The organism is Burkholderia stabilis, from assembly GCF_001742165.1.
Lineage (GTDB): Bacteria > Pseudomonadota > Gammaproteobacteria > Burkholderiales > Burkholderiaceae > Burkholderia > Burkholderia stabilis.
In genome coordinates this window covers 57,072-171,642 of sequence record NZ_CP016443.1, presented here as the reverse complement: position 1 = coordinate 171,642, position 114,571 = coordinate 57,072, and the positions used below count along the sequence as shown (strand labels likewise).

Here is a 114,571-nt window from a genome sequence, read left to right as displayed (position 1 = left end):
GTCAATGGGGCGCGGAGAAGAAAAACCAGGTCGACTTCTACAACCGCCGCTTCGTCGCGGGCGAACTCGACAACCAGAGCTTCGCGGCGATCGCACGCGCGATGGGCGCCGAAGGGATCACGGTCGATCGTCTCGAAGATGTCGGCCCGGCGCTCAAGCGCGCAATCGACATGCAGATGAACGAAGGCAAGACGACGATCATCGAGATCATGTGCACGCGCGAACTCGGTGATCCGTTCCGCCGCGATGCGCTGTCGAAGCCGGTACGCATGCTCGACAAGTACAAGGACTACGTGTAACGCCGCGTCGTTGACGCTCCCGCTTCCGGCCGTGCGCACCCCGCGCGGCCGGAACCCGGCCGGACGCCGTGCCCCGTGCGGGCCGCCGCATCCGGCCTTTTTTACTTCGAATTCCCGATGAAAGCCCTCGACCGCATTCTCGAATCCGCGCGCCGCCAGCCGATGCGCATCGCGCTGTGCGAAGCCGACGATCCACGCGTACTGCACGCGGCCGCACGCGCGACGCGCGACGGCATCGCGCGCGTCGTGCTCGTCGGCAACCGCGCGGCGATCCACGCGGCAGCCGCGCGCGACGCCGTCGATCTCGACGGCATGACGCTCGTCGATCCGGCCGCATCCGCGACGCGCGACGCGTATGCCGACGCGCTGCATGCGCTGCGCAAGAGCAAGGGCATGACGGCCGACGCCGCGCGCGAAGCCGTGCTCGACCCGCTCTGCCACGCGAACCTGATGGTGCGGCTCGGCGACGCGGACGGCTCGGTCGCGGGCGCCGTGCATGCGACGGCCGACGTGGTGCGCGCCGCAATCCAGCTGATCGGCGTCGACCCGGCATTCCGGATCGTGTCGAGCTTCTTCCTGATGATGCTGTGCGAGCCGTTCCACACGATCAAGGGCGGGCTGATCTTCTCCGACTGCGCGCTCGTCGTCGATCCGGATGCCGACCAGCTCGCCGAGATCGCGATGGCCGCCGCCGACAGCGCGCACGCGCTGCTCGGCGAGGACCCGCGCGTCGCGATGCTGTCGTTCTCGACGAGCGGCAGCGCGCATCACGCGGCGGTCGACAAGGTCACCGCGGCGACCGCGCGCGTGCGCGAGCTGCGCCCCGCGCTCGCGATCGACGGCGACGTGCAGCTCGACGCGGCGATCGTCGCGGAAATCGCCGAACGCAAGATCGCGCATTCGCAGGTGGGTGGCCACGCGAACGTGCTCGTGTTCCCGAGCCTCGAAGCCGGCAACATCGGCTACAAGCTCGCCGAGCGGATCGGCCGCGCGAAAGCCGTCGGCCCGCTGCTGCAGGGCTTGCGCCGGCCCGCGAACGACCTGTCGCGCGGCTGCAGCGCCGACGACGTGTATCACGTGATCGCGGCGACCACCGTGCAGGCGCAGGCGGCCGCGCAACGCGCCGCGACCGGCGAGGCCGCACACGCATGACGGCCGACAAACTGGCGATCCTGATCGCGGTGATCGGCGCCGGCAGCTATTTCCAGACCGTGACCGGCTTCGGGCTCGGGATGATCGTGATGGGCGCGACGAGCGGGCTCGGGCTCGCGCCGCTCGCGACCGTTGCCACGCTGATGAGCATCGTGTCGCTCGCGAACGGCGCGACCGCGCTGCCGGGCCGGCTGCATCACATCGACTGGCGCGCGGTCGGCGCGGCGACGCTCGGCATCCTGCCGTCGGTCGTCGCCGGCGTGCTGCTGCTCGAATGCCTGAGCCGCTCGGCGGCCGACCTGCTGCAATTGATCCTCGGCGCGGTCGTGCTGTACGGCGGCCTGAGCGCGGCGCTGCGCCCGACACCGCTGACCGAACGCTCGGACAACCGCAGCTTCTTCGTCAGCGGCCTGTTCGGCGGCTTGCTGAGCGGGATGTTCGGCGTGTCGGGGCCGCCGCTGATCTTCCAGTTCTACCGGCAACCGCTGACGCTCGTGCAGATCCGCTGCGCGCTGATCGTGCTGTTCACGACGACCTCGGCCACGCGCGTGCTGTACAGCGCGTGCGAAGGCCAGCTCGATCGCGACATCTGGCTGCTGGCGGCGCTGGCCACGCCGGTCGTGATGCTGATGACGATCGCCGCGCGCCATTACCCGCCGCCGCTGTCGCCCGTCGCGACGCGCCGGCTCGCGTTCGGCGTGCTGATGGCGATCGGCGTCGGGCTGATCGCAACCTCGCTGCCGCCGCTGCTGCACCGGGCCTGATCCGCATTCGGCTTCACTGCCCGGCTCCACACATTCATCGCCGCGCGCCGATCCAGCCGGCGATTTCGACGAGCCGCTTCATGTCCGGCGCCGATGCGAGATCGATCGCGAGCCGGTGCCGGTAGTACGGGCCGAGATCGAGCCCGACGCCGAGCCCGAGGATTTCGACGCGGCCGGCCGCCTCCTGGCGCGCGACGACCTGCTTCAGATGGTTGTCGAGGTAGTACGGATCGTTCGCGAGCGCGGTCGCGCCATCCATCGGGCTGCCGTCCGAGATCACGACGAGAATCCGCCGCGCCTCCGGCCGCGCCGCGAGCCGCGCGCATGCCCATTCGACCGCTTCGCCGTCGATGCCTTCGCGGAACAGGTCGGCCTTGAACAACGCGGCAATGCCCGTGCGCGCGTGCCGCCACCGCGTGTCCGCGTCCTTGAACACGAGATGACCGGTTTCGTTGAGCCGCCCCGGATGGCGCGGCTTGCCGCGCGCGAGCCAGTCCTGCCGCGCGCGGCCGCCGTTCCATGCGAGCGTCGTGAAGCCGAGCACTTCGGTCGCGAGGCCCGCCGCGTCGCCCGCGCGCGCGAGCGTGTCGACCATCAGCGCGACGCCGTCGATCCACGCCTTCATCGAACCGGAGCAGTCGATCAGGAATGCGAGCGCGCAGTCCGCGTGCGGCTTCACGCGCTCCAGCCGGAACAGCCGACGCTCGGCCGGCGAACTGACGAGCTGCGCGAGCCGGCGGCCGTCGAGCCGCCCATGCTCCTCGCCGAACGACCAGCCGTCGGCCTGCGGCACGACGAGCGCCGCGCGCAGCACGCCCGCCAGCCGCGTGACGTTGATCCGCTGCGCGGCGACCTGCGCGTCGAGCCGGTCGCGATACTCGCGCAGCAACGCCGCGCGAATCTGCACGGCCGGCCGCAGCTCGCGGTCGTAGCGCGTCGTGTACGCGCGATAGGTTGCATCGCTGCCGTGCAGCACGACGCTGTCGCCGGTCTCCACGAGCGCCGGCAGGTCGATGCCCGTGTCGTCGAAATCGACCCACAGCGAGAAATTCGTCAGCGCGTCGTCGGGTTCGCGCGCATCGTCCGCTTCCGGGTCGACGACGGCCGCGCGCGCCGCGCGGATCATCGCCGCGATGCATTGCGCGAGCGCCAGCGCATGCGCGGCAAATTCGCGCTGATCGTGCCGGCAGCGCCGCAGCCCGGCGAGCTGCATGCCGATCTCGGGCACGATCGCCGCGCGCGACGCTTCGATCAGGTCTTCCGTTTCGTCGAGCACGGGCCAACCCGACAGCCGCGACCAGGCGATCTGCGCGACCGTGTACACGAGAATCCCCACGTGCGTATCGGCCTGCCCCGACCGGTGAAACGCGCGCGACCAGGTTTCGAAGCGATGGCGCAGGTTCTGCACGACGCCGCGCATCGCCGGCGGCGCCAGCGATTCGCAGCGCAGTTGCTCGAGCATTTCGAACAGCACGCGTTCGACCGGATCGTCGCCCAGGCGCGCGCGATGCAGGTCGGCATCGGAATGCAGGATGCGCAGCGCAGCGCCATCGGCCGCGCCGCGCCACGATGCGATATCGTCGTCGGCCGCCTGCGCGCGCAGATGCGGCGCATGGATCGGCAGCGGCCGCAAATCGCGGCACACGCGGCCGGCGCGGTAATGCAAGGCCGGATCGCGCGTCAGCGCGCGCACGGTCGACGCGCCCAGCGCTTCGCGCACCGACGCGCGGCGCGCGGCGTCGCGATCGGCGCTCACCGCCCCGCTCCCGGCTCGCCGCCGGCGCGCGACGCCACCGCCAGTTCCTCGCCGAAACAGCGCTGGTAATACTCGGCGACGACCGGCCGCTCGGCGTCGTCGCATTTGTTCAGGAACGTGAGCCGGAACGCGAGCGCCGGATCGCGGAAAATCTGGCAGTTCTCGGCCCAGTTGATGACGGTGCGCGGCGACATCAGCGTCGACAGGTCGCCGGTCGCGAAGCCGTTGCGCGTCAGCTCGGCAACGCTCACCATCGATTCGAGCAGCGGGCGGCCGGCTTCGTCCGCGAGTTCCGGCACACGCGCGCGCACGATGCCGATCTCCTCGTCGCGCGGCAGGTAGTCGAGCGTCGCGACCACGTTCCAGCGGTCCATCTGCGCGTGGTTGAGCATCTGCGTGCCGTGATAGAGCCCGTTCAGGTTGCCGAGCCCGACCGTGTTCGCGGTCGCGAACAGCCGGAACGACGGATGCGGATGGATCACGCGGTTCTGGTCGAGCAGCGTGAACTTGCCGTCGCGCTCCAGAATCCGCTGGATCACGAACATCACGTCGGGCCGCCCCGCGTCGTATTCGTCGAAGATCAGCGCGACCGGGCGCTGCAGCGCCCACGGCACGATCCCTTCCTGGAACTCGGTCACCTGCACGTCGTCGCGCACGACGATCGCATCCTTGCCGACGAGGTCGAGCCGGCTGATGTGGCCGTCGAGGTTCACGCGCACGCACGGCCAGTTCAGGCGCGCGGCGACCTGCTCGATATGCGTCGACTTGCCGGTGCCGTGCATGCCCTGCACGAGCACCCGGCGGTTGCGCGCGAAACCCGCGAGGATCGCGAGCGTCACGTCCGGGTTGAAGCGGTATGCGTCGTCCACATCCGGCACGTGATCGTCGCGCACGCTGAACGCGGGCACCATCAGGTCCGAATCGAACCCGAACCGTTCGCGGACCGACACCATCCAGTCCGGCTTGTTCGCCACCCCATCCATTGCGTTGCGCTCCTGTCGTTGCATATTGGTTGCGCGGGCATCGATCGACACCGCCCGCGCCGGTCATGTTGATGGAACGATTCGTTCCGTTGCGGAGAATTCGGGCCGACCCGGCCGGGCGCACGCCCCGCGCGGCCGGCCTGCCGGGCCGTTCGGTACAATGGCCGCAGTCCAGTTTCCGGAACGCCCGACATGCTTCCCGCGGATACGCCCACGCTGCGCGCCTTCGCGCTGCTCGAACATCTCGTCCAGGCCGGCGATGCCGTGTCGCTCGCCGATCTCGCGCGCGAAGTCGATATTCCGAAAGCGTCGCTGCACCGGATGCTCGCGTCGCTCGAAGCCGGCGGCCTCGTGATCCGCGAGCCGGGCCGCAAGAACGCCTACGCGATCGGCCCGCGTCTCGCGCGGCTCGGCACCGGCGTGATGCTGCATGCGGGCGCGCGCCGGCTGCGTCATGCGATCCTCGAACGGCTCGTCGCCGATCTCGGCGAAACCTGCAACCTGACCGCGCTGCACGACACCGACGTCGTCTATCTCGACCGCGTCGAGGCCGACTGGCCGCTGCGGCTCGACCTGAAGCCCGGCTCGCGCGTGCCCGCGCACTGCAGCGCCAGCGGCAAGCTGCTGCTCGCACTGCTGCCGAGCGACGAACGCGCGGCGCTGGTGCGCGCGATGGCGCTGCCGCGCCATACGCCGAACACGATCTCCGACCCGGAACTCCTCGAAGCCGAACTCGACCGCACCGCGCACAAGGGTGTCGCGATCGACAACGAGGAATTCGTCGCGGGCATCGTGTGCATCGCCGCGCCGATCGTCGGCGACGACGGCGCGTGCATCGCGGCGGTGGCCGTCCATGCGCCCGTGTCGCGCGCGCCGCTGTCGCGTCTGCTCGACTGCGTGCCGCGCCTGCAGGAAGCGGCCCGCGCGCTCGCGCAAACCTTCTAGCGCAGCGCGGCGGCGCGCACGCATCGTCATGACGCGCGCTGGTAGTAGATGTTCTGCGGATGCCGCGCATCCGCGAAGAAGAACCAGCGCTCCGCGACCAGCCCTGCATACTGGATCAGGAACGCCGCGCCGAGCGCGACGGCCGCCGCGGCCGACGTCGGCGCGAGCGCACCCGCACCGGTCAGCACGAACGGCACCGCGAACGCGCCGATCAGGAAACCGGCCTTCACGGCGCGCAACGTGCCGTTGCCCTGCCCGTGGAAAAACTCCCGCGTGTTGAACGCGCTGGCCGTGAAGCCGCGCGACTTCTGCTCGACCTTCGCGTTGCGGATACCCGTCGCGCTTTGCACGGTCGACTTCGGCCGCAGCCGCGCGTTGCGCGCGAGCGATGCGAGCCGCGTCGCACAACCCGCGAGCGTCAGCACGCAGGCGGCCGCCGCGAGCCGGCCGACCAGCGACGGCGCGAGCCATGCGGCGCAGGCCGTGGCAAGCGTGCAGCCGGACGCGCAGCCGAGCAGCACGAAGTTCACGAGCGTCAGCGGGCTCGCCCATTCCTGCAGGAACCGCAGGCACGCGTAGATCATCGCGGTGCACACGAACAGCGCGACGCTCGCAAGCGCCCCCACCGCCCCGATCAGCAGCGTGCCGGGCCAGCCGAACGCGTGCGCGGCGCCATACGCGAATGCGCACGCGAGAAACACCGGCAGCGCGATGCATTCGCGCGACAGCCACGACGTGCGCCACATCGCGATCGCGCGCCACGCGCGCTCGGGGTGGCCGAGATGGAAGAACGACGCGAACAGGCCGAGCACGCCGAGCGCCACCGACAGCGCGGCGCCGGTCACGTAGAACGCGGCGGCCACGTCGACGCCGGCCAGCCGCGCCAGCGCCTCGACGATCACGAGCGTCAGCAGCAGGCCCTGTGCGGCGCCGCACAGCGTGGTGAGAAAAACGACCGAAAAGGCTGGGCGCATGGGAACTCCGTATGGTTCTGAATGAAAGTCGCTGCGCTCAGCGCTGCGTCGCGAGCGAAACGAGATCGATGTCGCCGCGTGCGGCGCGCGACTCGAACGATTCGTCTGCGTCGCGGCCGCCCGACGTGCTGCCGCATCCGCCGCCGCTGCCGCACCCGCACGACGCTTCGGTCTTCACGCGCGGCAGGTAGTGGTTCGACGGCCGCGTGCCCCATTCGGGCATCAGCGCATAACCGCCGCGCTCGCGAATCGCGCGCGACACGTCCGACTCGGGATCGTGCACGTCGCCGAACAGCCGCGCCGAGGTCGGGCACGCGAGCACGCAGGCCGGCTTGCGGTCGCGCTCGGGCAGCGCTTCGTTGTCGATGCGATCCGCGCACAGCGTGCACTTCGTCATCTCCTTGCGGCCTTCGTCGAGCTCGCGCGCGCCGTACGGGCACGCCCATGCGCAGTACTTGCAGCCGATGCACTTGTCGTAGTCGACCAGCACGATCCCGTCCGACTTGCGCTTGTAGCTCGCGCCGGTCGGGCAGACGGGCACGCACGGCGGGTCCTCGCAGTGCAGGCACGACTTCGGGAAGTGGATCGTGTCGGTCATCGGGAACACGCCGGCTTCATACGTCTGCACGCGGTTGAAGAACGTGCCGGACGGGTCGTCGTCGTACGGGCGCAGGTCGGCGAGGCTGCCGGCCTCGCCCGACGTGTTCCATTCCTTGCAACTCGTCACGCAGGCATGGCAGCCGACGCACACGTTCAGGTCGATGACGAGGGCCATCTGGGTCATGGTTGTGCTCCTTCGATTAGCGATCGTCAGACTTCGGGCCGGTTGCCGCCGCGCGCCGCAGCCGCGCGGCGAATGCGCCGGTGCCCGCGAAATACGCCTGCACGCGCTGCAGCACGCGGGGCGTGCCCGGCAGCGCCGGCATCGGCGCGAACTGCGGCAGCGTCGTCGCGGCATCGGCTTCGGCCGGATAGATCCGCACCTGCACGTCGTACCAGCCGGCCTGCCCCGTGACCGGATCGGAGTTCGACATCCGCGCCCCCGCGCGCGCCGCATCCGGCAGCTCGTCGGTAATCACGTGATTGAGCAGGAAGCCGCGCTGCGATTCGCCCGCGGAGGGGCCGAGGTTCCATGCGCCGGCCGCCTTGCCGATCGCGTTCCAGGTCCACACGGTGCCGGGCTCGACGGCCTCGCTGTAGCGCGCGCGGCACCGCACCTTGCCCCACGGCGATTCGACGTAGATCCACGCGCCGTCCTCGATCTGCTGCGCGGCGGCCGTCAGCGGGTTCACGAACAGGTGGTTCTCGCCGTGGATCTGCCGCAGCCATGCGTTCTGCGAATCCCACGAGTGGTACATCGCCATCGGCCGCTGCGTGATCGCCGCGAGCGGATAGCGGCTCGCATCGGTCAGCCCGCTTTCGAGCGACCGGTGCCAGAACGGCAGCGGATCGAAGTAGCGCGCGATGCGCTCGCGCAGGTGGTCGGGCGGCTGGCGGCCCGACGTGCGGCCCTGCGCGGCGAGGCGGAATTTCTGCATCACGTCCGAGTAGAGCTGGATCACGATCGGCACGCCGAACTTGCGCATCCCGTTGTCGACCGCCCACTGCATGTACGGGCCGTTGCAGTTGCGCATGTACTGCAGCGGCTCCGGCAGCCGGTGGTGATACACGCAGTTGTTCTCCGCGTAGCGCTTCCACTGGTCGGGGTTCGGCTCGCCGACGACGGCCTTGTCGCCGTCCTTGCCGCGCCAGCCGATCAGAAAGCCGGTGCCCGACTCCGGCGCGGTCTGGAAGTTGATGACGAAATCCGGATAGTCGCGGTACTTGCGCTGCCCGTCCGCGGTCGTGAAAGCCGGAAACTTCAGCCGACTCGCGAGCTCGATCAGCACTTCCTGGAACGGCTTGCATTCGCCGGTCGGCGGCACGACCGGCACGCGCACCGAGTCGACCGGCCCGTCGAATTCGGAGATCGGCCGGTCGAGCACCGACATCACGTCGTGACGTTCGAGGTAGGTCGTGTCGGGCAGGATCAGGTCGGCGAACGCGGTCATCTCCGACGCGAACGCATCGCACACGACCAGGAACGGAATCCGGTATTCGCCGTCGTCGCGCTTGTCGACCAGCATCTTGCGCACTTCCGTCGTATTCATCGACGAATTCCACGCCATGTTGGCCATGAAGATCAGCAGCGTGTCGATCGGATACGGGTCGCCGCGCCACGCGTTGGTGATGACCGAATGCATGAGCCCGTGCACGGCGAGCGGGTATTCCCACGAGAACGCCTTGTCGAGCCGCGCGGGCGTGCCGTCCGGATGGATGAACAGATCCTCGGGGCCCGCCGGCCAGCCGAGCGGGCCGGTGGCGAGCGGCGTGTTCGGCTTGATCTGCGCCGGGTCGTTCGGCGGTTTCGCCGACGGCGGCACCGCGCGCGGATACGGCGCCTTGTGCCGGAAGCCGCCCGGCCGGTCGATCGTGCCGAGCAGCGACATCAGCACGGCGAGCGCGCGGATCGTCTGGAAGCCGTTCGAATGCGCGGCGAGCCCGCGCATCGCATGGAACGCGATCGGCACGCCCTTCACCGTCGCATGCTCCTTGCCCCACGAATCGGTCCAGCGCACCGGCAGCTCGATCGCCTGCTCGCGCGCGACCGTCTCCATCTCGCGCGCCAGGCGGCGGATCGTGTCGGCCGCGATGCCGGTGATGTCGGCGGCCCATTCGGGCGTGCATCCGGCCACCTGTTCGCGCAGCAGCGTGAACGACGGCGCAACGGGCGTGCCGTCGTCGAGCGTGTAGCGGCCGTCGAGCGCCGGCTCGGTGCCTTCCGTGTGATGCAGCACCGCGCGATGGGTCTTCGTGTCCCACCACATCCGGTTCTGCGGATACAGCGCGTTGACCTCCGGCGCGCCGGCGTCGCGCACGAACAGCCCGAACGTGTCGGCGCCGTCGCGCTGGTCGACCAGCTCGGCCGCGTTCGTGAAGCGCGACACGAATTCGAGATCGAACGCATCGCGCGCGATCAGCTCGTGCATCAGCGCCATGAACAGCGCGCCGTCGGTGCCGGGGCGGATCGGAATCCATTCGTCGGCGATCGCCGCGTAGCCGGTGCGCACCGGGTTGATCGCGATGAAACGGCCGCCCGCGCGCTTGAATTTGCCGAGCGCAATCTTCAGCGGATTCGAATGGTGATCCTCCGCGGTGCCGATCATGAAGAACAGCTTCGCGTTGTCGAGATCGGGCCCGCCGAATTCCCAGAACGAGCCGCCGATCGTGTAGATCATCCCGGCCGCCATGTTGGCCGAGCAGAACCCGCCGTGCGCCGCATAGTTCGGCGTGCCGAACTGCTTCGCGAACAGGCCCGTGAGCGCCTGCATCTGGTCGCGGCCGGTGAACAGCGCGAAACGCTTCGGGTCGGTCGCGCGCAGGTGCGACAGCCGCTTTTCGAGCACGTCGAACGCGACTTCCCACGATACGGGCTCGAACTGCGCGTCGCCGCGCTCGGCGCCCGGCTTGCGCATCAGCGGCTGCGTGAGCCGCGCGGGCGAATACTGCTTCATGATTCCCGACGAACCTTTCGCGCAGATGACACCCTGGTTCAGCGGATGCTCGGGATTGCCGTCGATGTAGCGCACTTCGCCGTCGCGCAGGTGCACGCGGATGCCGCAGCGGCATGCGCACATGTAGCACGTCGTCGTCTTGATCTCGGCCTGCTCGTCGCGCTCGCGTGCCCGGTGTTCCATCGTCTGTCCTCGTTCGCGGATGACGGCGCGCCCCGCCGGGGCGCACCCGTGAATCGGTTCAACCATGCTAGTCGCGCCGGCCGCCGACATAAAGTCGCATCCGCCGATCGGTCCTATCGGCCGGCCTGATGATTGGCCGGCCATCCATCGGGCCGCCGCCGGCGCCGCATACGCGAAGGCCCGGCGCGCGCGCCGGGCCTTCGGCGTCATCCGTTACCGCGCATTACCGCGGCGGATACGCCAGCAGCTCGCTTTCGTCGAGATGCTCGCGGCGGCTGCGGCGCGTCAGCCCGTACGCGACGACCAGCACGCCGAGGCTCGCGACGCCGAGCCAGAGCGGCTTGCGCTGGTCCGGAATGAACGCCATCGCGACGAGAATCCCGATCATGCCGACGATCGCGACCCAGGTGAGGTACGGATACGCCCACATCTTCACGCGCAGCTTGCTGGTCGCCACCGGGTCGAGACGCTTGCGCAGGCGCAGTTGCGAGAACGCGATCAGCACGTACACGAACAGCGCGACGGTGCCGTACGAATTGACCAGGAACGCGAACACGGTGTCAGGCGACACGTACGACATCACGACCGACACGTAGCCGAACACCGTGCCGAGCAGGATCGCGCGCACCGGCACGCCGCGCTTGTTGACCTTGGCGAGCGCGGCCGGCGCGTCGCCGTGGCGGGTCAGTGCGAACAGCATCCGCGATGCCGCGTAGAGGCCCGAGTTGAGCGCGGACAGCACGGCCGTCAGCACGATCGCGTTCATCACGTTGGCGGCGGCCGGCAGGCCCATCACTTCCAGCGCGCTCACGTAAGGCGTGGCCATCTGCGCGGAATTCCACGGCACCAGCGCGACGACGAGCGCGACCGAGCCGACGTAGAACACCAGCACGCGGGTGATCACCGAATTGGTTGCCTTCGCAACGGCCTTGGCCGGCTCCTTCGCTTCGGCCGCCGCGATCGTGACGATCTCGGCGCCGAAGTAGAACCCGGTGGCCGCGACCGCCCCGCTCATCACCGGCCCGATGCCGAGCGGCATGAAGCCGCCGTGGCCGAGCAGCGTCGGCAGCACGGACGTCGTGTGCATCGATGCGGGCCACAGGCCGAGCACGTAGAGGCCCCGAGGAACAGGAACACGATGATCGCGCCGACCTTGATCGACGAGAACCAGAATTCGAACTCGCCGTAGCTGCCGACCGAGATCAGGTTCGTGAGCGTCAGCACGACCAGCAGCGCGAGGCTGATGATCCACGCGGGCGTGTCGGGCAGCCAGAACTGGATCAGCTTCGCGCCCGCCACCGCTTCGAGCGCGACGACGATCACCCAGAAATACCAGTACATCCAGCCGGTGAGAAAGCCCGCCATCTTGCCGGGCCCGCGCCAGTTGCCGAACGCGAGCCGCGCGTATTCGTAGAACGAACCGACGGCCGGCATCGCGCACGCCATTTCGCCGAGCATCCGCATCACGAGCACGACCAGCCCGCCCGTAATCAGGAACGACAGGATCGCGGCCGGCCCGGTCTGCTGAATCACCACGCCGCTGCCGACGAACAGCCCGGCACCGATCACGCCGCCAAGCGCGATCATCGTCATGTGGCGCTGCTTGAGCCCGCATTTCAGGTCACTCTGGTTCATCGAGGGTTGCATGTCTTCTCCATATCCAGTTGTCCGGCGCTGCCCGCTTCACCGCAAGGGCGAACGCGGGCACCGCCGGCGACGGCGCGTACAGGGGCGCCTGCAGCCCCGGCCGCACGGATTTCTGTTGCTTTTCTTGTGTTGGATTGCCCGGCGCGAGCGCATTGCGCCGGGTGGTGCGCGCCGCGCTCAGGGCTTTTCGTCGTTCCTGAAGTACGACACGTAGAGCATTCGCTGCCCGATGCGCCGGAACGGCGCGAACGGGTGGCCGGGCAGCGGCGATGTGAAGATCGGCAATGTCTGGCGCGCACCCTTCCCGGCGATCTGCTCGGCGAGCCGGCGGCCGGCCTGCTGCGAATACGACACGCCGTTGCCGCCGTACCCGAGCGCGTAATACACCGACTGCCGCGGATCGGGCTGGCACACGCGCGGCATCATGTCGTGGCTCACGTCGACCCAGCCCCACCACGAATAATCGATCTCCACGCCGCGCAGCGCGGGAAACTTGCGGGCCATCCCTTCCTTCAGCAGGTCGAGGTGGCGCGGGTTCGGCGCATCGTCGCCGGTGATCGCGCTGCGGCTGCCGATCTGCAGGCGGCGGTCCGGCAGGAAACGATAGTAGAAGCGCAGCGTGCGCGTATCGGTCAGCACCTGCGTCGTGCGGAAATTGCACGCGTCGATCTCGGCGTCCGTCAGCGGGCGCGTGACCATCGAATTCGACAGGATCGGCATCACCTTGCTGCGCAGCGACGGGTGCAGCGTCTGTGCAGTGTACGCGCCGGTCGCGATGCCGACCGCGCGCGCACGCACGACGCCGCCCGGCGTGCGCAGGTGGTGCACGCCGTCGATCGTCTCGAAGCCGAGCACGGGGCTGCTCGTATGCACCTTCGCGCCGGCTTCGCGCGCGAGCCGCAGGTAGCCGAACGCGAGCTTCAGCGCGTGGATGCCGATGCCTTCCGGCTCGTGCAGCGCGCCGGCCGCCTCGTGGTCGTTGATGAATTCGCGGCGGAACGTCTCCGCGCTCAGCAGCTCGGACGGATAGCCGAACACGTCCTTCCACACCTTCGCCTCGGCCGCGAGCTTCGCCATGATGCGCGGGCGATGCGCGATCAGGAAATGGCCGCCCGGCTGCGGATCGCAGTCGATTTCCGACACGAGCGACTTGAAGTGCTCGAAGCCTTCGAGGATCTCGTCGTGCATTTTCAGCGCGACGTCCTTGCCCCAGCGCTCGATCCACTGCGAGCGCGACAGCCGGCCCGACGCGTTCTGCCCCTGCCCGCCGTTGCGGCTACTGCAGCCCCAGCTCGTGCGGTTGGCTTCGAGCACGACGGCCTTGATGCCGTGATCGCGCGCCAGGCACAGCGCGGTCGCGAGGCCCGTGTAGCCGGCGCCGATGATCGCGACGTCGACATCGAGATCACGCGTGACGGGGCCGTCGTCGGGCGGCGGGCTGCCGGCCGTCGCGACCCAGTAGGTCGGCGCGTACTGCCTGCCGCACCCGGGGCCCGGCGATACGAGCGGATCGTAGGTCGGGTCGTAACGCGTATCGTTCGGCCGGCCGTTGGCGAACCCGCCCGCGGCGCGTTCGATGGAGGAGGTCGACATGGTCAGCCCTCCGACGCAAGCGTGCCTGCCGCGCCGCAACGGGCGCGCGAGGCGATTCGACTGACTGATGCGGGGCGCGTGTCCGCCGCGCGGGCGAATGTTGCCGACTGCCTGTAGGTCATGCCTGTCTCCTGATCGTTCTCTTCGGGTCGATCGTGTGCAGATGCTTCAATGCGGCGATCTGTCGAGGAAAGTGTAGGCAGGCCGATTTTTCGCAGGTAGGGCCAGTGGACCGGATTCGCTTGGACCAGCGCGCGAGCCGGCACACGGCGGGCAGCGGCGCGCGGGCGAAGCCGCCGGCGGGCGCCGCGCCGATGCGGCCCCGCGCACCGCCCCGCCCGCGCACTGCGGCGTCACATCGCGCGCGCCGCGACGCCCGTCAGGCTGCCGCGTTTCTCGATCGCCCGCGCGGACACGACCGACAGCAGTGCGGACAGCATCACGTACACCGTGACGAGCCACGGCTCACCACCGTTCACGCGCAACAGCGCGGTCGCGACGATCGGCGTGAGGCCGCTCGCGAAAATGCCGGACACCTGGTAGACGAACGAGATGCCCGTGTAGCGCACGTTCGCGTCGAACAGCTCCGCGAACAGCGCGGCCTCCGGCCCGTACGCCATCGCGTAGAAGATCCCGAACGGGATCACCAGCGCGAGCCACACCGCGAGCAGGTTCGACGACTGCGTCTGCAGCAGCCAGAACGCGGGCAGCACCGACAGCCCGCACAGCGTCGCGCCCCACCGATACACGCGCGCGCGGCCGAGCCGGTCCGACAGGCTGCCGAACACGGGGATGAACACGCACATCACGACCGCCGCGCTCATCACGCCGAGCAGCGCATCGCCGCGCGAGATCGACAGGTTGCGCGTCATGTAGCCGATCGAGAACACCGCGAACACGTTGAAGAACACGCCGTCGATATAGCGCGCACCCATCCCGAGCAGGATCGCTTGCCGATAGTTGCCGAGCAGCTCGACGACCGGCAGCTTCGTATCGCGCCGCTGGCGCTTGAGCGCGACGAACTCGGGCGTGTCGGCCACCCGCGTGCGGATGTAGAAGCCGACCGCGACGAGCAGCAGCGACGCCGCGAACGCGACGCGCCAGCCCCACGCGAGAAACGCGGCATCGGGCAGCGCGCGCGACAGCGCCGCGACGACGCCGGCTGCGAGGCACAGCCCGATCGCGAGGCCGATCTGCGGCAGGCTCGCATACAGCCCGCGCCGGTGCGGCGGCGCGTATTCGTACGCCATCAGCACCGCGCCGCCCCACTCGCCGCCGAGGCCGATGCCTTGCAGCACGCGCAGCGTCAGCAGCAGCACGGGCGCCCACATGCCGATCTGCGCGTAGGTCGGCAGGAACGCGACGCCGGCCGTCGACACGCCCATGATCAGCATCGTCAGGATCAGCGCGGACTTGCGCCCGACGCGGTCGCCGAGATGCCCGAACAGCAGGCCGCCGAGCGGTCGCGTGATGAAGCCGACCGCGAACGTCGCATACGCGAGCATGGTCGACACGAACGCGTCGCCGGCCGGAAAGTACTGCTTGTCGAACACGATGCCGGCGACCACGCCGTACAGGAAAAAGTCGTACCACTCGACGGTCGCGCCGATCACGCTGGCCGCGGCCACGCGTCGGACGACCCGGGAATCGATTGCCATGCGAGCTTCTCCAGGTAAGGATGCGCCGCAACCTGCCCCGACGCCGTGCCGGCGGGGGCATCCGGTGAGCGCGCGGCGGCCGTCCGGGCGCAGGAGCACGGGCCGCGCGGGCGCGCCGCGCTACGCGACGGCTTCGGCGGCCGGTGCGACGCTGCGGCCGCGATCGGCCTCGCGCGCGTCCTCGAGGATCATGTCGGACGCCTTCTCGGCGACCATCACGATCGGCACGTTGGTATTGCCCGATACGAGGGTCGGCATGATCGAACAGTCGACCACCCGCAGCCCGCGCGTGCCGTACACGCGCAGCCGCTCGTCGACGACCGCGAGCGGATCGCTCGCGACGCCCATTTTCGCGGTGCCGGACGGATGGAAAATCGTCTGACCGTATTCGCGGCAAAACTCGAGCAGTTCGTCGTCCGTCTGCGCATCCGCGCCGGGCCGCACCTCGCGCTTCATCAGCGGCGCCATCGGCTCGGCCGCCGCGACGCGGCGCGCGAAGCGCACGCCGGCCACCGTCGTGCGGCGGTCGCGCTCGGTGTCCAGATAGTTCGGCTGGATCGACGGCGCGTCGCGCGCATCGTCGGTGCGGATTCGCACGGCGCCGCGCGATTCGGGCCGCAACTGGCAGATCGAATATGTGCAGCCGGGAAACGGATGCACGCTGCCGCCCGCCGAATCAGCCGACAGCGTCGAGAAATGGAACTGGATGTCGGGCGTCGCCGATTCGTCGGGCAGCGCGCGGCAGAACATCCCGCCCTGGTTGATGCCGATCGCGAGCGGGCCGCCGCGGAACAGCGCCCATTGCAGGCCCATCTTCGCGCGGCCGATCCACGAATGCAGTTCGTCGTTGGTCGTGATCGGCTTCGTCACCTCGTAGATCAGGCGCACCTGCAGGTGATCCTGCAGGTTCTCGCCAACACCCGCGCGATCGGCGACGACCGGAATCCCGTGCCGGTTCAGCAGCGCGGCCGGCCCGACGCCCGACACCTGCAGCAGTTGCGGCGACTGCAGCGCGCCGGCCGCGAGGATCACCTCGCGCAACGCGCGCACCTCGCGAACCTGGCCGTGCTGCACGTAACGCACGCCGCTTGCCTGCGCGCCGTCGAACAGCACCTTCAGCGCCTGCGCATCGGTTTCGACGTGCAGGTTCGGCCGCCCGCGCGCGGGCTTCAGGTACGCAACCGCCGTCGAGCAGCGCAGCCCGTTGCGCGTCGTGAGCTGGTAGTAACCGACGCCTTCCTGGTCGCCGGTATTGAAATCGTCGACGGTGCGCACGCCGAGCCGGTTCGACGCGGCGACGAACGCATCGACGAGCTCGTGCCGCTGCCGGATCGCCGACGCCCACAGCGGGCCACCGGTGCCGCGCGTCGGCCCTTCGCCGAGCGTGTTGTGTTCCAGCCGCCGGAAATACGGCAGACACTCGCGCCAGCTCCAGCCGCGATTGCCGAGTGCGGCCCAGTGGTCGTAATCCTGCTGCTGCCCGCGCACGTAGATCAGCCCGTTGATCGAGCTGCAGCCGCCGAGCGTGCGACCGCGCGGCCAGTACAGGCGGCGGTTGTGCATGTTCGGATCGGGATCGGTATGGAAGCCCCAGTTGTACACGGGGTGGAACATCGTCTTGCCGTAACCGATCGGCACGTGGATCCACATGTATTTGTCGGCGGGGCCGGCTTCCAGCAGGCACACCGTATGGCGGCCGCCGTCGGACAACCGGTTGGCGAGGACGCAACCGGCCGATCCCGCGCCGACCACGACGTAGTCGAAGGTGCGTGTCATTCCGTGTCTCCGTTCGGATATGAAAAATCCGGTATGTTTTGTCCAAATTTATTGAGCACACGGAACGCATACAAGCCGATTTATTGTCCACGCCGCGAATGTGGTACAAAAACCGTTCAATTCGTTTCATTTCTATCGCACACCATCCCGGGACGCACGCCGATCCCGACGGAGGAGACACATGCGCGAACCCGCCTCCGCGCCGCCCGACGGCGCGCCCGCCGACGACGCGCGCGTACTGCGCGCACTCGCCGTACTCGAAGCGCTCGCGTCGGCCGGGCAGCCGTACACGCTGTCGCAACTCGCCGCGCGGCTGCACATCCCGAAGGCGACGCTGCTGCGGCTGATCGAATCGCTGGAAGCGCGCGGCTACGTGATCCACATGCCCGACTCGCGCGGCCACGACCGCGGCATCGCGCTCGGCCCGCGCGCCGCGCAGTTCGCGCTGGCGGCGCTGTCGAACAATTCGTTTACGCGCGGCTGCCGGTCGGTGCTGCGCGCGCTCGTCGACGTGCTCGGCGAGACCTGCAACCTGACCGCGCTCGACGGCGACACGGTGCTGTACGTCGAACGTGTGGAGACGACCGAGCCGCTGCGGCTCGAAATGCGGCCCGGCATGCGCGTGCCGCTGCATTGCACGGCGAGCGGCAAGCTGTTCCTGTCGCAGATGAACGCGCTGGAGCGCAACGCGATGCTCGCGCGGCTCACGCTGAAGAAGATGACCTACCGGACGCTGACCGATTCACAGTTGCTCGCGGCCGAACTCGACCGGCTCGCGGCGCGCGGCGTCGGCATCGACAACGAGGAATTCGTGCGCGGGATGGTGGCCGTCGCGGTGCCGGTGAAGGATGCGGCGAGCGGACGCGTGCTCGCGGCGCTCGCCGTGCATGCGCCGACCGCGCGCGCGACGCTCAACGACCTGCTGGAGAACGTGGCGAAGATGCGCGACGCGGCGACACGGCTGGCGCCGCTGCTGCATGCGGCGGACGGTGCGGCGCCGGGGTGACGCGGCCGGGCGCTCGAATGCTCGAACGCTCATGCGTTCATGCACTCACGCACTCACGCACTCACGCACTCACGCACTCACGCGAGGTGATAACGCAACCAGAAAGTTTCTCGGCACGCGTTGTCGAACGTCAGCCGCGACGGAGTGATCGGCTGCGCATCGGGATGGTGAATCACGTCGTAGTCGATCCAGCATTCGGCGCACAGCAGATCGGACGGCGCGCGATCCTGCTCGACCGAGCGGCGCACGATCGCGCCGTTGTCGAAGCGGTATTCGGTTTCGTCGCGCGTGACCTCGACGTCGTCGTCGGTCCAGCGGTCGTGCGACGTTGCATGCGACACGATCGACACCGGGCCGGCGAGCCCGTGGATCGCGGCGACGTAGGAAATGAGCTTGTCCATGGCGAAGCGGCGAACTGGCGGATGGCCGCTTCGCGCGAGACATGCTGCGCGAAGCGGCCCGAGCGGCGAGTATAGCCGCGCATGGATGACCTTGCCGCCGATGGGGTTTCGCGCGGCGTTCTGCGTGGCTACGCCTCCACGGCGAGCAACGCGAACGTCGCGAGCCAGTGCTCGCCCATGTAATCGCCGGCCACGTGCGCGAGTGCGCTCGCAAGATGTCGCTCGGCCGCGTCGAGCAGCTTCGCGCGCCGTGCATCCCCTTCCGGCAGCGCGCCGGCGAGCGCGCGCTGGCACCACGCGCGACTCAGGTTCAGCCCGTCGAGGTGCGCGATCTTGCCGTCGCTGCGATCGCTGACCGTCGCCGGTTCGAACAGCGTCGCCGGCTCGCCGCGCGCGAGATCGGGCAGGAAGCGCGCGAACCAGCCGTCGAATTCGGCCGCCGGCAGCACGCGCCGCATCAGCTCGGCTTCCATCAGCGCGGGCGACAGGAACTCGTCGCCCGACGGCTCCCACGCCTGGCACGCGACGTCGTTCAGGTGCCAGCGCTTCGCGGTATCGACGATCAGCGCCGCGAGCCCGTCGCGTTGCGTCTCACGCGCGAAGTCGAGCGTGAGTGCCAGTGCGAACGCGGTGTTGAAGTGCGTGCCGACGCGCAGCGGATAGGTCGCCTTCGGCAGGAAGGTCTCGAAGCGCGACACGAACAGGTCGGTGAGCGGCGCCATCGTCTTCGCCCAGCGCGCGGCCTGCGGCAGCGCGCCCTTCAGCGCGAGCCGCTCAAGCTGCGCCGACAGCGCAAGCAGCCACGCCCAGCCATACGGCCGCTCGAAGCCGCTGTTGTGCGGCAGCGCGAGATACGCGCGCTCGCCGGCGACGTTCGCATCGGTGAAGTGCGCGTCGACGATCGCGACGATACGTTCGGCCTCCGGCAGCGCCGGATAGCGTTCGAGCACGCGCAGCACGAGCCAGTAGCCGTGCACGCACGAATGCCAGTCGTAGCTGCCGTAGAAGATCGGATGCAGCGCGCGCGGCCCCTGCACGTCGTGCGGGCCTTCGAGCGAATGCGTGAGCTTGTTCGGATATTCGCGGGTCAGGTGCGCGAGCGCGAGCGACGCGAATTTCGAGGCGAGTTCGGGCGTGAGTCGGTCGGTCATGAGGATCTCGTCCTTCGAGTCAGAAACGGAATACGAATGCGTACATCAGCAGCGTGTTCACGGCGAGCAACAGCACGGCCGTCGGCCACTGCGCCTTGATGACGCCGTTCTTGTCCTTCAGTTCGAGCAGCGCCGCCGGCACGATGTTGAAGTTCGCGGCCATCGGCGTCATCAGCGTACCGCAGAAGCCGCTCAGCATCCCGATCGCGCCGACGATCGCCGGGTTGCCGTGGAACTGGTGGACGATCAGCGGCAGGCCGATGCCGGCCGTCATCACGGGGAACGCGGCGAAGCCGTTGCCCATGATCATCGTGAACAGCGCCATGCCGACCGTGTACGCCGCGACCACCGCGAACGGCGAATCGATCGGCACCCAGTCCTTCACGAGCCCCGACACCACGCCGCCGACGCCCGCGACCGCGAACAGCGCGCCGAGCGCCGCGAGCATCTGCGGCAGGATCGCGGCCCAGCCGACCGCGTCCATCGTGTGGCGCGCTTCCCTCAGCGCATGCACGGGCGAATCGCGCAGCATCGCGAGCGCGACGACGAACGCGACGATCGTGCCGAGCACGAGCGAGATCAGCGTCACGCTCTTCGGATCGACGAACGGCACGCGCTTCAGCGCGAACGTGCCGATCAGCGTGACGACCGGAATCAGCAGCGCGGGCAGGAACAGCCGGTTGCCGAAGCGCTGCGCGAGCGACTCGCGCCGCGCGGCCGCCGCTTCGCCGGCTTCATCGGACTTGCCGCGCCCGAGCTTGCCCGAGCCGGCGATCACCGCGAGCGCGATCGCGAGGCAACCCGTGACGAAGTGCGGCAACAGCGCGCCGAACAGGAACGTGACCGCGTAGATCGCCCAGAACGCGAAATTGACGACGCGCCGCGGGTTCGTGCGGTCGGTCAGGTTGAAGCACGCAAACGCGGCGAACATCAGCCCCGCGAGCGTGTACAGCGATTCGAGTCCGATCATCGCGTGCCCTCCTGCCCCAGCAGACCGAAGCCGCGCGTGAGCCGGCGATCGAGCAGCGCAAGACGTGTGCAGTGGATCAGCAGCGCGGCGATCGCGCTCGGGATCGCCCACACCGACACGTGCAGCGGCTCGACGACGATCCCGTTCTGTTCGAGAAAGCCCTTGATCAGCAGGATCGACTGGATCGCGATGAAGATGTCCTCGCCGAAGAACACGGCGATGTTGTCGACGCCCGACGCATGCGCGCGGATCTGCTGGCGCACCGACTCGGGCAGCTCGCCGTGCCGGTTGACGGCGGCGGCCTCGGCCATCGGCGCGATCAGCGGGCGCACCATCTGCGCATGGCCGCCGAGCGACGTGAGGCCGAGCGCGGCCGTGGCCTGGCGCAGCACGAAATACAGCATCAGCACGCGGCCGGTGGTGGCCGCCTGCACGCGCGAGATCATCCGCTTCGCCTGCTCCTTGAGCCCGTTGCGCTCGAGCAGCGCGATCACCGGCAGCGTCAGCCAGATGAGCCCCATGTAGCGGTTTTCGGTGAACGCCTTGCCGAACGCGCTGACGATGTCGACGAGATTCAGCCCGCCCGCCAGCCCCGTCGCGAGCCCCGCGATCGTGACCACCAGCAGCGCATTGAAGCGCAGCGCAAAACCGATCACGACGATCGGCACCCCAATCAGCACCAGCATTGCTCCTCCTCGTATCTGGATGCGCGCCGCCGTGGCGACGCGCCGCCTGCCCGGTTTCGACCGGGCTCGGACGGCGAAATCTAACACGAGAATTTATCGATAAAAAGTCGACGATTTACTGCCTCGGGTAAACGTTGAAGCGTGCGGACACCGTACGCGGGCCATGTGTCGGCGGCGTTTCATCGGAGGAATGGCGGGTCGTCACGCGCGTTGCGCGGCGCGATTCGCCGCATCGGGGCGGCGGACGGCCGCCCGCACGGGCCGCCGCGCATGGCGGAGCCCCGGTGCGCCGACTACACTGAAAAGCATCGGCAACGTTCGGGAGAGCCGCCATGATTGACGTATTCCAGACCATCGGCAGCCGCGCGTTCTCCGCTCACCTGGCGAAGGACGGGATGGTGACGCTGATGGAACAGCGCCAGGAAGTCGACCGCGTGACGCTCGCGACCGCCTATGCCGCGCTCGTCGAGGAGGCCGAGCAGGAAACCGACCTGCTCGACGCGACGGTCGAAGGCATGATGCGCGCGCTGATCCAGGGGTACGCGCGCAGCCATTGACGACGATCGACGGCACGGCCGCGCATCCGGTGCGCGGCGGTCGTCCGGCCGGTTGCCGCTACGCGGCCGGCGTGCCGGCGCCCGTGCCGAACCACCGTCCGGCGCGCAGTTGCGCGTAGTCAGCCTGCGTGAAGATTCTCAGCAGGTTCGATACCGCGCCGTTGCTGCCGCGATCGAGTCGTGTCAGGAAGGCCCCGACCTCGTCGCAGCCGGCAAACAAGATCGTGCCGAAGTAGCGTTCGCGCTCGGCGTCGGACAGGCTCGTCGCGCGCAACTGGTACGGATGGTGAAGCGCCGCGAACAGGAAGAAGTAGCGTTCGGCGTCGTCGCGCAGCACGCGCACCGCATCGGGTTCGACCGGAAACTCGCGGTGAAAGGACGCATGTCCGCTCTCGATGTCGATCCGGTACAGCAACCTGCCCTCGCGCTCGATCACGATCGGCGCGTACGGGCCACGGCTGACGAGCACGGTGTCGGGCGCGGTCATCCGGTTCTCCCCTTCTTTTTCATCGAAGCCGGCACGGTAACATGCGTGCTTCCGCGGCCTGCGGTAGCGGGTTTGCACGATCCCGGCGCGTACGAGCCAGCCGACCCGGCACCGTTGCCGGCAGGAAATGCCGCGTCGTCACAGAGGAAACGTACTGAAACGGCACAATGCGCGAATTTTTCGATTGCCGCCGCCCGCGCCGCATGACAGCATGCGGGGCGTCGCCAACCGAAAAGAATTCCGTGCCGTCCGCCCGCCGATGCCGTTCGGCGGCGCCGGACGGGCAGTGCTTTCCATGAACCCGGCCCACCTCCAACACTACGAACCGACCGGAGAATTCCGCTTGTGAACATCGGCATCGTCAACGACCTCCCGCTTGCCGTCGAGGCGATGCGCCGTGCGATCGCGCAACGGCCCGAGCACCGCGTGCTGTGGGTCGCGACCGACGGCGCGCAAGCCGTCGAACTGTGCGCCGCGCAGCCGCCCGACGTCGTGCTGATGGACCTGATCATGCCGAAATTCGACGGGATCGAAGCGACGCGCCGGATCATGCGATCCGAACGACCGTGCGCGATCCTGATCGTGACGAGTTGTATCGGCGCGAACGCATGGCGCGTATTCGAGGCGATGGGCGCCGGCGCGCTCGACGCGGTCGACACGCCGCGGCTCGGCGACGGCGCGGCCGGCGACACGACCCGACTGCTGCTCGCGAAGATCGACCAGATCGGGCGCCTGCTCGACGCACCGGGCGGCACGCGCGTCGCCGGCACGGCTGCCCGCACGCGCGGCGGCCCGCTGATCGCGATCGGCGCATCGGCCGGCGGCCCCGGCGCGCTCGCGTCGGTCCTCGGCGGCCTGCCGGCCGACTTCAACGCGCCGATCGTGATCGTGCAGCACGTCGACCGCGCGTTCGCCGAAGGCATGGCGCAATGGCTCGACGGGCAGACGCCGCTCGCCGTGCGCGTCGCGCGCGAAGGCGACCGCCCGCAACCGGGCGTCGCGCTGCTCGCCGCGACCGACGATCACCTGCGCATCACGCGCGCCGGCACGCTCGAATACACGCGCGAGCCCGCCGCCACGCCGTATCGCCCGTCGGTCGACGTGTTCTTCAACAGCCTCACCGAGCACTGGCCCGGCCGCGTGATCGGCGTGCTGCTCACGGGAATGGGCCGCGACGGCGCGATCGGCCTGAAGGCGCTGCGGATGAAGGGCTACCATACGATCGCGCAGGACGAGGCGACCAGCGCCGTCTACGGCATGCCGAAGGCGGCCGCGACGCTCGGCGCGGCGCGCGCGATCCTGCCGCTCGGGCGCATCGCGGGCGAGCTGGCGGCGCTCGCGCGAATCTGAACCCGATGAACACCCGCAACACCCATGCCTGCCCTCGCAACAACCCGCATCGATCATGACTAGCGACCTGACCCGCCCGCCGGGTGGACCGTACACGCCGCCCGCCGACGTGCCGGCGATGGTGCTGCTGGTCGACGACCAGACGATCGTCGCGGAAGCCATCCGCCGCGCGCTCGTCGACGAAGAAAGCATCGACTTCCACTACTGCCCGCGCTCGGACGACGCGATGGCCAGCGCGCTCGATACGCGGCCGACCGTGATCCTGCAGGACCTCGTGATGCCCGGCACCGACGGGCTGAGCCTCGTGAAGGCCTATCGCGCGAATCCGGCGACGCGCGACGTGCCGATCATCGTGCTGTCGACGCAGGAAGAGCCCGTGATCAAGAGCGCCGCGTTCGCGGCCGGCGCGAACGACTACCTCGTGAAACTGCCCGACCGCATCGAGCTCGTCGCGCGCATCCGCTACCACTCGCGCTCGTACATGAACCTGCTGCAGCGCGACGAGGCCTATCGCGCGCTGCGGCAATCGCAGCAGCAACTGCTCGAGGCCAATCTCGAACTGCGCCGCCTCACGCACTCGGACGGCCTGACCGGACTGTCGAACCGGCGCTATCTCGACGAATACCTGGCGGCCGAATGGCGGCGCGGCGCGCGCGATCGCAGCGAGCTGTCGCTGCTGATGATCGACGTCGACAATTTCAAGCTGTACAACGACACGTACGGGCACGTGTCGGGCGACAGCGTGCTCAAGCAGATCGCGTCGACCATCGAGCGCTGCCTCGGGCAGTCGGGCGATCTCGCCGCGCGCTTCGGCGGCGAGGAGTTCGCGGTCGTGATGCCGGCCACGTCGCCGGGCGCCGCGCGGCTGCTCGGCGAGAAGATCCGTCTCGCGGTCGAGGCGCTGCGGCTGCGGCACGCGCATTCGTCGACCGGCGACACCGTGACGATCAGCATCGGCGGCGCGAGCGTCGTGCCGATTCCCGGCGTGCCGACGACGTCGCTGATCGAAGCGGCCGACCGTGCACTGTATCGCGCGAAGCACGAAGGCAAGAACCGCGTCGAGATCGACGCGACGCCCGCGCCGACGGGCGCCGGCGGGTTCGACGCGCCGCGCGACGCTTGAGCGGGTGCGCCGCGCTCACGCTGCGCCGAAGCGGCGCGCGTATTCGTTCGGCTCCAGCGGACGGCTGAACAGGTAGCCCTGCTGCATGTCGCAGCCGATCTGCCGCAGGAAGCACGACTGGGCCTCGGTCTCGACGCCTTCGGCGGTGACCTTCATCCCGAGCGAATGCGCCATCGCGACGACCGCCTGCGTGATCGCGACCGAGTCGTGGTGATCGGGCACGCCCGATACGAACGAGCGGTCGACCTTCAGGTTGTGCAGCGGAAAGCGCTTCAGGTACGCCAGCGACGAATAGCCGGTGCCGAAATCGTCGACCGAAATCCGCACGTTCATGTCCGTGAGCGCTTCGAGCATCGGCAGCACGGTGTCCGTGTCGTTCATCAGCAATCCTTCGGTAATCTCGAGTTCGAGCGCGGACGGATCGAGCCGCGTTTGCGCGAGACAGCGATCGACCGATTCGACGAGCCCTTCGTGGAACTGCCGCGGCGACAGGTTGACGGCCAGCATCAGGTCGGGCGCGATCGTGCGGCGCCATTCGGCCGCCTGCCGGCACGCGGTTTCGAGCACCCACTGGCCGATCCCGACGATCAGCCCCGTATCTTCCGCGACCGGAATGAATTCCGCCGGCGACATCGGCCCGAGTTCGGGGCTCGTCCAGCGCAGCAGCGCTTCGGCGCCGACCGTGCGGCCGCTGCGCGCATCGACCACCGGCTGATAGGCGAGCCGCAGCGTTTCCGATGCGAGCGCGCGCCGCAGCGACTGCTCGATCGCGAAACGGCGCTGCAACCGCAGGTTGAGCTGTGCGGTGAAGAACGTGAAGTGATTGCGGCCGCGCTGCTTCGCGTCGTACATCGCGGAATCGGCGTTGCGCATCAGCGTGACCGCGTCGTCGCCGTCGCGCGGCGCGACGCTGATCCTGATCGACACGCCGAGCCAGTACTCGTTGTTCGCGATCGCGAACGGCTTCGCGATCGCGTCGATCACCTCGCGCGCGAGCGCCGCGAGACGGTCGGGATCGTCGCAGTCGTCGACGAGGATCACGAACTCGTCGCCGCCGACGCGCGTGAGCGCATACCGGCTGCCCGCACAGGTCGCGAGCCGGGCCGCGACACTGCGCAGCAGCGCATCACCCGCGTCGTGGCCGGCCGTGTCGTTGACCTTCTTGAAGCCGACGAGGTCGATGAACAGGATCGCGACGCGTGCGGGCCCGGCCGCCTCATCGTGTCCGTCGAACAACTCGCGCATGCGGTCGCCGAGCCAGCGTCGGTTGTAGAGGCCCGTCAGCGCATCGCGCGTCGCCAGGTAGCGCAACTGCTGCTGCGCTTCGCGCACGGGGCCGATGTCGTTGAACGACACCAGCACCGAGTCGGCCTGCGTCTCGCCCGGTTTCACGATCGGCACCGCGTTGCCGCGCACCCAGATGACGTCGCCGTCCGCGAGGCCGAAGCCCACCGTGTAGTCGAGCATCGGCGTGGCCGTCATGAGCACGCGCCGGCTCGGCCAGTCGTCGGGCGGGATCGGCGTACCGTCCTCGTTGAGCTTGTGCAGGATCACCGTCGACAGCCGGCGGCCAACCAGGTCGCCCTTCACGCGCATCATCCGGTTCGCGCTCGGGTTGCTCGCGACCACGATGCCATCGCGCGACACGACGAGTATCCCTTCGTTCAGGCTGTTGACGACGAGCCGGTGATGTTCCTCGCTGCGCGCGAGCTGCCGCACCATGCGGTCCTGGTGCACCGCGAGGCCGACGCTGTTGCCGATATCGCGCAACAGTTCGGTTTCCTCATCGCTCGGCCGTCGCGGCGTGCGGTAATAGACGGCGAACGCGCCGAGCACGGCGCCCGCCTCGTCCAGGAACGGCACCGACCAGCACGCGCGCAGGCCAAGCGGTAACGCGACGGCGCGGTAGTCGGCCCACAGCGGGTCGGTTTCGATGTCCTCGACGACGATCATCCGGCGCTCGTACATCGCCGTACCGCACGAGCCTGCCGCCGGCCCGATCGACGCACCGTCGATCGCGGCGCTGTACTGCGCGGGCAACGACGGCGCCGCGCCGACACGCACGTGCACGCCGTCCGTATCGAGCAGCAGGATCGTGCACGATGCGCCATCGCCGAGCAAAGCTTCGGCGCGCCGGCAGACTTCGACCAACAGTTCCGGCAGCGGTGTGTTGCGCGTGATCAGCCTCAGCACGCTCTGCTCGGACGCCAGCACTTCCGCTGCGAGCCCGAGGCTGTAACGAGAACTTTGCGGTTCGGTATTCAAGATGAATCCTGCCGTCTGTCCGACCGGGTCTGATGCGCCCGGTTCGTTTGTGATCCTTCGTGCCGTTTTCTCGCTCCGGGTTTACGCCGATGCCCGGTGCGCCCCGTTGCGCGCCGAGCCAGGGCGCGCCGAAATGTATTTAACACCAATCCGTGACGCCCCGCGCGTCCACGTGCATCAGGGCTTACGCGCGGTTGGCGCGCCGCGCGCGTGCATCAGTCAGGTCACCGAAAGGCTCACGCGCCGCGCGACGGCACCGGGCGCGTCGGCGCACGCAGAAAACGGGCGTTGAAAACGATTTGTCAGATTGTTGCGGCGCGCGCTGCTCCGGCCGCTTTCAGGCGTCTGCGCCCGGCGGCGGGTGCGTCACGGCCTTCAGCGCGTCGATCGCGGCCGCGACCGACACGCTCGCGGGCGCCGCATACAGCGCGCCGACCGTGTCGGGCATCGTCGACAGTTTCAGCGGCAACCGGCCGACACGCTCGCCTGCGTGGGCGGCCAGGTCGAACGCGCGGGCCGACTGCACGAACAGGCACGGCGACTGTTCGGCGACCGCGCGGTTGGTTTGCCATGACACCGATTCCATCAGCACGGATGGCGGTGGCAGGCCCGCCTGCGCGAACTCGGCGTCCAGCGCCGTGCGCGCGGGCGACCCGAGCGGCGGCGCGATCCACGGAAACGCCGCCGCGTCGCGCCACCCGATGCGCGCGCGCCTGAGCAGCGGATGGCGCGGCCCGCACACGACGATCATGTCGTCACGGTACAGCGGCGCGATATCGAGCCCCGAGCGCAGCGCCGACGCGTCGAGCCGGCACACGAGCAGGTCGAGTTCGCGGCGTTGCGCCTGCGCGAGCATCCGGTCGAGCGTGTCCTCGCGCACGTTGAGCTGCACGGAACGGCCGGCCTCCCGCAGCCACGCCAATGCGCCCGGAATCAGTTGCGGCGCCATGTTCGGCAGCAAGCCGATCGACACCGGGCGGCCGGCGCCCGTGCGCAACGCGTCGAACGCAGGCGCGACGCCGCGCATGTCGGTCAGTACGCGGCCGATGCATTCGAGCAGCGCCTCGCCGTAGACCGTCGGCGCCACACGCCGCGACGTACGCTCGAACAGCGGCAGGCCGAGCGATGCCTCGAGCTCGCGCAGCCATTTCGACAACGCCGGCTGCGTGATCGACGCAGCTTCGGCCGTGCGCGCGAAGCTGCGCGTGCGTGCGAGCGTGTCGAGCGTTTCCATGTCGCGCACGCGCAACCGGCGCAGCGCCTGCGCGATGCGCTGCTCGTGGGCCGGCGCACCCGGCGGCGCGAGCGGTTCCGGCGGCGTGCGCCCGGCCGGGCTGCGTGGATTGGGGGGCACGGGTGTCTCCATCATTCATGTTCCATGGGTTATCGATCGATCCCGATCTTTCATCGATCGATACGCGATCCTGCCGCATAGTCGTCCGCATGAAAACCCCCGGCACAAGCCGGCATGACCAGGAGACAGCCGACGTGAAAGACGATCAGGACACCCCCGCCGCCGAGCCCACCGCGCGCCGCCAGTTCCTCAAGCTGGCCGGCGCGGCGGTCGCGTCGGCCGGTTTCGGCGCCGATGCGCTGGCCGCGAACGCGCCGCCGGCCGCCCCCGCCGCCCAGGTCGCGAGCGTCGATCCGGCCCCCGCGTTCCACGGCGCGTCGGCCGTGCCCGCCGCGCCGCCCACCGGCTACAACATCCTGTTCATCCTGACCGACCAGGAGCGCCATTTCGACCGCCGGCCGTTTCCCGTGCCGGGCCGCGAAGCGCTGCGCCGCGACGGCATCACGTTCATGCACCACCAGATCGCCGCGTGCGTGTGCTCGCCGTCGCGCTCGACGGTCTACACCGGGCAGCACATCCAGCACACGGGCGTGCTCGACAACGCGGGCGTGCCCTGGCAGAAGGACATGTCGCCGGACATTCGCACCGTCGGCCACATGCTGCGCGACGCCGGCTACTACGCCGCGTATCTCGGCAAGTGGCACCTGAGCGCGTCAATGCACGAAACCGCGAGCCCGTACACGGCGCCCGTGGCCGACTACAACCGCACGATCCGGTCGTACGGCTTCGACGACTATTTCGGCGTGGGCGACCTGATCGGGATGGTGCGCGGCGGCTACCAGTACGACGGGATCACGGCCGAGGCCGCGGTGAGCTGGATGCGCAACCATGCGCCGCGGCTCGCGAAGGAAGGCAAGCCGTGGTTCCTCGCGGTGAATCTCGTCAACCCGCACGACGCGATGTTCGTGAACACCGACACGAACGGCTCGACGGTGCAGGACGCGAATCATCCGATGCTCGGCAACGCGCCGCCGCCGAACGACGCGCTGTATCGCACGTCGTGGCGCGACGTGCCGCTCGCGGCGTCGCGGCGGCAACCGTACGACGAACCGGGGCGGCCGCCCGCGCACGGGATGTTCAACGCCGCGCACGCGAATCTCGTCGGGCGCTACCCGTTTACCGACGAGCGCGTGCGCATCTACCAGGACAACTACTTCAACTGCATCCGCGACTGCGACACGCACGTCGTGCGCCTGCTGCAGTCGCTGCAATCGCTCGGCCTCGACGACCGCACGATCGTCGTGATGACGGCCGACCACGGCGACCACGTCGGCGCGCACCAGCTCGTCGGCAAGGGCGCGGCCGCGTACCAGCCGCAGAATCACGTGCCGCTCGTGATCCGCCATCCCGCGTATCCGGGCGGGATGCAATGCGATGCGCTGACGTCGCACATCGACATCGCGCCGACGCTGCTCGGGCTCACCGGCCTCGACGATGCGCGCCTCGCGTCGATCCGCGGCAGCGCGCTGAAGGGTCGCGACCTCACACGCTGGCTCGCGAAGCCGGCCGACGCGAAGCTGCACGCCGCCCGGGACGCGACGCTGTTCAACTACGCGATGCTGCTCTACTACGACAGCGAATGGATGCTGAAGGAACTGGGTGCGCTGCGGCAGAAAGGCGTGCCCGAGGACGAACTGCTGCGCCGCGCGCTCGCGCAGCAGCCCGATTTCCGGTTGCGCGGCACAATCCGCAGCGTGTTCGACGGCCGCTACCGGTTCACGCGCTATTTCTCGCCGCTCGAATTCAACCGGCCGACGACGCTGGAGGATCTGTTCGCGCGCAACGACGTCGAGCTGTTCGACCTCGCGAGCGATCCGGGCGAGATGCGCAATCTCGCGACCGACCGCAGACGGAACGGCGAATTGCTGCTCGCGATGAACGGCCGCCTGAACGATCTGATCGCCAGCGAAGTCGGCGACGACAGCCCCGACGTGATGCCGATCCGCGACGGGAAGGTGCAGGTGCAGATCCGCAAGTGGCACTGACGGCAGCGCTGCGCCCGGAGGCGGCACGCCGGGCGCAGCGTGCCGTGCGTCAATCCTTCCGGATGTGTTCGGCCAGGAAGTCGATCAACAGCCGCACGCGCGGCAGCAGCCCGCGCCGCGACGGAAACACCGCGTGCACCACGCCGCCCTTCGGCGCCCATCCGGGCAGCACGTCGACCAGCGTGCCGTCGCGCAACGCATCCTCGACGACCATGCACGGCAATTGCACGATGCCGACGCCGTGAATCGCGGCGTCGCGCAGCGCGTGCATGTCGTCGGTGATGAAGCGCGGGTGATGGCGCAACTGCGCGTGCTCGCCGTTCGGCCCGATCAGTTGCCACACGTGATGCCGCGCCGGCCCCCAGTCGAGGCTCGGCGCGCCGACCAGCTGGGCCGGGTCCGACGGCACGGCCCGCCCGTCGAGCCACTGCGGCGCGGCCACCAGCCGCTGCGGGCTGTCGCCGAGCGCGCGCATCACGAGATCGCTGTCTTCCAGCGGCGGAAAGCGCACGCGCAACGCGATGTCGAACCCTTCGCTCAACAGGTCGACGCGGCGGTTCGTCGCCTCGAGATGCACCTGTACCTGCGGATGCAGCGCCATGAAACGCGCGACGAGTTCGCTCACGCGATATTCGAGCAGCGCGGTCGGACAGCTCACGCGGACGATGCCGCGCGGCTCCGCATGACGGCGCTCGATCACCTCGCGCGCGGCGTCGGCTTCGACCAGTACCGCGAGGCAACGCTCGTAGAATTCGCGCCCGGTTTCCGTGACCATGAAATGACGTGTCGTGCGCTGCAGCAGCCGCACGTCGTACTGCGCCTCCAGCGCCGCGATGCGCCGGCTCAGCGTCGATTTCGGGACATCCAGCGCGCGCCCCGCCTGCGTGAACCCGCCGTGTTCGACCACCTTCACGAAATAGTAGAGGTCGTTCAGGTCATCCATGATTGTTCCATCCATAGAACACTGACGGCATTTTAAGGGACTGGAACGCCCGTTGTTGCACGAATAGCATCCTGTTGTGACGTGGATCGCCGTGTCGCGGCAGCCGGATTTTTTTGGGTCAACGCCGTCGCCCGCCCGATCGATTCACTACGCTTGAAGCATTCGCCCGCCGCGCAACCGGCGCCGGACGTTTGCGACAGCGCGAGCGCGCGGCCGCGGCAAGTGTCCCGACACCGTGGCCGCATCCCACCCGGCCCCTCGGGATTCCCCTTCCTTTCCCGCACTGACACTGGAGACAACCATGGCAAGCGAACCGGTTCGCGACCCCGCGAACGACCACCTGCTTACCCCGCAGAACGCGGCGTTCATCGTCATCGATTACCAGCCGGTCCAGGTGAATTCGATCGCGTCGATGGATCGTCAATTGCTGGTCAACAACATCGTCGGCGCGTCGAAGGCGGCCGTCGCGTACGACCTGCCGATCGTCCATTCGACCGTGAACGTGAAGACGGGCCTGAACAAGCCGCCGATCCCGCAACTGCGCGCGGCGCTCGAAGGCTATCCGACCTACGATCGCACCAGCATCAACTCGTGGGAAGACGTCGAATTCCGCAAGGCCGTCGAGGCGACCGGCCGCAAGAAACTGATCATGACGGCGCTGTGGACCGAAGCGTGCCTGACGTTCCCGGCGCTCGACGCGCTGAAGGCCGGCTACGAGGTGTACGTGGTCGTCGATGCGGTCGGCGGCACGTCGGTCGCCGCGCACGAAGCCGCGCTGCGCCGTATCGAGCAGGCCGGCGGGCAGATGATCAGCGTCGCGCAGCTGTTCTGCGAACTGCAGCGCGACTGGGCGCGCAGCGCCACCGTGCCCGCGTTCATCGACCTGTTCATCGAAACCGGCGGTACGGCCGGCATCCAGTTCTCGTACGACAAGAGTTGACCGGCCGGACGCGCGCGGCCACGCAGGTTTTCCGGCGGCGCGCGGCCATGCCGGCGATTGATCCGTTCCGGCAGCGGCATCCCCACGAAAACGCGGCCGTCCAGGCCGCGTTTTCGTATCCGTGATTCAATGTCGATCGAACCGGCGTCGCGCATTCCGGCGGCACGGCGTAGGTGCCCTCACTGATCGACCTTCACGGAATCCCATGACGAACCCTGCCGAAATCAAGGCGCTCGTTTTCGATGTCTTCGGAACGATCGCCGACTGGAGAACCGGCGTCGCGCGCGGCGCGGCCGCCTTCCTCGATCGCCATGCGCCGGCGATCGACCCGTTCGAGTTCGCCGATACGTGGCGCGCCGAATATTCGCCGTCGATGGAAGAAATCCGCAGCGGGCGCCGGCGCTACGTGCGGCTCGACGTGCTGCACCGCGAGAACCTCGTCCGCACGCTCGACAGCTACGGCATCGTCGACGTTCCCGACGCCGACATCGATACGCTCAACCTCGCGTGGCACAGCCTCGATCCGTGGCCCGACGCCGTCGCCGCGCTGCACCGGCTGAAGCGGCGCTTCATCATCGCGCCGCTGTCGAACGGCAACATCCGGCTGATGATCGACGTCGCGAAACGCGCGGGGCTGCCGTGGGACGCGATCCTCGGCGCCGAAGTCGTGCGCGCGTACAAGCCGTCGCCGCAGGTGTACAGCGACACGGTCGAGATTCTCGGCGTCGCGCCGGCCGAGCTGTGCCTCGTCGCGGCCCACAACGGCGATCTCGCCGCCGCGCGCCGGCTCGGGCTGTCGACTGCGTTCGTGCTGCGCCCGACCGAGCACGGGCCCGGCCAGACGACGGATCTGAAAGCCGACGATGCGTGGGACTTCGACGTCAGGGACCTGAACGAACTCGCGGATCGGCTCGGTTGCCCGGGTTGAGCGTCGGCGCCGGCTGAGCGGCCTGCCCTTTCGCCGAATTCGCCAGGCGGCGCCAGTTGCGCGCCGCATAGCGGTGGGCCTGCAGCAGCGCGAGCCACAGACCGATCTGCCGAACCGGCTTGAAAATCCCGCGCGCGCTGAATACGGTGCGCCGCTCGACGCGCGTCTTGCCGCCCTCGACGGGCGTCAGCGTGAATTCGTCTTCGAGCAGGTCGACCCAGTCGCGGCACCAGACCGTCGACGCGATCATCCGATAGCGCAGCCGGCGATTCTCGTCGAGCACGAGAATCCGCTGGTCGATCGTGCCGCGATCGGTCGTGCACTGCCGCGTATTGCCGACCGCCGGCGTACCCTCCAGCACGCGACAGCTCACCGGCTTCGGCACGCCGAGGCGAAACAGCAACGGCCGCGTGTCGTCCATCCGCGCATGGAAAAAATTCGGCCACACGTGCTCCGGCCGGCAATCGAACGTCCATTGCGAGTGAATTTCCACGACCCTCTCCTTGCGGCTGTCGATTCGCGCATGATGGCACAACCACCCGTGCGCCTGCGCTACTTCACCACCGCCCGCCACGCCGCCCGCGCGTACAGGAGCAGCAACGGCAGCAACGCGAACGAAAACAGCAGCGACAGCGCGAGCACCCACACCGGCCAGCCTTGCGGATTGCCGTGCGCCCAGTAGCGGTACGGCACGCTCAGCATCCCGATTTCCATCAGCAGCGCGCCCAGCGGCACGAGCCCGTTCATCACCATCGATAAACCGACACGCACCGCGCCGTCGATATTTTTCCCCGCGCCATAAGCCGCGACGAGGTAAAGGACATACCCGATCATCGCGACCATCAGCCCGCCGCCGGCCAGCAGGCCGACACTGCGTACGCTGCGTTCGTGCAACTGATTCGAACCGGGCGGCAACACGACGTCCACCTTGTCGCCGATCACCGGTACGTCGCCGGAACGAATGTTGCCCGGCAGCACGACCCGCTCGCCGTCCGGCAGCGTGGTTTCCAGCATCGACGTGTATTTGATGCACCGGTACGACTCTTTGCGCCCGTCGCTGTCGGTCCGCTCACAGGTGTCCCACTCGGACTGGTAGGACACCACGGTCGCCTCGTATTTCGGCGAAACGATCAACACGCGGAATTCGTCGCCGATCCAGTACGCGAACGGGAAAAACAGCGACACCAGGCAAAAGCACACGAGCCACCAGAACGCGATCGCGCCGCCGTTCGAGCCGCGCTTGCCGCCCGCCTGGCGGCGCACCATGCGCGCCGCGAGCCAGTAAGCGGCCACGCCGAATACCGCCACACAGACCACGAAAACCTTGCCGTCATGCGTCAAAGCCATGGGTTTGCCCTCTCGTTGCCGGCCCGAATCGCCGCCGGTCGTTTTTCATATGGGTGAATCACATCGCCTCCGCCGCGACTGCGCGATCGCGCGCTAATCCGGTTCGCCGACGAAGCGCAGCGTCCCCGATTCGCCCGACAGCAGCGCGCGATTCGCATCGGCCGCCGCGCGCAGGTAATCCCACAGCGCGGTCACGCGCCGCAGCTTGCGCAGATCCTCGCGGCACGTCAGCCAGAAACAGCGCGTGACGACCACGTCGTCCGGCAGCACGGGCACCAGCGCCGGCTGCGTGGCCGCCATGAAGCACGGCAGGATCGCGAGCCCGCCGCCCTGCAGCGCGGCGAAATACTGCGCGATCACGCTCGTCGTGCGCAGCCCGGCCGTCGCGCCCGGCACCGCGCGTTCCAGGTACAGCAGCTCGTTGCTGAACGCGAGATCGTCGACATAGCTGATGAAAGCGTGGTGCGCGAGATCGTCCGTGCAGGTGATCGGCGCGTGGTTCGCAAGATAGTCGCGCGTCGCGTAGAGGCGCAACTGGTAATCGCACAGCTTCGTGACCACGTAAGGCCCGCGCTCGGGGCGCTCTAGCGTGATCGCCAGGTCGGCTTCGCGCTTCGGCAGGTTGACGAAATGCGGGACCGGCAGCAGATCGACCGTCACGTGCGGATGCTCGGCGCGAAACTGCGCGAGCTGCGGCGCGAGAAAAAAGCAGCCGAACCCTTCGGTCGACCCGATCCGCACGTGGCCCGACAGCGCCGTGCCGGTGTTCGCGACCTGATCGCACGCGGACTGCACGGTCGTCTCCATCGCGTCGGCATACGCGACGAGCCGCTGCCCTTCGGCCGTCAGCGTGAAGCCGCCGGAGCGCGATTTGTCGAACAGCAGCGTGCCCATCGCGGCTTCGAGCGCGCGAATGCGCCGCGCGACGGTCGTGTAATCGACGCCGAGCCGCTTCGCGGCGCCGCTCGCGCGCTGCGTGCGCGCGACTTCGAGGAAGAACCGCAGGTCGTCCCAGTTCAGGTTGCCGGAAACCGGCTCGGTGGCGTGTCGCATCGGCGAGGCAAAGGGGAAAAGGGGCTGGAGTCTCCGGGCCGGCCGTCGATGTGCATAAATGCATATCCAACCGGTTTCTTTATCGGTACATGATGAATCTGCGCATAACTATACTCGACCGTGACCTGCGGACCACGAGCCGCGGCACCCACCACGGAGACACCATGCAGACGCGATCCACCCTCGATGAGCATGCGACAGTCGCAGCGCCGGCGCCAGCCCGCACCGCGAAGCACTACCTGCTGGCCGGCTGGGCCAGCATGGCCGGCACCACGATCGAGTGGTACGACTTCTTCCTCTACGGCACGGCCGCCGCGCTCGTGTTCAACCGCATCTTCTTCCCGTCGCTGGACCCCGTCGTCGGCACGCTCGCCGCGTTCGGCACGTTCGCGGTCGGCTTCATCGGGCGGCCGATGGGCGGCATCGTGTTCGGCCACTTCGGCGACCGGATCGGCCGCAAGTCGATGCTGATGATCACGCTGCTGCTGATGGGCGTGCCGAGCATGATCATCGGGCTGATCCCGTCGTACGACAGCATCGGCTACTGGGCGGCCGCACTCCTGATCGCGATGCGCTTCCTGCAGGGGATGGCGGTCGGCGGCGAATGGGGCGGCGCGGTGCTGATGGCCGTCGAGCACGCGCCGAAGGGCCGCAAGGGGCTGTTCGGCAGCCTGCCGCAGACGGGCGTCGGGCTCGGGTTGATCATGTCGTCGCTCGCGATGGCCGCGGTGGCCGCGCTGCCCGAAGCCGACATGCTGTCGTGGGGCTGGCGCGTGCCGTTCCTCGCGAGCATCGCGCTCGTCGGGCTCGGCTGGTTCATCCGCGCGAAAGTGCCCGAATCGCCCGACTTCGAGAAGATCCAGCGCCAGGGCAAGGCCGAGAAATCGCCCGTCACGGCCGCGCTGCGCCGCCATCCGCGCGAGGTGCTGACGATCGTCGGCGCGCGCGCCGCCGAAAACACGTGGTTCTACATGGTCGTCACGTTCGCGCTCGCCTATGCGACGCAGCAGTTGCATCTGCCGAAGGCCGAGATGCTGCACGCGATCACGGCCGGCGCCGTGCTGTCGCTCGTCACGATGCCGCTGTGCGGCCACCTGAGCGACAAGATCGGCCAGCGCCGGATGTTCGCGATCGGTCTCGTGCTGATGTGCGCGTTCGCCGCGCCGTTCTTCATGATGCTCGGCACGCAGCAGACGTCGTACGCGTGGTGGGCGATCGTGCTCGGCCTCGGCGTCGTGTTCCCGATCCTCTATGCGCCGGAATCGCTGCTGTTCGCGCAGCAGTTCCCCGCGGAAATCCGCTACAGCGGCATATCGCTGTCGGTGCAGCTGGCCGGCGTGATCGGCGGCGGCTTCGCGCCGATGATCGCGACGTCGCTGCTCAAGGCCGGCGGCGGCCAGCCGCATTACGTGATCGCGTACCTCGTCGGTTTCGGCGTGTTCGCGCTCGTATGTACCGCATTGATGCGCCCGGCCCGCGCCTGAACGCGCCTGCCCCGGATCGATTTCAGTTCACCCTGCCGTCCGCCGTGCACGCACGTGCGGCGGATGCCGGGGCCCCTTTTCGTCGCAACACCGTTTCCCGGAGACATCCATGAACGCCGCAGTTCCCCAGACCACCCTCGCCCTGCCCACCGCCAAGCTGCTGATCGACGGCGCGTTCGTCGAATCGCAAAGCGCCGAATGGGGCGACATCGTCAACCCCGCGACGCAGGAAGTGATCGGCCGCGTGCCGTACGCGACGCTCGACGAGGTCGATGCCGCGATCGCGTCCGCGCAGCGCGCGTTCCAGACGTGGAAGACGACGCCGATCGGCGCGCGGCTGCGCATCATGCTGAAGTTCCAGGATCTGGTGCGCAGCAATCTCGAACGGATCGCGAAGACGCTGACGGCCGAGCAAGGCAAGACGCTGCCCGACGCGCAGGGCGACATCTTCCGCGGCCTCGAAGTGGTCGAGCATGCGTGCTCGATCGGGACGCTGCAGCAAGGCGAATTCGCGGAGAACGTCGCCGGCGGCGTCGATACCTACACGCTGCGCCAGCCGATCGGCGTGTGCGCGGGCATCACGCCGTTCAACTTTCCCGGGATGATCCCGCTGTGGATGTTCCCGATGGCGATCGTCTGCGGCAACACGTTCGTGCTGAAGCCGTCCGAGCAGGACCCGCTGTCGACGATGCAGCTCGTCGAACTCGCGATCGAGGCCGGCGTGCCGAAGGGCGTGCTGAACGTCGTGCACGGCGGCAAGACCGTGGTCGACCGTCTCTGCACGCATCCGGACATCAAGGCGATCTCGTTCGTCGGCTCGACGCGCGTCGGCACGCACGTGTATAACCTCGGCAGCCAGCACGGCAAGCGCGTGCAGTCGATGATGGGCGCGAAGAACCACGCGGTCGTACTGCCCGACGCGCACCGCGAGCAGTCGATCAACGCGCTCGTCGGCGCGGGTTTCGGCGCGGCCGGCCAGCGCTGCATGGCGACCTCGGTCGTCGTGCTCGTCGGCCAGGCGCGCGACTGGCTGCCCGATCTCGTCGAAAAGGCGAAGGTATTGAAGATCAACGCGGGCCACGAGCCGGGCACGGATGTCGGGCCGGTCGTGTCGAAGGCCGCGCATGCGCGCATCACCGCGCTGATCGACGAAGGCGTGAAGGCCGGCGCGAAGCTCGAACTCGACGGCCGCGACGTGAAGGTGCCCGGCTACGAGCACGGCAACTTCGTCGGCCCGACGATCTTCTCGGGCGTGACGACCGACATGTCGATCTATACGGAAGAAATCTTCGGGCCGGTGGTGGTCGTGCTCGAAGCCGACACGCTCGACGAAGCGATCGCGCTCGTCAACCGCAACCCGATGGGCAACGGCGTCGGGCTGTTCACGCAGAGCGGCGCGGCGGCGCGCAAGTTCCAGAGCGAGATCGACATCGGCCAGGTCGGCATCAACATCCCGATTCCGGTGCCGGTGCCCTACTTCAGCTTCACGGGCTCGCGCGGCTCGAAGCTCGGCGATCTCGGCCCGTACGGCAAGCAGGTCGTGCAGTTCTACACGCAGACGAAGACGGTCACCGCACGCTGGTTCGACGACGACGCGACGGCCGGCGGCGTCAACACGACGATCGCGCTGCGCTGATCAGAGGGGCTCGCACATGGAAATCGCATTCATCGGGCTCGGCAACATGGGCGGCCCCATGGCCGCCAACCTGCTCAAGGCCGGCCACGCGCTGACGGTGTTCGACCTCGACACTCACGCAGTCGACGCCGCGGTGCGCGCGGGCGCCACGGCGGCCGGCTCGCCGCGCGACGCGGCCGCGCGCGGCTCGATCGTCATCACGATGCTGCCGGCCGCGCAGCACGTGCGCGCCGTCTACCTCGGCGACGACGGCGTACTGGCCGGCGCGCGCGCCGGCGCGACGCTGATCGACTGCAGCACGATCGATCCCGGCACCGTACGCGCAGTGGCGGAAGCCGCCGCACAGCGCGACTTCCCGCTCGCCGACGCACCCGTGTCAGGCGGCACCGGCGGCGCGCAGGCCGGCACGCTGACCTTCATGGTCGGCGCGCAAGCCGCGCTGTTCGAGCGTATCCGCCCCGTGCTGCTCGACATGGGCAAGAACGTCGTGCATTGCGGCGGCACCGGCACCGGGCAGATCGCGAAGATCTGCAACAACCTGCTGCTCGGGATCTCGATGATGGGCGTGTCGGAAGCGATGGCGCTCGGCGCCGCGCTCGGCATCGATCCGGCCGTGCTGGCCGGCATCATCAACACGTCGACCGGCCGCTGCTGGAGCTCGGACGTCTATAACCCGTATCCGGGCGTGAGCGACACGGCGCCCGCCGCACGCGGCTATGCGGGCGGCTTCGCGGCGAACCTGATGCTGAAGGATCTCGGGCTCGCGACCGAAGCCGCACGCAGCGCGCATCAGCCGGTGTGGATGGGCGCGCTCGCGCAGCAGCTCTATCAGTCGATGAGCCAGCAGGGGCTCGGCACGCTCGACTTCTCCGCATGCGTGAAGCTGTACGAGGCGCAGCCCGCATAACCGGCACAACCCGCGCCGGACGTGCGCCGACCCGCGATGCGCTTGCGCGACTCGCGGGTCGAATCACATGCGGGACAAGGAAGTCGCAGGCGCCGTGTCGGGCGCCGCCGGTCGTTCAACCGCGCGGGTTCGACGCCGTCTCGAAGGTCGGATGGCACTCGAACGCGAGTTCGGAGCGCGCGTCGACGCGGCGGCCGCCGGTCAGCGACTCCTGCTTCATGCTCGCGCGCATCCCGCGCTGCGTGCAGTAATTGGTGGCTTCGCTGAGCGCCTTCTCGTGAGCGTCGGCCCACGTCGTCGACATGCCCACCGTGTGCGTCGTCACGGTGAATACGTTCGGGTTCGACGTCGCGGTCACGTCGGAAGCGGTCGAACACGCGGCGAGCAAGCATGCGGCAGCCGCGACGGTCAACCATCGCAGGGTTCGAAAAGAAACTGGAATGGACATGGGGGCAAGCGCACGCCGGTATGACGTGCATTGAGCAACATAGGCGACAGTATGCCTGCCGGATCGCCGGAGATCATGCCCCTTTCGGTGAACACATTGTTTCCAATGGTTAAACGATGACCGCAGCAGGCAAGATTTACAGCCGTTGCCACGCCTGCCTCCGCCCGGCGGGTAGTTTTGCCCTGCCGGTGCGCCGTTTCGGGCGGTCAGGCCGGCGCGCCGGCCCATGCGCGCGTGCCTGCCCGATCCTGGCCGACGCGTTCGCCAGGTTTCGCCACGCCGGCTGCCCGGGCGCGCTTGCGTATCCGGCCTGGCGCGCGGCCCGCTGACGAATCGCGTCGCCCACGCGACGCGGTCCTTTTTACAACCGCGGCAACAATCCGGCCCGCCCGCCGCCCCGCTTCGCACTTCGCACTGCGCTCGCCCCCCACCGGCGCGCACTTCTCGTCGCCCTGCGCCGCCTTTCGCCGGACGGGCACATCGTTTGCGCCCTCCATGCGCCCGCCGCACCGGCGGACAGCAATCTTCCCGCAACCGGCGCTGCGCACCGCGAGACCTTTCGCGCGGCGATCCCGCATCGCAAACAGGTTCCCCTGAACGAGAGGACGACATGAAATCAATACGAACGATGGTGGCCGTGTGCTCGGTCATTTCCGTGCTCGCCGCGTGCGGCGGCGACGGCAACGACGTCGGCACCGAACTCGGCATCTCGAAGCCGCAAGCGCGCTTCATCAACGCGGTGCCGGCCGGGCCGAATCTCGACTACTACCTGAATGCGAAGGTCGATGCGTCGGGCGTCGCGTACAAGGGCGTGACGCGTTATCACGACATCGATTCGGGCACGCAGAACGCGAGCTACGACATCTCGGGCACGACGACGACCGTCGCCGCGCAATCGTTCGGCGCGTCGAACGGCCATCACTACACGACGATCGCGCTGCCGAGCACGTCGTCGGCGATCTCCGTCATCGACGATCCGTACGACAAGGGCCTGCTGTCGGACAAGGCGCGCGTGCGCAGCTTCAACGCGTCGCCGAACGCGCAGAACGTGGACGTGTACGTCGTCCCGCCGGGCACCGACATCACGACGCAAAGCCCGACGCTCGCAGGCGCGGCATATCAGAACGCGGTGCCGGCAACGACCCAGGATTCCGTCTACCTGAACGGCGGCAGCTACCAGGTGATCGTCACGACGGCCGGCAGCAAGTCGCCGATCCTCAAGACTGCGCCGGTCACGATCAACAACAACGCCGACTGGTTGCTCCTGACGATTCCGTCGGGCGGGATCGGCGACGTGACGCCGAACGACATCCACGTGCTCGTGGCGCAAGGCAACGACGCCGATACATCCGCGCAGGAACTCGGGCCGCAATGACACGGCAGACGGCACGGCGAACGGTCGTCACGGCTTCGTGACGACCGGTGCCGGTCGCGCGGCCGGCCGACCCGCTCGAAGCGGCTCGCATGCCCGGCGCGCGTGCCGGCGCCGATCCGGGAATCGCTACAACGGCCCTTGCAAATCCTTCACGCGCACGCGCGCCACCCGGCGCACGTGCCAGGCCGGCACGGCACTCGAAAAGCGAACGGCGCGACTCGAGCCCGTCCGCCCGCCCGATCAGCCGCCCATCAGCCGCCGCTAGCGCCGCCCGGCGCGGAGGCCGCGCCTGGCATGCTCGCGCCGCTGTCGCTGCCGCCTGCGGCCGCGCCGCCGCCCGACGAGGCCGACGGTGCGGCCGACATGCCGCCCGTTGCGCCCGTGTCGGAACTCGCGCCGCCGCTGTCGTCCTTCTTCTGGCAGCCTGCCCCCGCCGCGAGGCCCGCAATCAGGATGCCGGCGAAGACGGCTCGCATTACGTGACAAAGTGAATATCGCTGCATGACACCTCCGCTGATGTCGATGTGGATGGAACCCGCTTGCGCGCAATTCGCGTGCCGCATCCGCCGTCCACGATGAACGCGCCCCATTCATTTTCCAAATGACGCCCAGCCGAATATTTAATTTCCCATCGCCGGGCGGGCCGCCCATACTCGCGAACAAATCCGTGACATAACGTCCACGGCGGGCAAGCCAGCGCTGCGAGCATACGCGGCCGGTTCATGCCCCTGCACATGGAAGGAGACACCTGCGTGCAACTGGAAGCCACCCACCGCCCGGGCCTCGCGCTCGGCGCGGACGACGCATCGCATCGACCCGATACGGCCGCGCTGAGCCCGCGGCTGCACAACCCCGACCTCGCGCCGACCAAGGCCGAAGGCCGGACGTGGGGCCGCTACAGCATCTTTGCGCTATGGACCAACGACGTGCACAACATCGCGAACTACTCGTTCGCGATCGGGCTGTTCGCGCTCGGCCTGTCGGGCTGGCAGATGCTCGCTTCGCTCGCGATCGGCGCGGTGCTCGTGTACTGCTTCATGAACCTCACCGGCTACATGGGCCAGAAGACCGGCGTGCCGTTCCCTGTGATCAGCCGGATGAGCTTCGGCATCTACGGCGCGATGCTGCCCGCGATGATCCGCGCGGTGATCGCGATCGCATGGTTCGGTATCCAGACCTATCTCGCGTCCGTCGTGCTGCGCGTGCTGCTCACCGCGATCTGGCCGGGCCTCGCCGCATTCGACCAGAACGCGATCTTCGGGCTGTCGACACTCGGCTGGATCACCTTCGTCGCGATCTGGCTCGTGCAGATCGGCATCCTCACGTACGGGATGGAGATGGTCCGCAAGTACGAGGGGCTCGCCGGCCCGGTGATCCTCGTCACGACGTTGTCGCTCGCCGCGTGGATGTATAGCCGCACGGGCGGCCATCTCGCGATGTCGGTCGGCAAGCCGCTCACCGGCCTGAAGATGTGGACGGAGATTTTCGCGGGCGGCTCGCTGTGGCTCGCGATCTACGGCACGCTGGTGCTCAATTTCTGCGACTTCGCCCGTTCGTCGCCGAGCGCGAAGACGGTGCGCGTCGGCAACTTCTGGGGCCTGCCCGTGAACATCATCGTGTTCGCGACGATCAGCTTCGTGCTCGCGGGTGCGCAGTTCAAGCTGAACGGCCACATCATCCACAGCCCGACGGAAATCATCGCGACGGTGCCGAACAAGCTGTTCCTCGTGCTCGGCTGCCTCGCATTCCTGATCGTGACGGTCGCCGTGAACATCATGGCGAACTTCGTCGCGCCGGCCTTCGTGCTGACGAGCCTCGCGCCGCACCGCCTGTCGTTCCGCCGCGCGGGCCTGATCAGCGCGACGGTCGCCGTGCTGATCCTGCCGTGGAACCTCTACAACAGCCCGATCGTGATCGTCTATTTCCTGTCCGGCCTCGGCGCGCTGCTCGGCCCGCTGTACGGGATCATCACGGTCGACTACTGGCTCGTGCGCAAACAGCGCGTGAACGTGCCCGACCTCTATACCGAAGCGCCGGCCGGTGCCTACTTCTACACGCGCGGCGTGAACCGCAAGGCGCTCGCGGCGCTCGCGCCGTCCGCGCTGATCTCGATCACGCTCGCCGTCGTGCCGGCCTTCAGCGCGATGACGCCGTTCTCGTGGCTGCTCGGCGCAGCCATCGCGGGCAGCGTGTACTGGCTGCTGGCCGATCGCAAACGGCAATACGAAGAGCGCTCGGGCGAACACATCGCGGTCGCCTGCGCCGAACACTGACAGCACGCATACGGAGCAGTCCATGAGAATCCTGGTAGTCAACGTCAACACGACCGAGTCGATCACCGACGCGATCGCCGCGCAGGCGCAGGCCGCCGCGTCGCCGGGCACGGAGATCGTCGGGCTGACGCCGCGCTTCGGCGCGGAGTCGGTCGAAGGCAACTTCGAGAGCTATCTCGCGGCGATCGCCGTGATGGACCGCGTGTTGAGCTACGACCAACCGTACGACGCGGTGATCCAGGCCGGCTACGGCGAACACGGCCGCGAAGGCCTGCAGGAACTGCTGACGGTGCCCGTCGTCGACATCACCGAAGCCGCCGCGAGCGTCGCGATGCTGCTCGGCCACCGCTACTCGGTCGTCACGACGCTCGACCGCACGGTGCCGCTGATCGAGGATCGTCTGAAGCTTGCCGGGCTCGACGCGCGCTGCGCGTCGGTGCGCGCGAGCGGCCTCGCGGTGCTCGAACTCGAGGAGAACCCGGCCCGCGCGATCGAGTCGATCGTCGGCCAGGCGCAGCGCGCGGTGAAGGACGATCACGCGGAAGTGATCTGCCTCGGCTGCGGCGGGATGGCCGGCCTCGACCGGCAGATCGAGGAATGCACGGGCGTGCCGGTGGTCGACGGCGTGTCGGCCGCAGTCGCGCTCGCCGAATCGCTGGTGCGCCTGAAGCTGAAGACGTCGAAGGTCCGCACGTACGCGCCGCCGCGCCCGAAGCGGATCGTCGGCTGGCCGGGAGCCTTCGCAAAATGACGCGCTGCCGGCCGGCTGCCGCATCGCGCTCGGGCACCGTGTCGCCGGGAGGCACGTCGGCATGCGGGCCCCGTTAGACCCGAACGCGCTGCCTCGCGACGCGTCCGACGCAACGGACGTGCTCGACGTGCTGGATGCGCGGCTGATGCGCATCCTGCTCGTGCTGTTGACCGAGCGCACCGTGTCGCGTGCGGCCGTGCGGCTGAACATGTCGCAGCCGGCGACGAGCGCCGCGCTCAAGCGGCTGCGCACGCTGCTCGGCGATCCGCTGCTGGTGCGCAGCCGCTACGGAATGGTGCCGACCGAGTTCGGCGCGCGGCTGATCGAACCGCTGCGCAACGCGCTGCGCGTGATCGACTTCATCCGCATCCAGCAGCCGACGTTCGATGCGCGCACGTCGGTGCGCACTTACCGGATCGGCTGCCCCGATTACCTGAACGTGCTGTTCGTGCCGAAGCTCGTCGCGCTGTTCCGCGAGCGCGCGCCGAACGCGCAGCTCGTGTTCCATCCGCTCGGCGACGGCTTCGACGACGAGCGCGCGCTCGCCGACGGCGAACTCGACGTCGTGATCGACAATCGCCCTGCCCGTTCGTCGCGGTTCCGGCAGGACGACCTGTTCGACGATCGCGTCGTGTGCCTGATGCGCGCGACGCATCCGCTCGCGCGGCGCGGTGCGATGACGGCCGCCGATTTCGTGCAAGCACCGCAGCTGTGCCCGACGCCGTCGTGGCTCGAAGCATCCGGCGCGATCGACCGGCAGCTCGAACGCGTGGGCCTGCAACGACGGATCATCGTCACGCTGCCGCACTTCGAACTCGCCGCGCATGCGCTCGTGCGATCCGACCTGATCCTGACCACCACGTACCGGCTCGCGCGGCACTATGCGAAGCTGCTGCCGCTCGCCGCCGTCGCGCTGCCGGCCGAGCCGCCGGACATCGTGTACCGGATGACGTGGAACGAATCGGGCTCGTGCATCGACGGTGTGCGCTGGCTGCGCGGGTTGATCGCCGAAGCGACGCGCGGCTGGCTCGATGCCGAGGCCGCGCTGCCGGCAGTGACGGCCGTAGCCGCTGATGCAGCGGTTGCGGCCGCAACCGTCCCGACGCCCTCCGCACCCGAACCGCTGCGTTCACAGCGAGCACGCAAGGCAACGCACTGCCGTGCGTCGCGCCGGCCGCTCGTCGCACGTGTCGCTCGTCATCTGCGCCCCACGACGAAATCGCACTGACCTGCAGGCGAACGCCCGGGAACGCGCGGCATGGCATCGCATGCGTATCGCACCGGTTGTCATCGTCCCGATTGCCGTCGCGCCGCGCGCGGTTAATACATCGGCGATTCCGCGCGATCCGCAAGCCCCGCTGTCACGCGTGGCGCGCGATCATCAGCAACACCGACAGCGACACGATCGACCCGAGCGTCGACAGCAGGATCGTGCGCGACGTCACATGCGCTTCGCGTCCGTAGAATTCCGCCAGCATGTACGGCCCGGTGCCGGTCGGCAGCGCGGCGAGCACGACGGCGATCTGCGCGAGCACGGGCGGCATCGCGAACACGCGCACGCCGAGCCACCACGCGAGCGCGGGCTGCACGAACAGCTTGATCGCCGTCAGCGCGACGCTGCCGCGCGGCGCGGCGCCGGCCGGCTCGCGCTTCTCCGCGAGAAACAGCCCGAGGCTGACCAGCGCGCATGGGCTCGCCGCTGCGCCGAGCAGCTTCAGGAACGTCTCGACGGGCGCGGCGAGCGACACCTGCGCGGCCGACACGCACACGCCGGCCAGCGGCGCGACGATCAGCGGATTGCGCAGCAGCGCGCCGATCACCTTCCACATCAGCCTCAGCGGCGCGCGGTCGCGCTGCAGTCCGATCTCGATCAGCACAATCGCGCCGGCGAACAGCACGCAGGCAACGAGAATGGTCGCGATCGTGGTCGGCGCAAGGCTGTCTGGGCCGAACGCGAGCAGGCACAGCGGAAAGCCGAGATAACCGGTGTTCGGATACGACGCGGCGATCGCGTCGATGCTCGCATCGGCGAGCCCGCGCCCGGACAACAGCCGCCACGCGAGCACACCGGCGAACACGAGCGCGCAGGTCAGCGCGAACGTCGTGACGAAGGCCGGCTGGTAGAGCTGGTGCCACGAGGCGTGCGCCATGATCTGGAACAGCAGCGCGGGCAGCGCGAGCCACACGACGAACCGGTTGAGCTCCGAAGCGGCAGCCGGGCCGAGTACGCCGCGCCGGCGGCACAGGAACCCTGCCGCGATCAGCCCGAACACGGGCAACAGAATCTCGATCGTCGATGACATCTTGAACACGCTGCGTGAAACCGGAACGCGCAAGCTTAATGGTTCCGCTGGAGCGCGTCCAATGCGCGGCGCCCACGAAACGCGCCGTCACGCGGCACGCATCGGTTGCGTAAGCAACTTGTATGCAACGCCCGCCGCGACGAGCGCCAGCACGCCGCTCACCGTCAGCGCATCGGCGAATCCGCTCGCGAACGCGACGGGCGCCGCATGCGCGAGCGCACCCGCGGCCGACGGCGGCACGCGGTCGAGCGCCTGCGCGAGATCGCCGGCCAGCAGGCTCGACATGAACGGCGCGTCGGCAAATGCGCGCAGGCCAGGCGTGGCCGACAACAGCCGGTCGAGCCGCGCGTGCGTGCTCGCCGCCAGCACCGCGCCGAGCACGCCGACGGCCGTCACGATCGCCGAGAAGCGCGTCGTCGTGCTGATGCCCGATGCCATGCCGGTGCGATTCGGCGGCACGCACGCCATGATCGCCTTCTGCGTGTCGCCGTTCATGATGCCGGCGCCGCAACCCGTCACGAACATGCCGAGCGCGACCAGCCGGTAGTCGCCGCTCGCCGTCAGCGCCGCGGTCGCGAGATTGCCCGCGCCGATCAGCGCGAGCCCGCCGGCCAGCACGCCGCCGGACGACACCCGCGCGGCGAGCGCCGCCCCCAGCGACGGCCCGGCGATCATCGCGAACGCGAACGGCAGCATCCCGAGCCCCGCGTCGATCGCCGACATCCCGAACGCGTTCTGCAGGTACAGCGGCAGGAACGTCATCATCACCTGCGCGCACGCCGCATAGCCGAACATCGCGAGCACCGCGCCGACGAAGCGCGGCTGCCGGAACAGCGCGAGATCGATCATCGGCCGCGCCTGCCAGCGCTCCGCGCCGATGAATGCGGCGAACAGCGCGGCGGCGAGCGCGAGCCGGCCGAGCGTCGGGGCCGACAGCCAGCCGTGCGACGGCGCGCCGATCAGCGCCGCGATCGCGCATGCGAGCGCCCCGCCGAACAGCAGGCTGCCGGCCGCGTCCACGCGTTTTGCGTGCGGGTCGCGCGATTCGTCGATCGCGACGCGCGCGCCGGCTGCCAGCAGCACGCACACGGGCAGGTTCAGCAGGAATACCCAACGCCAGCCGATCCACTGCGTGATCGCGCCGCCGACGAGCGGCGCGATCGCCGTCGCGATTCCCATGCACATGCCCCAGATCGCCCACGCGCGCGCCCGTTCGCGTCCGTCCGGAAAACGGTTCGCGATCACGGCGAGCGCGGCCGTCAGCAACAGCGCGGCCCCGCCGCCCTTCACCGCGCGCGCGGCGATCAGCCAGCCGGCCGTCGGCGCGACGCCGCAGCCGAGCGACGCGAGAAAAAAGAGCGCGAGCCCCGCGCCGAGCATCCGCTTGCGCCCGAAGCGGTCGGCAAGCCCGCCAGCCGGCAGCAGGCATGCGGCAAACGCGGTCATGTACGCGCTCACGACCCATTCGATATCGGCGAAGCTCGCGTGAAAACTGCGCGCGATGCTCGGTAACGACACGGCGACGACGTTCGTATCGAGCACGATCAACGAACAGGTGGCCGACGCGACGGCGAGCGTCGCGGCGGCCGGCAGGCGGCCGCCCGCGTGCGGGGCAGCGGCCGCGCCTGCGCGCGACGCGGGTGAGGACTGGGACATCGGCAACTCCGTGGCAGGACGAACGAACCGTATGCTAGGCTTGCCATGTATTGCCTGTCATTGATACACCGATGCTGTTTTATTGACGAAAATTACAATTATGAGTTCGCTCGAATTCCGTCATGTGCGTGCGTTCCTGAGCGTCGCGCAGCACCTGCATTTCGCCCGCGCGGCCGACGCGCTCGACATGGCGCCGCCCGCGCTGACGCGGCAGATCCAGGAAGCCGAACGCATCCTCGGCGTGCGTCTTTTCCACCGGTCGCGCCGCGAGGTCACGCTGAGCGCGGCCGGCGAGGCCTATCTCGCCGAGGCGAGCGCGGCGCTCGAGCACCTGCGGCGCGGCCGCGAACTCGCCGCATTGGCCGAGCGCGGCGAACTTGGCCGAATCGAGATCGGCTACGTATCGTCGGCCGTCTATTCGGGCGCGCTGCAACGCACGGTCGGCGCGTTCCGCGCCGCGCACCCGCGCATCGAGCTGAACCTGCGCGAAGTGCCGATGGACGACGTCGCGAAGCAACTCGATGCCGGCCGCCTCGATATCGCCTACGTGCGCCCGCCGCTGCCGCTGCCCGGCGGGCTGCGGATCGTCACGCTGCAGCGCGACGTGTTCGTCGCGGCCGTGCCGGCCGATTCGCGCTACGCGTCGATGGCGGCCGTTCGCGCGGCCGATCTCGCCGACGCGCGCTTCGCGGTGCCGGAACAGGAGCGCGGCACGCTCGAAGTCGCGCGCCGCGGCCGCTTCGCGCCGGTGATCGCCGCGCGGCCGGGCGGCTTGCTCGCGGTGCTCGCGTGCGTGTCCGTGAACGGCTGGGTCGCGGTGATTCCCGACGCGCTCGCCGGTTGCGTGTCGCTGCCGGGCGTCGTGTACCGGCCGATCGTCGGCAAGCCGATCACGTCGGAACTCGCGCTCGTGCACCGCAAGTTCGAAAAAGCGCCGGCGGTACGCGCATTCCTGCGCACGGTTGCGCCGGCCGCGTAAGTCGCCCGTGCACGTCGACACCGGCCGCGGCGGCCGTCGCCGCGCGAATATGCATTTCACGATTCGATGTTTGTCGGCCGGAAACCGATTCCGTAACCTGCCCGGCAGCCGCGCGGCATGCGCGCGGATCACCGAGGACACACCGCCGATGAACCCGTCTCCCGCCACGGCGCGCCGCCGTGCGCTGCTGCGTCTTGCCGCCCTCGCCGCCGCGCCGCTGGCCGGCAGCCTCGCCTTGCCCGCCCGTGCGGCCGGCCCCGACCTGTCGGGCGTCACGCTCGTGCTCGGCGACCAGGCCGGCGGCCTGCGTGCGCTGGCCGAAGCCGCGCGCGTGCTCGACGGCACGCCGTACCGGTTCCGCTGGGCCAACTTCCAGGGCGCCGCGCCGCTGTTCGAGGCGCAGCGCGCGGGCGCGATCGATCTCGCGCCAGCCGGCGACCTGCCGGTGCTGACGGCCGCCCTCGGCGATCCGTCGTTGCGGATCGTCGCGACGCGCGTCGGCTCACCGGCGTCGCTCGGCATCGTCGTGCAGCCCGATTCGCCGGTTCGCACCGTCGCCGATCTGAAAGGGCGGACGGTCGTCGTGTCGTCCGCGCGCGGCAGCATCTCGCAGTACCAGTTGTACGGCGCGCTGCGCGAACACGGCCTCGCGCCGCGCGACGTCGACGTGCGCTTCGTGCTGCCCGTGGATGCGTTCGCCGCGTTCGAGGCGAAGCGGATCGGTATCTGGGCGACGTTCGACCCGTACTACGGACATGCGGTGCGACGCGGCGCGCGCATCGTCCGCGACGGCAGCGGCATCAATTCGGGGCTTGCATTCCTGACGTCGCCGGTCGAAACGCTCGACGACCGCGGCAAGCACGCGGCGCTCGCGGACGTGCTCGCTCGGCTCGCCCGCGCAGGCCAATGGGCGCTCGCGCACCCGGTCGACTATGCGAGCGTCTATGCGTCGCTCACCCGCCTGCCGACCGAAGCGGCCACCGACATCGCGCGCCGCGCGGCGCTCGCTCAGCGCAGCCTGACCGGCGCCGACATCGACGTGCTGCAGCGCGTGGCCGACCGCGCGGCGGCGGATGCGATCCTGCCGACACGTGTCGACGTGGCGTCGATCGCGATCCGGAACCTTTCTGCGTGATGGAATCCGCGCGCGGTGAGCGGTGAGCAGCCCCCTCCGCCACCCCGCGACACGCAACATTCAGCGCGGCCGGGCCATATCCAGGTCCGGCACGTCGTCGCCGAAGGTCGACGCGACCAGCGTGCGCATCGCGGCGACCAGCAACGTCGGCCCCGATTGGTTGAACGTGCAGCGCTCGCCCGCGGCCGGCACGGCGCGGTGCAGCACGGCCCGCCATGCGCCGCGCCCGCCGTCGCGCTCGAACGCGGCGAACGGCAGCCGCTCGACGATCGGGCCGCCGTCCGCCCATGACGACGACGGCGCGAACGGCGCCGGCGCGCCGCCCGGTTCGCGGATCGCCGTACAGCCGGACGCGTCGACGCGCGGCGCGTCATGGCCTTGCGCGATCGCGACCCAGTAATCCAGCGGTGCGCCTGTCAGATCCTGGACTTGCATGGCCCTCTCCGTCGCGGTCGTCACAGACGCCATGCTAACCGCTGCGTACGCGTGCGTGACGGGGCCGCGCATGGCGTCGCCGCACCCCGCCGGCGGCCGCCCCGCATCGCTGAAACCCCACCCCCGAGCAAACCCGGGCACCCTGTCACCTTCACGTCATTCGTGCGTACAATGATCTGACGGCTTGCCACCCGGCCCGCGGCAAGCTTTCCAGGCCATCACAAACACAAGATTTGCACCGAACCGGACCCGTTTCCGCACGTTCGGCGACAACAGGACCAGACAATGCGGCGCAGACCGGATCTCACGGGGGGACGAATGTCCACGCACACCCGAAAGCCGTTGGTATCGCTCGTCGTGCCCTTTCACGACGAGGCGGAAGCGATCGATGCATTCTTCGCGACCACCCTTCCCATTCTCGAATCGATCGGAGCACTACGCTTCGAAATCGTTTGCGTGAACGACGGCAGCCGCGACGACACGCTCGGCAAACTGATCGACGTCGCGGCCGGCGATCCGCGCGTGCGCATCGTCGATCTCACGCGGCGCTTCGGCAAGGAGGCCGCGCTCACCGCCGGCATCGACGAAGCCGCCGGCGCGGCCGTGATCCTGATCGACGCCGACCTGCAGGACCCGCCGGCACTGATCCCCGCGATGGTCGAACGCTGGCGCGCGGGCGCCGAGGTGGTCGCCGCGAAGCGTACCGACCGCATGTGCGATCCGCTGATGCAGCGCGTGGCCGCCGCGCTCTACTACCGCGTGCACAACCGGCTCTCCGAGGTCGAAATGCCGGAGAACGTCGGCGATTTCCGGCTGATGGACCGCCAGGTCGTCGACGCGCTGCGCGCGCTGCCCGAGCGGCGGCGCTTCATGAAAGGCCTGTTCGCGTGGATCGGCTACCGCGTCGAGATCATCGAATACACGCGCGCGCCGCGCAGCGGCGGCCGCTCGAAATTCTCCGGATGGCGGCGCTGGAACTTCGCGCTCGAAGGCATCACGAGCTTCAGCACCGTGCCGCTGCGCGTGTGGACCTACCTCGGCCTCGCGTTCGCCGCGCTCTCGTTCGTCTACGGTGCGTATATCGTCATGCGCACGCTGCTGTTCGGCAACCCGGTGCACGGCTACGCGTCGCTGATTTCCGTGATGCTGTTCATCGGCGGCATCCAGCTGATCGGCATCGGCGTGATCGGCGAATATCTCGGCCGCATTTATCACGAATCGAAGCAGCGCCCGGTCTATCTCGTGCGGCGCCGTTACCGTGCCGATGCGCACGCGGGCCAGCAGCCCGTGCGCCACGCGGCGCAGCCGGACGGCTCGAAGCTCCTGCAGTTTCCGGTCAGGCGCGTCGCCGTGGCCCGGCGCCGGCAGGCGGTCGCCGCGGGCACGGCGATGCCGCGCAATCTGTCGGTCAAGTAGCACCGCGCATGGATATTTCCAGCTCGTCGATCACGCGTGACGAACGCCCGGTCCGCCCCTGGCTGACCCCGTCACGCATCGCGCTCTACAGCGCGATCATGCTGACGGGCGGCCTGCTGTTTGCGCTGGCGCTGACCTGGGCCGCCTCCGGCTCGACCGAGCCGGGCGCGTTCCACCCGGGCTCCGGGTATGCGGTGTTCTGGTCCGCGTCGTATCTGACGCTGCACGGCTCGCCGTCGCAGGCCTACGACGTCCCCACGTTCTCGCGGCTGCTCGCCGACCTGTTCCCGTTGACGGGCCGTCATGCGTTCATGCCGTGGCTGTACCCGCCGTCGTATCTGCTGGTGGTGGCGCCGTTCGCCCTGCTGCCCTATGCGATCAGCTATCCGCTGTTCGTCGCGCTCGGCATCGTGCTGCTCGGCCTGTCGGTGTGGCGCGTGTCGGGGCTCGCCGCGACACCCGGCGCGAGACGCTTCGGCTGGCTCGCGCTGCTCGCGTGCCCGGGCGTGTTCGTCACCGCGATGTACGGACAGAACGCGATGCTGACCGCGGCGTGCGCGGCGCTTGCCGTGCATTTCGCCGACCGGCGGCCGATGCTGGCCGGCTTCTTTATCGGCCTCCTGTCGATCAAGCCGCAACTCGCGTTGCTGTTCCCGTTCGTGCTAATTGCCGCACGCGCGTGGCGCGCGTTCGCATGGAGCGCGGCATTCGCGGTCGCATTCACCGCACTGGGGGTCGCGACGGGCGGCATGGAGTCGCTCCGCTTCTTCCTGCAAAACGCCGGCGCGCTGCGCTCGCTGATCATCGAGCATGGCGTGCCGTTCTGGTTTGCGTCGCCCACCCCGTTCGCGGCGTTTCGCCTCGCGGGCCTGCCGCCGGCCCTCGCCTACGCCGGACAAGCCGGCATCGCCGCCATCGCGATCGCGGCCGCGTGCATCGTCTGGCGCCGCAGCCGCGATGCGCGGCTGCGCGGCGCGGTGCTGGCCGTCGCGACGCTGGCCACGAATCCATATGTCTGGCACTACGAACTGCCCTGGCTGTGCATCCCGATCGCGTGCATGATCGCGATCGGCTCGCAGAACGGCTGGCGGCGCGGCGAACAAAGCGTCGTCGTCGTCATGTGGGCGCTGCCGCTGTACGAATTCCTGAATCCGTGGATGAAGTTGCCGCAGATCGGCCCCGCTGTAACGTCGATCGCGCTGCTCGTGCTGCTGCGGCGCGCACGGCTCGCGGGCCGCGGCGAACGCATCGACGTCGCCCGCATGCGCTGAGCGGATTGCCGCGCGCCCGCATCGTCCGGGCGGCTCGCCGGCCACCCGAACCCGGCTCGCAGCCATGCACGAACCCGCTCCCGCAACCCTCCGCGCGGCGATAAGCATAGTTCAAATCGTTTCTTGTCCGGCCCCGGCACGTCATCGAGAATGACCCGACGGGCTGAGGCCCGGCCCCGTTCCCCAACGTTCCGGACCCGACGATTCATGCTTCCACTGCGCCTGCTGCGATCGCTGCTGATCGCGTCCCTCCTTGCGTTGCCGGCCACCGCCGCGCACGCCGACAAGCCCGCCACCATCCGCATCGGCGTCGCCCAGCAAGGCGCCGGCGATCCACCGACCTTCGGCGGATCGAGCGCGGCCACCGCGCAATTGCAACAACTGGTCGAAAAGGAGTTCGCGGCCGACGGCATCAAGGTGCAGTGGCTGTTCTTCAAGGGTGCGGGGCCGGCCGTCAACGAGGCGATCGCCAACAAGGCGCTCGACTTCGCGTACCAGGGCGACCTGCCGGCCGTGCTCGCGCGCTCGAACGGGATCAAGACGCACCTGCTGCTCGCCGCGAGCGTGCGCTCGGGCGTGAAGATCGCGGTGCCGCCCGACTCCACCATCAACTCCATCAAGGACCTGAAAGACCGCCGCGTGTCGATCTTCCGCGGCACGAACCTGCAACTCGTCGCCGACAACGCACTCGCGAAGAACGGCCTCGGCGAGCGCGACCTGCGCGTGATCAACCTCGACGCCGCCAGCTCGCTCGCCGCGCTCGCGTCGAAAGGCATCGACGCGTCGGTGGGCGACTACCTGCTGTACAAGCTGCGCGACGCCGGCCTCGCGAAGATCATCTACGAATCGCAGAACGACGGCCCGCAGTTCACGCGACAGACCCACCTGCTCGTGCTCGACGATTTCGAGCGCGCACATCCGGACGTCGTGCAGCGCGTCGTCAACGCATTGGTCAAGGGCGCGCAATGGTCGTCCGACGAAGCGAACCGCGATGCGCTGTTCAAGCTGTGGGCGAAAAGCGGCGTGCCGTATTCGTCGTGGCAGGCCGACTATGCGAACCAGCGCCTGAAGGACCGCCTGTCCCCGCTGATCGATCCGTTCCTCGTCGCGCGCTACAAGGCCGTCGCGCAGGATGCGCTGAAGCTGAAGCTGATCCGCCAGCCGGTCGACGTCGATGGCTGGTTCGAACCGAAGTATCTCGACAACGCATTGCGCACGCTGAAGCTCGAACAGTACTGGACGCGCTACGACGCGGCCGGCAAGCCCCTTTCCTGACCCGGACCTGCCACGATGAGCGACACCGCGATCCCGATTCCGTCGTCCGAGCCGCATGCGCTCGCCGCGCAGCTGCACCGCGCGGCGATGGCGAAACGGCTGGCGTGGCTGTTCGCGCCGTGGGTATTGCCCGCGCTGCTGTTCGCGCTGTGGAGCGTCGGCAGCGCGCGCGGCTGGATCGCCCCGCAGATCCTGCCGCCGCCCGAACGCGTGTTCGACTCGCTCGCCGAACTCGCGACGAGCGGCGATCTCGCGCATCACACGCTGATCAGCCTGCAGCGCGTGCTGGTCGGCTTCGCGGCCGGCACGCTGCTCGGTTTCGCGATCGGTGTCGCGCTCGGCCTGTCGCGCACGTTCGAGGCCTACGTGCTGCCCGGTTTCAACGCGCTCGTGCAGATTCCGGTGCTCGGCTGGCTGCCGTTCCTGCTGCTGCTCGTCGGCGTCGGCGAGCCGCTCAAGTACCTGCTGATCGCACATGCGGCGCTCGTTCCCGTCACGATGAGCACGCTGCAGGGCTTTCGCCAGACGCCGCCCACGCTCGACGAAGTCGCGCGCGTGTTCGGCTACACGCGCCGGCAACGCATCGTCCACGTCGTGCTGCCGGCCGCGATCCCGACGCTCGCGACCGGCGTGCGGCTCGCATTCACGAAATCGTGGCTCGCGCTCGTCGTCGTCGAACTCGTCGCGTCGTCCGAAGGGCTCGGCTACCTGATCGTGTACGGGCGGCAGCTGTTCCAGCTCGATCTCGTGATGGCGGCCGTGGTCGTGGTCGGCGCGATCGGCCTGGTGATCAACCGGCTGCTCGACGTGCTCGAAGCACGCCTGCGCCGCGGCGTGCCGTCCGCGTTCCGCGGTTGAGCCCGCCGCCTGCCCGCGCAACCCAAGGAGCCCCATCCGTGCCGCATTCCGCCACGCCCGCGCTGACGCCGGACGATACGCCGCCGGCCGTCGCGGCCACCCGCCGCCTGCATGCGCCGAATTGGCGCGGTCTGGTGCTGCCGCTCATCGCATTCGCGCTCTGGTGGGCGATCGCCGCCACGCACCTCGTGAAAAGCGGGCTGCTCGTCAGCCCGGCCGACGTGCTGCATACCGCGTGGGCGCAAGCGACGAGCGGCGCGCTCGCCCGCGCGCTGTCCGCATCGCTCGCGCGCGAAGCGTGCGGCTTCGCGATCGGCGCGGCGGCCGGGCTGCTGCTCGGTACCGCGCTCGGGCTGTCGCGCGTCACCGCGCGGATGGTCGGCCCGAGCTTCGACACGTTCAAGCAGATCTCGCTGTTCGCGTGGATTCCGCTGATTTCCGTGTGGTTCGGCCTCGGCGACGTCGCCAAGGTCGTGTTCCTGTCGCTCGCCGCGCTGCTGCCCGTCGCCGCGCATACGTGCGACGGCATTCATGCGGTGCCGCGCGCGTATGTCGACGTGGCCCGCGCGCTGCGCTACTCGCGGCTCCAGTTGGTCCGCTACGTGATCCTGCCGGCCGCGCTGCCGTCGATCTTCACCGGGCTGTATCTCGGCCTGATCTATTCGTGGCTCGCGACGCTCGGCGCCGAATACCTGCTCGTGTCAGGCAGCGGCATCGGCAACACGTTGATCGACGGCAGCGAGCAGTTCCGGATGGACCTCGTGCTGTTCGGGATCATCGTCGTCGGCGTGACCGGCTGGGCACTGAACGCGATCGCGCGTGCGATCGAACGCACGGTGCTGGCCCGGCGCGGCGACCTGCCGCGCTGACCGCCGCTTCCTTCCCTGCCGCCACCTTCTTCGCACCGCCATGACGAACCTCGCCTCCGATTCGCTCGACATCCTCCACGTGAGCAAGCACTACGCACAACGCGGCGCGTCGCTCGCCGTGCTCGACGACGTGTCGCTGCACGTGCGTGCCGGCGAATTCGTCACGATCGTCGGCGCGAGCGGTTGCGGCAAGTCGACGCTGCTGCGGCTGATCGCGGGGCTCGATGCCGACTACACGGGCGAGATCCGCGCCGGCGACGAGCGCGTGCGCGACACGTCGCTGCAGCGCGGCATCGTGTTCCAGGATCACCGGCTGTTTCCGTGGCTGACCGTCGAACAGAACATCGAATCCGCGCTGCGCAACGCACCGCTCGACGCGGCCGCGAAGCGGCGCGCGGTCGCGGATCACATCGCGCTCGTCGGGCTGAACGGGTTCGAGCACGCGTATCCGAATCAGTTGTCGGGCGGGATGGCGCAGCGCGTCGCGATCGCGCGCGGCCTCGTGAACCGCCCGCGCGTGCTGCTGCTCGACGAACCGTTCGGCGCGCTCGATGCGCAGACCCGCGCGCGGATGCAGAACGAGTTGCTGCGCATCTGGGAGCAGGAGCGCATCACGATGGTGCTCGTCACGCACGATGTCGACGAAGCCGTCTATCTCGGCGACCGTGTCGTCACGATGGCGCCTCGCCCGGGCCGCATCGAGCGCATCGTCGACGTCGCATTGCCGCGACCGCGCCGGCGCGATTCGCCCGAATTCGCGCGGTTGCGCGACACCGTGCTCGCCGATTTCGACGACACCGAACCGCCGGGAGGCGGCAAGCGTGTCGACGCGCGTCGCGCGCACCGGATCGGTGAATGGCGCCTCGCGTGGTAGACGCACGACGCGCCGCATTGCTCAGCATGCCGACGCATATCGATCATCGCAGCACGCACGCTAAGGTTGTGACGATTCATCGGTTCCGGTTCCGCGCGGTCCCTGCTTGAATGGAGATTCAACCGATCCGACTCCAGGAGACTCCCGATGTCCGAAGTCCAGCACGCCGCCCACTCGTCTTCGCATGCTTCGCACGCCGCGCCGCGCACGGCCGCCGCCCCGCTTCAGATTCGCCAGGTCGCCGGCCGGATCGGCGCCGAGATCGCCGGCGTCCGGCTGTCGTCCACGCTCGACGATGCAACGTTCGACGCGATCCAGGCCGCGCTGCTGCGCCACAAGGTGCTGTTCTTCCGCGGCCAGCGCCATCTCGACGACACCGCGCAGGAAGCGTTCGCGCGCCGCTTCGGCGACACGGTCGCGCACCCGACCGTGCCGTCCGTCGACGGCAGCGCGCACCTGCTCGAACTCGATTCCGCGCACGGCGCGCGCGCCAATTCGTGGCACACCGACGTGACGTTCGTCGATGCGTACCCGAAGATCTCGATCCTGCGCGCGCTCGTGATTCCGCCGTTCGGCGGCGACACCGTGTGGGCCAACACGGCCGCCGCATACACGCACCTTCCCGACCCGCTGCGTGCGCTTGCCGACACGTTGTGGGCGGTCCATACGAACGCCTACGACTACGCGTCGACGCACGTGCACGCCGACGATGCGCAACTGAAGCGCTACCGCGAAGTGTTCACGTCGACCGTCTACGAAACCGAGCATCCGGTCGTGCGCGTGCATCCGGAAACCGGCGAACGCACGCTCGTGCTCGGGCACTTCGTGCAGAAGATCAAGGGGCTGTCGGCGCAGGATTCCGCGCATCTGCTGCAGGTCTTCCATGAGCACGTGACGCGCCTCGAAAACACCGTGCGCTGGAACTGGCAGGAAGGCGACGTCGCGATCTGGGACAACCGCGCGACGCAGCACTACGCGATCAACGATTACGGCGATGCGCGCCGCGTCGTGCGCCGCGCGACCGTGCACGGCGACGTGCCGGTCGGCATCGACGGCCGCCAGAGCGTCGTGCTGAAGGGGCCGGGCGCGACGCTGCAATAACGCCGGCGCAGCGCGGCGGCGCCATGCCCGGCGCGCCGCCGCGTGTGCACGGCCACCCTCCACCGGAATCCGGCCATGAACCCCTCGCCACCTGACCGACGCGCGTTCGCGCAACGATGTCGGCCCTTCACCCCATCCACTTCCGCCAGGAGCGTCGCATGAGCGCCCTACTCGAACCCGCCGCCCAGCCGGTCGACGTGATCCCGCTGTCCGCCCATATCGGCGCGGAAATACGCGGCGTCGACCTCACGCAACCGTTGACCACGCCGCAGATCGCGGCCATCCGCGCCGCGCTGCTGAAATGGCGCGTCATCTTCTTCCGCGAGCAATTCCTCACGCACGACCAGCACGTCGCATTCTCCGCGCAGTTCGGCGAGCCGACGGTCGGCCACCCGGTGTTCGGGCACGTCGACGGCCATCCGGCCGTGTATTCGGTCGCAAAGCACCGCAAGGCGACGCGTTTCGAAGGCGAGCCGGTGCGTCGGCCTTGGACGGGCTGGCACACCGACGTGACGGCCGCCGTGAACCCGCCGTGGGCGTCGATCCTGCGCGGCGTGACGATCCCGCCGTACGGCGGCGACACGCACTGGACCAATCTCGTCCGCGCGTATGAAACGCTGTCCGCGCCGCTGCGCGGCTTCGTCGACGGCCTGCGCGGCATCCACCGCTTCACGCCGCCGGCCGGCGCGCGCGCCACGGGCGCGTTCGACGAAGCGGTCGAGCGCCGCCCGCTCGTGACCGAACATCCGCTCGTGCGCGTGCATCCGGAGACCGGCGAACGTGCGCTGTACGTGAGCCCGAGCTTCCTGAAATCGATCGTGGGGCTGGCGCCGCGCGAGAGCCAGGCGCTGCTCGAACTGCTGTGGGAACACGTGACGCGGCCGGAATTCACGATCCGCTTCAAGTGGGAACCGCGCAGCATCGCGTTCTGGGACAACCGCGCGACCGCGCATCTCGCGCCCGTCGACATCTTCGATCTCGACTTCGACCGCCAGCTCTATCGCACGACGCTCGCCGGCGATGTGCCGGTCGGCCCCGACGGCCGGCCGTCGGTCGCGCTCGAAGGCTCGCCGGTCGAAGCCGCGGCGGCTATCGCCCTCAACTGACGGCACCCGCACCGGCGCGCGCGAGCGCGCCGGCCTCCCTCGTCAATCCAGCCACACGCCGTCGAACCGGTGCCCGCCGAGCGGCGAGAACGTCAGCCCGTGTACTCGCTTCGATATCGGCAGCGACACGATCGACGTCGCGATCGGCGTGAACGGCACCTGGTCCTTGAACACGACCTGCGCCTGCTCGTACAGCGCCGTGCGCTTCGCGACATCCGCATTCGAGCGCGCCGCGCTCACGAGTTTTTCGAAATCCTGGTTGCACCACTTCGCGAGGTTGCTGCCGTGCACCGCGTCGCAGCCGAGCAGCGTGCCGAGCCAGTTGTCGGGGTCACCGTTGTCGCCCGACCAGCCGTACAGGATCGCGTCGTGCTGCCCTTCGCGCTTCGCGCGGCGGTTGTATTCGCCCCATTCGTAGCTGACGATCTTCGCGCGCACGCCGATCTTCGCCCAGTCCTGCTGGATCAGCTGCGCCATCAATTGCGCATTCGGGTTGTACGGGCGCTGCACCGGCATCGCCCACAGCGTCAGGTCGAAACCGTTCGGGAAACCGGCCTGCGCGAGCAGCGCCTTCGCGGCGGCCGGGTCGCGCGGCGCATCCTTCAGGCGCGGGTTGTACGACCATTGCGAGGGCGGCATCGGGTTCGTCGCGATCTTCGCATCGCCGTTGAAAACGGTCTTCACGATCGCCGTCTTGTCGATCGCGATATCGAGCGCGCGCCGCACGTCGACGCGATCGAGCGGCGCATGCTGCGTGTTGTACGCGACGAAGCCGACGTTGAAACCCATTCCGGAAAACAGCGTCAGCTTCGGGTCGCGCCGTACCGTCTCGAGATCGGCCGGTCGCGGAAACACCGACACCTGGCATTCGTCGGCCACCAGCTTCTGCAGGCGCGCGGCCGGATCGGGCGTGATCGCGAACACGAGGCGCGCGAGCTTCACGTCGTCCGGCTTCCAGTAGTCGGGGTTCGCGTCGTAGCGGATCAGCGCGTCCTTCTGGTAAGTGCGCAGCAGGAACGGCCCCGTGCCGACCGGGAACTGGTTGATGTCGGCCTCGCGATGGCGCGCCGCAAGCTGCGACGCATATTCGGCCGACAGGATCGACGCGAACGCCATCGCGAGATTGCGCACGAACACGACGTCGGGCGACTTCAGCACGAAACGCACCGTATAGTCGTCGACCTTCTCGATGCGCTCGACGTTGCGGTCGAAACCGAGATCGCTGAAGTACGGGAAGCTGACCGGGTAGGCCTTGCGGAACGGATCGTCGGGATCGAGCATCCGGCGGAACGTGAACACGACGTCGTCCGCCTGGAACGGGCGCGTCGGCTTGAACCACGCGGTCGTCTGGAATTTCACGCCGCGCCGCAGGTGGAACGTAATCGTGCGCTGGTCGGGCGACACGTCCCAGCTCGTCGCGAGCGACGGTTCGAGATCGAGCGTGCCGCGCTTGAACTGCACGAGCCCGTTGTAGATCGTGTACGTGCTCGCGTCGAAATCGGTGCTCGTCGTGTGCTGGCCCGGATCGAAGCCGGCCGGGCTGCCTTCGGTGCAGTACACGAGCGTCTTGCCGGTGGGCGCTGCGAACGCGTGCGTGGCCGCGCCGGCGAGCAACAGCGACGCCGCCACGCAGCGCAGCACGGTAAACGGATGCGATGCCCCGCGCGCGCGGCGCACGGCTGGCAAAACGAAAGGAATCTTCATGGTGGCGGAAAGAAATGGCTGTCATGCGAATGACGACGGCCGATCTTCGCGCGCATCCCGCCGATCCCTTACCAATTAATTCGGCGTTGCTTATCGCCGTGAATGCATCCCGCTGCCCGTGCATGAAAATGTCCACGCGAGCGCCGGAAGGTTGCCTGGCGGCGCTGTCGCGCGCTGCGCGCCGACATCATTCCGGCCCCCTGCAGATTCCGCGGAATTGGCGCATCGTATCGGCTGGCAAGCGCCGGCACGGGCGCGCCGGGATCCGCCCGCCGCCGCCGTTCCGCCGAGTCCTGGAGGTCACACGATGTCGATCAACCCCGATACGCCCTCTCGTCCCGTGAAAGCGCCGGGCCCCGATCATCCGATCACGGTCGAACCGCATCCGTCGCGCGTGGTGGTCACGGTGGCCGGCAAGGTCGTCGCCGATACGCGCCGCGCGCTCGCGCTGCGCGAGGCGAGCTACCCGGCCGTGCTCTACATTCCGCGCTCGGACACCGACATGTCGTTGCTGCAACGCACGGACCATGCGACGTACTGCCCGTACAAGGGTGACTGCGCGTACTACTCGATCCCCGCCGGCGGCGAACGCGCGACCAACGCCGTGTGGACGTACGAGCATCCGTATTCCGCCGTCGAAGCGATTCGCGGGCACCTTGCGTTCTATCCGGACCGTGTCGATTCGATCGAGGAAAGCGCCGCCGACGCAGCCTGAGCGCCGCTGATTTGCATATGCGGATTCGTTGGTTGGCTGCCGGCCCGCGCGGCCGTATCGTCCTGAATCCGGCGCGGGCCGGCCCGTTGCGAGCATCGCCCGCACCCGGCTTCGCCCTGTGCCGGCCGCGCCGCCTTCGCGCGCGGCCCGTGAACCCGCACGCAGGACGGCCCGATGAACGACACACCGCACGCAGACGTTGAAACGACACCGGCGAACCCGCACCGCCGCCAGTGGCTGCAAGGCGCAGCCGCCGGGCTGGCCGGGCTCGCGCTCGGCCCGCTCGCGGCCCTGCCCGCGCGGGCCGACGACAACGGCACGCGGCTGCGCATCGGCTTCCAGAAATACGGCAACTTCGTCGTGCTCAAGGCGCGCGGCACGCTCGAGAAACGTCTCGCGAGCCAGGGCGTGACGGTGCAATGGCTCGAGTTCCCGGCCGGCCCGCAACTGCTCGAAGGGCTGAACGCCGGCGCGATCGACGTCGGCACGGTCGGCGAAACGCCGCCGATCTTCGCGCAGGCGGCCGGCGTCGATTTCGTCTATATCGGCAACGAGCCGCCCGCGCCGCAGGGCGAGGCGATCGTCGTGCTGCCCGATTCGCCGATCCGCAACGTCGCGCAACTGCGCGGCAAGAAGGTCGCGTTCAACAAGGGCTCGAACGTCCACTACCTGCTCGTGAAGGCGCTCGAACACGCGGGCCTCACGTATGCCGATATCCAGCCGATCTACCTGACGCCGGCCGACGCGCGCGCCGCGTTCGTGCAGCGCAGCGTCGATGCGTGGGTGATCTGGGATCCGTACCTGGCGGCCGCCGAGCGGCAACTCGGCGCGCGCGCGATCGCGAACGGCGAAGGGCTCGTGCGCAACACGCAGTATTACCTCGCCGCGCGCAAGTATGCGTCCGCTCACCCGCAGGTGCTGCGGGCGCTGCTCGACGAAGTCGACGCGGTCGATCGCTGGGCGCGCGACCATGTTCCCGAGGTCGCCGCGCAACTGTCGCCGCTCGTCGGCCTCGACGCGCCGACGCTCGAAGTCGCGCTCAAACGCGCCGGCTACGGCGTGCAGCCCGTCACCGACGCGACGATCGCTTACCAGCAGAACATCGCCGACGCGTTCAGCACGCTGAAGCTGATTCCGGGCAAGCTGACGGTCGCCAGCGCGCGCTGACGCGCCGCCGGTGCGGGATGCGACGCGTTACGGCGCAGGCGCGGCGCCGATGCGCCGCCATTCGTCGTAGTCGGTGACGAGACCCGTTTCGTCGACTGCGATATCGGCCGCATACGTGCCGCTCTCGTAGCGATAGACGCGCGGCGCCGTGCGCGTATAGCGCTGTTCGCCACGCACGACTTCGAATTCCGGAAAACGCAGCCACGCTGTGTGAATCACCGCCGAATCGCCGACCGCCAGCGCCAGCCGCCGGATCGGAAGCGTATTGGTCGACGGACTGAAACCGAGGTCGATGTCCGTCGCGCCCGCGAGCGCCGGTGCGTCGACGCCGTCGATCGTCCAGCGTCCGCCGTCGCATGCGATGTCCACCTGCTGCGACAGCGCGCCGACCCAGCGTGTCACGCGCACAGAGCGTGTGAGCCAGCCGGCATCGCACGCGATCGCGTAGTCGATGCGAAACGGCGTGCCGTCGAGCGCGCCCGACACCGAGCCCGACAGATCGACGCCGGTTCGCGTCTCCACGAGCCGGCACCATTCGGCCGCCTGCCAGGTCTGCACAATCTGCCATGCGACGCATCGCGTGCGCGCCGCTTCGTCCTGTTGCGTCATGTCACCGTTTCCTGTCGGTCGCGCGGACACCGATTTTCGCTCATCGCGCCGACGAACACACGCGGCTTCGGCGCATGGCATATCCGCGGCCGATAGTCAGTATCGGCCCCGCCTGCACCGTGGGACCGCCTCGGCTTTGATACCATCCGTCGAGCGGAATACGCTCCGGCATGCGTCGTCGTCCGTCGACGGCGCCCGGAATCGGACAGGCAGACAACAGGCGCGACTTCATGGATTTGTTGGCGACGATGCGCATCTACGTCAGGGTCGTGGAGCGCGGGACGATGTCCGGCGCGGCGCGGGATCTCGACATGGGCCAGCCGGCCGTCAGCGAGCGCATCGAGAAGCTCGAAAAGCACCTCGGCACGCGGTTGCTGATGCGCAGTGCGCGCACCCTCGCCTGCACGGAAGAAGGCCGCATTTTCTACGAGCGCAGCAAGGCGCTGATCGAGGCGGCCGAAATGGCGGTCGCGTCGGTATCGAAGACGGAAAACGCGCTCGACGGCACGATCCGGCTGGCGGCGCCGCAATGTTTCGGCGAGGTCGTGATGCCGGGTGTGCTGATGCACGTCCGCAACGCATATCCGAAACTGCACATCGATCTGGTGCTGAACGACGACATCGTCGATCCGGTCACGGAAGGCGTCGACATTTCGATTCGCGTCGGCCAGCTCGGCGACGGCGGTTTCGTCGCGTACGCGCTCGGCGAGGTCGGCCGCGTGCTCGTGGCCGCACCGTCGTATCTCGATCGGAACACGCCGCTCGAAACGAAGGCCGATCTCGCGAACCACCCGTTCATCCGCGTGAAGGGCGTGTTCGCCAACGAACAACTGCCGCTGCAGCAAGAAGGCGGTGCGGTCGAATACGCGCGCATCCGCACGGTCATGACGACGAGCCACTGGCGGCCGATGTTCGACACGATCGCGGCCGGCGGCGGCATCGGCGTCGTGCAGCAACCGGCCTGCGCCGAAGCGCTCGCACTCGGCAAGCTCGTCCGGGTGCTGCCTCGGTACGTCGTGCCCGACTTCGCGCTCAACGTGCTGGTGCATGCGCAGCGGCCGCTGCCGCCGCGCGTGCGGGCCGTCGTCGATCTGCTGAAAAAGGAAATCCCGCTGCTGCTGACGAAAAACCGGCGGTAGCGGCCGATGGCCGCCACCGCCGCCGCCGCCGTCATCACGCCTGCAGCGACTTGCCCGGCTCCTTCACGTGCGCGTCGACTTCCATCTGGTAGAAGCGCGCGCTGACGAAACCGAACAGCGTCCAGCCCAGGAACACGCACAGGCCGCCGAGCATCAGCGCCTGCTCGCCCGAACTGAACAGCGCATAGAAGCTGTACGCGGTGGCCACCATCGCGATCACGTTCGTCACCAGTGCCTTGGCCGGCGGCACCTTCGCGACCTTCTGGATCGTGATCAGCGCAGCCATCGACATCACGTAGGGCACGAGGTTCGTGACGACCGCGAGATCGACGATCTTCTGGAACTGGCTGCTCAACTCCGGGCTGATCGTCATCAGCGCCAGCGCGACCTGCGCGACAAGCAGGATCACCATGCCGACGATCGGCGTGCCCGTGCGCGTCGCCTTCGCGAACACCGGCAGGAAGTAACCGACGTCCGCCGAGCTCTTGAAAACCTGCGCGACCGTGAACTGCCAGCCGAGCAGCGAGCCGATGCACGCGATCACCATCAGCGCGGTGACGATCGTGCCGACGGTCGGCGTGAACATCGTCGCGAACGCGATGCCGAACGGCGCGTTCGACGCCGCGAGGATCGCGTTGGGCACGATCCCCGCGATCACGTTGGTCGACACGATGTAGAAGATCGCCGACGCGACCGTACCGCCCAGCACCGCGATCGGCACGTTGCGCTCCGGATTCTCGACGGCGTCGGAGTTCGCGCACGCCGATTCGAGCCCGAGGAACGCCCACAGCGTCACCGCGATCGAGCCGCCGACGGCCGGCCCGAACGGCATGTTGTGCGGATTCCACGCGGCGCCCCAGGTCGCGCCGCTGAACCAGAACCAGCCGATCAGCGACACGACGACGACCGGGATGATCACGCCCCACACGGTCACCGCGCCGATCCGGCCGGTGATGCGCGAGCCGCCGAAGTTCGCGACCGTCGTGAGCACGAGCAGGAAGATCGTCCAGAGCCCGGTTTGCAGCGGCGACAGCGTCGCGTCGAACAGCACGGTGCCGTAGCCCACCGCCGTGACGCCGATCGCGACGTTGGCGATCACGAGCGACAGCCCGTACGTGTAGTTCGCCATGTAGTTGCCGGCCTTGCCGAATGCGTACTCCGCATAGCCGCCCATCCCGCCCGGCTTGCGGCTCAGCATCCCGCAGCGCGCGAACGCATAGGCCAGCGCGAGCGAACCGCCGGCCGTGACGATCCACGACAGCAGCGAGATCGTGCCGACCTGCGCGAGTTTCGAGGGCAGCAGGATGATGCCGGAGCCCATCATGTTGACCGCCGTCAGGATGGTCAGTTGCCAGACGTTCATCCGGTTCTTCGGCGCAGCCGCGGGGGCCGCGCCGGACATGCTCGCTGCGTTTTCCATGATGTCGATCCTTCGATATGAGGCCGCTGCGCGGCCGGTCGTGCATTTGCCCGGTCAGGCGCTCAGGCAGTACACGCGATACGTGCCGTCCTCGACTTCGACGCCGTGCGTGTCGTGCGCGAAGCCCGGGAAGCGCTGGTCGTACGCTTCGAGCGCCTTCAGGTAGCCGAGCACCGGGCCGCCGGCCGGCCCCGCGTTCTCGCCCGGCATCAGCAGCGGAATGCCCGGCGGATACGGCACGACGCCGGTGGCGACCGTGCGCCCGGCCAGTTCGTCGAGCGTGACCTGCTCGACGCGGCCCTGCACGAGATGCTCGTATGCGCGCACCGGGCTCATCTCCGGCTTCGGCAGGATCGAGAACGCCTCGGACATCAGCCGCGTCGTGCCGAGCTGCTCCATCGCCGCGAACATCGTGTCGGCGAGATCCTTCAGCCCCATGCCCGCATAACGCGCGCCATGCTCCTTCGCGAGCGACGGAATCGCGAATTCGAGCGACAGGTTCGCGTCGTAGTCGCGCTTGAAGTCGCACAGCGCGCTGACGAGCGAGCCCCACTTGCCCTTCGTGATGCCGATCGAGAACAGGAACAGGATCGTGAAGTCGGTCGTTTTCTCGACGACGATCCCGCGCGCGTCGAGATACGCGGTCAGCACGCTCGCCGGAATGCCGACCGGCATCAGGCCGCCGGCCGGCGCGACACCCGGCGTGACGATCGACACCTTGATCGGGTCGAGCATGCAGTAGCCGTCCTCGATGTTGCCGAAGCCGTGCCATTGCGCACCGGGTTTGAGCGTCCAGCACGACGGGTCGGTCGCGAGCAGGTCCGGCGGCGCTTCGTGGAACGGCAGCGAGCGGCCCGTGCGCGTGTCGAGCACCGTATCGGGCTGCCAGCATTCGACGAACCAGTCGCCCTTCGCAGCGTACTCGGCGTTCATCCGTCCGATCATCTGCCGGAACGCGACGGCTTCCTCGATCGACTCGTGCGTCAGCGCTTCGCCGCCGGGGCCGTCCATCATCGCGGCCGCGACGTCGTTCGACGCGATGATCGCGTAGTTCGGCGACGTCGACGCGTGCATCATGAACGTTTCGTTGAACTGGCCATGCGGAATCGGGTTGCGGCCGTCGCGCACGTGGATGTACGACGCCTGCGACAGCGCGGTCAGCAGCTTGTGCGTCGACTGCGTCGCGAACACCGTGGGCCGGTCCGCATGATGGTCGCGCGGGTCGCCGTGCATCGCATGGCGGTCGCGGTAGATCGGATTGAAACGCGCGTAGCCATACCACGCTTCGTCGAAGTGCAGGCGATCGACGCTCGCGCCGAGCAGCTCCTCGACGCGCGCGACGTTGTAGCACAGGCCGTCGTAAGTCGAGTTCGTGACGATCGCGTGTTTCGGCTGGCGGTCGGCAAGGCCTGCCGCGAGCGGGTTCGATGCGATCGCCTCGCGGATCGCCGTCTGCGTGAGGCGCTCCGACGCGATCGGCCCGATGATCCCGTAGCGATTGCGCGTCGGCACGAGGTAGGTCGGGATCGCGCCCGACATCGTCATCGCATGCTCGGCCGACTTGTGACAGTTGCGGTCGCACAGCGCGATCTGGTCGCGGCTCACGCTCGCCATCAGGATGATGCGGTTCGACGTCGACGAGCCGTTCGTCACGTGATACGTGCGATGCGCGCCGAACACGCGCGCCGCGTAGCGTTCGCTTTCGCCGATCGGGCCCGAGTGATCGAGCAGCGAGCCGAGTTCACCGACCGAGATCGACAGGTCGGAGCGGAACAGCGATTCGCCGAAGTATTCGAAGAACGCGCGGCCGACCGGCGATTTCAGGAAACCCGTGCCGCCCGTGTGGCCCGGCGTATGCCACGAGTATTCGTAGACGCGCGAGAATTTCGCGAGCGCGCCGAACATCGGCGGCAGCACGGTTGCGCGGTAGCGTTCGATCGCGGCATGAATGCGCCCGCCGATGAAGTCGGGGGTGTCTTCGAGCAGCCACACGAAATCGTCGACCTTGCCCATCACCGCCGCCGGCACCGTCGACGCGACGCTGCGGTCGGCCAGCAGGAAGATCGGCACGTTGGCGTTGCGATGGCGGATCGCATCGACCACGGCCTCGGACGGCCCGTGGCCGTCCACGCCGAGATCCCAGTCGAGCAGCACGCACTGGATCGACGGATCCGAGCGGACCAGCACGATCGCATCGTCGGCGGTGGTTGCGGTGAGCACGTCGATGCCGCGCTGCGCGAGTTCGGCGCTCAGCGTGCGGACCGCACGGCCTGTCGCCGATTCCTGTGCGATCTCGTCGTCGACCAGCAGTGCGCGCATGCCGAGACGACGAATGCCACCCACGGACGTATTCATATGTTGCCCTCGCAGTTCCGATGTTTCGATATTCGATTGGCGTTGTTCGTCTCACGAGCATGCGTGACAGCAGCATGAGACGCTCGCAATTCCGGTTTGAATCACCATCCAATTCGGAGCCGACTATGCCATAGATGCTTTTCGATGAAAAGCCGACGACTCGGTGAAACTGTCGATCGCTTTCAAAGCGGCTTTCACGCTTCGTTCATTTTTATGTGCATTGCAACACGCTAATTCCCGATTATTTGATCGATCTCATCCTGAGGCGACATTGTCGTTCCGGGTCGATTGAATTCGCCATGTTTTGTTGCTACGATCGGCTGCGCCTCGCCGTACGGGCATGGTTCGTGCGGCGTGCAGCCAGCATTCACGGGAGCGTTTCAATCGATGGCGGCGCGTGTCCGATTACGCGCCAACGCGAATGCCGCTCCCGTTTCCGCTCATTTACGGGAGAGTTCGCGTGAGCCTGTTGAAAATCGCAGTCGAGCCGGCGCTGATTGGCGCCTTCCTCACCACGCACGAACAGGTCGACGTATTTCAGACCGATTTCACGAATATCGCGGCAATCGTCGTCGGAATTGATTCGGCGCAGAAAGTCCTGAAGACGCTGCAAAGAACCGGTTTCGCGATTCCGTTCTTCGTCGCGGTCGAGCCCGACCAGGAAGTGCCGCCGTCGGTCCTGCCGAGCGCGAGCGGGGTGATCCAGCTTCGGCACGGCGGCCGCCACTACTACGGCCGGCAGATTTCCGCCGCGGCCGACATCTACAGCGAAAGCCTGCTGCCGCCATTCTTCAAGGTCATGCGCGACTACGTGCAGCGCGGCTACGTCGAATTCGACTGCCCCGGCCACCAGGGCGGCCAGTTCTTCTCGAATCACCCGCTCGGCCGGATGTTCTTCGACTTCTTCGGCGAAACGCTCTTTCGCGCCGATCTCTGCAACGCGGACGTCCGGCTCGGCGACCTGCTGATCCACGAAGGCCCCGCGCTGGAAGCGCAGCGCAACGCCGCGCGGATCTACAACGCGGACAAGACCTACTTCGTGCTGAACGGCACGTCGACGTCGAACAAGGTCGTCACGAGCGCGCTGCTCGCGCCCGACGATCTCGTGCTGTTCGACCGCAACAACCACAAGTCGGTGCACCTCGGCGCGCTCGTGCTGTCCGGCGCGCGGCCCGTGTACCTCGAAACCGCGCGCAACGCGTGGGGCCTGATCGGCGGCGTCGACAGCGCGGCGCTCGACGAAACGCGAATCCGCGATGCGGTCCGCGACGTCGCCCCGAGCGCGCCGACCTGCCGCGCCCGTTCCGGCTCGCGGTGATCCAGCTCGGCACCTACGACGGCACGATCTACAACGCGCGCGAGATCGTCGACCGGATCGGGCATCTGTGCGACTACATCCTGTTCGATTCGGCGTGGGTCGGCTACGAGCAGTTCATCCCGATGATGCAGGACTGCTCACCGCTGATGCTGGAGCTTGGCCCCGACGATCCCGGCATCTTCGTCACGCAGTCGGTGCACAAGCAGCAGGCCGGCTTCTCTCAGACCTCGCAGATTCACAAGAAGGACAGCCACATCGAAGGCCAGAAGCGCTTCTGCGATCATCGACGCTTCAACAACGCGTACATGATCCATGCGTCGACGAGCCCGTTCTACCCGATGTTCGCGGCGCTCGACGTCAACGCGCAGATGCACGCGGGCCCGGCCGGCAAGCGCCTGTGGCGCGACTGCGTCGCGCACGGCGTCGATGCGCGCAAGCTGCTGCTGAAGACCTGCCGGCAGATCCGCCCGTTCGTCCCGCAAAGCATCGACGGCCGCCCGTGGGCCGACTACCCGACCGAGCAGATCGTCGACGACCTGCGCTTCTTCCGCTTCCATCCGAGCGACACGTGGCACGGCTTCGAAGGCTACGCGGACGACCAGTACTTCGTCGATCCGTGCAAGCTGCTGCTGACGACGCCCGGCATCGATCGCGACACGCACGAATACGCGGCGTTCGGCGCGCCGGCGCCGATCCTCGCGCGCTACCTGCGCGAGCACGGCGTCGTACCGGAGAAGGCCGACCTGTACACGATCCTGTTCCTGCTCACGCCGTCGGAGAGCTTCGGCAAGCTGCAGCATCTGGTCGCGCACCTCGCCCAGTTCGAACGCCATCTCGACCAGGACACGCCGCTGCGCGAGGCGATTCCGTCGCTGTGCGAAGCGTATCCGGAGCTGTACGGCGAAATGCGCCTGCGGCAGCTGTGCCAGCGGATGCACGATTTCTACCGCAGCCACGACATGAAGCACCTGCAGAAGCAGATGTTCCGGCGCGCGCAGTTCCCGAAGCAGGCGATGCTGCCGCAGGCCGCGAATACCGAGCTGATCCGCAACAACGTCGAGCTCGTCACACTCGATCGCATCGAAGGCCGGATCGCGACCGAAGGCGCGCTGCCCTATCCGCCCGGCATCTTCTGCGTGGTGCCCGGCGAAGCCTGGGGCGGCCCGGCACTCGACTACTTCCGCGCGCTCGAAGCGGGGATCAACGCGCTGCCGGGCTTCGAACCGGAGATCCAGGGCGTCTACCTGCAGACGAAGCCGGACGGCACGAAGCAGGCATCGGCTTACGTGGTGGCGGCCGGCGCCGACGCATCGCGCAAGTAAGCCCGCCGGGCAGCCGCACGCTGCCCTTCTTCGAGACCGCCTGCCGCGCGGTGCGGGTGCGGGCGCGGGCGCCGAGCCCTGCTCCCGCACCGTCGCGGCAGTCATCGCGCCGCGACGGCAGCCGCCCGAACGGCACTTGCGCAGCGCCTGACCGTGCGGTACCGTCCTGCTTTCCGGGATAACCGAAGCTTCGCCTCGAAACCCATCCGTCGATTCGATCCGATGCGGCCCCGCCCCTGCCCGGCGCTGTCGCGTCGTGCGTACAGAAGGGGGTTGCGTTGGACGTTCGCGTTTACCTGCTGGCCGCCGCCGTGTTCCTGGCCGGCGTCGCCGAAAACATCTGCGTCGGTATCCTGCCGGCCATCTCCGCCGGCCTGCATGTATCGATCGCAGCCGCCGGCCAGCTCACCACGATCTTCTCCGCCGTGTTCGCGCTCGCCGCGCTCGTCGCGGCCGCCTGTGTCTCGCGGGTCGAGCGGCGCACCGCGCTGCTCGCGTCGCTCGGCGCGTTCGCGGCCGCGAACCTGCTCGCCGCGGCGAGCCCCGGTTACGCGAGCCTGTTCGCCGCGCGCGTGCTGATGGCCGCGAGCTGCGCGACGCTGATCCTCGTCGCGACACGGTTCGCGGCCGAACTCGCGCCGGCATCGCAACGCGGCCGCGCGATCGGTATCGTGTTCATGGGCATCAGTGCATCGCTCGTGCTCGGCGTGCCGATCGGGATGCGGATCGCCGAGTGGGCCGGCTGGCGCGCGGTATTCGTGTCGATCGCCGTGCCCGCGCTGCCGCTCGGGATCTGGCTCGGCCGCCGGCTGCCGCGCATGGCGCCGGCTGCTGCCGTTGCACCGGGTTCGGCCGGCACGCCGGCCGCGCCGTCCTATCGTGCCGTGCTCGCGCGCCCGCGGCTGCTGGCCGCACAGTTCGTTTCCATCGCGATGATCGGCGGGCATTTCACGCTGTTTGCGTATCTCACGCCGTATCTGCAGGCCGTGCTGTCGCCCGGCGCGGCCGCGCTCGAAGGGTTGTACGTCGCGTTCGGGATCGCCGGCGTGACCGGCGCGTGGCTCGGCGGATTGTTCTCGGACCGGCTCGGCGCGTCCCGCGCGCTGTGCGCGTGCCCGGCCGTGTTTCTCGTCGCGATGGCGATGCTGCCGGCGGCCGGCGTGTCGCCGCTCGCGTTCGTGCCCGCGATGATGCTGTGGGGCGGCATCAGCTGGTCGATCTCGCCGATCGTGCAGAACTACCTGATCCAGGCCGCACCGTCGCTGGCCGATGCGAGCGTCGGCATCAACGTGTCGGCCATGCACGCGGGCGTCGCGCTCGGTTCGGCGCTCGGCGGCGTGCTGGTCGAGCGCGATGCGCTGCTCGACACGCCGTGGGCCGGATGCGGCCTCGTGGCCGTCGCGCTGGCGTGCGCCTGCGTCGCCGCATGGCCCGCGCGGCAGGCCGCACGCGCATCGTGACGAATGGCGCGGCGCGCTCGCCGGCCTCGCGCACGACGTGTATCATCGCCGCCATCATGCCCATCCGACCGCTTCGTCCGCTCCTGATCGTCCCGGCACTTGCCGTCTCCATCGCCGCGCATGCGCAGCAGGTCGGCGTCGTCGCCGACGGCGTCTACTACACGCCGAACACGCACCTCGCGGCCGGCACGTCGCTGCAGGTGCTGCCGGATGACGACAAGGGCGTCGCGCGCTGCTGCGCGACGATTACCGGGCCCGCCGCCAAGCCCGGCAACCAGATCCTCGACAGCCTGCACGACGATCGCACGATCGCCGCGTATGCGCTGTCGCTGCCGAAGTCGGTTCCGGCGGATACGCGCGGCTTCGGCGTCGCCGGCGCCGCGCGCTTCGTGCGTCAGGGCGCACACCCGCAAGCGGTGCTCGACGGCGGCCTGCAACTCGCGTTCTCGACCTGCACGTCAGTGGAAGGCACGCATTACCTCGGTCGCAAGGTCGACGGCAACAAGTTGCTCGTACACCTGTATCAGTACTTCGACGGCGAGTTCGAGCCGACCTGCAAGGATCGCGACCTGAAATAGTCGCGCCCGGCCGGCCAGCGGCATCGCGCCGCGGCCCGGCGGCCGTTCACGCCGGCCGCGTCACCACGCCTGCCGATAGATCGCCAGCGCGTCGGCCTCCATCACTTCGCGCGGATTGTTCACGAGCAGGCGCGTCTGCAGCATCGCGTCCGACGCCATCCTCGGCAGGTCGCCCTCCCCGATACCGACTTCGCGCAGCGTGCGCGGAATGCCCGTCGCGACGATCAGCCGGTCGATCTCGCCGATCAGCGCGTGCGTGCGTGCTTCGTCGCTGCCCGTCGCCGACGGCGCGACGATCGCCGCGAGTTCCGCATACAACGGCGCGGCGGCCGGCGCATTGAAGCGCAGCACGTGTGGAAGCACGAGCGCATTCGACAGCCCGTGCGGCACGTGGAAGATGCCGCCGACCGGATAGGCCAGCGCATGCACGGCCGCGACCGGCGCATTTGCGAACGCCTGCCCCGCGAACATCGCGCCGACCAGCATCGCCTCGCGCGCGTGCCGGTCGTGACCGTCGTCGCAGGCGGCGAGCAGGTTGCGCGACAGCAGCGTCAGCGCCTGCACCGCCAGCATGTCGGATACCGGGTTCTTCAATCGCGTGGACGTATAGGCCTCGATCGCATGCACCATCGCGTCGATGCCGGTCGCGGCCGTCGCCGCGCGCGGCAGGCCGAGCGTCAGTTCGGCGTCGAGGATCGCGACGTCCGCGAACAGGTGCGGCGACACCACCCCCATCTTGCGCGCCTCGCCGACCGTGACGATCGACACGGCCGTCACCTCGGAACCCGTGCCGGCCGTCGTCGGGATCTGCACGAGCGGCAGCCGCGCGCTCGCGACCTTGTCGACGCCGTACATGTCGGCGAGCGCCTGCTGCCCCGGCGCGAGCACCGCAATCAGCTTCGCGACGTCCATCGACGAACCGCCGCCCAGGCCGAGCACGATCTCCGCATCGGCCGCGACGGCCCGCGCGGTCGCTTCGAGCACCACGTGCTCGGGCGGATCGGCGATCACGTCGTCGATCACGGTGACCTGCCAGCCGTGCGCGGCGAGGCTCTCCAGCGCGGGCGCGAGCACGCCGCTGCGATGCAGGAACGCATCGGTGATGACGCACAGCCGCACGAGCGCCGGGAAGCGTTCGCGCAACAACGCGCCGAGCCGGCGCGCGGCGCCGAATTCGACGATCTGCGTCGGAACGGTACGGAATTGAAACGGGTTCATCGGGTGCCTCCCGGTGGCGTCGCCGTGCCGGTGTCCGGCTGCACCATGTAGCGCGACACGTCGCGGCGATCGAGCAACGGAATGATCGCCCCGACACCGATCCGCTGGAAATGCGGCGTTTCCCGATGCACGTCGAGGCCGTCCGCGTCGCTGTACCGTTCGAGGATCAGGATATGGTCGGGATCGTCCGGCGACCGGAAATAAGCGTAGTCGAGGTTCTTCGGCTCGGCGCGCGTCGCCGGCGCGAGCTCGGCGAGCAGTTCGATCACGCGGTCGCCGTTGCCGGGCTTCGCGAAGTAATGTGCGATGACCTGCAGGTAGGGTTCGTTCATGCTGCGCTCCATGTTCGACGGGAACCCGTCACGACGACGGGTCGAAATTCCACCACGCGCGGTCGCTCGTCGACACCGCGAGCGCGCCGTGCCGCCGCGCGCTGCGCACGTCGTCCGCGTTACCGACGAAGCCGGATGCCACGATCGGCGGCAGCGCCTGCCGGTCGGCTTCGCTCAGGTGCGCGAGCATCGGCGCGGGCATCAGCTGCACGAGGTTCGGATCGCTCTGCTCGATCGCCTTCATGCTGCGCGGCCACGTCGAGCGGTCGGTCACGAACACCTTCTGCATCGTGATGAGCCCCGCGCGGTTCGCACGCTGGATCGTCGCGACGCGCGTCGACACGAGGCTCGCGACGCCGATATCGGCCAGATATTCGACGCCGCCCTTGTCCTGCGACAGCCCATCGCAGCTGTCGATGTTGACGATCACGAACTTGCCGGCCCGGGCGAGCGCCGCGACCACCGCCTGCAGCCGGCGCAGGTCGACGTTCGCGACGATGCCGACCTCCGCCTCGCTGTCGATGAAGCTGTCGGCCTGCTCGGCGCCGTACAGCGTGGCGATGACGGGATGACGGGCGAGACGCGCGCCCAGCGACTTGTCCATGACGTTTACCGGTCGACGTGCGGGCCCGTCTCGTCGCCGAGACCGAGCTTGCCGGGGTTGAGGATGTGCTTCGGATCGAGCGCGCGCTTCACCGTCTGCAGCACCGGGAACGCCGTGCCCAGCGAATCGCGCATGTACGGCGAACGCAACAGCCCGACGCCGTGGTGATGACTCAACGTCGCATTGTATTGGATCAGCACCGCGTTCGCTGCGTCCCACGCGGCGCGATACCATGCTCCCCGCTCGGCCACCGCGACGTCGCCGCGCAGCGAGAAATACAGGCACGCGCCGTCGGCATACGCATGCGACTGGTGCGCCGAGCCGGCCAGCGTGCCCGGCACGGCCTGCAGCGCGGCCACCACGTCGCGATAGATCGCCGCGAGGTCGCGCCAGCGGCCGCACATCTCCAGCGTATCGGCGACGAAGCCCGGGCTGCGCTTGAAGCCTTCCGCGCTCTTGCCGGTCAGGTAGCGCGTGTCGAGCCACTTCTCGAAGATCGCATCGCCGTCCAGCGTGTGGCCGCCGTCGTCGCAGACGCGCGCACTGATCGCCATCACCGCGTCGACGATTTCGCGCGTGCCTTCGTCGGCGATCAGCAGCACGTTCGTGTCGGGCAGCCCGAACTGCACGCCGCTTTCGAGCGCGTCGTAGAGCCGCAGCGCGGCCGGGTTCGCGCCGCGCTGCAGGATCTCGCGGCACGCGTCGAGGCCGGCCGCGAACGTATCGAAGCCGTACGCGATCGCGCGGCCGTAGTCGGGCAGCCGGTGCAACTTCAGGCGCGCGCGCACGATGATGCCAAGCGTGCCTTCGCTGCCGATGAGCACCTGCTGCAGATCGGGGCCGACCGCCGCGCGCGAATAGCCGCCGAGCGTCACCAGGCTGCCGTCCGCGAGCACGACATCCATCCCGAACACCATGTCCTCGATCTTGCCGTAGCGCGTCGACAGTTGCCCCGCGCCGCGGCACGCGATCCAGCCGCCGACCGTGCTGATCCCGAACGACGACGGCCAGTGCCCCATCGTCAGTCCGTGCTCGCGCTGCAGCGCTTCTTCGAACACGTCGCCGAACATCCCGGCTTCGACGTCGACGATCTGGCTTTCGGCATCGACGCCGATGAGCCGGTTCAGCCCGCACACGTCGAGCACGATGCCGCCGCGCACGGGCAACGCCGCGCCCGTCACGTTGCTTCGGCCGGCCGACGCCGTCACCGGAATCGTCGCCGCGTGCGCGATGCGCATCACGGCCTGCACCTGTTCGACCGTCGACACGCGCACGATCACCGCATGTGGCGTCGCGGGCCGGCCGGCCGTCTCGGCGACCATCGACGCGGCCCACCAGTCACGCGTCCACGCGACGACGTCGGCCGGTTGCGTGAGCACTTCGTCGGCCACCGCGCGCAACGCGTCGACCTGCTGCGACGATACCTCGACCGGCGCGCGCTGCATGCCCGCTTCGGCGGGCGTGCAGCCTGCCGCCGGCAGATTCAGCGAATAATGCGGCGGCGTATGCGCGCCGACGACGTAGTTGCCGCGGTTGTAGCCGCGCTTGATGGCTTCCTTGCTGATCATCCGTTATCTCCCATGAGGATGGATTTTTCGAGTGCGACGGCGGCGACGTAGTCGCGCACCTGGCTGGCGACGGTCGCATCGGACAAGCCGAGCTCCGTCTTGAGGATGGCGCCGACGCGCGGCGCCGCGCGCGCCGATGCGTCACGCGCCATCAGCCGCGCGCGTGTGCGGCGCGACAGCACGTCGTCGACGCTGCGTGCGAATTCGTGACGCACCGCATAGAGCACTTCCGCTTCGCTGTACGGCAGCCCTTCGACGATCGGCACGAGCAGCGACGGCGTCGCATCGGCGAGATCGCCGACGAAGCGCGCTTCGGTACCGTAGCGTTCGCCGAGATGCGCGGCGAGCCCGCCCGATGCGACGATCGCCTGCGGGTCGTAGCCGGCCGCACCGAGCAGGTATGCCGATTTGGTGCGGCAGCGCGTATGGCGGCCGAGCAGCTTGCCGACCGTGTCGATCGTCTGCTCGGCCATGTGCCGCGACGTCGTCAGCTTGCCGCCGACGATCGTCACGAGCCCGTCGGGCGCGACATGGATCTCGTGATTGCGCTTCATCTCGATCGTCTTGCCGCCCGGCGGCCCGACGAGCGGCCGGCATCCCGCGATGCTGCCGACCACGTCGTCCGCGCTCAGGTCGGCTTTCAGCGCGGAGCGCGCGCCTTCGAGCAGGAAATCGAGTTCCTTGCGCGTGCAGTGCACGTCGTCGAGATCGCCGTCGTAGTCCTCGTCGGTCGTGCCGAGATACGACACGTTGCCCCAGCGCGTGATCGTCGCGCGCCGGTTGCGGCCCGGCACGGGGATCGTCACCGTGCAGTCGTTGCGGATCTTCAGCCACGGGATCGCGACGTGCACGCCCTTCGCGGGCCGCACCTGCAACGCGGACGTGTCGCCCTTGCGGGCGCCGGTCCAGTCGCGCAGCCATACGCCGGTCGCCATCACGACCACGCGTGCGCGCACGCGCCGCTCGCGGCCGTCGGCATGCACGATCGCACCGTCGACCTTGCCGTGGCCGTCGCGCGTCAGCTCGACCACGCGCGCGTGGTTCGCCACCGCCGCGCCGTGGAACGCGGCCGTGCGCACGAGGTTCAGCGTCAGGCGCGCATCGTCGACGCGCGCGTCGAAATACATGAAGCCGCCCGTCAGGTACGTTTCGTTGAAGGTCGGGCAATGCGACAGCACCTCGGCCTTCGTCAGCTTCTGGTGCAGGATGCCCTCGCGCCAGCCGCCGGCGATGTCGTAGGTCCACAGCAGGCTTTCGAAGGCTTTCGCGAGACGCCGGTCGAACACGCCTTCGCGCTCCATCACCGGGAACAGGAACGGCAACCGTTGCACGAGATGGCGCGCGTTGCGCCGCAGCCGCTGCCGCTCGAGCAGCGAATGGCGCACGAGCCCGAGATTGCCCTGCTCGATATAACGCAGCCCGCCGTGCACCATCTTCGACGATTTCGACGACGTGCCCGACGCGAAATCGCTCTTCTCGACGAGCGCGACGCGCAACCCGCGCAGGCTCGCATCGAACGCCGCGTACGCGCCCGTCACGCCGCCGCCCACGATCAGCACGTCGAACGTGTCCGTCTCGAGTCGCGCCAGGTGCTCGTCGCGGTTCACGCGCAACGGCTCGGTGCCCGTCATGCCGGCACGGTCCGTCTTCGGTTTTCTGGATGGCAAAAACATCATGCTGGTCGTTCTCCGTGCTTACGCGTGAGCAAAATCGGCCGCGTGCGCGAGCTCGGACGCGATCCGCGCATGCCAGGCCGCGCGCCGGCGCTGCCGGCAGTCCGCATCGATCGAGGGTTCGAAGACAGCGTCGGTGACGAGCGTCGCGCAGGCCGCGTCGAGCGAATCCCACAGCAGCCCCGACGCGCCCGCGAGAAACGCCGCGCCGCGCAGGCTCGCGCGATCGCCTTCGCGCATCCGGCGCACCGGCACGCCGCTCACGTCGGCCTGGATCTGCAGCAGCGTGTCGCTGCCCGCCAGGCCGCCGCCGACGATCAGCTCCGACACGTCGGCCCGCGCCACGGCCTGGTTGGCCTCCATGCACGACGCGACCGAATGCGCGATGCCTTCGAGCACCGCGTACGCGACTTCGGCCTGCGTCGTCGCGATCGAAATGCCCGACAGCAACGCGCGCGCGTTCGGCTCCATCCGCGGCACGCGCAGGCCGGTGAGCGCAGGCACGAAGGTCACGCCGCGCGCCGACCGCACGGTGCCCGCCAGCGCGCTGATCTGCGCGGGATCGTCGAACCAGCGCAGCTTTTCGCACACCCAGCGCAGCGCGGAACCGGTCGTCGCGACGAAGGTTTCGAGCGAGTAATGCGACACGCCGCCGTGCCGCCGCGCGGTCATCGCAAGCGTGCCGTCGTGCGCGTGACCGGGTTGCGCGTGCGATCCGGCGTCGGGACGCGCCGTCCCCGTCAGCAGGTCGACGAAGCTGCCGGTGCCGTGCACGCACATCGCCTGGCCGCGCTCGACGCAGCCGAGGCCGACCGCGCCCGCGAACTGGTCGCCCGCGCACGCGAGGATCGGCACGTCGATGCCGAGCACGTCCCGGCGCGTGCGGCCGAACGCATCGGCATCCTCGCGCAGCGCGGGCAGCAGTTCGCGCGGAAAGCCGAGCGCGTCGAGCCACGGGTCGAAGTAGCGATGCTCGCCGAGCAGGTACGCGCTCGCCGATGTCGCATGGGTCGGCGTCGTCACGCACTCGCGCGCATCAGACAGATGCCACAGCAGCCACGTGTCGATCGTGCCGAACGCGAGGCATCCCGCACGATGCACGTCGGCGACCGCCTGCGACGCGCGCATCTGGTGCACGGCCCACAAGTACGGCGAGCGCACGCCCGCCGGCCGGCCGACCTTCGGCACGAGCACGTGATCCCAGTCGGCGGCGAGACGGTCGAGCTCGGCCGCATGCCGCGTGTCCTGCCAGACCATCGCGGGCACGAGCGCGCGCCCGGTCCGCGTGTCCCACAGCACGGCGGTAGCCCGCTGCGTCGCGAGCGCCAGCGCGACGATGCGCACGTGCTGCGCGTGTGCCTGCGCGAGCGTCGCGCGGCAGACCGCGAGCGTCTTGTCGAGGATCGCGTTCGCGTCCTGTTCGACGACACCCGGCTGCGGGCTCTCGACCGACAGCGGCAGGTATTCGAGGCACGATACGTGCCCGCTCGCATCGACGATCGCGGCACGCGTGCCGGACGTGCCTTCGTCGATTGCAAGAATGGCGTTTCGGGAATCGGTCATCGCTGCGTTTTCTCGATGGCGGGTTTCAGGAAGGCCGACGTGGCGCGCGCGTCGTCGAAGTGCGGCGCGTCGGGTTCGTTGTCGGGATTGATCGTCGTGCGCGTCGGGTCCCAGCGGATCGCGAAGCAGATCGCGCTCGCGACGCACGGCACGACCGCGAGAATCAGGAACGTGTGTTCGAGGCCGTAGCGCGCGCGAAACAGCGGAAACACCAGCAGGCCGAGCGCCGCGCCGATGGAGCCGAGCGCGCCGACGATGCCGTTCGCGCCCGCGCGCAACTCGCCGCGAAACGACAGCGACGACAGGCTCTTGCCGTTCGCGCCGGGGCCGGCCGAGTGGAACAGGATGAACAGCGACGGCACGACGACCGACAGCCATAGCGGCATGCGCGCATGGAACAGCCCGAGCACGACCAGCATCGCGCAGACCGCCGCGAAACCGATCGCCGACGCGCGGCGCAGGCCGATGCGACGGCCGACCGTCGACGACGAGAAGCCGCCGACGATCCCGAACAGGTTGAACACGAGCGCGCCGAGCGTCGCATAGACGAAGTCCGTGCCGAACAGTGCGGCGCTGATGAGCGGCAGATACCAGCCGATCGCGAAGTATTCGATCGACTGGCCGATCTGCACGGTCGCGGCGAGGATCGTGCGCGGCAGGTAGACGCCGCGGAAGATCAGCAACACGTTCGCGAGGCCGCGCGTGGCGGGATTAACGATCGGCGTACGTTCATGCGCGGGCGCTGCGGCGAACGCCTGCCCGTAGATGCGCGTCATCGCGCGCGCCGCGTCGTCGAGCCGCTCCTTGCGCGCGAGCCAGATCGGGCTTTCGACGAGGAACGCGCATTGCAGCGCGAGGATCGCGACGCCGAACACTGCGGTGGCCGCCACCGAGTAGCGCCAGATCGAATCGCCGACCTGCCACGCATGGAACAGCAACGCGAGCAGCAGGTTCAGGCAGACGGCCGTGTACCACATGCCCTGCCAGGTATTGAGGCGGCTTTTCAGGCGGCCGGGCGTGAACTCCGCGAGCATCGCCATCGCGATCGCGAAGTCGATCCCGTATGCCATCCCGACGAAGAAGCGGCCAGCGAGAATCGTATTGAAATCCGGCGCGAACACCACCAGCAATGCACCGATCACCGACAGCAGCTTCGCGGCGATCAGCGGCCGCACGCGCCCCCAGCGGTCGGCCATCCAGCCGCCGATCGGGTTGAACGCGATCGCGACCCACGATGCGAACGACGTCATCCACGCGACCTGCGCGGCCGACAGATGCAATTCGCGCGTCATCGGCCCGAGGCCGGCGCTCAATGCCGAGTTGGAAAATGCATCGAGAAACAGCCCGCCGAGCGACAGCCACCAGACGAGCCCCGCCCTGCCCGCGATACCGGGGCGAGAGTCGAGAAAGGAGATGACGTCTTCAATGCCATGAAGCTTGACCGCGATCGTTCGCACAATCGGCCTCCGTATATTTGTTCTGTAAGAGGCTCGACATTGCAGATGCGATCGACGCATGGAGAGACCATCTTACAGATAGTCTCTTATCTAGATCTGCCAGCGCAATTTACGGCGGGCAGCGCGCCCGTGTCAAGCGCGGTCGGTTGTGCGATGCAGCGAGCAGCATGTCGTCGCTCCGCCAAATCGTTGCGTGCACAACGTCAGTCACGGGCATGCTGCCGAGCACGGCAAACCTTTGCGACACCGGCTCACCACGGCACCGTCCGCCCCAGATAGTCGAGATATTCGAGCCCGGGGCGCGCCCGCTTCGCGATCAGCACGTCGACGAGGCTCGGCACGCTCTCGTCGATCGTCAGGCGCGCATCGGGCCCGCCCAGCTCGGTACGTACCCAGCCGGGCGCCATCAGCGCCATCGCGTGCGGCGTGCCGGCCTGGCGCGCCGCGAAGCTGCGCATGAACTGGTTCAGCGCGGCCTTGCTGCCGCGATAGACCTCGCGCATCCCGCTGACGTTGTTCGCGACGCTGCCCTGCCCCGACGACATCGCACCGATCAGCCCGTCCTCGGTCACGCGATCCTGCAGCGCCTCGATCACGCGCATCGGCGCAAGCGCATTCGTGATCATCACGCGCACGAATTCGTCGGTCGTCACTTCGCCGATCGTTTCGCTCGGATCGTTCGTCGTTCCCGCATTCACGAACAGCATGTCGAAACGCCTGCCCGACAGGCGCTCGCGCAGCGCGGCCAGTTGCGCCGGCTCGCAGATGTCGAGCGTCTCGATGTCGAGCCGGTCGTCGAACCGGTCAGCCAGGTCGTGCAACTTCGTGCGACCCGATCCTGCACGCACGGTGCCCGTGACGTTCCAGCCCTTGTTCAGGAATTGCTCCGCCATCGCCAGCCCGAGGCCGCGCGAGGCGGCGACGAGCAGGATCGTGGGCGCGTTTTGATTCGATACGGTCGATTGCATGGTTTCCGCCTTTGCCGGGTTTCATCGTGAGCCCACTATAGGCGCGCATCATGGCAGGCGCCAGAAGCACCAGATGCAAACGATAGTTGCATCGAACGCCATATCATCGATGCAGTGGCGTATCCTGTCCGCATGGAAGACATCGACCTGAACCTCGTCACCGCACTCGACGCGCTGCTGTCGGAAAGCAGCGTGACCGGTGCCGCACGCCGGCTCGGCCTGAGCACGTCCGCGATGAGCCGCACGCTCACGCGACTGCGGATTTCCACCGGCGATCAGTTGCTCGTGCGCGCCGGGCGCAAGCTCGTGCCGACGCCGCACGCGGCCGCGCTGCGCGACCGCGTGCATACGATCGCGAGCGACGCGCGCGCCGTGCTCCGGCCGGCGACGGCCGACGTGGACATGGTGACGCTCGCGTCCACGTTCACCATTCGCGCGGCGGCGTCGTTCATGGAAATGCTGTCCGGCCCGGTGGTCGCCGCCATCGGTGAAGTCGCGCCGCAGGTGCGCATCCGCTTCGTACCGAAACTCGACCGCGATCCGCAGGCGCTGCGCGACGGCACCGTCGATCTGGAAATCGGCAAGCGCGGCGACGACGCGCCCGAACTGCACACGCGCATGCTTTTTCACGACTGGCACGTCGCGGTAGCACGTGCCGCGCATCCGCTGTTCGCGTCGGCCCGGATCACACGCGCCCGCTATGCGGCTTGCAGCCACGTGATCGCATCGCAGCTCGGCGATTTCAGCGGGCCGGCCGGCGATACGGCCGACGGCTCCGGCGCGGGCCAGACCGTGCGCGTCGTCGTGCCGGGCTACCCCGATGCGATGCGCGTCGCGGCCAGCACCGACCTGATCGCGCTCGTGCCGCGCTCGAGCCTCGGCAACGCGTTCTCGCCGGGGCTCGAGCAGGCGCTCGGGCTGCGCAGCTTCGAGATCCCCGTCCGCCTGCCGGGCATCCTCGTGTCCGCGCTGTGGCATCCGCGCATGCACGGCGACCCGGTGCATCGCCGCCTGCGCGACGCAGTCATTGAAGTTTGCCAGCGCGCCTATCCGGATTCCCGCGCATCGGCACGCGGCACAGGCCGCCGCACTGCCAACTGACGCCGCCTGCCGCACACATCTCAAACCAGCCGGCCGCCTCCGTCGATGTGCAGGATTTCGGCATTCATGAAGCCGTTGCCCAACAGGAACGCAATCGCTTCCCCGACTTCGCCGGCATGACCGACCCGGCCGCCGGGCAGTGCCGCCGCCGCCTCCGAGAGAATCGCTTCGCGTGCTTCGGGGCCGAACGCGTCGTACAGCGGCGTCTCGACGAAGCCGGGCGCGACGACGTTGACGCGAATGGGTTTCAGCTCCAGCGCGAGCGACTGCGCGAGCGCCTCGACGCCGCGCACGGCGGCTGCAATGACGGACGTGCCTTGCGCGGACGGTCGATCCGACAACTGCCCGCCGGTCAGCACGATCGAACCCGTGGCTGGCATCAGCGGCAACGCGGCCCGGATCGCGTAGACCGGCCCGGCGATACGCTCCTGCAACGCGGCGAGCAGATGATCGGGATCGGTCTCGCCCAGCTTGCCCGCGATGAAACGGCCGGCCGTGACGACCAGGTGATCGACGCGCGTCATCGTGTCGAATACGGCCTGCACCGCGTGCCGGTCCGCGATATCCGCCACCGCGACGCCCGCGCCGCCGATCGCCTGCGCGGCGGATTCGAGCTTCGCGCGAGTGCGGCCGACCAGCGTGACGCTCGCGCCCCTCGCCTTCGCGGCGGCGGCGGCCGCGAGACCGATGCCGGAACTCGCGCCGAATATCACGACGTGCGCGCCGTCCAGCGCCGAAGACTGCATGGTTTCGTTCATGTCGACTCCTCATCAGGGATTGAAGGTTCGCGAACGTTAGGTCATTCTCGATTCCGACGGAATGTGGGAGACTCGAATAAGGTTCATTCCATAAGGGAATAAGATGGATTCGCTGCGATCGATGCGCGTGTTCGTCCGCGCGATCGAGCTGGGCAATTTTTCGGCGGTCGCGCGCGAGGAAGGCACCGGCCAGCCGACGATCAGCAAGATCGTCGCCGCGCTCGAAAAGGAACTCGGCGTGCGCCTGCTCGAACGCTCGACGACCAGCCTCGCGCCGACCGACGAAGGCCGCCGGTTCTACGACCGCTGCAAGCGCGTGCTCGACGAATACGAAAGCGCGGTGGCCGAGGTGCGCGGACAAACGCTGCGGCCGGTCGGCAAGCTGGTCGTCAACGCGCCGCTCGGGCTGGGCGAGTTGCGGCTGAACGCGCTCGTGCTCGAATTCCTCGCCGCATGGCCGGAGATCGACGTCGAGCTGCACCTGACCGATCGCGTGGTCGATCTGGTCGAGGAGGGCGTCGATGTCGCCATTCGCCTCGGCCATGTACTGCCGCCGGATGTCGTCGCGCGCCACGTCGCGTCGTCGCCGCGGCTGCTGGTGGCCACGCCGCGCTACGTGTCGCAGGCGAGCGCGATCCGCCGGCCGGCAGACCTGGCGAAGCACGAATATGTCGGATACGCGCGCGCGGACATCGGCAGCGAACTGGAATTTGCGCGGGGCGACGAGAAGATCGCCGTTCCCGTGCACGGCCGGTATCGCGTGAACAGCTCGATCGCGCTGCGGGAATGCTTCCTGGCCGGGCGCGCGGTGGGCAGCGCGCCGGCGTGGCTCGTGCAGGACCTGATCGACACCGGGCAGCTCGTCCGGTTGCTGCCGAAGTGGGACATGGTGCCGCCGCATGCGCTGCACCTCGTGTATGCGTCGCGCCGGTATCTGCCGCTCAGGACCCGCACGTTCCTGCAATTCATGGCGCAACGGATTCCCGAACTGCCCGGGTTCAGCGCGATCGCGACGACGGCCGCGCCCGGATCGCGGCGAACCCGCTGACGAGCACGCGCCGATCCGTCGCCGTTTCCCGTGCCCGTGAATCCCGACGATTGCGGCGCGCCCCGGGGCGCCGGCGGGCCCTTCGGATAAAATGCCGCACTTTCCACCTTGTCCGGCCCGCTCGCCATGCAACCCGCCTCCTCCGCCCAACCCGCCTCCCACGGCGCCGATGCCGCAGAAGCGGCCCGCGACCTCGTCTATGGCCCGAACGACCGGCCGGCGCCGATGGTCGCTTTCGTCGCCGCGCTGCAGCACCTGCTGGCGATCATCGTGCCGATCGTCACGCCCGGCCTGCTGATCTGCCAGGCGCTAGGCGTGTCCAGCCGCGATACGACCCTGATCGTGTCGATGTCGCTGGTGATTTCCGGCATCGCCACCTTCGTCCAGTGCAAGCGCTTCGGCCCGCTGGGCGCCGGCCTGCTGATCGTCCAGGGCACGAGCTTCAACTTCGTCGGCCCGCTGATCGCCGGCGGCAGCCTGATGGTCAAGCAGGGCACGCCGGTCGAGACCGTGATGGCCGCGATCTTCGGCGTCGTCATCGCCGGTTCGTTCGTCGAGATGGGCGTGTCGCGCATCCTGCCGTTCGTGAAGCGCCTGATCACGCCGCTCGTCACCGGCATCGTCGTGCTGCTGATCGGCCTCACGCTGATCAAGGTCGGCCTCATCAGCATGGGCGGCGGATATGGTGCGATGGCCAAGGGCACGTTCGCGAGCGCCGAGAACCTGACGCTGTCGGGCCTCGTGCTCGGCACGATCATCCTGCTGAACCGCGTGCCGATCGTCTGGGTGCGCAGCACCGCGCTCGTCATCGCGCTCCTGATCGGCTACCTCGCGGCCGCGTTCCTCGGCCGCCTCGATTTCACCGGCATGCACCAGGCCGCGCTGTTCCAGGTGCCGACGCCGCTTCACTTCGGCATCGGCTTCTCGTGGTCGCTGTTCGTGCCGATGCTGATCATCTACCTCGTCACGTCGCTCGAAGCGATCGGCGACGTCACCGCCACCAGCAAGATCTCGAACGAGCCGGTCGAAGGGCCGGTGTGGATGCAACGGATCAAGGGCGGCGTGCTCGTCAACGGCGCGAACTCGCTGCTGGCCGGCGTGTTCAATACGTTCCCGAGCTCGGTGTTCGCGCAGAACAACGGCGTGATCCAGATCACCGGCGTCGCGAGCCGCTACGTCGGCATCTGGATCGCGGGCATGCTCGTGGTGCTCGGCCTGTTCCCGGTCGTCGCCGGCGTGCTGCAGGCCGTGCCGGAACCCGTGCTCGGCGGCGCGGCGATGGTGATGTTCGGCGCGGTGGCCGCATCGGGCATCAACATTCTCGCGGGCGTCCAGCTCGACCGTCGCGCGCTGCTGATCATCGCGGTGTCGCTCGCGCTCGGCCTCGGCGTGTCGCAGGTGCCGGACATCCTGAACAGCCTGCCGCACGCGCTGAAGAACGTGCTGGAATCGGGCGTCGCGACGGGCGGCATCTGCGCGCTCGTGATGAACTGGTTCCTGCCGGAAAAGAAGTAAACACGGAATAGCGGGCAACCGCGCGGTGTGTCGGACACCGCGCGGTCGGCCCGAACGACGGTTCCACCCGCCGTATCGGAACCTCAAATCAGCGGCAATCCCCATCCCCCGAAATAAGATCGGCACCCGAAGGACGACGCGCGTATGATGAACTCGTCCGGGCGCTCGTGAGCCGTTCGACTGCCCGCCTGCCCTCTCCCTCTTGCTGCATCGTGCCCGCTTTCGCACGCAGCGTTACGCCTTTCGCTCTACCCCGTCGCGCCGCACACTGGCGATACAGGCCGGATACGCTCGTCCTGCGATTCGTGGCAACCGAACGTTCGGAAGCGCGTGATGAGCGTGCATCACCATCACGGATTCGAAGATTGCCGGCTCGTTTGCCTCATGTGCCGGCGCGGTACGGCCGTCCGCATGACGACGAAGCCGGCATCGATACGTCATCCATATCGTTTTTCCGGCATGCGCGTGTCCCGGGAAGCAGCCAGCCCGGGCGCCTGCCGGACTCAGGAGCAACATCATGATTGATGCCAACCCCAACAGCACTTTTCGGCACCTTCCACTGACGCCCGAACAGGACGCGGAAATCCGCCACTACATCAGGAAAAAGGAACAACGCGGCGAACCGTGGGACACGCCGGAGTTGGCGACGATGCTCAGGGACATGCTCGACCCGCCCGTCAACGACGATGAGGAGCCCGACGCCGACGTCGAGGAAACGAAGCTGGCCTGCGAATATGCATTGGCCTCGATCGGCGAGGCGATGGACCCGGTTTCCGCGAGCGAGGAACGAAACGCGGCAATGGAAGCGGAGGAAATGAAGCACGCCAGACGGTAGTACGCGCTCGGACTCGAAGCTCGAACCTGCCGAATCGCGGGGCGTCCTGTCGCGCCTTCAGACGTCCAGCAGACGATCGTGCGGAAGGCGCTCAGTGCGCCCAAAGATGGCCGCGCCGCTCGATCGAGGCCACCACGATATTCAGCACGTGGCGCACGACGTCCTGATCCGTCATACCCGCATCGAGGTACTGGCGGACCTTCATGATCTGCGGCTGATGGGAACCATCGTCATTGTCCATCACGAAAATACTCGCCGTTCCGGTATCGGTCATCAGGGCTACCTGAATGGTCTTGCCGCAAACGATCGTTTGCATGCTCAAGGTAGTCATCGCTGTGTCCGGTCTCGTATTGGGGCCTCAAGTATGCGCCTCGACCACCGGGCGAATCCGCCTGTAAACGGTCCATTTCCAGCCGATTCGCGGGTAATTCACCCGCTGCGAGCAGCTTTGACTTATCGGCGCCCTTGCAGCGCCGGTCGCTCGAACCCGTCTTGCGTTCATTCCCGACGGTTCATGATGCGCACGTGCGTCACCGTCGACATCACCCACTGTCGCGTGATCGGGCAGTTCGAGCCGATGTCGCCTTGGCACCGGGATCGGCACTGGCTAGAATCTCGCCAGTATCCAAGCCCCTGAGCCCATGAGTACCCCACAATCGACCGAAGCACCCATCAAAGAACGGGCGACGATCGTCTGCTACCGCGACGGCCAGGTGCTGCTCGTCGCGCGCGCGTCGTCACGCTGGGCCCTTCCCGGCGGCACGATCAAGCGCGGGGAAACGCCGCTCGAAGCCGCGCATCGCGAGTTGTGCGAAGAAACCGGCGTCACCGGCCAGGATCTGGTGTACTCGATGCAGTTCACCGGGCTCGCGAAGATCCATCACGTGTTCTTCGCGGAAGTCGGCCCGGACCACACGCCACAACCGAACAACGAGATCGAGAAATGCCGGTGGTTTCCGATCGACGGCGTCGACGCATTGCGCGCAAGCATCCCGACGAAGCGCATCGTCGAACTCGTCTACAAGCACGAAATCCTCAAGTCGTAACGCGCACACATTCCCGTACGGCTCATGCGTATCGCGGACGAGCGTATTCATGAGCCGTTGGCCGGCTCAAGTCGTGCTTCGTGGGCAGCGCCGCGCAATCGCTCAGTGCGAGCGCTTTCTTCGCAACTCGTGCGTGGAATAGACGACGAGGAAGATGCCCAGCATCGCCGCGCCGGACGCCATGAAGTCGCTTGCGGTTCCCGAGCTGTGCAGCGACGTCGGGAAGATGCCGAGGCTCAGCCCGGCAGCGGCAAGAAGCAATCCTGCAACGACACCCCAGATCGGTCCGGCGGTCTTTTCGATTTTATTTTTCATACAGCACCCGTCTACAGTCATGACCTGGCCGGTATCGGCAAAAAGCGCCGTGCCTACCGCCAGTGATTTCACTATAGCCCGGAAATAATTCACAAACTTTTGGTGCTTTTCCCGATCAAGTTTGCCCGGTCACGGCCGCTGTGCCGCGATCGCCGCTTGCCTCGCGTCATCGAGCGGCCTCCCGGGTGGTCGGCCTATGCCCCTGGATCACCGACGCGCGTCAGATAATCCATGAGCCACTTTGCCGCCGGCCCGCTCGTTCGATCGGCCCGCCGGATCAGCGACAGTCCGTAGCGGATCACACGCCGATCGGACAGCTTGATCGCCACCAGCAGGCCACGCTGCAGGTCGTCCTCGATCAGGTGCATCGGCATCGACCCCCACCCCAACCCCGCGAGCAGCATGCGGTGTTTGGCGCCCAGATCCGCCACCTTCCACGTGCGGGTCGCATAGATCCCGAACGATTGCCCTTCCGTGACCTTGCTCCGATCGGTCAGCACGAGCTGCGTATGCTCGCGCGCTTCCGACAGCGGGATGCGCGTGCTGCGTTGCGCGAGCGGGTGCCCGGGCGCTGCAACCGTCACCAGTTCAATGGAACCCATCGACGTTGCGTCGATGGCGTCCGGCCAGTTCGGGACCGGGCCGCTGATGCCGAGCGCGCAAGCGCCGTCGAGCACGAGTTTCATCACGCCGCCGAGCGCCTCGATCGTCAGGTTGAGCGCAACCGTCGGGAACGCATCGGCGAACGCCTGCAAACCCTCGACCAGCTTCGGCAGCGGGAACATCACGTCCACCGCCAGTGACAACTCCGCCTCCACCCCGCCTCGCAACCCGGCCGTCTTTGCCTGCAACTGGCCAATCAACATGTCGAGCCTGCGCGCATCGGCGAGGACGACTTCGCCGGCCGGCGTCAGTTGCGGGCGCCGTTTGCCGCGCTCGAACAGCGGCACGCCGAGTTGCGCCTCGAGGTTGGCGACCGCGTAACTCACCACCGATTGAGCGCGATCGAGCCGCCGCGCGGCACCCGAAAAGCTGCCGGCCTCGACAACGGCCACGAACGTCCGGAGCTGGTCCAGATTGGGACTGCGATCCATGATTTATCAAGAAAACAGATATTAACGATCTATTTTAACCAATTGTTTCGATGGTCTGGCTCCCCTACATTCCTGTCGACGCACTGTCGGCTCGCCGTCACCGATCGAACCCGCATCGCGGCACCGACAGCGGATGAACTTCACCGGGAACACGAAACAATGACTACCGACGACTCTCTCGCACAACACCCGACGCCGCATCGCGCGTCCCTTTTCGAGCCGGTCAAGCTCGGACAGATCACGCTCAGGAACCGGATCGTGATGGCGCCGATGACGCGCAGCCGCGCCGGCGCCGACGATGCGCCCGGACCGATGAACGCGGCCTACTACGCGCAACGCGCATCCGCAGGCTTGATCGTGACCGAAGGAACCCAGGTCTCGCCGCAGGGCAAGGGCTACCCGTTCACGCCGGGCATCCACAGCGACGCGCAGGTCGAAGGCTGGAAACAGGTAACCGACGCCGTGCATCGGCAAGGCGGACACATCTTCGTGCAGCTTGCGCATGTCGGCCGCATCGGCCATCCGGACCTGCAGCCCGATGCGTCACTGCCGGTGGCGCCGTCCGCGGTTCAGCCCGACGGCGTCGCCTACACGCCGGACGGCCCGAAGCCGCACCCGACTCCGCGCGCGCTCGAACCCGGTGAAATTGCCGGGATCATCGAACAGTACGTTCATGCCGCCCAAGCCGCTCGGCGGGCGGGGTTCGACGGCGTGGAGATCCACGCCGGCAACGGCTACCTGCTCGATCAGTTCCTGCGTGACGGCACGAACCGGCGAACGGATCACTACGGCGGAACGATCGACAAACGGATCCTGTTCCCGCTCGAAGTGGTGCGCGCAGTCAATGCCGTGTGGGGACCGGATCGTATCGGTGTGCGAATTTCCCCTGTCACGCCTCATTTCGGCGGAATCTCCGACAGCGATCCGCAGGCGTTGTTCGAACGTTTCGCGAATCGGCTCGGGGGGCTCGTCACCTACCTCCACGTCGTCGAAGGCATTCCCCAGGCAGCGCCCGACACGGTGCCGGCTTTCGACTATGACGCGCTACGTCGATCGTTCGGCGGGTTCTACATCGCAAACAACGGGTACACGAAGGCGCGTGCGGAAACGGCGCTGCGCGATGACCATGCCGATCTCGTGTCGTTCGGTTACCCGTTCATCGCGAATCCGGATTTCGTCGAACGCATCAGGCACGACCGGCCGCTCGCCCATGCGGACATGTCCACCGCCTATGGCGGCGGCGAAGCCGGTTATACCGACTACCCGCCGTTCGACGCATGAACGCGGCATCCCGACGCTCCGAACGACACACCGCCGGGTCGCCCCCCGGCCAATCTTCAAACAAGGAACCATCATGATCCGATCGATCAACCGTGCGCTGTATCACACGACCGTGCAGACGCCGGCCGTCAACGTCATCCTGTCAGTCCTGGTGCGGATTCTCATCGCCGGCGTGTATCTCGGCGCGGGCATCAGCAAGATTTTCAACTACGCGGGCACGCAGCAATACATGGAACACATGGGCGTGCCGGGCGCACTGCTTCCGCTCGTGATCGTCGTCGAAGTCGTCGGCGGTCTCGCGCTGATCGCCGGCTTCATGACGCGTCTCGCCGCGCTTGGACTCGCCATCTTTTCGGTCATCGCCGCGGTGATCTTCCATGGCGGCGGCGACCAGACCCAGCAAACCTTTTTCATGATGAACCTGTCGATGGCGGGCGGCCTGCTGGCCCTCGTCCTGAACGGCGCGGGCCGTGCGTCGTTTGATCGAGCGACGCAACCGGACTGATTCATCCGACGGCGCAGCGAATCGCGCCGCCACGTCACCTTCTCCTGAAAGCGGATACCTCCGCGCCTACCGGAACCTCACCATGAACTCGATGCGCGCCATCCAGATTGATCGCCTCGGCGAACCCGCCGTGCTCCGCCCCGTTGAAATCGACCGTCCGACACCTGCCGTCGACGAAGTCCTGGTGCGCGTCACGCGCGTCGGACTGAATTTCGCGGAAACATTGCAACGCGCCGGCACCTACCCCGGTCCGGCGCTGGCCCTGCCTGCCATACCGGGCTCGGAGGTCGTCGGCATCGTCGAGGCCGTCGGCGCAGAGGTGCGGGGCGTCCGGGTCGGCGAGCGTGTTGCCGCACCGCTGTTCGGCGCGATGCGGGCGACGGGCGGCTACGCGGAATTCGTGACGCTTCGCGCCGCGTTGATCGTCGCGATCCCCGACGCGGTTTCGGATGACGACGCGGTTGCCGTCATGCTGCAAGGCCTGGTTGCCCGAATACTGCTGCGTGAGACGCCCGTCGCCGCAAAAACGGTCGCGATCAGCGCGGCGGCTGGTGGCGTCGGTTCGATACTGATGCAACTGGCCAGACTCGACGGCGCGCGAACGATCACCGGATTGGCCGGGTCGGACGCGAAGCGGCAGATCGTGCAATCGCTCGGTGCCGATCACGCGGTCAACTACCGTGACGACGCGTGGGCCGACCAGTTGAATACAGCGACCGGCAAAACGGGCTTTGACGTCGTGTTCGATTCGATCGGCGGCGACGTCGCGCGCACGCTCGCAAACGGGCTCGCTCCGCATGGCCGTTTTGTCGCTTATGGCGCGGCAAGCGGCCGCTTGCTCACGGTCGACGAGACCTTGATGAATACGTTGATATTCGGTTGCCGAACGATATCCGGTTTTGCGTTGTACGCATTCCTGACCGACGAAGTCGTGCGTCGGACGATCGGCGAATTGTTTGCCCTGTTGGCGACCGGCGCGCTGAAGCCGCTGATCGGCGGCACCTATGCATTGGAAGCGGCAGCAGATGCGCATACGGCAATCGAGACCGGCAACACGACCGGAAAGATCATCCTCGAAGTGGGTTGACGGTTTGTCGCCCGGCGCCGACGGCCGCCCCGTCCACCGGGCTCGAACCGGAACACCTGCGAGCGGGCGCCGCTGCCCGTGATCTGCCGGCAGAGGCCGCTCGCATGCTTTGCATGGAAATGGCGTGAAGCGTTCCCGGAAGCGGCGAGCATGCCGTTATTGCAGCAGACTCGGGAGTGACACGACTCCCGCTCGACTCCAGTAGACCGTCTCTGGCTTGTGGCAATCAGGCAATGGTGTCGTCTGCCGAACAGGCTCACGGCAGGAACCAACGAAGTCGCTTTCGCAGCAATATATCGCGCGACAGAAATGCCGGATCGGAGCGATACTGAAACACGAATCAGCGCCTGCCAAGTACACGCGGCGCAAAGCATCAATGCAGATTCATCTTTGCCCTCGTCTTCGTCATGCTCGGCAGGATTCGACTGCGACAACACTGTCGAAATTTCAACCTTGAAATTTACCGGTCGAGCCGTTGCGATTTCAAACGGCCAGGCCTTCCGGGTGCCAACCGGGCGGATAGGCAAACGGATATTTTTCCTCAATCGCATGCGCCAGCCGCAGCGCAATATCTTCCCGAAATGCTGGCGACGCAATGTGAACGCCAACAGGAAGCCCGCTCGCGGACAAACCGCAAGGGACGCTGACAGCGGGACACCACGGCACCCAGTTGAAAACGGAAGTCATGTCCAGACCTCGTTTGCGCCCACCTTCCGTCGCCGCGTGATAAGCCGCGTCGTCTTCTTCGACGCCTACTGCCGGTCGAGTCATCGTGGGGCTGATCATCGCGTCGTAGGTTCCGAACACGTCTACCAACACGGACCACTGGCGTTTGCGAATGACGTCGAGTCGTTTGATCGAGACCGCATCGTATGAGCGCCCCTTTGCCACAACTTCAACGAGTCGCGGATCCGCCGCCGCACCGAGTCGGTCCAGATGCTCTCCATAGAACGCCGACAGATACACGTGCCAATGACGCACCCACCCGTCTGCGATTGATCGGTCCCAGCCTAGTTTGACAGGCGTAACAATGGCTCCTGCACGCGTCAATTTCTCCGCGACTTGCTCGCAGCGATCGATGACTTCCCGCTCCACCTCAAAGAAGCCAAGATCCATGCTCAGCGCGATGCGCATGCCCTCGACGCCGGATTCGATGTCCAGTCGCGGCAGCGCTGGCACGTACGACGAAGGATCGCAGTCAGTGGGACCGCACACATAAGGGAGCGCCGCCGCGAGATCGGCAACGTTGCGGGTCAGCAGACCATGGTGCTGAATATCGTCGATCATGGATGGTTGATCTTCGATCGGAATCCTCCCGAAGGCAGGTTTCAATCCCACGATACCCGTGCAGGACGCGGGAATCCGAACCGAGCCCCCCATGTCCGTTCCCTCCGCGATGGCGACACAACCTGTCGCGACCGCTACCGCAGAGCCACCCGAGGAGCCACCCGGCGTTTTATCCGGATTCCACGGATTGCGTGTGACGCCATGCAACGCGCTGTCGCAAAAGCTGCTGGAGCCGAATTCCGACAACGTGGTCTTGCCGACAATGATCGCATCACACTGTCTGAGCCTTTCCACAACGATCGCATCCTCGAGCGCGATTTCATCTTCGAAAGCAAGTGATCCGAACCGGTTTCCCAGTTGCCGAACCGGCGTGCAATCCTTGATCGCGACCGGCACGCCGGCCAACGGTCCGAGCAGTTCGCCACGCGCTCTACGCCGGTCCAGTTCCGCTGCGCTACGACGCGCGCCATGAAAATCGATCTCGGCAAAACAATTGAGCGTTCGCTGGACCTGGACCGAACGCGCCAGGGACGCCTCCACGACCGCCGACGCGGTTATTGTTCCACGCCGTACCGCGTCGGCGAGCTCCCTGACCGACGACCAGGGTCCGAATTCCACACTCATTGGTTTTCCCTCAACGCACCAGGCTAAACAGTAGAAATTTGAAAAAAACGCTTGAAGAAACGTTTCTTCATCAAAGTCTGGCTTAGCATCGCCGTTCTGTCAAGGCACTGCGAACTTACGCTGTCTCCGTTGCGCGTGTCGGCGGGTGAATTGAGGCGAACCAGCAGAATCGATCAGCTACAATGATTCGCGGTTGGCTTGCCGACGGTACCGCTTGACCGTTTCTTAACGAGAGCAAAACGGCCGGCACGCCGCTGTCGTGCGGCAGTGAAGTGCAGCGCGCTTCGGATAGCCGTCCCATTAGCGATACGAAAAAACTCATGAAGCGATCGACACGCGCCACGATCAAAGACGTTGCAACCGCCGCAGGCGTCACGCCGACGACGGTGTCAGATGCCCTTTCGGGCAAAGGGAGGCTTTCCGCCGAGACCCGAGCCCGGGTGCGGGAAGTTGCGAACCAACTCGGCTATCGGCCCAATGCGCTCGCCAGAGGTCTCCGTGGCAGCGGCCTTGGCCTGCTCGGACTGGTGATTTCACCTGCTCCATCCGCCACGTTGTCCACCGCCTGGTACTGGTCGACGATCGCCAACAAGGCGACCGAAACAGCATTGGCCGCGGGCTACGCATTGGTCCTGCTGCCCTACAACGCGGACGCCCTTTCCACCATGCCGATCCCATTGGACGGCGCGATCGTGGTCGACCCGGTCGCGCGGGACCCGGTGTTGAAGTGCCTTCGGGAAAGCGGCACCTTCGTGATTACCATTGGCCGCGATATTGAGAATGGTCAGGAGCCCTGGGTGGATGACGACAATACGCGAGGCACCCGGCAAATGCTTGCGCGCACGGTGCGTCCCGGTAGCGCCTTGGCCATGCTGGCGTTCGATACCGCCAAGAGTTACTCGAATGACATGCGTGTTGGCGCGGAACAATGGGCGGACGATACCGAGTCGGTGTTTTTCCTGCAGCTATGCGGCGGCATGGATGAAAAATCGATCGACGAGGCGCTCGACGCCGTCATGAGTCGTAACGCCGACGCGATCCTTACCCAGAGCGACAAACTGGCCATTGCCGTGCTATCCCGCCTGCAAGCTCGAGGTCTCAAGGTTCCCGGCGATATTCTTTTGCTCTGTGCATCCGACAGCCCCGACCTTGCCGATACGAAGCCTTCCATTACCGCTACCCACCAGCACCCCGAGCAAGTCGGCGTGCTCGCAGCTGCCACCCTGATTGACAGCATCAAGGGGGCTCAGCCACCCGCGCAACAACTGGTCGCCACCGATATCATCATCAGACGCTCGGCGCCAGCGTTGCGCGGCTGAGCCCGCAGCCGCGATAGACCGTCAGGCGAGCCACGGCCTCGATGCGACCCCGTCCGTCAAAATATCGACACGGTCTTCCCGGACGTGAATCACATGCTCGAAACCAGCGCCTCGACCGTCTCCCTCGCCAAGGAAACATTCGATTGCCAGAACCATGCCGGGCACGATGACTTCATGTGCCGACTCGGTGATAAACGGGCTTTCGCATTCCAGTCCGAGTGAATGTCCGAAGAACGGGACCATGGCGGAGAACGCCGAGCCGCCGCCGCCCCGGCGCTCCATGCACCGTACGCCCGCCGCATACAGATCCGACAGCCGACGCCCCGGCTCGACGGTTTCGATCACGGTCTCGACGAGCTGGACCGCGTCTTCAAGCAGTTTGCGCTGTGGATCCGTCGGTTTTTTCCCGACGACGATGGATCGGGTCAAGTCGCAGTAGTAGCCATGGGCGGCAGGCCCCCAGAGGTCCACGTGAAGCAGATCGCCCGCTTCGATCCGGCGCGTGGAATCCCATGTCGGCAATGCCTGCCGGTGACGATACCGGTGCGCCCACGGCCCGCTCGAGATTGCGACATCGTAGGCCCACCCGCCACTCGCGGCAAACCAGCGAAGTCCCTCGCCGGCAACCTCGCCTTCGGTACGGCCAGGTTGTGCGGCGTCGAGTACCACCTGCATCCACTCGCAACCAATCCTCGACGCATCCTTCAGCAGTTCGATTTCGTGCGGGCTTTTCACGAGGCGCAGCGCCGTTAAAATGAAATCGGCTGGCTCGAGCGACGTCGCGCCGCCCAGTTCCTGCGACATGCAAACGGCGGCGCTATGAAGCAACCCAGTCTGACCCGCCAGACCAATTTTGCGACCGCCCAATCCGGATTCGAGCGCGACGCGTGCGGTATCGCGATCAACGTATGTCGACATCCGGATGTCGCTCACGCCAACGATGGATGGATCGATATCGTACGCGTCGGTAACGAGAACCGGATCGCGCCCAGGCGCCAGCACCAGGGCCGCGTGTCCTCTGCCGCGATGCGCGTCGCTGTCGGGGATATGACTGACCGTCGAGATGTGGTTGGTGAGATAGAGCAGATCCGCACAGCCATCGACGTTGGTGGCGCCTCGGCCCCATACGATAAGACCATCGAAGCCGGCGCGCAGCGCCGATTCAAGAGCACGAGTTTGTCGCTCACGCAATTCCGCGTCGCTGGGGCGCGGCAGCGAAGTGGGACGAGGTTGATGCATATAAAACTCCTTGGAAAACAGCCTGGCATACGACCTGACCAGGCAGCACCGCGCGAAGCGATGCCGCCGAACGTTCATCGGGTCGCCTAGTGGGATTTGTTCGAAGCAGCCGCGGAGCGGAGCTTCTTCCCATGAAAAATTTGCGTTGCGACGACGCCTATGACAACCAGCGTCATTTCGATCGTCGCGACTGCTGCAACCGTCGGATCGATCGTGTCGGTCATGCTTCGATACAACTGCACGGGCAATGTCAGAAACGACGGTGATTGCAGGAACAACGCCACCACGAGTTCATCGAACGACCCAAGGAACGCCAGCAACGTGCCGCTCAGGATGGCGGGTCTGATCAATGGGAAAGTCACCTGCCGAAACGTTGCCACGGGGCCGGCGCCAAGACTGGCGGAAGCCAGTTCCAGTCTTTGATCGAATACCTGCAATGCCGCCGTTACGGGAACGACGACAAACGGCAAACACAGCACCGTGTGCGCGAATGCGTATCCCCACCACGTTCCAGTGAAGTGCCAATGAAGGAACACGAGGTAGATGCCCAAACCGACAACCACGATCGGTACGATTTGCGGTGCAAGCACAAGCAATCTCACCACGCCGACAAAACGGGACCTGCTCCGAACGATGCCGAACGACGCCAACGTGCCGAAGATCGCGCATTGAATGCCGGTCAGGCAGGCGACCAGCAAACTGTTCAGGATCGGTTCGATCCATTGATCTTCGGCGAGTGATCTGTAGCGATCTAAGGTCCATGCCCGTGGCGGGAAAGCAAAACTGTCCTGCACGCTGAAACTGATCGGGACGATGGTGATCAGCGGAAGAATCAGCCATGCCGCGATCAGTACGCAGACGACACCCTGCCCCCATCGCCAGAGCTGGCTTCTGGTTCCGCCGAACTCGGTCTCGCTCATGCCGCGCCTCCATACAGGCGGCTGCGGCGGTTGACCCGGGCCATCAGCGCGACCATCACGAGCGCCGCGATGGACAGCACCAGTGCCATCGCGCCGGCACGCCCAAAAGCTGCCGTTCTTTCAAACTGCGAATAAATGACTTGAGCCATGAGCGATTGCTGGGGCGACCCCAAAACAGCGGGCGTGATGTAGAAACCGAGTGCCAGCACAAAAACCAGCGTTGCACCTGCGATCAGTCCCGGCAGCGCCAACGGAACATAGATCTGGACGAAGGCTTTCGATGGCGGCGCGCCCAGACTTTCGGCCGCCAGCAACAGTCTGCGATCGATCGCCTGCAGCACGGAGTAAAGCGGCAGCACCATGTAGGGAAACAGAACGTGCACCATGCCCATCAGAACCGCCGACACCGTGCCCAGAAATCTGACGCGGCCGACTCCCAGCCACGCAAGGACCGCATTCACAGGACCAGTGGACTGCAGTAACACCACCCATGAAAAATTGCGCAGCAGAATCCCGAGAAACATCGAGACGAGAACCGCGCCCAACATCCACGTGCGAACTCGCGGGGTCACGATCGTCATAACGTAGGCGTAGGGAAATGCGATCAATGCGGACAGGCAAGTGCTGACGGCCGCAACCACGAATGTCCGGGCCAGGATAGTCATGTTGGCCGTGTTGCCGAGAAACCAGGTCAGATTGTCCAGTCCCGTGCGCTGAGGCGCATCGAACTGGGAGAACGTTTTCAGGAGCAGCGTTCCCGTCGGGTAAACGAACAGGACGACAAGAAATGCAACGACAGGAATTGCGACTGCCCACCACACATCACCTCCCGCCCCACCTTTTCTGGCAGGCAGGCCGATGGGCACATTCGCTGAAGTTGGAGCTTCCATGGAATCTACCTCGACGCATCTATTTGGAAAACGTTTCGACCCATCGCTGCTGCGCGGTCGCTTCGTTGGCAGCCCACCACTTCGGATCCTGAATCAGGATTTGATTCGAGTAGGTATCGGGATAAAAGGCACGAGCCTGTTCGCCGAGTTGCGGAGCGGGTCCCTTCGTGCCCACGCCATAAGGGAAGCGTTCTGCTAAAGCGACTTGCGTCGCGTGCCGCGCCACGTATTGAAGAAACGCCGTTGCCGCCTCCATATTTTTTGCGCCGACCGGAATGGCGAGATCGTCGTACAGAGTGACGGCATCCTTGAAAACGACCTTGATATCGGGGTTGGTTTTTGCAGCGTTCAATGCCCGCCCGTTGGGAAGCACGGCCAATGACAACTCCCCGCTTGCCAGCGCGTCCTGAACCAGCGCAAACGAACCTTTGAAGTCGACCGATGACTTGATGTCGCCGATTTTCTTCAGCGCTCGATCAATGTCGACCGGATAAAGCTTGTGTCTGGGCACGCCGTCGGCAATCAGGGCCGCCTCGATCAGGCCTTTATTCACACTGTTGACCGCGCCACGCCGGCCCGGAAACTTCTTGACGTCGAAAAAGTCGGCCACGCTCGACGGCGGCGTCGGGAAGGCCTTCGAGTTATAGGCCAGCACGTATGAAAACTTGACCACGGGCACGCCACATTTATTCGAGTCCAATGCCGGGTCGATTTGGGATCGATCGATATTGAGTGGCACGAATACCTTGCCGCATGCTTCGTTGACCGTCGACGATTCGATTTCCACAACATCGACACCGACGTTTTTAGCCTGCTGCTGAAGTTGAAGCCGTGCGAGATCGGGTGAATCCGTCTGGCTGATTTTCACGCCGGTTGCCACCGCGAACGGCTTCAGCCACGCGTAATCTTCATTCTTCTGTAGATCGCCGCCAAAGCCGGCAAAAATCAGCGACTTGCCCTTCAGATCGGGCAAGCTGCCGCTCGCCGCGGCCGCGAGGGCCTCGGACGGCACTGCGACAAACGACATTGCCACGGATAAGGCGAGTGCCAATACATTGCCGGCTTTGGCAGCGCGGCCACGACGATCGTTGCTCATATCTGTTTTCCGTAAATTGAATGTTCAGAAACCAACTGCGACATTTATCGGAACGATGCATTGCTCTTTTTCCGATGAAGGCACTCAGGCGCTCAGGAAGGCGACGCAGGCACGATGCGCGTGAACTCCGGCGAGAAAGCAATGGTGATTTCCGGCCCGGCCGGCATGACTGCATCCGGCTGGCACACCACCTGCGCGACGCCGCCAGCATCCAGATCCGCAACTATCTTGCGCATCGATCCCAGATAGACGATGTCTCTGATTCGCGCGGGCAAATGGTTCCAGCCCTCGACACGATCGCCTCTTGCCAGCGCCTTGCTTCGTTCCGGACGAACGACCGCTGTCGAGCGACCCTGTCTCGGCGTGGCCGCGATTCGACGGCCAGCGATACGCCAACCCGGACCGCTTAGAGACGGTTTCAAAAAGGCCCCGTGGGGCTGTTAACTTTCGCGGTGAGCTGTTAACCTCAGGCATCGGAACAACCGAGACTGAGGAGATGGCCAAGCCGATCATCGACGATGAATTGTGGACACTGATCGAGCCGTTACTGCCGCCACCCAAGCCGCGGCGCGAGAAGAACCCGGGCCGCCTGCCTGTTTCGAATCGCGCCGCGCTGACCGGCATCCTGTTCGTTCTCAAGACCGGACTACGCTGGCGCGACCTGCCGGCCGAGATGGGATGCGGCTCGGGCGTGACATGTTGGCGCCGGCTGCGCGATTGGCAAGCAGCCGGTGTCTGGGATCGCTTGCACGAGCTACTGCTCGCAAAGCTGCGCGCAGCGGACCAGATCGACTTCTCACGAGCCGCCGTCGATTCATCATCGATTCGCGCCGTTGGGGCAGGCCAAAAACTGGGCCAAACCCCACCGATCGCGCGCGACCCGGTTCCAAGCACCACATCGTCACCGACGCCAACGGTACGCCGCTCGCCGCGATCCTGACCGGCGCGAACGTCAACGACGTCACGCAATTGCTGCCGCTGATCGACGCGATTCCGCCGATCCGCGGATTGCGTGGCCACCCATTGCAGCGGCCGCGTGTGGTCTACGCGGATCGCGGTTACGACTCCGAGCGACATCGGCGCGCGTTGCGCGATCGCGGTATCGAGCCAGTGATCGCCAAGCGCCGTACCGAACATGGCAGCGGCCTTGGCAAATATCGCTGGGTCGTCGAACGCACGCATGCCTGGCTGCATCACTTCCGTCGTCTCCGTATTCGTTTCGAGCGCCGTGCAGACATTCACGGCGCGTTCCTCAAACTCGGTTGCTGTCTGATCTGCTGGAATACCCTTCGGCGGGCCGATCAGTCTTTATGAAACCGTCTCTTACCTCTGCGCAGCCAGAGTCGCCCGCGCTGACGTCCCCAATCCAGCAATTCGAGTCGCCGAGAAACTGCGCCACGAATTGCGATTCAGGTTCGTCATAGAGCTGTGTGGCTGTACCGATCTGATGTATTTTTCCGCCGTTAAAGACAGCGATGCGGTCCGACATCACCAGCGCTTCTTCCTGGTCGTGCGTGACGAACACGATCGTGACGCCCAGTTCCTTGTGCATGCGTTTGATCTCGAGCTGTACGGATTCCCGCAACTTTTTGTCGAGTGCGCCCAGGGGCTCATCCATCAACAACAGACTGGGACGGAATACCGTCGCCCTCGCGACAGCCACGCGCTGCTGTTGCCCGCCGGAGAGCTGACTGGGCAGGCGATCTGCGTACGACTGAAGCGAGACCGAGCACAGTGCGTCGTGTACCCGTTTCTCGATTTCTGCCCTCTGGGTCCCTCTTTGCCTCAAAGGGTAGGCAATGTTCTGCGCGACAGTAAGATGCGGGAACAATGCATAGTGCTGAAACACCACGCCGACATTGCGCTTGTGGGCGGGCAAATCGCTGACGACTTTGCCGTCGATCAGAATGCGTCCGGAAGTTGGTTTCAGAAAACCCGCCAGCAGGTTCAGCGCGGTTGTCTTGCCTGAGCCGCTGGGTCCGAGCAAAGTCAGAAATTCGCCAGGGTTGATTTTCAGATCCAGGTTTTCAATTGCCGGCGCCGCGCTGCCGAATCGTTTGGAAACCTGTTCAAATTCGACGCTTGCGGGGCCCGTTCGACGCAGACCCGGGTTAGATCTGCCGCCTGTGCCGCGCCCCAAAACGCCGCCCAATCGTCCGCCGCCGATCGCCCCCTCCCGGGTACGTCCGTCGTTATCCCCCGTGGCGATCGCCTCACGCACCGCAAGTAGCGACCCGTCGACACGCGGCTGGGTATGAGTTGTCTTCACGTAGTCCTTTCCTTTAACGCTTCCAGATCACGAATTCGGGCTAACCCGACATCCGAAACTTATACAAGCAGTAACGTTTCTTCAATGAGGGTACACCCTATTGCCACAAAAACACGCTGGCAAGGCACGTCGTCTCTGCAGGCACGAAAGCAGGTGCAAACCCCAGCAAAAATCGACAAAAATCGCCCAAAAAACGCCGTATTGTTCGTTTCACGCGACCGCGCAAGATCTGCTCTGCTCATACAAATTCTCAGCGCGGACGAGATCAGGCGGCCAAATCCACACTTGACAGCGTGTTTCTGGCACTCGATTATGCAGAAACGTTTCTTCTTGAAATGCTTTTTTGTGTCCAGACGTTGGAGATCACATGTCACAAGCGCTATCGGACTCGTCGCGCAGTCCTCTTGCACAAGTCAACACCGGCCCGCGAGGCCATAGCCTGCTACCTGGCGGCATCGGCAAGACAATGCTCGCCGTCGGACCATGGTCGCCCACCGCTGTGCGCGGCGAAGGCTGGAGACTATGGGACGACACCGGCCGGGAGCTGATTGACCTGCACGGCACGTTCACCGTCAACGTTCATGGCAATGCCCATCCAGCCGTCGTTTCGGCCGCGCAGGAAGCGGCCGCCGCGGGCATGGCCTTCGGGCTGCCAAACCGTCACGAGATCGAACATGCGAGACACCTGGTGAATCGGCTCACAGGTCTCGACCAGGTGCGCTATACCAACTCGGGAACCGAGGCCGTGCAACTGGCCGTACGCCTTGCGCGTGCTCAAACGGGCCGCTCCCGCGTGATTGTGGTGAACGGCTCCTATCACGGCTGGGGAGAGTCGCTGCTGCCGACGATGGGGCCACGGGTTGCACGCGGCATACCGTCGGGAATGTGGGATCAAACGGAAGTCGTCGGCTTCAACGACGTGGCGGCGCTCGAAGAAGTGGTGAACAGCGGCCCCGGCCAATTCGCCGCAATCGTGCTCGACCTTCTGCCCAACCGGATCGGCATGGTGCCGCCCAGCGATGCTTTCCTGGAGACGGCCACGCGGCTCGCTCGCCACCACGGTATCGCCCTCGTGGTCGACGAGGTCATCAGTTTCCGGCTGGGCTACGGCGGCCTGGTCGGCGCGCGCGCGCTCGACGCCGATCTGGTCTGTCTGGGCAAGCTCATCGGTGGCGGATTGCCCATTGGAGCCCTGGTCGGCAAGGCCCACTGGATGACTGGGCTGGACACGCTGAGCGGTCAATCGCTGGAGCATGGCGGGACCTTCGCGGCCAATCCCGTGTCGATGGCCGCCGGCGTTGCGGCGCTCGACCTGCTGGACGAGCCGGCATTGGCACACATCGATGCGCTCGGCCAGCGTTTTCGTGGCCAGCTCGTCGAACCGCTTGCCCGACATGGGTGGCAGCCCCGCGGGCAAGGCTCGCTTTGCCGGATATTCCCGGCTCACGCGCGCGACAACGGCGCAATCCTCGAAGCCCAGCTCCGGCTTTGGTGGGCGCTGTACGAGCGCGGCGTGCTTATCGCGAGACACGGTGTCGTCGCCATCAGCACGGTCATGAACAGCGACGTCATCGATCGCGCGGCGTCGGCGGTTGTCGATGCGATGGACCAACTGTCATGAGCGCGCCGTTCAACGCCAGCGCGGTTCGGACAAGGATGTTGCAGCCATGCCGGTAATCACCTGCCTTGACGATCTCAGGTTGCTCGCCAAACGTCGCGTGCCGCGGATGTTTTACGACTATGTCGACAGCGGCTCGTGGACAGAGACGACTTATCGGGCCAACGAGGCCGACTTTGCGCGGATTCTTTTCCGGCAGCGCGTGATGGGCAATCTGGCGAGTCGTAGTACCGCAGTTGTCATGGCGGGGCAACCCGCAGTCATGCCGGTCGCCATCGCACCGGTTGGCCTGACCGGCATGCTGCACGCCGACGGCGAGATCCACGCCGCTCGCGCAGCCGAAAAATTCGGCATCCCGTTCACGTTGTCGACGATGAGTATCTGTTCGATCGAGGACGTTGCCGCCAACACCAAGGCGCCCTTCTGGTTCCAGCTCTACATGATGCGAGATCGCGACGCGATGGTCAGGATGATCGATCGGTGCAAGGCGGCGAGGTGTTCGGCCCTGATGGTGACGGTGGACATCCAGGTCCCTGGTCAGCGGCACAAGGATCTGAAGAACGGCATGACCGTCCCGCCCAGACCGACTCTGTCCAATCTTGTCAATCTCGCGTCCAGACTGCGATGGTGTTCAGGCATGGCGCGCACCAAGCGCCGCACGTTCGGCAACCTCGTTGGGCATGTGCAATCGGTCAGCAACATCCGTTCGCTCTCCGCGTGGTCGAGCGAGCAATTCGATCCGCGGCTCTGCTGGGATGACATCAGCTGGATTCGCCGCCAATGGGACGGCAAGCTGATCGTCAAGGGAATCATGGATGCGGAAGACGCGGCGCTAGCCGTCGCGCATGGCGCCGACGTCGTCGTGGTCAGCAATCACGGCGGACGGGTTCTGGATCACGCGCCGTCGTCCATTCGCGCGTTGCCCGCCATCGTCGATGCGATCGGGCACACAAGCGAAGTCTGGATGGATGGCGGCATTCGTACCGGTCAGGATGTACTCAAGGCATGGGCACTCGGCGCGCGCGGCACGTTGATCGGCCGCGCCATGGTGTACGGCCTGGGTGCCATGGGTGAAGCCGGCGTCAGCAAGGCATTGCAGATTTTGCACAAGGAACTGGATGTGACGATGGCCCATTGCGGACATACCGACATCGCGAAGGTCGATCGTTCCATCCTTATTCCGGATACCTTTTAATCGCAACAACGAGAGCAAATATGAAGATCGACTATCTGACTCTTCCGGGGCTGGCTGCCCCGGTGGGGTTTTCCCACGTCACCGTATCGGGTCCGGGACGTCTCGTTCACATTTCGGGCCAAGTCTCCAAAGACGCGGCGGGCCGTCTGATCGGTGCGGGTGATCTCGCGCTACAGACCGAACAGGTTTATGCCAATCTTTTCGCCGCGCTTGAGGCGGCAGGCGCCGATCCCGCCGCCGTCGTCAAGGTGGTGACTTATGTCGTGGATCTCACCGCCGAGAAAGCCGCTCTTGTACGCACCGTGCGCAATCGCCTTCTCGGCAGCGGCCCCTATCCCGCGAGCACGCTGGTCGGCGTCAGTTCACTGGTCGCGCCGGAGTTGTTGATCGAAATCGACGCAATGGCTGCGATCGATTGAACGAGCAGACAGCACCGCGGATCCCTGTGCACTTCGCCTCCCTGTATGTCGGCGAGTGGTGCAAACAATCGAGTCTTTTATGGAAATACGATGAAACTTTCCTCGGTCAGGATTGCAGGCCGACTCACCTGGGGGATCGTTCGCGGCAACGAGTTCCTCGACGTGGGTCAGGTGATGGTTCACCAGTTTGCCGACCTGAAAGCGGCTATCGCTGCAAATCTGGATGGCGTGGCGCAGGCTTCGGCGCAAGCCCCGTCATATGCGTTGAACTCAGTCGAGTGGCTGCCGACCATCCCCAACCCTCAAAAGATCCTCTGCGTGGGCCTGAACTATGAAATGCATCGCAAGGAAACCGGTCGATCCGACGTGGAGCACCCAACGATATTTGTACGTTTTGCCAGCAGCCAGACGGCGCATCTTTCACCCATGATCAAGCCGAAAGTGTCGGCGGAATTCGATTACGAAGGTGAGCTTGCGCTCGTGATTGGAAAAGCCGGCCGCTATATCGAACGCGACGAGGCCCTGGCACACGTTGCGGGATATGCCTGTTACAACGATGGAAGCGTGCGCGACTTCCAGCGTCACACGCATCAGTACACGCCCGGCAAGAATTTCCCTGGTACCGGCGCGTTCGGGCCGTGGATGATGACCCCCGATGAACTGGGCGAACTATCGAAACTCACCATCGAAACACGTTTGAACGGGGCAGTCGTTCAGTCAGCATGCTTCGATCAGATGATCTTCGATATCCCCCGGCAGATCGAGTACTGCTCGCAATTCACTCGCCTCGAACCGGGTGACGTAATCCTGACCGGGACGCCTGGCGGCATAGGCGCAAAGAGAAACCCACCGCTCTGGCTGCGCGCGGGAGATGTGGTGGAAGTGGAAGTCGAGCGGCTTGGGATCCTGACAAACCGGATCGAAGAAGAAGCCTGACCGGTTGATGATCACGTAGTTATCAGCTACCCATATCAATAAGTATTCCGAATAAACTTTTTAAAATCATGAGGAGAAAAATAGTCGATAAAAGTTTTTAAAAAAATAATCACACGGCTTGCAACGCATCGAACAAAACCCACGCCCCTGACTTTCTCCAAGGGCGACGGCTTGCTCACTTCATCGACAGAGGAGAATATAAAGTGGCGAATTACCTTCGATCAGGACTCGCAATCGGAGCAATGACCTTTGCACCGCTAGCATTGGCGCAAAACTCGGTGACGCTGTACGGCATCATCGACAACTCGATTCAATATACCCACAATACCGGCGGCGCCAACAATCAGGTCAAGCTGCAATCGGGGCAACTTTCCGTTAGTCAGTGGGGAATCCGGGGAACGGAAGATCTCGGCGGTGGCCTGAAGGCGGTATTCAACCTGCAGGATGGCTTTAACGTCAATACGGGGGCCATGTCGGGCGGTTTGTTGTTCGGTCGCAAGGCATACCTTGGCATCGCGAGCGACACGCTCGGTACGATTACGCTCGGTCGCCAGTTCGATGTTCTGACCGATCTTGTCATTTCGGTACAAGGCAACAACTATCTGGAGTATTTCACCGCACCCGGCGACGTCGATCTGGCCGACTCATCGATTCATGTGAGCAATGCGGTCAAATGGACAAGCCCCGTATGGTCGGGGTTTCAGGTGGCGGCGATGTATTCATTTGGCGGTATCGCGGGCGCAACGGGCTCCGGCTCGACCTATAGCGTCGCGGCAAACTACAACCACGGCCCGTTGACGATGGCAGCAGGGTTCTTTCATGAAGACAACGGCAACGCGACCTATTCGTCGCGTGGCACGACCAGCGCCGACAGTATCTTCTTTTCACCCGTCAACGCCGCGTATGCCACGGCCAAGAGCCTCAACATAGTGCGGGCAGGCGCCAGCTACGCCTTGGGCCCGGTCACTTTGGGCGGCTACTATAGTTATTCGGAGTATCTGGCGGACGCCAGTTCAAAATTCACGTCCAGCGAGCGTTACAACAACGGATCGGTGTACGCGTTGTGGCAAGTCTCTCCGGCTACGCAGTTCGAGGTGGGCTACGATTTCCTGAAATCGCACGGGGACTCGTCGGCCACCTATCATCAGGTCACTCTCGCCGCGGACTACGCGCTCAGCAAGCGAACGGATCTCTACGCGTCGGCGAGTTATGAACACGCGTCGGGCAGCAACGGTGCGGGTCCGGCACAGGCGGTGATTGCGGACGCGTACGTGGCTGGGGGAACGAGCACGCAGGAACTGGTGATGGTCGGAATCCGACACCGCTTTTAATCGCTCCCGCTCCACGTCTATCTGAGACTGCTCCGTCCCGCAACCGGCTTCACGCGGGATGGAGCAGTCTCTTTCTTCTATTCACGCAGGCTCGCACTTGCCGTTGCGAGTACGCACCTTATGCCGGACGCTCAGTTGAGGATGGCGATCCGGATTGACTGACGACATGCCGTTCTTCATCGAGCAGGCTGACATCGTATCCGTCCGTCGAAAACGTGCCGTTTTCGCACCTGAACTGACTCATGAAGTCTGGCCAGAGCGTAGTGAGCTTGCCGCTCGTTGGATGCAGATACCAGCTGCTGCATCCCCCCTCCACCCAAACAGATCCGTTTGCCCTCGCGTAGATACTCTGGACGTAACGCTCCTGAGTCTCGGCATGCGGCTCAAGCATCGCGCGATTGTTCAGCGCAAACTCCACCGCCTCCTCGATGTAGCGAACCTGCGTTTCAACCATGTAAATGATCGAACCGGCGCCCAAACCGGTATTCGGTCCAAGCATGACAAAGAGATTGGGAAAGCCTGCCACGGTCGTGCAGGCAAACGCTTGCCCGCCGTCATGCCACGCATCCGCAAGCGGAAGCTGGTTCTTGCCAGAAATCCTTTGGGCAATTGGCAGGTCGGCGGCTTCAAACCCCGTCGCCACAACCAGCAGGTCCAGATCGACGCTCCGGCCGTCCCGAAGAACGACGCCCGAAGGCTCCACTCTGGCGATGCCTGCCGTTTCCAGGGAAACATGCTCTTGCGTCAACGTCGGATAGTAGTCGTTGGAATCAGGATCCGCTTGCAGCCTATCGCATAGTCTGGCGTCAATTTCTGCTTGAGCTCGGGATTCACTATTTGCGCGTCCAGATGCTGCCGAGCCGTTCGCGTTATCTGATCGATGAAGGCTGGAACGCGGCGTCGTTGAGGAAATCGACTCTCATTTCCCCAGAAGAGTTCATCACGCAACGCTTGAGCGGTGTCCGGAAAACGCGCAAACATGCCGCGCTCGGCTTTCGTGTATTCATAGTCCTGACGGGGAATGATGTAAGGCGCTGAACGCTGAAAAACCGTGAGTTGCTGGACCGTCTTAGCCAGCTCCGGAACGATCTGAATCGCGGATGCTCCGGTGCCGATAACGCCCACCCGTTTTCCCGCGTAGTCATATGAGTGGTCCCAGCGAGCCGAATGAAACAGTTCCCCTTCGAAACTTTCCAACCCCTCGATATCTGGAAATGACGGGTCGGACAGGTGTCCCGCAGCCGAGATCAGCACCGACGTGTAATAGACGGTTGTATTGGTCTCGACCTTCCACAATTTCCGCGCCTCGATCCAGTCGGCACGCAAGACTTCCTCCCCAAACCGGATGTGCGGCAAGAGATTCTCTTCCTCCGCCGTCGCGCGAAGATATTCGAGAATTTCCGGCTGCCGGGCGTAAACGCGCGTCCATTGAGGATTGGGACGGAACGAGTACGAGTACAGGTGTGACTGGATATCGCATGCCGCGCCGGGGTACGTGTTGTCGCGCCAGGTCCCGCCCACGTCGTGTGCACGCTCCAGCACGACAAAATTGACGCCTTGTTTGCGTCGCAAAGCCGTCGCCATTCCCAAACCGGAAAAACCGCTTCCGATAATCACTACGTCGACAGAAACAGCCGAGTCTTCTTTGAAGTCCGTTGAGTGGTTCATCGTGGTTCCCCGCAATTCAGGCGTGGTTATTGAGCAAGATGGTCCCGGGCAATTCTGCCTCCGGGTCTTTGACAAACGTGTCGATCATGGTGAACAACTCGGACGGACGCTCGACGACCACACCGTGTCCCGCGTCGATTTGTGCGAAGCGGCTGTTTTCGATCGCGCCAAACAGCAATCGTGAATGCCTGACCGGAACCATCTGGTCGAATGTGCACCCCACAATCAGCGTGGGCGAGCTGATTTTTTCGACCTGTTCGGTGATGTCTACAGTCCGGTTGAAACGCATCTTTGCCGATCGATCCGGTCCGTTTCGAATACTCCCGATCATGGCGTCGATCTCGGCCGGCGTTTTCGAATTGATGAATTGCTGACTGAACTGACTCAGAAACGAAAATGCCGCCAACGAGGGATGCTGGGCCTCGTGGAGATCGCGCCATACGTCGTTACGCAAAAGTTGATGGCGATCCGTTTTCATCCATCCAGCGACAAGCGTGAGCGACGCCACCCAGGACGGGCGTATTGCCGCGATCTGCGCCGCGATCACCGCGCCAAACGAATACCCCACGACATGCACAGGCCGATTACACGAAATCGTTTCCATCACCGCGCTCGCCTGCTCGACATATCCACCGTTGGCGTCGTCTTCAATGTCGACAAAATCGAATGCAACCACTCGATGACGCATGGCTAGCATCGGGAACAACGCCCAGAAGTTGAGCGCGGCCGAGCCGCCGGTACCATGCATCAAAACGATCGTGTTCGATTTTTCTCGCGACGGATCAGAATCGTAACAACGTATGGAATGCTTACCAATGTTGATCTGGAACTCGGAAAGAACTGGATGAAGTTGCACGCTAGCCTCTTTTAAAAAATCTCGTAATCGCGAAAGGGTTGTCTCAGGCCCGTTCGCAGTCTCCATGCCCTCTGCTACCCGTTGCACGAGCCGTTATCAGGACGGACAGGTAGATCGTTGCTCATCAATAATGATGAGTATACTCAAGATTATCACAATCGGGCGACGTGTCAACAGGCGTACGAACGGTACGCGAAACGGCGTTCAAGTTCCGACTAGCCGCTGGACGCTCTCATCCGATCTTGGGTCAGACAAACTGAAGGCGCGCATCGGTGTAGACGCAGCACGACGCGTCCGTTCGACGGACAACGCTACGCGCTGTGTTCCCGAGCGTAAGCAGCCGGCAGTTCAGAACCGAACCGCGGGTTCATCAGAGCAGCGAAATGAATGACAGGAAGCGGGGGAATCAGGAGATTTTTCATATTTTTATCGAGCATCCTGATCGATCAAATGCGGTCCGCGACAAGGCCGCAGCGCTCGGAAGATCCAAGCGCCCCAACAACGGTTTCTACTTACAGATCTTCATCGTTTCTGGATCGGCCCCAAGGACGTCGCTCGGGACCGCCCAAGATTTCGTCCGACTTGCCCTGCACGATGATGGAGATCAGCTCCAGTACGGTCTTCTTCTGCTCACGCGTCAAGCCGGAAAGGAGTTCCTTCCTGGCAGCGTCGGCCAGCGGACGCGCGTTAACCAACACCGCCTCGCCTTCGGACGTCAGCCGCAACACTTTCTTTCGACGGTCGATCTGGCCCGGCACACGAATCAGCAAGCCTTTTTGCTCCAGGCGCGCAGCCACATCGGTCACGGTGGATTGGTCAAGAAACGCACGCCGGGCTGTCGAAACCTGATCGATACCGGGCTCCTCATGCACGATGCGGAGAATCGTGAACTGAATGGGCGTAATGCCAAGCGGTTCCAGCTTCTCGAGGAAGAGCATCACGGATATCTGCTGCAAGCGCCTGATCAGAAAGCCCGGATTTTCCTGATCTTTCGTGTTAGTCGCCATACTGAACAGGGGGGTAAATTGAGGGGGCGATTATACATTGCGGGTGCCGGCACTCCGCTGCCACACGCCATCCGGTAAATGATCCCCACCCTCTTCGATCGTGAACAACGTACAGATCCCCGACTCGGCGTTGTCGGTAGCCTTGGAGGTGTTTCTGGGGACTACTCGCGCAATCAGATCTGGTCCGTAGGCGGTCAGCTCGCCGCAGCCTATCTTAATGTACGCAATCCTAATTTTTAATCCTTCGGTAACGCTACATCCGGCACGCCCTCCGCGACAACTTCGAACGTCACTTCAGTCATCTATAGCGGCTACGGCTCAGCTCACACTTACCAGGTCGCTGCTGCAGGTAGTGCGTAACGACCGACAATCATCCCGGTCGCCCGACCAAAATGATTGTCGGTAAACCGGCCGTGCTGCTTGACGCCATCTATTCAGAGAACTCGGCGCTTTCACATCCTGGTGCGCTGGCCGCTTTGCTCAACTGTTAGCGCCGATGCAAAACTGACCCTGTCGAGCAGACCGCAGATGAGAACCAACACTGACCGCCGGGTCCTTCACCATCCGTCCGCCAAGCATGGCGCTACCCATAAACCGCTTTAAAATCAGCGACCTAGAGGACATCAGCGGAAGAAGTCGGAATAGCCCGGAAAGGCCTTGTGGCGGAAGGCAGCAGGAGTCGAACCTACCCGGGAGTGTCTGACACCCCCAACTGGATTTGAAGTCCAGCCGTACCACCGGATACGAATGCCTTCCTCGGGGAACACAACAAAAAGAACGACGAGCGCCTACGCCTGAATACTTACCCAACCGCTGTCAGGCCGCAGGAAGTGAAGATCGCGGTGGAAGCGAGTATACCCAACCCGGTCGAAGAACTCGAGAATCTGGATCGCACGCTTGCGGCCGAGCCCCGTCGCATCGCGAAACGTCGCGGCATCGAGCCCGCCGCCACGCGAAGGCGCGAGATGCGCAACCAGTTCCGCCAGCTCGCGCACGACGCCCGCGTGATAGAACAGGTCGCGCACGACCTGGTGCACGTCGCCGCGCCGCGCGAGCTTGCGCAGCAGCGTGCGCACCGCGTCCTCGGCTGCGCCGGTATCGCGGGCGAGATCGCGCACCCACGGCGGATCGAAACGCCCCGCGTGAATCAGCGGCAGCAGTTGCTGGGCCAGCGCTTCCTCGCGCGAATCAAAGCTCACCGCATGCGACGGCAGATGGAGCCACGGTCCGCTTCGCGCGACTTCGTCACTGGCCACCATCGCGTCGACCAGCACGCGCCACAGCGCATCGCCGGCGAGCGGCGCAGCCATCCGCCGCAAACGCGCGGCGTCGAGCCCTTGCTCGTCCGGTACGCGCTCGTGATACGCGCGCAGCGTATCGATCGCCCGCGTCTGCAGCGCGCGCCAATGCGCCTGCGAAATCACCGTGCCGTCGTTCGACGCGGCGTCGCGCTGCCCGATCGCCAGCGCATCGTCCGGCAACGCGAGCGCGTCCGGCCCAAAACCGGTGAGATGCGTGATCGTCGCGCGCGGGATGCCGAGCGGCGCCTGCGCGAGCAGCGCATCGAGGCGCCCTGCGTCGAGCCACCCGGCGAGCGCATCGAGCCACGCGCGGCGCGCGGGCGTGCGGCGCTTGCGCGCCGGCCCGAACGGATCGAGCACGCGGCCGCCGCCAACGGTGCGCGTCGCCTGCGGATTGCGGACGATGAACCGGTCGCCCGGCAACGCGAACACCGGTTCGTCGAATACCAGTTGCACACGCATCCGCTGACCGGCTGCGAGCGTGTCACCGTCGAGCAGCGCGACATGCGCGACGCGATGCAGCGTGCCGAGATGCACGTGCAGCGGCGCCCAGTGCGTCAGCGTCAGCCCGGCATCCGCGAGCAGCGTCAGCTCGACATCCAGACGCGGCGAGGTCGCGACGAGCCGTGCATCGGCGACGGTATCGCCGCGCTCGACGTCGGCCTTGTCGACGCCGGCCAGGTTCAGCGCGCAACGCTCGCCCGCGCGGCCGGCCTCGACCGGCCGGTTCTGCGCATGGATGCTGCGCACGCGCGCCGCGCCGCCGGTGCGCACGATCGCGAGCGTGTCGCCCGTCGCGACGCGACCGGCGAACGCGGTACCCGTCACGACGGTCCCTTGCCCCGCGAGCGTAAACACG

The 114,571-nt window shown here is 66.8% G+C and carries 100 protein-coding genes, 1 tRNA gene and 2 pseudogenes (2 of these 103 only partly in view); 49 read left to right on the top strand and 54 right to left on the bottom strand.

What is annotated here, in order from left to right; translation table 11 throughout:
- From xsc to BBJ41_RS18880, 3 genes are all read left to right on the top strand, one after another.
- Positions 1-299 carry the end of a sulfoacetaldehyde acetyltransferase gene (gene xsc / locus BBJ41_RS18890; RefSeq protein WP_069747885.1) on the top strand. The gene continues 1,519 nt to the left of window position 1, outside the view, so 299 of the gene's 1,818 nt are visible here — the last part of the coding sequence; its start codon lies beyond the left edge, outside the window; it ends in the stop codon at positions 297-299.
- Positions 300-416: 117 nt separating this feature from the next.
- A complete protein-coding gene (pta, locus tag BBJ41_RS18885) occupies positions 417-1,451 on the top strand; it encodes a phosphate acetyltransferase (RefSeq protein ID WP_069747884.1) in 1,035 nt (344 codons plus the stop codon).
- Positions 1,448-2,215 carry a sulfite exporter TauE/SafE family protein gene (locus BBJ41_RS18880; RefSeq protein WP_069747883.1) on the top strand — a complete coding sequence of 256 codons (768 nt, stop codon included), beginning with the start codon at positions 1,448-1,450 and terminating at the stop codon, positions 2,213-2,215. Before pta ends, BBJ41_RS18880 begins: the two co-directional genes overlap by 4 nt.
- A 34-nt stretch (positions 2,216-2,249) precedes the next feature.
- Here the strand turns inward: BBJ41_RS18880 and BBJ41_RS18875 are convergent, their stop codons facing one another.
- Both BBJ41_RS18875 and BBJ41_RS18870 read right to left on the bottom strand, forming a co-directional pair.
- Entirely contained in the window at positions 2,250-3,971 is a 1,722-nt protein-coding gene (locus BBJ41_RS18875) for a cobaltochelatase CobT-related protein (protein WP_069747882.1), read from the bottom strand.
- A complete protein-coding gene (locus BBJ41_RS18870; protein ID WP_069747881.1) occupies positions 3,968-4,954 on the bottom strand; it encodes an AAA family ATPase in 987 nt (328 codons plus the stop codon). Before BBJ41_RS18870 ends, BBJ41_RS18875 begins: the two co-directional genes overlap by 4 nt.
- Positions 4,955-5,146: 192 nt before the next feature.
- Here BBJ41_RS18870 and BBJ41_RS18865 point away from each other — a divergent pair, with 192 nt between their 5' ends.
- The gene (locus BBJ41_RS18865; RefSeq protein ID WP_069747880.1) at positions 5,147-5,899 is read left to right on the top strand and encodes an IclR family transcriptional regulator; all 753 of its coding nucleotides are present in this window, start codon (positions 5,147-5,149) and stop codon (positions 5,897-5,899) included.
- Between the two features lie 26 nt (positions 5,900-5,925).
- Here the strand turns inward: BBJ41_RS18865 and BBJ41_RS18860 are convergent, their stop codons facing one another.
- From BBJ41_RS18860 to BBJ41_RS18830, 7 genes and pseudogenes are all read right to left on the bottom strand, one after another.
- Complete coding sequence (locus BBJ41_RS18860) at positions 5,926-6,873, bottom strand: dimethyl sulfoxide reductase anchor subunit family protein (protein WP_069747879.1); 948 nt, start codon at positions 6,871-6,873, stop codon at positions 5,926-5,928.
- 37 nt (positions 6,874-6,910) lie between these two features.
- The gene (locus tag BBJ41_RS18855; protein WP_069747878.1) at positions 6,911-7,657 is read right to left on the bottom strand and encodes a 4Fe-4S dicluster domain-containing protein; all 747 of its coding nucleotides are present in this window, start codon (positions 7,655-7,657) and stop codon (positions 6,911-6,913) included.
- 16 nt (positions 7,658-7,673) lie between these two features.
- Complete coding sequence (locus BBJ41_RS18850) at positions 7,674-10,610, bottom strand: molybdopterin oxidoreductase family protein (protein ID WP_069747877.1); 2,937 nt, start codon at positions 10,608-10,610, stop codon at positions 7,674-7,676.
- 223 nt (positions 10,611-10,833) lie between these two features.
- Positions 10,834-12,257 (bottom strand): annotated as a pseudogene (locus tag BBJ41_RS18845) (amino acid permease).
- A gap of 177 nt (positions 12,258-12,434) precedes the next feature.
- Positions 12,435-13,850, bottom strand: a complete 1,416-nt coding sequence (locus tag BBJ41_RS18840) for an NAD(P)/FAD-dependent oxidoreductase (protein ID WP_069747876.1) — start codon at positions 13,848-13,850, stop codon at positions 12,435-12,437.
- A gap of 353 nt (positions 13,851-14,203) precedes the next feature.
- Positions 14,204-15,508 carry an MFS transporter gene (locus BBJ41_RS18835; RefSeq protein WP_069747875.1) on the bottom strand — a complete coding sequence of 435 codons (1,305 nt, stop codon included), beginning with the start codon at positions 15,506-15,508 and terminating at the stop codon, positions 14,204-14,206.
- A gap of 120 nt (positions 15,509-15,628) precedes the next feature.
- Positions 15,629-17,284, bottom strand: a complete 1,656-nt coding sequence (locus tag BBJ41_RS18830; protein WP_069747874.1) for a GMC family oxidoreductase — start codon at positions 17,282-17,284, stop codon at positions 15,629-15,631.
- 181 nt (positions 17,285-17,465) lie between these two features.
- Between BBJ41_RS18830 and BBJ41_RS18825 the strand changes: the two genes are divergently transcribed.
- Complete coding sequence (locus BBJ41_RS18825; RefSeq protein ID WP_069747873.1) at positions 17,466-18,290, top strand: IclR family transcriptional regulator; 825 nt, start codon at positions 17,466-17,468, stop codon at positions 18,288-18,290.
- Between the two features lie 77 nt (positions 18,291-18,367).
- Here BBJ41_RS18825 and BBJ41_RS18820 read toward each other — a convergent pair whose 3' ends face one another.
- The 4 genes from BBJ41_RS18820 to BBJ41_RS18805 form a co-directional block, all read right to left on the bottom strand.
- The gene (locus BBJ41_RS18820; RefSeq protein ID WP_069747872.1) at positions 18,368-18,691 is read right to left on the bottom strand and encodes a hypothetical protein; all 324 of its coding nucleotides are present in this window, start codon (positions 18,689-18,691) and stop codon (positions 18,368-18,370) included.
- Between the two features lie 128 nt (positions 18,692-18,819).
- A complete protein-coding gene (locus tag BBJ41_RS18815) occupies positions 18,820-19,842 on the bottom strand; it encodes a DUF2891 domain-containing protein (protein ID WP_069747871.1) in 1,023 nt (340 codons plus the stop codon).
- A 19-nt stretch (positions 19,843-19,861) separates the two neighbouring features.
- Positions 19,862-20,812, bottom strand: a complete 951-nt coding sequence (locus BBJ41_RS18810; RefSeq protein ID WP_069747870.1) for a DUF979 domain-containing protein — start codon at positions 20,810-20,812, stop codon at positions 19,862-19,864.
- Entirely contained in the window at positions 20,809-21,498 is a 690-nt protein-coding gene (locus BBJ41_RS18805) for a DUF969 domain-containing protein (RefSeq protein WP_069747869.1), read from the bottom strand. Before BBJ41_RS18805 ends, BBJ41_RS18810 begins: the two co-directional genes overlap by 4 nt.
- Before the next feature lie 332 nt (positions 21,499-21,830).
- On the opposite strand from BBJ41_RS18805, the gene BBJ41_RS18800 reads away from it, so the two are divergent.
- Positions 21,831-22,055, top strand: coding sequence for a hypothetical protein (locus tag BBJ41_RS18800; RefSeq protein WP_069747868.1), 225 nt, complete (start codon positions 21,831-21,833; stop codon positions 22,053-22,055).
- A gap of 58 nt (positions 22,056-22,113) precedes the next feature.
- On the opposite strand, the gene BBJ41_RS18795 is transcribed toward BBJ41_RS18800, so the two are convergent.
- Complete coding sequence (locus tag BBJ41_RS18795; RefSeq protein ID WP_069747867.1) at positions 22,114-22,542, bottom strand: hypothetical protein; 429 nt, start codon at positions 22,540-22,542, stop codon at positions 22,114-22,116.
- A gap of 345 nt (positions 22,543-22,887) precedes the next feature.
- Here BBJ41_RS18795 and cheB point away from each other — a divergent pair, with 345 nt between their 5' ends.
- Both cheB and BBJ41_RS18785 read left to right on the top strand, forming a co-directional pair.
- Complete coding sequence (gene cheB / locus BBJ41_RS18790; RefSeq protein WP_069747866.1) at positions 22,888-23,892, top strand: chemotaxis response regulator protein-glutamate methylesterase; 1,005 nt, start codon at positions 22,888-22,890, stop codon at positions 23,890-23,892.
- Between the two features lie 55 nt (positions 23,893-23,947).
- Positions 23,948-25,015, top strand: coding sequence for a diguanylate cyclase domain-containing protein (locus tag BBJ41_RS18785; protein WP_069747865.1), 1,068 nt, complete (start codon positions 23,948-23,950; stop codon positions 25,013-25,015).
- A 15-nt stretch (positions 25,016-25,030) separates the two neighbouring features.
- Here BBJ41_RS18785 and BBJ41_RS18780 read toward each other — a convergent pair whose 3' ends face one another.
- Positions 25,031-27,280 carry a putative bifunctional diguanylate cyclase/phosphodiesterase gene (locus BBJ41_RS18780; RefSeq protein ID WP_069747864.1) on the bottom strand — a complete coding sequence of 750 codons (2,250 nt, stop codon included), beginning with the start codon at positions 27,278-27,280 and terminating at the stop codon, positions 25,031-25,033.
- 337 nt (positions 27,281-27,617) lie between these two features.
- Positions 27,618-28,634 (bottom strand): LysR substrate-binding domain-containing protein, encoded by a 1,017-nt coding sequence (locus tag BBJ41_RS18775; protein WP_236872104.1) that lies wholly within the window; start codon positions 28,632-28,634, stop codon positions 27,618-27,620.
- Between the two features lie 134 nt (positions 28,635-28,768).
- On the opposite strand from BBJ41_RS18775, the gene BBJ41_RS18770 reads away from it, so the two are divergent.
- Positions 28,769-30,619, top strand: a complete 1,851-nt coding sequence (locus BBJ41_RS18770; protein WP_069750260.1) for a sulfatase family protein — start codon at positions 28,769-28,771, stop codon at positions 30,617-30,619.
- A 49-nt stretch (positions 30,620-30,668) separates the two neighbouring features.
- On the opposite strand, the gene BBJ41_RS18765 is transcribed toward BBJ41_RS18770, so the two are convergent.
- The gene (locus tag BBJ41_RS18765) at positions 30,669-31,562 is read right to left on the bottom strand and encodes a LysR substrate-binding domain-containing protein (RefSeq protein ID WP_069747862.1); all 894 of its coding nucleotides are present in this window, start codon (positions 31,560-31,562) and stop codon (positions 30,669-30,671) included.
- A 301-nt stretch (positions 31,563-31,863) separates the two neighbouring features.
- On the opposite strand from BBJ41_RS18765, the gene BBJ41_RS18760 reads away from it, so the two are divergent.
- Entirely contained in the window at positions 31,864-32,502 is a 639-nt protein-coding gene (locus tag BBJ41_RS18760) for a hydrolase (protein ID WP_069747861.1), read from the top strand.
- 205 nt (positions 32,503-32,707) lie between these two features.
- Entirely contained in the window at positions 32,708-33,430 is a 723-nt protein-coding gene (locus tag BBJ41_RS18755; RefSeq protein WP_069747860.1) for a haloacid dehalogenase type II, read from the top strand.
- Here the strand turns inward: BBJ41_RS18755 and BBJ41_RS18750 are convergent.
- From BBJ41_RS18750 to BBJ41_RS18740, 3 genes are all read right to left on the bottom strand, one after another.
- Positions 33,384-33,923 carry an SRPBCC family protein gene (locus BBJ41_RS18750; protein WP_175972586.1) on the bottom strand — a complete coding sequence of 180 codons (540 nt, stop codon included), beginning with the start codon at positions 33,921-33,923 and terminating at the stop codon, positions 33,384-33,386. The genes BBJ41_RS18755 and BBJ41_RS18750 overlap by 47 nt on opposite strands.
- A 59-nt stretch (positions 33,924-33,982) precedes the next feature.
- Entirely contained in the window at positions 33,983-34,777 is a 795-nt protein-coding gene (locus BBJ41_RS18745) for a uracil permease (RefSeq protein WP_069747859.1), read from the bottom strand.
- 93 nt (positions 34,778-34,870) lie between these two features.
- Positions 34,871-35,830, bottom strand: a complete 960-nt coding sequence (locus BBJ41_RS18740) for a LysR family transcriptional regulator (protein ID WP_069747858.1) — start codon at positions 35,828-35,830, stop codon at positions 34,871-34,873.
- Positions 35,831-35,994: 164 nt separating this feature from the next.
- Between BBJ41_RS18740 and BBJ41_RS18735 the strand changes: the two genes are divergently transcribed.
- The 3 genes from BBJ41_RS18735 to mmsB all read left to right on the top strand — a co-directional run bounded on the left by BBJ41_RS18735 (position 35,995) and on the right by mmsB (position 39,857).
- Entirely contained in the window at positions 35,995-37,314 is a 1,320-nt protein-coding gene (locus BBJ41_RS18735; protein WP_069747857.1) for an MFS transporter, read from the top strand.
- Between the two features lie 109 nt (positions 37,315-37,423).
- Positions 37,424-38,950, top strand: a complete 1,527-nt coding sequence (locus BBJ41_RS18730; RefSeq protein WP_069747856.1) for a CoA-acylating methylmalonate-semialdehyde dehydrogenase — start codon at positions 37,424-37,426, stop codon at positions 38,948-38,950.
- Positions 38,951-38,966: 16 nt separating this feature from the next.
- The gene (gene mmsB / locus BBJ41_RS18725; RefSeq protein ID WP_069747855.1) at positions 38,967-39,857 is read left to right on the top strand and encodes a 3-hydroxyisobutyrate dehydrogenase; all 891 of its coding nucleotides are present in this window, start codon (positions 38,967-38,969) and stop codon (positions 39,855-39,857) included.
- Between the two features lie 115 nt (positions 39,858-39,972).
- Here the strand turns inward: mmsB and BBJ41_RS18720 are convergent, their stop codons facing one another.
- Complete coding sequence (locus BBJ41_RS18720) at positions 39,973-40,305, bottom strand: hypothetical protein (RefSeq protein WP_069747854.1); 333 nt, start codon at positions 40,303-40,305, stop codon at positions 39,973-39,975.
- 610 nt (positions 40,306-40,915) lie between these two features.
- Between BBJ41_RS18720 and BBJ41_RS18715 the strand changes: the two genes are divergently transcribed.
- A complete protein-coding gene (locus BBJ41_RS18715) occupies positions 40,916-41,680 on the top strand; it encodes a DUF4397 domain-containing protein (RefSeq protein WP_069747853.1) in 765 nt (254 codons plus the stop codon).
- Between the two features lie 251 nt (positions 41,681-41,931).
- Here BBJ41_RS18715 and BBJ41_RS40490 read toward each other — a convergent pair whose 3' ends face one another.
- Complete coding sequence (locus tag BBJ41_RS40490; RefSeq protein ID WP_156814822.1) at positions 41,932-42,156, bottom strand: hypothetical protein; 225 nt, start codon at positions 42,154-42,156, stop codon at positions 41,932-41,934.
- A 258-nt stretch (positions 42,157-42,414) separates the two neighbouring features.
- Between BBJ41_RS40490 and BBJ41_RS18705 the strand changes: the two genes are divergently transcribed.
- The 3 genes from BBJ41_RS18705 to BBJ41_RS18695 all read left to right on the top strand — a co-directional run bounded on the left by BBJ41_RS18705 (position 42,415) and on the right by BBJ41_RS18695 (position 45,932).
- Complete coding sequence (locus BBJ41_RS18705; RefSeq protein ID WP_069747851.1) at positions 42,415-43,953, top strand: NCS1 family nucleobase:cation symporter-1; 1,539 nt, start codon at positions 42,415-42,417, stop codon at positions 43,951-43,953.
- 22 nt (positions 43,954-43,975) lie between these two features.
- Positions 43,976-44,704 (top strand): aspartate/glutamate racemase family protein, encoded by a 729-nt coding sequence (locus BBJ41_RS18700; protein WP_069747850.1) that lies wholly within the window; start codon positions 43,976-43,978, stop codon positions 44,702-44,704.
- A 61-nt stretch (positions 44,705-44,765) separates the two neighbouring features.
- Positions 44,766-45,932 carry a LysR family transcriptional regulator gene (locus BBJ41_RS18695; protein ID WP_069747849.1) on the top strand — a complete coding sequence of 389 codons (1,167 nt, stop codon included), beginning with the start codon at positions 44,766-44,768 and terminating at the stop codon, positions 45,930-45,932.
- 133 nt (positions 45,933-46,065) lie between these two features.
- Here BBJ41_RS18695 and BBJ41_RS18690 read toward each other — a convergent pair whose 3' ends face one another.
- Together BBJ41_RS18690 and BBJ41_RS18685 are read right to left on the bottom strand one after the other, a co-directional pair.
- Entirely contained in the window at positions 46,066-47,007 is a 942-nt protein-coding gene (locus BBJ41_RS18690; RefSeq protein ID WP_069750258.1) for an AEC family transporter, read from the bottom strand.
- 87 nt (positions 47,008-47,094) lie between these two features.
- The gene (locus tag BBJ41_RS18685; protein WP_069747848.1) at positions 47,095-48,663 is read right to left on the bottom strand and encodes an MFS transporter; all 1,569 of its coding nucleotides are present in this window, start codon (positions 48,661-48,663) and stop codon (positions 47,095-47,097) included.
- A 100-nt stretch (positions 48,664-48,763) separates the two neighbouring features.
- On the opposite strand from BBJ41_RS18685, the gene BBJ41_RS18680 reads away from it, so the two are divergent.
- Both BBJ41_RS18680 and BBJ41_RS18675 read left to right on the top strand, forming a co-directional pair.
- Positions 48,764-49,642 (top strand): LysR family transcriptional regulator, encoded by an 879-nt coding sequence (locus tag BBJ41_RS18680; protein ID WP_069747847.1) that lies wholly within the window; start codon positions 48,764-48,766, stop codon positions 49,640-49,642.
- A gap of 148 nt (positions 49,643-49,790) precedes the next feature.
- On the top strand, positions 49,791-50,777 hold the full coding sequence (locus BBJ41_RS18675; RefSeq protein WP_069750257.1) for an ABC transporter substrate-binding protein: 987 nt from the start codon (positions 49,791-49,793) through the stop codon (positions 50,775-50,777).
- Between the two features lie 60 nt (positions 50,778-50,837).
- On the opposite strand, the gene BBJ41_RS18670 is transcribed toward BBJ41_RS18675, so the two are convergent.
- Positions 50,838-51,212, bottom strand: coding sequence for a phage protein NinX family protein (locus BBJ41_RS18670; protein WP_069747846.1), 375 nt, complete (start codon positions 51,210-51,212; stop codon positions 50,838-50,840).
- 318 nt (positions 51,213-51,530) lie between these two features.
- Between BBJ41_RS18670 and BBJ41_RS18665 the strand changes: the two genes are divergently transcribed.
- The 8 genes from BBJ41_RS18665 to BBJ41_RS18630 all read left to right on the top strand — a co-directional run bounded on the left by BBJ41_RS18665 (position 51,531) and on the right by BBJ41_RS18630 (position 59,982).
- Positions 51,531-52,628, top strand: coding sequence for a glycosyltransferase family 2 protein (locus BBJ41_RS18665; protein ID WP_069747845.1), 1,098 nt, complete (start codon positions 51,531-51,533; stop codon positions 52,626-52,628).
- Between the two features lie 8 nt (positions 52,629-52,636).
- Positions 52,637-53,899 carry a glycosyltransferase family 87 protein gene (locus BBJ41_RS18660; RefSeq protein ID WP_069747844.1) on the top strand — a complete coding sequence of 421 codons (1,263 nt, stop codon included), beginning with the start codon at positions 52,637-52,639 and terminating at the stop codon, positions 53,897-53,899.
- 207 nt (positions 53,900-54,106) lie between these two features.
- Positions 54,107-55,174 carry an ABC transporter substrate-binding protein gene (locus BBJ41_RS18655; protein WP_069747843.1) on the top strand — a complete coding sequence of 356 codons (1,068 nt, stop codon included), beginning with the start codon at positions 54,107-54,109 and terminating at the stop codon, positions 55,172-55,174.
- Positions 55,175-55,189: 15 nt separating this feature from the next.
- A complete protein-coding gene (locus BBJ41_RS18650) occupies positions 55,190-56,032 on the top strand; it encodes an ABC transporter permease (RefSeq protein WP_069747842.1) in 843 nt (280 codons plus the stop codon).
- A 38-nt stretch (positions 56,033-56,070) separates the two neighbouring features.
- Complete coding sequence (locus BBJ41_RS18645; RefSeq protein ID WP_069747841.1) at positions 56,071-56,901, top strand: ABC transporter permease; 831 nt, start codon at positions 56,071-56,073, stop codon at positions 56,899-56,901.
- Positions 56,902-56,941: 40 nt separating this feature from the next.
- Positions 56,942-57,775, top strand: coding sequence for an ABC transporter ATP-binding protein (locus tag BBJ41_RS18640; RefSeq protein ID WP_069747840.1), 834 nt, complete (start codon positions 56,942-56,944; stop codon positions 57,773-57,775).
- 147 nt (positions 57,776-57,922) lie between these two features.
- Complete coding sequence (locus BBJ41_RS18635; RefSeq protein WP_069747839.1) at positions 57,923-58,876, top strand: TauD/TfdA dioxygenase family protein; 954 nt, start codon at positions 57,923-57,925, stop codon at positions 58,874-58,876.
- Positions 58,877-59,034: 158 nt separating this feature from the next.
- A complete protein-coding gene (locus BBJ41_RS18630; protein ID WP_069747838.1) occupies positions 59,035-59,982 on the top strand; it encodes a TauD/TfdA dioxygenase family protein in 948 nt (315 codons plus the stop codon).
- A 42-nt stretch (positions 59,983-60,024) separates the two neighbouring features.
- Here BBJ41_RS18630 and BBJ41_RS18625 read toward each other — a convergent pair whose 3' ends face one another.
- Positions 60,025-61,686 carry an ABC transporter substrate-binding protein gene (locus BBJ41_RS18625; protein WP_069747837.1) on the bottom strand — a complete coding sequence of 554 codons (1,662 nt, stop codon included), beginning with the start codon at positions 61,684-61,686 and terminating at the stop codon, positions 60,025-60,027.
- Between the two features lie 307 nt (positions 61,687-61,993).
- Here BBJ41_RS18625 and BBJ41_RS18620 point away from each other — a divergent pair, with 307 nt between their 5' ends.
- Both BBJ41_RS18620 and BBJ41_RS18615 read left to right on the top strand, forming a co-directional pair.
- Positions 61,994-62,401 (top strand): DUF427 domain-containing protein, encoded by a 408-nt coding sequence (locus BBJ41_RS18620; protein ID WP_069747836.1) that lies wholly within the window; start codon positions 61,994-61,996, stop codon positions 62,399-62,401.
- Positions 62,402-62,575: 174 nt separating this feature from the next.
- The gene (locus tag BBJ41_RS18615) at positions 62,576-63,568 is read left to right on the top strand and encodes a sulfonate ABC transporter substrate-binding protein (RefSeq protein WP_069747835.1); all 993 of its coding nucleotides are present in this window, start codon (positions 62,576-62,578) and stop codon (positions 63,566-63,568) included.
- A gap of 27 nt (positions 63,569-63,595) precedes the next feature.
- Here the strand turns inward: BBJ41_RS18615 and BBJ41_RS18610 are convergent, their stop codons facing one another.
- A complete protein-coding gene (locus BBJ41_RS18610) occupies positions 63,596-64,177 on the bottom strand; it encodes a putative glycolipid-binding domain-containing protein (protein ID WP_069747834.1) in 582 nt (193 codons plus the stop codon).
- A gap of 230 nt (positions 64,178-64,407) precedes the next feature.
- On the opposite strand from BBJ41_RS18610, the gene BBJ41_RS18605 reads away from it, so the two are divergent.
- Positions 64,408-65,316 (top strand): LysR family transcriptional regulator, encoded by a 909-nt coding sequence (locus BBJ41_RS18605; protein ID WP_069747833.1) that lies wholly within the window; start codon positions 64,408-64,410, stop codon positions 65,314-65,316.
- A 34-nt stretch (positions 65,317-65,350) separates the two neighbouring features.
- Here BBJ41_RS18605 and potE read toward each other — a convergent pair whose 3' ends face one another.
- Both potE and BBJ41_RS18595 read right to left on the bottom strand, forming a co-directional pair.
- Positions 65,351-66,736 (bottom strand): putrescine-ornithine antiporter, encoded by a 1,386-nt coding sequence (potE, locus tag BBJ41_RS18600; RefSeq protein WP_069747832.1) that lies wholly within the window; start codon positions 66,734-66,736, stop codon positions 65,351-65,353.
- Positions 66,737-66,790: 54 nt separating this feature from the next.
- Positions 66,791-69,091, bottom strand: coding sequence for an Orn/Lys/Arg family decarboxylase (locus BBJ41_RS18595; RefSeq protein ID WP_069747831.1), 2,301 nt, complete (start codon positions 69,089-69,091; stop codon positions 66,791-66,793).
- A gap of 460 nt (positions 69,092-69,551) precedes the next feature.
- Between BBJ41_RS18595 and BBJ41_RS18590 the strand changes: the two are divergent.
- The 3 genes and pseudogenes from BBJ41_RS18590 to BBJ41_RS18580 all read left to right on the top strand — a co-directional run bounded on the left by BBJ41_RS18590 (position 69,552) and on the right by BBJ41_RS18580 (position 73,769).
- Positions 69,552-71,731: pseudogene (locus BBJ41_RS18590) on the top strand (ornithine decarboxylase).
- A gap of 278 nt (positions 71,732-72,009) precedes the next feature.
- The gene (locus BBJ41_RS18585; protein WP_069747830.1) at positions 72,010-73,191 is read left to right on the top strand and encodes an MFS transporter; all 1,182 of its coding nucleotides are present in this window, start codon (positions 72,010-72,012) and stop codon (positions 73,189-73,191) included.
- 56 nt (positions 73,192-73,247) lie between these two features.
- Positions 73,248-73,769: a hypothetical protein gene (locus tag BBJ41_RS18580; RefSeq protein WP_069750256.1), complete on the top strand. Its 522-nt coding sequence runs from the start codon at positions 73,248-73,250 to the stop codon at positions 73,767-73,769.
- Positions 73,770-73,829: 60 nt separating this feature from the next.
- Here the strand turns inward: BBJ41_RS18580 and BBJ41_RS18575 are convergent, their stop codons facing one another.
- The 8 genes from BBJ41_RS18575 to BBJ41_RS18540 all read right to left on the bottom strand — a co-directional run bounded on the left by BBJ41_RS18575 (position 73,830) and on the right by BBJ41_RS18540 (position 83,152).
- Positions 73,830-74,987 (bottom strand): iron-containing alcohol dehydrogenase, encoded by a 1,158-nt coding sequence (locus tag BBJ41_RS18575; protein ID WP_069747829.1) that lies wholly within the window; start codon positions 74,985-74,987, stop codon positions 73,830-73,832.
- Positions 74,984-75,319: a putative quinol monooxygenase gene (locus tag BBJ41_RS18570; RefSeq protein ID WP_069750255.1), complete on the bottom strand. Its 336-nt coding sequence runs from the start codon at positions 75,317-75,319 to the stop codon at positions 74,984-74,986. Before BBJ41_RS18570 ends, BBJ41_RS18575 begins: the two co-directional genes overlap by 4 nt.
- 28 nt (positions 75,320-75,347) lie before the next feature.
- Positions 75,348-75,923: a glycerol-3-phosphate responsive antiterminator gene (locus tag BBJ41_RS18565; RefSeq protein ID WP_069747828.1), complete on the bottom strand. Its 576-nt coding sequence runs from the start codon at positions 75,921-75,923 to the stop codon at positions 75,348-75,350.
- A gap of 5 nt (positions 75,924-75,928) precedes the next feature.
- On the bottom strand, positions 75,929-77,491 hold the full coding sequence (locus BBJ41_RS18560; RefSeq protein WP_069747827.1) for an FAD-binding oxidoreductase: 1,563 nt from the start codon (positions 77,489-77,491) through the stop codon (positions 75,929-75,931).
- Positions 77,488-79,167, bottom strand: coding sequence for a glycerol-3-phosphate dehydrogenase/oxidase (locus BBJ41_RS18555; RefSeq protein ID WP_069747826.1), 1,680 nt, complete (start codon positions 79,165-79,167; stop codon positions 77,488-77,490). Before BBJ41_RS18555 ends, BBJ41_RS18560 begins: the two co-directional genes overlap by 4 nt.
- Before the next feature lie 18 nt (positions 79,168-79,185).
- Complete coding sequence (locus BBJ41_RS18550) at positions 79,186-80,727, bottom strand: FGGY family carbohydrate kinase (protein ID WP_069747825.1); 1,542 nt, start codon at positions 80,725-80,727, stop codon at positions 79,186-79,188.
- Complete coding sequence (locus BBJ41_RS18545) at positions 80,724-82,184, bottom strand: MFS transporter (RefSeq protein ID WP_069747824.1); 1,461 nt, start codon at positions 82,182-82,184, stop codon at positions 80,724-80,726. Before BBJ41_RS18545 ends, BBJ41_RS18550 begins: the two co-directional genes overlap by 4 nt.
- A 251-nt stretch (positions 82,185-82,435) precedes the next feature.
- A complete protein-coding gene (locus BBJ41_RS18540; protein WP_069747823.1) occupies positions 82,436-83,152 on the bottom strand; it encodes an SDR family oxidoreductase in 717 nt (238 codons plus the stop codon).
- A gap of 132 nt (positions 83,153-83,284) precedes the next feature.
- Between BBJ41_RS18540 and BBJ41_RS18535 the strand changes: the two genes are divergently transcribed.
- Complete coding sequence (locus BBJ41_RS18535) at positions 83,285-84,253, top strand: LysR family transcriptional regulator (protein ID WP_069747822.1); 969 nt, start codon at positions 83,285-83,287, stop codon at positions 84,251-84,253.
- Positions 84,254-84,273: 20 nt separating this feature from the next.
- Here BBJ41_RS18535 and BBJ41_RS18530 read toward each other — a convergent pair whose 3' ends face one another.
- Positions 84,274-85,011: an SDR family oxidoreductase gene (locus tag BBJ41_RS18530; protein ID WP_236872102.1), complete on the bottom strand. Its 738-nt coding sequence runs from the start codon at positions 85,009-85,011 to the stop codon at positions 84,274-84,276.
- Positions 85,012-85,114: 103 nt separating this feature from the next.
- Between BBJ41_RS18530 and BBJ41_RS18525 the strand changes: the two genes are divergently transcribed.
- The 3 genes from BBJ41_RS18525 (at position 85,115) to BBJ41_RS18515 (ending at position 88,409) form a co-directional block, all read left to right on the top strand.
- Positions 85,115-86,059: a LysR family transcriptional regulator gene (locus BBJ41_RS18525; protein WP_069747821.1), complete on the top strand. Its 945-nt coding sequence runs from the start codon at positions 85,115-85,117 to the stop codon at positions 86,057-86,059.
- A 126-nt stretch (positions 86,060-86,185) separates the two neighbouring features.
- The gene (locus BBJ41_RS18520; protein ID WP_069747820.1) at positions 86,186-87,574 is read left to right on the top strand and encodes a nucleobase:cation symporter-2 family protein; all 1,389 of its coding nucleotides are present in this window, start codon (positions 86,186-86,188) and stop codon (positions 87,572-87,574) included.
- 517 nt (positions 87,575-88,091) lie between these two features.
- Positions 88,092-88,409 carry a hypothetical protein gene (locus BBJ41_RS18515; RefSeq protein ID WP_069747819.1) on the top strand — a complete coding sequence of 106 codons (318 nt, stop codon included), beginning with the start codon at positions 88,092-88,094 and terminating at the stop codon, positions 88,407-88,409.
- A gap of 91 nt (positions 88,410-88,500) precedes the next feature.
- On the opposite strand, the gene BBJ41_RS18510 is transcribed toward BBJ41_RS18515, so the two are convergent.
- Entirely contained in the window at positions 88,501-88,740 is a 240-nt protein-coding gene (locus BBJ41_RS18510) for a hypothetical protein (protein ID WP_069747818.1), read from the bottom strand.
- Positions 88,741-89,050: 310 nt separating this feature from the next.
- Between BBJ41_RS18510 and BBJ41_RS18505 the strand changes: the two genes are divergently transcribed.
- Positions 89,051-89,455 (top strand): NUDIX hydrolase, encoded by a 405-nt coding sequence (locus BBJ41_RS18505; RefSeq protein ID WP_069747817.1) that lies wholly within the window; start codon positions 89,051-89,053, stop codon positions 89,453-89,455.
- Positions 89,456-89,557: 102 nt separating this feature from the next.
- Here the strand turns inward: BBJ41_RS18505 and BBJ41_RS18500 are convergent, their stop codons facing one another.
- On the bottom strand, positions 89,558-89,770 hold the full coding sequence (locus BBJ41_RS18500; RefSeq protein WP_069750253.1) for a hypothetical protein: 213 nt from the start codon (positions 89,768-89,770) through the stop codon (positions 89,558-89,560).
- A 194-nt stretch (positions 89,771-89,964) separates the two neighbouring features.
- Positions 89,965-90,864, bottom strand: a complete 900-nt coding sequence (locus tag BBJ41_RS18495) for a LysR family transcriptional regulator (protein WP_069747816.1) — start codon at positions 90,862-90,864, stop codon at positions 89,965-89,967.
- A gap of 159 nt (positions 90,865-91,023) precedes the next feature.
- Between BBJ41_RS18495 and BBJ41_RS18490 the strand changes: the two genes are divergently transcribed.
- The 3 genes from BBJ41_RS18490 to BBJ41_RS18480 all read left to right on the top strand — a co-directional run bounded on the left by BBJ41_RS18490 (position 91,024) and on the right by BBJ41_RS18480 (position 93,737).
- Positions 91,024-92,145, top strand: a complete 1,122-nt coding sequence (locus BBJ41_RS18490) for an alkene reductase (protein ID WP_069747815.1) — start codon at positions 91,024-91,026, stop codon at positions 92,143-92,145.
- A gap of 73 nt (positions 92,146-92,218) precedes the next feature.
- Positions 92,219-92,650, top strand: coding sequence for a DoxX family protein (locus BBJ41_RS18485; RefSeq protein WP_069747814.1), 432 nt, complete (start codon positions 92,219-92,221; stop codon positions 92,648-92,650).
- A gap of 82 nt (positions 92,651-92,732) precedes the next feature.
- A complete protein-coding gene (locus BBJ41_RS18480; RefSeq protein ID WP_083281918.1) occupies positions 92,733-93,737 on the top strand; it encodes a quinone oxidoreductase family protein in 1,005 nt (334 codons plus the stop codon).
- Positions 93,738-94,220: 483 nt separating this feature from the next.
- Here the strand turns inward: BBJ41_RS18480 and BBJ41_RS18475 are convergent, their stop codons facing one another.
- Positions 94,221-95,648: an amidase gene (locus BBJ41_RS18475; RefSeq protein ID WP_069747813.1), complete on the bottom strand. Its 1,428-nt coding sequence runs from the start codon at positions 95,646-95,648 to the stop codon at positions 94,221-94,223.
- Positions 95,649-95,968: 320 nt separating this feature from the next.
- Here BBJ41_RS18475 and BBJ41_RS18470 point away from each other — a divergent pair, with 320 nt between their 5' ends.
- Positions 95,969-96,967 (top strand): LacI family DNA-binding transcriptional regulator, encoded by a 999-nt coding sequence (locus tag BBJ41_RS18470; protein ID WP_083281917.1) that lies wholly within the window; start codon positions 95,969-95,971, stop codon positions 96,965-96,967.
- Positions 96,968-96,988: 21 nt separating this feature from the next.
- On the opposite strand, the gene BBJ41_RS18465 is transcribed toward BBJ41_RS18470, so the two are convergent.
- The 5 genes from BBJ41_RS18465 to BBJ41_RS39295 form a co-directional block, all read right to left on the bottom strand.
- Entirely contained in the window at positions 96,989-98,206 is a 1,218-nt protein-coding gene (locus BBJ41_RS18465) for a M24 family metallopeptidase (RefSeq protein ID WP_167362208.1), read from the bottom strand.
- An 86-nt stretch (positions 98,207-98,292) separates the two neighbouring features.
- Positions 98,293-99,126, bottom strand: a complete 834-nt coding sequence (locus BBJ41_RS18460; protein WP_069747810.1) for an ABC transporter permease — start codon at positions 99,124-99,126, stop codon at positions 98,293-98,295.
- Complete coding sequence (locus tag BBJ41_RS18455) at positions 99,123-100,016, bottom strand: ABC transporter permease (protein ID WP_069747809.1); 894 nt, start codon at positions 100,014-100,016, stop codon at positions 99,123-99,125. Before BBJ41_RS18455 ends, BBJ41_RS18460 begins: the two co-directional genes overlap by 4 nt.
- A gap of 19 nt (positions 100,017-100,035) precedes the next feature.
- Entirely contained in the window at positions 100,036-101,112 is a 1,077-nt protein-coding gene (locus BBJ41_RS18450) for an extracellular solute-binding protein (RefSeq protein WP_083281916.1), read from the bottom strand.
- 92 nt (positions 101,113-101,204) lie between these two features.
- Positions 101,205-101,534: a TOBE domain-containing protein gene (locus tag BBJ41_RS39295; RefSeq protein ID WP_083281915.1), complete on the bottom strand. Its 330-nt coding sequence runs from the start codon at positions 101,532-101,534 to the stop codon at positions 101,205-101,207.
- A 74-nt stretch (positions 101,535-101,608) separates the two neighbouring features.
- On the opposite strand from BBJ41_RS39295, the gene BBJ41_RS39290 reads away from it, so the two are divergent.
- Positions 101,609-102,426, top strand: a protein-coding gene (locus BBJ41_RS39290) for an IS5-like element IS402 family transposase (protein WP_085954470.1) whose coding sequence is annotated in 2 segments (ribosomal slippage) — positions 101,609-101,957 and positions 101,957-102,426 — 819 coding nt in all. Because the reading frame shifts where the segments join, the coding sequence is not laid out codon by codon here.
- Here BBJ41_RS39290 and BBJ41_RS18445 read toward each other — a convergent pair.
- Positions 102,365-103,381, bottom strand: coding sequence for an ABC transporter ATP-binding protein (locus BBJ41_RS18445; protein WP_335650157.1), 1,017 nt, complete (start codon positions 103,379-103,381; stop codon positions 102,365-102,367). The two genes, BBJ41_RS39290 and BBJ41_RS18445, sit on opposite strands and share 62 nt — an antisense overlap.
- A 367-nt stretch (positions 103,382-103,748) precedes the next feature.
- On the opposite strand from BBJ41_RS18445, the gene BBJ41_RS18440 reads away from it, so the two are divergent.
- From BBJ41_RS18440 to BBJ41_RS18420, 5 genes are all read left to right on the top strand, one after another.
- The gene (locus tag BBJ41_RS18440) at positions 103,749-105,002 is read left to right on the top strand and encodes an aminotransferase class III-fold pyridoxal phosphate-dependent enzyme (RefSeq protein ID WP_069747806.1); all 1,254 of its coding nucleotides are present in this window, start codon (positions 103,749-103,751) and stop codon (positions 105,000-105,002) included.
- A 46-nt stretch (positions 105,003-105,048) separates the two neighbouring features.
- A complete protein-coding gene (locus BBJ41_RS18435; RefSeq protein WP_069747805.1) occupies positions 105,049-106,194 on the top strand; it encodes an alpha-hydroxy acid oxidase in 1,146 nt (381 codons plus the stop codon).
- Positions 106,195-106,214: 20 nt separating this feature from the next.
- Positions 106,215-106,613: a RidA family protein gene (locus BBJ41_RS18430; protein WP_069747804.1), complete on the top strand. Its 399-nt coding sequence runs from the start codon at positions 106,215-106,217 to the stop codon at positions 106,611-106,613.
- A 90-nt stretch (positions 106,614-106,703) separates the two neighbouring features.
- Complete coding sequence (locus tag BBJ41_RS18425; RefSeq protein ID WP_069747803.1) at positions 106,704-107,549, top strand: fumarylacetoacetate hydrolase family protein; 846 nt, start codon at positions 106,704-106,706, stop codon at positions 107,547-107,549.
- A gap of 242 nt (positions 107,550-107,791) precedes the next feature.
- Entirely contained in the window at positions 107,792-108,880 is a 1,089-nt protein-coding gene (locus tag BBJ41_RS18420) for a porin (RefSeq protein WP_069747802.1), read from the top strand.
- Positions 108,881-108,998: 118 nt separating this feature from the next.
- Here BBJ41_RS18420 and BBJ41_RS41600 read toward each other — a convergent pair whose 3' ends face one another.
- The 6 genes from BBJ41_RS41600 to selB form a co-directional block, all read right to left on the bottom strand.
- The gene (locus BBJ41_RS41600) at positions 108,999-109,628 is read right to left on the bottom strand and encodes an NAD(P)/FAD-dependent oxidoreductase (protein ID WP_175984685.1); all 630 of its coding nucleotides are present in this window, start codon (positions 109,626-109,628) and stop codon (positions 108,999-109,001) included.
- Positions 109,625-110,548 (bottom strand): flavin-containing monooxygenase, encoded by a 924-nt coding sequence (locus BBJ41_RS41595; RefSeq protein WP_236872101.1) that lies wholly within the window; start codon positions 110,546-110,548, stop codon positions 109,625-109,627. Before BBJ41_RS41595 ends, BBJ41_RS41600 begins: the two co-directional genes overlap by 4 nt.
- Positions 110,549-110,564: 16 nt before the next feature.
- Complete coding sequence (locus BBJ41_RS18410; protein WP_083282043.1) at positions 110,565-111,470, bottom strand: alpha/beta fold hydrolase; 906 nt, start codon at positions 111,468-111,470, stop codon at positions 110,565-110,567.
- Positions 111,471-111,916: 446 nt separating this feature from the next.
- Positions 111,917-112,342 (bottom strand): MarR family winged helix-turn-helix transcriptional regulator, encoded by a 426-nt coding sequence (locus BBJ41_RS18405; protein ID WP_232036302.1) that lies wholly within the window; start codon positions 112,340-112,342, stop codon positions 111,917-111,919.
- Positions 112,343-113,071: 729 nt separating this feature from the next.
- Positions 113,072-113,167: transfer RNA gene (locus tag BBJ41_RS18400), tRNA-Sec, on the bottom strand.
- Positions 113,168-113,199: 32 nt separating this feature from the next.
- Positions 113,200-114,571 carry the 3' portion of a selenocysteine-specific translation elongation factor gene (gene selB / locus BBJ41_RS18395; RefSeq protein WP_069747799.1) on the bottom strand. 554 nt of this gene lie beyond the right edge of the window, so only the last 1,372 of its 1,926 coding nucleotides appear in the window; its start codon lies beyond the right edge, outside the window; its stop codon occupies positions 113,200-113,202.

What these genes read in the sequence shown, in the direction of transcription:
- pta (WP_069747884.1), top strand. Translation starts at nt 417, where the DNA reads ATGAAAGCCCTCGACCGCATTCTCGAATCCGCGCGCCGCCAGCCGATG.
- BBJ41_RS18880 (WP_069747883.1), top strand. Translation starts at nt 1,448, where the DNA reads ATGACGGCCGACAAACTGGCGATCCTGATCGCGGTGATCGGCGCCGGC.
- BBJ41_RS18870 (WP_069747881.1), bottom strand. Translation starts at nt 4,954, where the DNA reads ATGGATGGGGTGGCGAACAAGCCGGACTGGATGGTGTCGGTCCGCGAA.
- BBJ41_RS18865 (WP_069747880.1), top strand. Translation starts at nt 5,147, where the DNA reads ATGCTTCCCGCGGATACGCCCACGCTGCGCGCCTTCGCGCTGCTCGAA.
- BBJ41_RS18860 (WP_069747879.1), bottom strand. Translation starts at nt 6,873, where the DNA reads ATGCGCCCAGCCTTTTCGGTCGTTTTTCTCACCACGCTGTGCGGCGCC.
- BBJ41_RS18855 (WP_069747878.1), bottom strand. Translation starts at nt 7,657, where the DNA reads ATGACCCAGATGGCCCTCGTCATCGACCTGAACGTGTGCGTCGGCTGC.
- BBJ41_RS18850 (WP_069747877.1), bottom strand. Translation starts at nt 10,610, where the DNA reads ATGGAACACCGGGCACGCGAGCGCGACGAGCAGGCCGAGATCAAGACG.
- BBJ41_RS18840 (WP_069747876.1), bottom strand. Translation starts at nt 13,850, where the DNA reads ATGTCGACCTCCTCCATCGAACGCGCCGCGGGCGGGTTCGCCAACGGC.
- BBJ41_RS18835 (WP_069747875.1), bottom strand. Translation starts at nt 15,508, where the DNA reads ATGGCAATCGATTCCCGGGTCGTCCGACGCGTGGCCGCGGCCAGCGTG.
- BBJ41_RS18830 (WP_069747874.1), bottom strand. Translation starts at nt 17,284, where the DNA reads ATGACACGCACCTTCGACTACGTCGTGGTCGGCGCGGGATCGGCCGGT.
- BBJ41_RS18825 (WP_069747873.1), top strand. Translation starts at nt 17,466, where the DNA reads ATGCGCGAACCCGCCTCCGCGCCGCCCGACGGCGCGCCCGCCGACGAC.
- BBJ41_RS18820 (WP_069747872.1), bottom strand. Translation starts at nt 18,691, where the DNA reads ATGGACAAGCTCATTTCCTACGTCGCCGCGATCCACGGGCTCGCCGGC.
- BBJ41_RS18815 (WP_069747871.1), bottom strand. Translation starts at nt 19,842, where the DNA reads ATGACCGACCGACTCACGCCCGAACTCGCCTCGAAATTCGCGTCGCTC.
- BBJ41_RS18810 (WP_069747870.1), bottom strand. Translation starts at nt 20,812, where the DNA reads ATGATCGGACTCGAATCGCTGTACACGCTCGCGGGGCTGATGTTCGCC.
- BBJ41_RS18805 (WP_069747869.1), bottom strand. Translation starts at nt 21,498, where the DNA reads ATGCTGGTGCTGATTGGGGTGCCGATCGTCGTGATCGGTTTTGCGCTG.
- BBJ41_RS18800 (WP_069747868.1), top strand. Translation starts at nt 21,831, where the DNA reads ATGATTGACGTATTCCAGACCATCGGCAGCCGCGCGTTCTCCGCTCAC.
- BBJ41_RS18795 (WP_069747867.1), bottom strand. Translation starts at nt 22,542, where the DNA reads ATGACCGCGCCCGACACCGTGCTCGTCAGCCGTGGCCCGTACGCGCCG.
- BBJ41_RS18785 (WP_069747865.1), top strand. Translation starts at nt 23,948, where the DNA reads ATGACTAGCGACCTGACCCGCCCGCCGGGTGGACCGTACACGCCGCCC.
- BBJ41_RS18765 (WP_069747862.1), bottom strand. Translation starts at nt 31,562, where the DNA reads ATGGATGACCTGAACGACCTCTACTATTTCGTGAAGGTGGTCGAACAC.
- BBJ41_RS18760 (WP_069747861.1), top strand. Translation starts at nt 31,864, where the DNA reads ATGGCAAGCGAACCGGTTCGCGACCCCGCGAACGACCACCTGCTTACC.
- BBJ41_RS18755 (WP_069747860.1), top strand. Translation starts at nt 32,708, where the DNA reads ATGACGAACCCTGCCGAAATCAAGGCGCTCGTTTTCGATGTCTTCGGA.
- BBJ41_RS18745 (WP_069747859.1), bottom strand. Translation starts at nt 34,777, where the DNA reads ATGGCTTTGACGCATGACGGCAAGGTTTTCGTGGTCTGTGTGGCGGTA.
- BBJ41_RS18740 (WP_069747858.1), bottom strand. Translation starts at nt 35,830, where the DNA reads ATGCGACACGCCACCGAGCCGGTTTCCGGCAACCTGAACTGGGACGAC.
- BBJ41_RS18735 (WP_069747857.1), top strand. Translation starts at nt 35,995, where the DNA reads ATGCAGACGCGATCCACCCTCGATGAGCATGCGACAGTCGCAGCGCCG.
- BBJ41_RS18730 (WP_069747856.1), top strand. Translation starts at nt 37,424, where the DNA reads ATGAACGCCGCAGTTCCCCAGACCACCCTCGCCCTGCCCACCGCCAAG.
- mmsB (WP_069747855.1), top strand. Translation starts at nt 38,967, where the DNA reads ATGGAAATCGCATTCATCGGGCTCGGCAACATGGGCGGCCCCATGGCC.
- BBJ41_RS18720 (WP_069747854.1), bottom strand. Translation starts at nt 40,305, where the DNA reads ATGTCCATTCCAGTTTCTTTTCGAACCCTGCGATGGTTGACCGTCGCG.
- BBJ41_RS18715 (WP_069747853.1), top strand. Translation starts at nt 40,916, where the DNA reads ATGAAATCAATACGAACGATGGTGGCCGTGTGCTCGGTCATTTCCGTG.
- BBJ41_RS40490 (WP_156814822.1), bottom strand. Translation starts at nt 42,156, where the DNA reads ATGCGAGCCGTCTTCGCCGGCATCCTGATTGCGGGCCTCGCGGCGGGG.
- BBJ41_RS18705 (WP_069747851.1), top strand. Translation starts at nt 42,415, where the DNA reads ATGGAAGGAGACACCTGCGTGCAACTGGAAGCCACCCACCGCCCGGGC.
- BBJ41_RS18700 (WP_069747850.1), top strand. Translation starts at nt 43,976, where the DNA reads ATGAGAATCCTGGTAGTCAACGTCAACACGACCGAGTCGATCACCGAC.
- BBJ41_RS18695 (WP_069747849.1), top strand. Translation starts at nt 44,766, where the DNA reads ATGCGGGCCCCGTTAGACCCGAACGCGCTGCCTCGCGACGCGTCCGAC.
- BBJ41_RS18690 (WP_069750258.1), bottom strand. Translation starts at nt 47,007, where the DNA reads ATGTCATCGACGATCGAGATTCTGTTGCCCGTGTTCGGGCTGATCGCG.
- BBJ41_RS18685 (WP_069747848.1), bottom strand. Translation starts at nt 48,663, where the DNA reads ATGTCCCAGTCCTCACCCGCGTCGCGCGCAGGCGCGGCCGCTGCCCCG.
- BBJ41_RS18680 (WP_069747847.1), top strand. Translation starts at nt 48,764, where the DNA reads ATGAGTTCGCTCGAATTCCGTCATGTGCGTGCGTTCCTGAGCGTCGCG.
- BBJ41_RS18675 (WP_069750257.1), top strand. Translation starts at nt 49,791, where the DNA reads ATGAACCCGTCTCCCGCCACGGCGCGCCGCCGTGCGCTGCTGCGTCTT.
- BBJ41_RS18670 (WP_069747846.1), bottom strand. Translation starts at nt 51,212, where the DNA reads ATGCAAGTCCAGGATCTGACAGGCGCACCGCTGGATTACTGGGTCGCG.
- BBJ41_RS18665 (WP_069747845.1), top strand. Translation starts at nt 51,531, where the DNA reads ATGTCCACGCACACCCGAAAGCCGTTGGTATCGCTCGTCGTGCCCTTT.
- BBJ41_RS18660 (WP_069747844.1), top strand. Translation starts at nt 52,637, where the DNA reads ATGGATATTTCCAGCTCGTCGATCACGCGTGACGAACGCCCGGTCCGC.
- BBJ41_RS18655 (WP_069747843.1), top strand. Translation starts at nt 54,107, where the DNA reads ATGCTTCCACTGCGCCTGCTGCGATCGCTGCTGATCGCGTCCCTCCTT.
- BBJ41_RS18650 (WP_069747842.1), top strand. Translation starts at nt 55,190, where the DNA reads ATGAGCGACACCGCGATCCCGATTCCGTCGTCCGAGCCGCATGCGCTC.
- BBJ41_RS18640 (WP_069747840.1), top strand. Translation starts at nt 56,942, where the DNA reads ATGACGAACCTCGCCTCCGATTCGCTCGACATCCTCCACGTGAGCAAG.
- BBJ41_RS18635 (WP_069747839.1), top strand. Translation starts at nt 57,923, where the DNA reads ATGTCCGAAGTCCAGCACGCCGCCCACTCGTCTTCGCATGCTTCGCAC.
- BBJ41_RS18630 (WP_069747838.1), top strand. Translation starts at nt 59,035, where the DNA reads ATGAGCGCCCTACTCGAACCCGCCGCCCAGCCGGTCGACGTGATCCCG.
- BBJ41_RS18625 (WP_069747837.1), bottom strand. Translation starts at nt 61,686, where the DNA reads ATGAAGATTCCTTTCGTTTTGCCAGCCGTGCGCCGCGCGCGCGGGGCA.
- BBJ41_RS18620 (WP_069747836.1), top strand. Translation starts at nt 61,994, where the DNA reads ATGTCGATCAACCCCGATACGCCCTCTCGTCCCGTGAAAGCGCCGGGC.
- BBJ41_RS18615 (WP_069747835.1), top strand. Translation starts at nt 62,576, where the DNA reads ATGAACGACACACCGCACGCAGACGTTGAAACGACACCGGCGAACCCG.
- BBJ41_RS18610 (WP_069747834.1), bottom strand. Translation starts at nt 64,177, where the DNA reads ATGACGCAACAGGACGAAGCGGCGCGCACGCGATGCGTCGCATGGCAG.
- BBJ41_RS18605 (WP_069747833.1), top strand. Translation starts at nt 64,408, where the DNA reads ATGGATTTGTTGGCGACGATGCGCATCTACGTCAGGGTCGTGGAGCGC.
- potE (WP_069747832.1), bottom strand. Translation starts at nt 66,736, where the DNA reads ATGGAAAACGCAGCGAGCATGTCCGGCGCGGCCCCCGCGGCTGCGCCG.
- BBJ41_RS18595 (WP_069747831.1), bottom strand. Translation starts at nt 69,091, where the DNA reads ATGAATACGTCCGTGGGTGGCATTCGTCGTCTCGGCATGCGCGCACTG.
- BBJ41_RS18580 (WP_069750256.1), top strand. Translation starts at nt 73,248, where the DNA reads ATGCCCATCCGACCGCTTCGTCCGCTCCTGATCGTCCCGGCACTTGCC.
- BBJ41_RS18575 (WP_069747829.1), bottom strand. Translation starts at nt 74,987, where the DNA reads ATGAACCCGTTTCAATTCCGTACCGTTCCGACGCAGATCGTCGAATTC.
- BBJ41_RS18570 (WP_069750255.1), bottom strand. Translation starts at nt 75,319, where the DNA reads ATGAACGAACCCTACCTGCAGGTCATCGCACATTACTTCGCGAAGCCC.
- BBJ41_RS18565 (WP_069747828.1), bottom strand. Translation starts at nt 75,923, where the DNA reads ATGGACAAGTCGCTGGGCGCGCGTCTCGCCCGTCATCCCGTCATCGCC.
- BBJ41_RS18560 (WP_069747827.1), bottom strand. Translation starts at nt 77,491, where the DNA reads ATGATCAGCAAGGAAGCCATCAAGCGCGGCTACAACCGCGGCAACTAC.
- BBJ41_RS18555 (WP_069747826.1), bottom strand. Translation starts at nt 79,167, where the DNA reads ATGATGTTTTTGCCATCCAGAAAACCGAAGACGGACCGTGCCGGCATG.
- BBJ41_RS18550 (WP_069747825.1), bottom strand. Translation starts at nt 80,727, where the DNA reads ATGACCGATTCCCGAAACGCCATTCTTGCAATCGACGAAGGCACGTCC.
- BBJ41_RS18540 (WP_069747823.1), bottom strand. Translation starts at nt 83,152, where the DNA reads ATGCAATCGACCGTATCGAATCAAAACGCGCCCACGATCCTGCTCGTC.
- BBJ41_RS18535 (WP_069747822.1), top strand. Translation starts at nt 83,285, where the DNA reads ATGGAAGACATCGACCTGAACCTCGTCACCGCACTCGACGCGCTGCTG.
- BBJ41_RS18530 (WP_236872102.1), bottom strand. Translation starts at nt 85,011, where the DNA reads ATGAACGAAACCATGCAGTCTTCGGCGCTGGACGGCGCGCACGTCGTG.
- BBJ41_RS18525 (WP_069747821.1), top strand. Translation starts at nt 85,115, where the DNA reads ATGGATTCGCTGCGATCGATGCGCGTGTTCGTCCGCGCGATCGAGCTG.
- BBJ41_RS18520 (WP_069747820.1), top strand. Translation starts at nt 86,186, where the DNA reads ATGCAACCCGCCTCCTCCGCCCAACCCGCCTCCCACGGCGCCGATGCC.
- BBJ41_RS18515 (WP_069747819.1), top strand. Translation starts at nt 88,092, where the DNA reads ATGATTGATGCCAACCCCAACAGCACTTTTCGGCACCTTCCACTGACG.
- BBJ41_RS18510 (WP_069747818.1), bottom strand. Translation starts at nt 88,740, where the DNA reads ATGACTACCTTGAGCATGCAAACGATCGTTTGCGGCAAGACCATTCAG.
- BBJ41_RS18505 (WP_069747817.1), top strand. Translation starts at nt 89,051, where the DNA reads ATGAGTACCCCACAATCGACCGAAGCACCCATCAAAGAACGGGCGACG.
- BBJ41_RS18500 (WP_069750253.1), bottom strand. Translation starts at nt 89,770, where the DNA reads ATGAAAAATAAAATCGAAAAGACCGCCGGACCGATCTGGGGTGTCGTT.
- BBJ41_RS18495 (WP_069747816.1), bottom strand. Translation starts at nt 90,864, where the DNA reads ATGGATCGCAGTCCCAATCTGGACCAGCTCCGGACGTTCGTGGCCGTT.
- BBJ41_RS18490 (WP_069747815.1), top strand. Translation starts at nt 91,024, where the DNA reads ATGACTACCGACGACTCTCTCGCACAACACCCGACGCCGCATCGCGCG.
- BBJ41_RS18485 (WP_069747814.1), top strand. Translation starts at nt 92,219, where the DNA reads ATGATCCGATCGATCAACCGTGCGCTGTATCACACGACCGTGCAGACG.
- BBJ41_RS18480 (WP_083281918.1), top strand. Translation starts at nt 92,733, where the DNA reads ATGAACTCGATGCGCGCCATCCAGATTGATCGCCTCGGCGAACCCGCC.
- BBJ41_RS18475 (WP_069747813.1), bottom strand. Translation starts at nt 95,648, where the DNA reads ATGAGTGTGGAATTCGGACCCTGGTCGTCGGTCAGGGAGCTCGCCGAC.
- BBJ41_RS18470 (WP_083281917.1), top strand. Translation starts at nt 95,969, where the DNA reads ATGAAGCGATCGACACGCGCCACGATCAAAGACGTTGCAACCGCCGCA.
- BBJ41_RS18465 (WP_167362208.1), bottom strand. Translation starts at nt 98,206, where the DNA reads ATGCATCAACCTCGTCCCACTTCGCTGCCGCGCCCCAGCGACGCGGAA.
- BBJ41_RS18460 (WP_069747810.1), bottom strand. Translation starts at nt 99,126, where the DNA reads ATGAGCGAGACCGAGTTCGGCGGAACCAGAAGCCAGCTCTGGCGATGG.
- BBJ41_RS18455 (WP_069747809.1), bottom strand. Translation starts at nt 100,016, where the DNA reads ATGGAAGCTCCAACTTCAGCGAATGTGCCCATCGGCCTGCCTGCCAGA.
- BBJ41_RS18450 (WP_083281916.1), bottom strand. Translation starts at nt 101,112, where the DNA reads ATGAGCAACGATCGTCGTGGCCGCGCTGCCAAAGCCGGCAATGTATTG.
- BBJ41_RS18440 (WP_069747806.1), top strand. Translation starts at nt 103,749, where the DNA reads ATGTCACAAGCGCTATCGGACTCGTCGCGCAGTCCTCTTGCACAAGTC.
- BBJ41_RS18435 (WP_069747805.1), top strand. Translation starts at nt 105,049, where the DNA reads ATGCCGGTAATCACCTGCCTTGACGATCTCAGGTTGCTCGCCAAACGT.
- BBJ41_RS18430 (WP_069747804.1), top strand. Translation starts at nt 106,215, where the DNA reads ATGAAGATCGACTATCTGACTCTTCCGGGGCTGGCTGCCCCGGTGGGG.
- BBJ41_RS18425 (WP_069747803.1), top strand. Translation starts at nt 106,704, where the DNA reads ATGAAACTTTCCTCGGTCAGGATTGCAGGCCGACTCACCTGGGGGATC.
- BBJ41_RS18420 (WP_069747802.1), top strand. Translation starts at nt 107,792, where the DNA reads ATGACCTTTGCACCGCTAGCATTGGCGCAAAACTCGGTGACGCTGTAC.
- BBJ41_RS41595 (WP_236872101.1), bottom strand. Translation starts at nt 110,548, where the DNA reads ATGAACCACTCAACGGACTTCAAAGAAGACTCGGCTGTTTCTGTCGAC.
- BBJ41_RS18410 (WP_083282043.1), bottom strand. Translation starts at nt 111,470, where the DNA reads ATGGAGACTGCGAACGGGCCTGAGACAACCCTTTCGCGATTACGAGAT.
- BBJ41_RS18405 (WP_232036302.1), bottom strand. Translation starts at nt 112,342, where the DNA reads ATGCTCTTCCTCGAGAAGCTGGAACCGCTTGGCATTACGCCCATTCAG.